The following is a 115,343-nucleotide window of genomic DNA, read 5'->3' as shown; positions in this document are numbered from 1 at the left end:
ACATTGGCTCCCAGAAAATTCAGGTGGCCGATGTTAAAAGTAAAAAATTGAGCACGCTGCAAACCGACTGTCAGGGCGTTGACGGGCTGGAAAAAGACAATGAGGGCAACTTTGTGTTTTCCAACTGGCCCGGGCGCATTTTCTATCTGGAAGATGGGCAGTTAACCAAACTTTGGGATTCAACAGCCGATAAAATCAATACTGCCGATGTGTTTTTTGCCAAGGAACTAAACCTGCTGTTGGTGCCAACCTTTTTCGACAACCAAGTGGTTGCGTATAAGATTGAAAAATGATACCTTGATGGCTCATCCCAAAGTCAAATTAACCAACGAACTCAAAAAAACAACAAATTATGCCTAAAGGAAAAATAGCCGCAAAAAGTCCGATCATGATGGAAATGCAACCGGGAACCTACTACTGGTGTGCCTGTGGAAAAAGCAACAACCAACCATTTTGTGACGGCTCACACAAAGGCAGTGAATTCACGCCTAAAGAAGTCAAAATTGAAGAAGTACAATCGGTTTTTTGGTGCCGCTGCAAACAAACCAACAACCCTCCCTTTTGCGATGGGTCGCACAACGACCTGTAAAAATGCAACATAAATCCCAAAGCAGTCTGGCAGGATTTTAAAGATCAAACAGGCAGGCTGCTTTGGGACAATTCATTTTCCTCAAAAAGTAAAAGCAATTATTTCGCGCCAAGCAGTTCGGCATGACGGTAACAACTCACCAAGTGATCATTGACCATGCCAGTAGCCTGCATGTGCGCATAAACAATGGTAGATCCCACAAACTTGAAGCCCCGCTTTTTCAGATCCTTACTAATCAAATCGGACAGAGGGGTTTTGGCAGGAAGCTCAGCCAGGGTTTCAAAATGATTCACGATGGGCTTGAAATCAACAAATGACCAGATATACTTGTCAAATGAGCCAAACTCCTTTTGGACTTCCAAAAAACACCGGGCATTGGTAACGCTGGCTGCCACTTTCAATCGGTTACGGATAATACCTTCATTTTGCAGGAGTTCCTGCATTTTAACATCATCATAAGCAGCCACTTTTTCCGGATCAAAATCATCATAGGCCTTGCGATAATTTTCGCGCTTGCGTAGCACCGTCAGCCAGCTCAATCCGGCCTGTGCGCCTTCCAGCAACAAAAACTCAAACAACTGCCGGTCATCATGAACAGGGACTCCCCACTCCTGGTCATGGTAGTCGATGTACAAATCATTATTCAGGCACCAGTCGCAACGATGTTTCATTGGTCTAATTTTTGTAAAGAATTCAAAATTTGAATAAAAATACGAAAAACAAAGTGATCCGGGTTTAAATATTATTTTTGCTCTTTGTAAATTGCGCTGCAAGAATCGGCTTCAGTATAAAACAACTAAACCAAAGCATGCGGATGTGACTCCTTCAAAGCACTGAGAGCAAACAAACCAGGAGCTTAAGAGAACAGACACATCTTTCAACTTTGCAAGTAAAGACTTAATCGATGAAAATCAAGTTATCCCTCTTATTTTTACTGCTTTCAAATCTGGCGTTTAGTCAATTAAACATCAGCCACTATATTCGGGTAGGACAAACCCGCATCCAGATTGGCAACTATGTTGGAGCCATTGAAAACTTTAACATTGTTATCAAATTTAAACCCCAACTGCCCGAACCTTATTATTATCGCGGAGTGGCCAAACACCAGCTGGAAGATTTCAGAGGGGCTATAAAAGACTACAACACAGCTATCAGTATCAAGCCCTATTACCCCAACGCATTTATGCACCGCGGGCTGGCTTACCTTGAACTGAAAGACTACGATGCTGCCATTGATGATTACAACCGGGCACTGGAACTGGATCCGAACAATGAAGCGATTTACAACAACCGGGGGATTGCAAAATTGTCATTAAAAGATATTGAAGGGGCCATTGCCGACTATGACAAAGCCCTGGAGCTTAACCCCAATTTCATCAATGGTTTTATCAACCGAAGCAATGCCAACATCCTGAAAGGCGATATTCGAGAAGCTATTCGCGATTTGAACCGTGCCATCATCATCCGTCCGCACTACGCCAATGCTTATCTGCTGCGCGGACTGGCCCGTTTTGAGCTGGAAGATTTTGCAGCGGCTCTGCGCGATTTTGATCAAACCATCAAACTGGATCCGCAAAATGCCTATGCCTACAACAACCGGGGGATCGTGAAGCAGCGGCTGGAAGATTACCAGGGTGCCATTATGGATTATGACATGGCCTTGTCGATCAATCCAACTTTGCCGAATGCCTATTTTAACCGGGGAATTGCCAAAGAGATTCTGGAACAGCCCGGTTTTGAACAAGATTACAAAGTGGCTGCCAAGCTGGATCCGCGCTTAAACATCCGGCAGCGTGCACTGGAAGAAGATGCCTTGGCACAACAGCAACAAGCATCTCAAGGCCAACAGCACTCAACCTCAGCCGGGCAACAACAAGCACAAAACACCCAGCAAAAACCGCCGGCCCAAACGCCTCAACGTCCCAACACCCAGCAAAAAAAAGAGGAAAAGCAAGAGGAAACCCAGGAACAACGCGACCGACGCCGTTTCCGGCTCTCGCTGGCAGACACACGTAACCTACCAACCGACGAAGACGAAGAAATTGAAGACGGACGAATTCAAAACCGAAATATCATCATTGAATTACAGGATATTTTTGTGATCTCCTCATACAGCCAAAACAAGGTGGATTACGACAGGCTGCAGTATTATAACCTGTCGCTGGAAGAGTTGAACCGTTTCAACAACTACACCCCACAAATGACAATCAGCAATAGCGAGAACGCTGATTTTGAAGAATACTTCAGAAATAACATCCTGTACTTCAACGAAAAAATAAAAACCAATGAAGTCGCCGAACACTTTCTGAACCGCGGAATCTTCCGTTTTCTGGTTAAAGAGTACAGCGATGCAATGGATGATTTCAACAAAGCCATTGAACTGGATGAGAAAAATACGTTGGCTCATTTCAGCCGGGCCAACTGCCGCACAGAGATGGTTCAGTTGCTGGAGTCGCTGCCCGATTTTTCAGAAGACTTAACAATCCCTGTAGGCACTTCGAACAATGCCCAGAGTCAGCATGAAGAATTCATTCATGATTATGAAACAATTCTGGATGACTACCAGGTTTGTGCGTATATCGATCCCAACTTCCCCTTTGCCTATTACAACAAAGCTTACATTCTCTGTAAACTGGGGCGCTACCAGGAAGCCATTCGCAACCTTGATAAAGCCATTGAATTGCAGCCCGACTTTGCAGAGGCCTACTTTAACCGGGGGCTAACCAAGATTTATCTTGATGAACTGGAGGGTGGTGCCAGCGACTTAAGTAAAGCCGGAGAGCTGGGAATTCAGGACGCTTACAATATCATCAAACGCTATTGTAACTAAACACTTGCAGCGGTTAAAAAGAATAAAGGGTGCCCAAAGCGCGCCGAGAAGAAAAACGAAGTAACTTTGCGGCAAACATTTTTTAAAGCATAGATTAATGAGTTTATCTCCCCTTGCAGAACGACTGCGTCCCAAAAAACTGGACGACTACATTGGACAGGACCACCTGGTTGGTGAAGGAGCTGTTTTGCGTAAAATGATTCAATCAGGCAACATTTCTTCCATCATTTTATGGGGACCTCCGGGCGTTGGCAAAACCACGCTGGCCAAAATCATTGCCAATACTCTTGACCGGCCTTTTTACACGCTTAGTGCCATCAATTCGGGGGTTAAAGATGTTCGGGATGTGATCGATAAAGCCCGCAAACAGCAGTTTTTTAATCATCCCAACCCCATCTTGTTCATCGACGAAATTCACCGGTTTAGCAAGTCGCAGCAAGATTCGTTGCTTGGAGCCGTCGAACAGGGAACGGTTACGCTCATTGGTGCCACCACCGAAAACCCTTCATTTGAGGTCATTTCGCCCCTGCTTTCGCGTTGTCAGGTTTATGTATTGCAGCACCTGGACAAGGAAGGGCTTATTAAGATTCTGGATCTGGCTATTCAGAAAGACACCGACCTGAAAACGAAGGACATTGTGATTGAAGAGTATGAGTCGCTGCTTCGTTTTTCCGGAGGCGATGCCCGCAAGCTACTCAACATTTTGGAGCTGGTGGTACTGGCTGAAGAAGGTCCCAAGATTGTCATTACCAACGACAAGGTCACCGACCGTTTGCAAAGTAATTCGGCCATTTACGATAAAAACGGGGAAATGCACTACGATATCATTTCGGCCTTTATCAAAAGTATTCGGGGAAGCGATCCGGATGCTGCAGTTTACTGGCTGGCCCGCATGATTGAAGGTGGTGAAGACATCAAATTTATTGCACGCCGGCTGCTTATTTCAGCCGCTGAAGATGTCGGCCTGGCCAATCCCAATGCTTTGTTGCTGGCCCAAAGCTGCTTCGATGCCGTTCATAAAATCGGACCGCCCGAATCTCGCATCATTTTATCGGAATGCACCATTTACCTGGCTACCTCTCCAAAGAGTAACTCGGCTTACGAAGCTATTAATATGGCACAGCAGCTGGTAAAACAAACCGGCAACTTACCGGTTCCGCTGCATATTCGAAACGCCCCAACCAAGCTGATGAAACAGTTGGGCTATGGCAAAGATTACAAATATGCCCATGCTTATGAGGGGAACTTCGCAGAACAGGATTTTCTGCCTGAACAGATTAAGAAGGAACGCTTGTACCGTCCGCAACAAAATGCTTCGGAACTAAAAATCATGGAACGCCTGAAAGCCTGGTGGGGCAAACGTTTTGAACGATAGCCCTTTTGCAACCTTCTTTTTCGCCAAGGCTCAGCAATCTTAAAAGCGGCTGGGTGTAATTGCATGGAGCTGGGTTAACGCTGAAATACCAGAAGATGTAAACACGCTAAAAACAATTCGACAAATCGGTTGTTTTTCTGAAAAAAGACAGTCCAAGACAATTCAACCAATGGGAAAAACAGCGTGCAAAAAGAAGGATTATGAAGAACCTGAAAATCCAAAATATTATTGTAAAAAGTGCCTACTGAAAGCCAAAAAGGAAAGTAAAGTTTGTAAACCCAAAAAAATCAAATAGCCTGTTATGAAAAAATGGCTTCTCTCCTTCGCGGCCTTGGTTACTATTTTTCAGTCTTATTTTTCACATGCTCAGGACAACTGGCAGCAAAAACCAGCTAGCTTGCTGAATGATTCTGTCTTTTCGATTGATGAAGTCACCGTGCATGCTTTTCACTACGAAAGAAAGCTGCAAGAAGTGCCGGCAGCCATTTCCATTCTTTCGGCCAAACAGCTGGAGCAAAATGCCCTGCAATCCATTGATTTTGTATTGAACCAAGTGCCCGGCGTTTACATGCAAAGCGCCAGCCTGACCACCAATCGACTGACTATTCGAGGCATTGGCAGCCGCACGCCTTATGGTTCGAATAAAATCAGGGCCTACTATGCTGGCATTCCGCTAACCAACGGTGTGGGCGAAACCTCAGTCGAAGATTTAAACCAGTCAATTTTATCCAGTGTTGAAATCATAAAAGGACCTGCTTCGGGCTTTTATGGCGCAGGCTTAGGAGGTACGCTGCTGTTTGAGGCGATTCGTCCTACCCAAAACCGCTTTGTGGTTGATTACGGTCTGGGCTCCTACCAAACCCAGGAGTTTAACGGAAACCTTTTTCTGACCGGAGAAAAGAACAGCAGCCAACTTGCCATTGAGAAGCTGAACTCGGCTGGATACCGCGACAACAATGCCACCGACCGGGTTAACCTGAACTATATCGGACGGTTTGAAATTGGAAAACACGAACTAAACTTTTTGGTAAACCATACCGACCTGAAAGGCTATATTCCGAGCTCACTGGATTGGGAAACTTTTCAGCAAAACCCACAAAGCGCTGCTCCCAACTGGACGGCTATCCGGGGATATGAAGACTACGAAAAAACACTGATGGGGACCTCCCTCCTGTCGGAATGGAGCAACAACTGGCGATCGACCGTCAGCCTGTTTGGGCAAAACAGAGCCGCAGATGAATTGCGTCCCTTCAATTTTTTGACAGAAGAAAGTCGTTATTATGGCGGCCGGGTCGTGCTTGAAAAAACAATTCGAACCCGCCATGGAAGCTGGAAACTGATGCTGGGCAACGAAAGCTTTTGGGAAGACTACGACTGGAGCACCTTAAAAAATGCAGCCAATGAGCCTACCGATGAAATTCTGTCTGACAATCAGGAAAAACGCAAATACCTCAATTTTTTCGGACAGGTGGATTACCTGCTGACCAGCCAACTGCGGTTTTCTGCCGGACTCAATCTGAATAAAACACATTACGACTATACCAACCTTCTGGAAACAAGTGGTGAACAGTCGGGCAAACACACCTTCAACGCAGTACTTTCGCCACGGTTGGCCATCAACTATACCCTCAGCCAAAACCACAACCTTTATGCACAGATGAGCCATGGGTTCTCGCCGCCAAGCCTCGAAGAGACGCTGCTTCCCGAAGGAGGACGCAACACGGATATTCAGCCGGAAACAGGATGGAATTATGAGTTGGGCAGCCGGGGGCATTTATTTGACCAGCTGTATTACGACGTTTCAGCCTATTTTATGGCCATAAAAAACTTGCTGGTTGCCCGGCGCGTTGGCGAAGATGCCTACCTGGGAGTGAATGCCGGAAAGACGGCTCATCCCGGGCTTGAATACTACCTGCAGTTCAAACTTCCAACAATGGGAGCATTTATCCAACACCAGCTTACGGCCAACGGAAGCTATTCGCCCTACTATTTTGTGGATTTTGTAGATGGTGAAAACGACTATTCAGAAAAGAAACTGACCGGAACTCCGCGCTACCAAGCCAATTGGGGTTACCACTTCAGTTTCAAACAATGGGCCCATCTTCAACTGCATTATCAGCAAGTGGGCAAAATCCCTTTGCGCGATGACAATTCGGTTTATTCGGATGCTTACGGGCTACTGAACGCCAACCTTCAATTTTTAAAATCATGGGGCAATTTGCAGGCAAAAGCATTGTTTGCCATGAACAACCTCACCGATACTCATTATAGTTCGATGGTACTGATTAATGCCAGTTCTTTTGGCGGAAATGCTCCACGCTACTATTATCCGGGCGCACCGCGAAACTATAGCTTTCGACTGAAGCTGACCTACCTTTTCTAAGGAACAAAATCAACGCCTCAACGAATTGATATCCTGATTATGGATTCTCGGGGAAGTAGGAACCTGGCCTAGATCACGAATTTAAGGTTCAGGCCTAATACATCGGAGGGCCTCCATTGGCCGTTACGTTTTGTTTCCTGCCAAACGTAATAAGCATCAACTTTTAGAATGTCAAGCTCCAACAAATGCAAGCCACCATATACACGAGTCAGATACAATCGCTCGTTATTAAGTTTGGTAAATAATTCTTCACCAATGTATGGTTTGGGACACCCCGGAAAAGAGGGGAAATGAATAAAGATGTTGTGGTAATACCGAAAATGTGCTTTGCCTTTGCTAAAGGTACGGTATTCAATCCGGTTCGTACTTTTGCAGTTCACTTTCCCGAATTTGTAATGCACGCCTGTCAGAAACTGAGGACGATACTCGAGGATATTTCCGCTCAGCTTTCCAATTTCTGCTCCGCGAAAAGAAAGCCCCAGGTTAAGCCATGGGTTCATTCGTCGCAAAACGGTAAAATCCACATAAGTAAAATCGCGAAAATTGTCATTGGCCCGATACTGAACTTTTGCTTTAAAACTGAACGTATAGTTTTCATCCAACTTCAAACCAAATCCGGTTTCCTGCCACAAATAAAAATCCCGTTCTTCCTGAGCAAACAGCGCTTGACTACCCAAAATAAACAAACAAAAAACAATAAGCTTTCTAATCATTTTTCTCCCTCTCATTTTCAATCCGCAAAGATAAGCTTTCGTTTAAAATTAGATATATTCGTAAGCAGAAATCATTTCAAGCTTAATACTATGAAAACAATCATCCCCTTTGTCTTCCTGCTTTTGTTTGTGCTGCTGTCCGGATCATCAGCAACGGCTCAACCGGCAAACGCCTTAGCCTCATTGATCAAGCAAGAGGCAGTGCTGGAAAAAGTAGCTTCGGGCTTTTCGTTTACCGAAGGCCCTGCTGTCAATTCGAAAGGGGAAATCTACTTTACCGATCAGCCGAACAATAAAATTTACATCTGGAATGAAAAAGATGAAATCAGCACGTTCCCGGTAGACGGCGAACGAGCGAATGGACTATACTTCGACCAGGATGACCACTTGGTAGCCTGTGCCGACTACCGGAATAAGTTGATTCGTATTGATGCGCAGGGCAACAAAACAGTATTGGCCAACGGTTTTAACGGCAAGCACCTCAATGGGCCCAATGATTTATGGATTCATCCTGATGGTACTATTTACATCACCGATAGTTATTACCATCGCCCCTGGTGGCCCGAAGGGCAGCAACAGGAGCAGGATGAACGGGCTGTTTACCGGGTATCTCCTGAAGGGGAAATAAAACGGGTAGCAAGCGGTTTTAAAATGCCCAACGGAATTATTGGAACGCCCGACGGCCGAACCTTATACGTTGCCGATATTCAGGATGGAAAAATCTGGCAATATACCATACAGAAAGATGGTAGCCTGACCAACAAAAGCTTTTTTGCTCCCGAAGGATCAGACGGAATGACTATCGATGATGAAGGCAATGTATACCTAACCAATAAAGCAGTATCGGTTTACTCCCGTACCGGCGTAAAACTTGGTGAAATTGCAGTTCCCGAGCAGCCTGCCAATATTTGCTTTGGCGGAAAAAACCGAAAGACACTGTTTATCACAGCCCGCACTTCAGTATATAAACTCTCGATGAGAGTTAAAGGGGCTCAGTAGGCTCATATAATTTTATTGATAGTAAAACAATTGCTCTTTTGGCATCAAAAAAAACTCGAAGAGGTATGATGGCATGTGTGCTGATTTCTTGCTAAAGCACCGTCAGATTTTTTTCACAAATGATCGTTCATGAGTCGGGAGCGGTCATTTACCCCCCTAAAACATGCCGTTCATGAAATAAACTACTTTATATAATGCCCATTGAATTAATTTATTAATTTTGTGACGACTAATTTCAAAACTAAACTCTGTGAGTATCACTCTTTTATCAAACATCATTCTTAGTTTTATTATTACTTACGCTGTCATTCCTCCCATTGTCAGGGTTTCAAAAGCTAAGAACCTAATGGATGTGCCCGATCAACGCAAGTTGAACAAAACGGTCATTCCAACATTGGGTGGCGTGGCCATCTTTATTGGGGTAAACATCAGCACACTGGTTTTCCTTCCCAACATTCGTTTAACAGAGCTACGTTTTCTGTACGCCGCCATCATCATGATGTTTTTTACCGGTTTAAAAGATGATTTGCTCATCATTTCAGCCCGTAAAAAACTGATGGTTCAAATTGCTGCGTCCACCCTTCTGGTGGTGCTCGGTGGTTTCCAAATCACGCAAGCTTACGGTTTGGGAGGCATCAGCGAATTCAGCCCCTGGGTAAGTATTCCATTGTCAATTATGGTGTTCCTGTTTTTGATTAACGCCGTCAATTTAATTGATGGAATTGACGGGCTGGCTGCCGGCATTGGCGTACTGGTGAGTGCTACGGTCGGTGTCTGGTTTTATATGACAGGCTTTATTGGCTATGCCATTATCAGTACTGCACTTGCAGCTAGTCTACTAGCATACCTGCGCTTTAACCTTTGGGGAAACAGTAATAAAATATTTATGGGCGATACCGGTTCGCTTATCTTAGGTGTTTTGCTGGGAGCCATCATGATTAAATTCAACGAACTAAATGTACTCACGGCCAATCCGTTTCATTTTCAGCAGGCGCCGCTATTTGTTGTAGCCATGCTAATTGTTCCGATTACGGATACCTTAAGGGTGTTTGCCGTGCGTATATACCATAAAAAGTCGCCGTTTTCACCCGACAACAATCACATTCACCACTTGCTGATTAAAGCCGGATTATCACATATTGCAGCCACTGCTTTCCTGATTGGCTACACGGCTTTGTTTGCCTTGCTGGCCTTGACTTTTCAGCTGTATATCAATATTTCTGTCAGCTTCATCCTTTTGCTTAGCATGAGTTTTTCAGCCATCGGTTGGCTCAACTACAAATCAAAACAATACCAGAAAAACCAGGAAAAAGCAACAGAAGAAGAATCCAGCAAAATTATTCGTTTGCTGCCACTTGGCACAAAAGTCGCAGAAGAGCCAGGCAAACTCTCTAAAAAGAAACTATTGAAAGTGTAAAAGAAGCGAAATCAAACAAACAACAATTCTTTCATATCAATCAAAAGGAGGCCATCAAAAGTCTCCTTTTTTTATTTCACAAACAGGCACTTCTTGCCGAATACGAATCCGGTTTCGTTCAATTGGTATAATTTACCATATTAAAATAGTTTCGTTCCGAGGCCTCTTTCTGGGCAATAATTCCTAAATTGGAAAACAATAAAAAAATGAAGTCATCATGAAAAATGAAGATCAACTCATTCCTGTTTATACCGGGAGCCAGGTTTCGGTTGTACTACTGAAAGCTAAGCTGGAAGACATCGGCATTCCGGCAATTATCCGTAACGACTTTCAATCAGGGATTGCCGCCGGATTTGGAGTTAGCACGCCCAACGCCGTTGACTTGTACATTCAAGAACGAGACCTGGAGCAGGCTGAACCGATTCTTCAGAATTTTAAGGAATAGTTACAAAAAACACATTCGAAAAACGACAAATCAGATTAACCCAAGAATTATGAATAAACAACTAACCGACACGCTAATGCATGTGCTTTTGGTCTTGTCTACCGTTAGCATTTTAGCTGGAGTGATATTCAAAATACAACATTATCCCTATGGAAGCGAACTCATGTATTATGGGCTGATTGCCCATTTTGTAATTGGCAGCCTGGAAATGAATCGTTTGAGAAAGAGGCTTAAAGAAATGCAGGGAACCCCCAAAGCGCCGGAAGAGACCAATTCAAGATCTTAAAATACACCGTACGAATCAGAAGCCGGAAGCTGGATTACTCCAGTTTCTTGGCTTCGTCCCAATATTTGTCCATTTCGGCAAGCGATAAACCTTTCAAGTCCTTCCCTTTTTTCAGGGTTTGACTTTCGAGGTAGTTAAAACGTTTGATAAATTTCAGATTCGTTCGCTCCAAGGCAGCTTCCGGATCAACACCATAAAGTCGGGCTGCATTGACCATGGCGAAAAACAAATCGCCAAATTCGGCTTCAATTTTATCGCGGTTATCAGCTGTCAATTCGTCCTGCAACTCATTCACCTCCTCTTTCACCTTGTCCCACACCTGCTCCGGATGCTCCCAGTCGAAACCCACTCCGCTGGCCTTTTCCTGTATCCGGTTGGCTTTAACCAAAGCTGGAAGTGAAGCAGGGACACCTTCCAACACAGTTTTCTTTTTGCGCCCCTTTTCTTTCAACTTCAGGCTTTCCCAGTTTTGCTCTACCTCGCGGGCATTGGTTACATCCACCTCTCCGTAAATGTGCGGATGCCTGTAAATCAGCTTTTCATTCAAACTGTTGATCACATCTGCTATATCAAAAGCCTTTTTCTCCTCTCCAATTTTAGCGTAGAACACAATGTGCAGCAGCACGTCTCCCAGCTCTTTCTTGATTTCCTGCAGGTCAGCCTGCAAAATAGCATCCCCTAACTCGTAGGTTTCTTCAATCGTCAGCTTTCGTAACGATTCAAAAGTTTGCTCCCGATCCCAAGGACATTTCTCCCGGAGTTCATCCATAATTTTCAACAACCTGCCAAAAGCTTCCAGTTTTTCATTCATCTGCCTGCACCTTTTATTTTTGAATGATCAAAATTACAATCTTTCTTTAGAAAATAGGTCTTCGGGGTTCTTTTGAACCAATTTCGAACCTGTCAGGCTCAACCCAAAAACAGAACAAAGGAAGACCTCGGTCAAAAGCCTTGCTTTGTTCAAATCCGGATAAGTAATACATAATAGAACCTGACGAGCTATAAAACCGGTTTTAGTCCACCATATTCAATACCGTCCGTCCTTTCAATTCTCCACGAAGCATTAAGTCAATTTTATCATTGAGCTCATTCAAGCTGATTTCGGTACACGTATCGGCTAAATTATCCGGTTTCCAGTCGTTTGCCAATTTATTCCAAACCTGCTCCCGATAGCGCATCGGATAGTTTTGAGAATCGATTCCAATCAAAGTTACCCCCCTCAAAATGAAAGGAAACACCGTTAGCTCAAGTTTTGGTGAGGCCACATTGCCACAGCAAGTAACCACCCCCATGGGGTTTGTTGATTTTAGTATATTTTCTAAAATAACTCCACCCACCGTATCTATAGCTCCGGCATAAACAGGTTTTAATAGCGGCTTATTCGCCAAAGCTTCAAAATCGCTTCGCAGGATAATCGTATCAGCTCCCAGCTTCATCAGAAAATCACGCGCTGTTTCTTTGCCGGTAATGGCTGCTATTCGATACCCCAGTTTATTCAGAATGGAAATACTTAAAGCTCCTACGCCACCCGTAGCCCCCGAAACAATGATTTCGCCATCCTCTGGCTCGATTGTTTCAGTGAGTCTTAATACCGACATCCCGGCTGTCAAACCAGCTGTTCCAATAATCATTGCCTCTTTCATGCTCAGGTTTTCAGGTAACTTAACCGCCCAATCTTCAGGAACGCTGATCAATTCGCTAAAACCGCCATCGGTATTCATTCCCAAATCATAACTTGTTACAATGACTTGATCTCCTGATTTAAATCGGGCCGACTTCGAAGACAACACTATGCCAACCGCATCAATACCGGGCGTATGCGGATATTTCCGGGTAACACCTTTATTACCGCTCGCCGAAAGCGCATCTTTGTAATTCAGCGAAGAATAGTGAACCTTAATCAGTAAATCGCCTTCAGGTAAGTCACTTACTAACTTTGATTTTATCTCTCGTGTAAAAGCCCCATCCACTTCCTCAACGACCAATGCTTTAAATGTTGATTGTCTATTCATGATTACTATTTTATCGTTTTAAGTAACTTTACGGCAAAGTTCTATGAAAATATACAGACCAACAAGAACTCACACCAAGTACGCTTACGAACATTTCATACCGTTTTGTTCTGCCACAGGATATTGAAAGAAAAAATAAATGAAAAAAAGTTATTGTCCGATAGATACGTTCATCAATACAATTAAGGGAAAAAGAAAAGGAACGATTATTCTTCATTTGTTTCAGGGGAAGAAGCGATACAGTGAATTGGTAAAGCTTTTGCCGGACATCAGTGAGCGCATGCTCACCAAACAACTAAAAGAGCTGGAGGCTGATGGGTTGATTAGCCGAACGGTATATCCGGAAGTTCCACCTCGCGTAGAATATAGCCTAACCACACTTGGTGAGGAAATACAACCTGTTTTAAAGGGAATGTACAAGGGCGGTTTGCTTTTTGAAAAGAGCATTGCTAAAGACGAAGACTAATTCCCATAGTCCCAACTGAATGCCCCATCATTTCAGGAACTATGAAAATGAATGCCCCCGGAGAATGATAAAACCTATCTTTGCCGGTATCTAAAAGAAGCAAAGCAATGAGTAATGCCGTATCCCGAATTTTATTGAAACATGATGAGCGTATTATCGCAAGCCGCCAGCTAAAAGCCCGTCCGGCCATTTTTGTTGAACCACCGACAAGCCTGCATCCTGAATTACAAAATTGGATGACACAAAACGGATACGAAAAACTCTACTCGCACCAGGCTGAAATGTTCGAAAAAGCATACGCCGGCAAAAGTGTCGTGATTACCACCGGCACGGCCAGCGGAAAGTCTTTGTCGTTTTACCTGCCCGTGGTGCAACGCATTCTGGAAAATCCAGCACGCCGGGCTATTTTTATTTACCCAACCAAGGCCTTGGCGAAAGACCAGTACCGCAACATCAAAGAGTTTGTCGCCTTCTTTGGCGAAAACAAAATACAAGCAGGCGTTTACGATGGTGATACGCCTCCCAATGAGCGCAGCCGGATTCGCGAGCAGGCCAACATCATTCTGACTAATCCGGATATGATGAATGCAGGCTTTTTGCCCAACCACAATAAATATGGGTTTCCGCACCTATTTGCCAATCTCGACACACTTGTGATTGATGAGCTTCACGCCTATCGTGGCGCATTTGGTTCGCATGTTTCCAATGTATTTCGCCGGTTGTTGCGAATTTGTGATTATCATGGTAACCGACCTCGCTTTTTGTGCAGTTCGGCAACCATTGCCAATCCACAGGAATTGGCTGAAAATATTTGCCACACCCCCTTTGAACTGGTTGATCAGGATGGATCGCCCTCGCCGACCAAACACATTCATTTCTTTCAACCGGAATATTTAGAAAAAGCCCAGCGCAAAAAAGCAGTTACCGAAGAACTCAAAGTGCTACTCCCCCAGTTGGTGCTGTCGGGCGTCCGTTCCATTACCTTTTGTCAATCGCGTCGCGAAACCGAGATTGTGACCAAAGAGAGTCGCGACATTTTGGCCTCCGATCCAATGGAATATGGCATCAACATGTCCGATAAACTATCAGCCTATCGAGGAGGATATACGCCTGTAGAACGAACTAAAATTGAAACAGACCTAGTTGAAGGGGCTCTGCTGGGAGTTGTTTCAACCAATGCACTGGAGCTGGGAATTGACATCGGTAGTTTAGACGCCGTTATAATGGGCGGATTTCCGGGAACACGTGCCAGCTTCTGGCAACAGTTAGGCCGGGCCGGAAGAAATGGCTCTGAGGCACATGCCATTGTCTTGCTCAAAGAGAAACCCTTGGATCAATACGTGGGGAAGCACCCCGACTGGCTGTTACAGGCCGATTCTGAGAATGCCATCATCGACCGGGACAACCTTTATATCCAGCTGGCTCATATTCGGGCAGCCTCTGCCGAACTGCCATTAACCATTGACGATGTAGCTTCATTTCCCGATTTGGGTGAAATAATCCCTTTGTTGCAGCATGAAGGTGAGCTGGCTGAACAAAACAACACCTATCAATGGAGTGGAGACATTTCGCCTGCACATGAAATCAGTTTGCGCAACATTACGGGCGACACCATCAAAGTGGTTGACATGGAAAAAGAGGAAACAGTAACGGTTGTCGATCTGATTCAGGCTAAAAAAGAATTTTACCCGGGAGCTATTTATCTGCACGATAGCGTTCAGTACAAATCAATCCGTTTAGATCTGGAGAGCAAAACTGCTTTCATCAAAAAAGTCAATTCAAACTATTATACCGAACCACACAAGCCGGGAAACATAACCATTTTAATGGAACATGAGCAACACAAAGAACAGCGAATCAATCGTTACTTCGGCGATGTGCGGGTGACCATATTGATCACCGGTTTTAAAATGGTCGAATTCAATACACATCAAAATCTGGGATTTACTGATTTGTCGGAGATTTTACGCACAAAGATGGAAACAGAAGCTTGCTGGATTGAAATCCCCGAAAATGTGGTGCGTACATTTGTGGCTACCGGCAAAGCTCCTGCGCTGGAACAAGGAACTCCTGAAGGAAAAGTGCCACGGTTTGATTACACCGAAGGCCTGGTTCATTGCATAAAAGCAGCGGCTTCGATGCGGGTAATGGCTACCGACAGTGATCTGGAAGGTTCTGTCCTTTCATTTGTTGATGCAGAAACCAAGCGAACCAAGTATGCTGTGGTATTGTATGACGGCTATCCCGGTGGACTGGGCTTTTCTGAAAAAGTATTTGATTACATTGATCAGATTATTCAAAATGCAGGCATTCTGGTAAAAAGCTGTAGCTGTAAAACCGGGTGCCCGGTTTGTGTGGGCGATCACCGGATTGATAAAAACCTGATTCTTTGGGCGCTCCGTAATTTCTATAAGGAACTGCAATCGCCTTTGGCCGGAGTGGATCGAAAAGGACCTCAGCAAACGGATTTGCCGAAAATAAAGTGGGAAGCAATTAAAAGCGATTGGGAAGGACTACTGGACCGCTTCAATCAGGAATCCCGCTTCGGGGCTAAGTTTCTGAAAGAGGTGAGCCGAGTGGAACAATCGGCCGAAAGAATCACCTTGTATCTTCCTCCTGCCATATTGAAAATAGCGAACACTGAAACCGTTATAAAAGACTTGAAAAAAGAATTATCAGCCGTGGTTGATGTTCCCGTTTCGTACACTTTAAGCTTGCAGGCCGCCAGTGAAACAGACTTGCGAAAAGAGCTGAAGATTCGTCGGATGATGGGTGGTCAAAAAGAGGATTAAGCGCTGCCCGCAATTTTTTCCAGCAATACCTTGGCAAACGCTTTGGAAAAGGATTTTTCTCCTACAGCGTCGAAATTACAAATCAGTTCCTTTTCCTCAACGGCAATCACTTTGCCTGGGCCGTACTTTTTGTGTTGCACCAACATGTCCTTCTTCCAAAGGTCGGACTCGTGCTCTTCCGAAACGGGTTTAGCAACATCGGCAACCGAAACGCTTCGCTTTAGCAGCATCTCAGGAATGGCATTCAGAAAATAAGAAGGTTTTGGTTCGACATGACGCAGCGTGGGTTGCGCATGCCAGCCAATCTCAACCTGATTTTTTCCTCGGGTTATTGCAACAAACAAAAGGCGCTTCTCTTCTTTCAGATTTTCACTCCCGCGTTGGTGGCGGGCTAAAGGAATGATCCCGGTATTCACCCCTGCCAGGTACACCCGATCAAACTCCAGGCCTTTCGAAGCATGAATTGTGAGCAAGTGCACGCCCTGGCCCTTTCCCTTAATCCGATCGTTAATCTGAAACGATCCTTCCAACACAACCTGATCGATGGCCACATGAAAGATTGAAGTTGCATCTCCCCACCCCTGCTCTTTCCGGTAGCGCGTCAGTTGCTCCCAGGCTTCAGTTATGGCAGCCAGGTATTCCGCATGATGAATTGAAGTGGGCTTCAGAATGGAGCGAATCTCCAGAAAGTCGATGAGCTGCTCTGCCGAGGCATCGGTCTCGGGCAAAAATTCGTCTTTGAAACGTTCCAATTGATCCATCAGCCGAACATGGGCTGTTGCCGGCTGTTTTAGCGTGGAAATATAATCACGAAGTGCTCTCAAAACAGAAGTTCCCGTATTCCGTTCCCGGAGAGTCTGAATGAGCTTTTTGCTTCGTTTACAGGTTCCAAAATTGGGATCGCAAATCAAGGCCAAACAAGCATCAAAATCATTCGGATTGATAGACACTTTGAAAATTCGAAGTAAAAATGCCTGCGCAGGGTTTTCGTGCAATTCACTTCGTTTTACCAACTGATACGGAATAGCAGCTTGCTCCAGTACTGTTTCCACAATTTTGATTTGTTGATGGGTGCGAAACAAAACAGCAACCGTATCCAAGGCAACCTGCTGCTTTTGCAGGCTAAGCAGCTTCTCCCGCAGGTAAAAGGCTTCCTGCTGATCATCAAAGTGACGGATAATTTCGATAGGAGTTCCACTTTGACGGGTGGCAATCAGGCTTCCCTGGTTACGCTGAAGCAAGGTTTCTGCAGCCGAAAGAATGGTGCCCGTACTCCGGTAATTTTGCGGAAGCTCCATCCAAACAGCCTCCCATTTGGGGTGCACTTCCTGAAACAGATGTTCCCTGCTCCCCCGCCAGCCATAGATGCTTTGGTTTTGATCGCCCACCACAAACAACTGAGCATCCTTGCCTCTTAACAACTCAATCAACTGAAGTTGTTCTGCATTGCAATCCTGAAACTCATCCACCACAATCCACTTGGGTTGAAGGCTCTGCTGTTTCTTCATTAAAGTGTTGCACAAGCTGATTAAATCATCGAAGTCCATGGTGTTGGTGCGGCGCTTCTCTTGCTCTGCCCAAAGTGACAATTCAGCAAAATCATCCTCATACTTCATGTTGCCCATGGTTGTTTCACCATTCTGGTGGAACTTTTGCCAACGTTTTGCCAACTTATTTTGATATTTAATCTCCAGGTTCTCCTGAACAATCAAGCGTTCCAGAAAGGCCTGTTTTTCCGGTTCATCCATGATCATGAAACCGGGTTTGAACCCCACTTCAGGCAACAGAGGATGTTCTTGCAAAAGCTGACGGGCCACCGCATGAAAAGTGCCAAAGTAGCGCAACTGTTCGTTCATCCCAGCATCCACTTCACCCAAAAAAACAGCAATTCGCTCTTTTATTTCGCGGGCCGCCTTGTTGGTAAATGTCAATACCACAATCTGCTCAAAAGGAACTTGCTCAACAAAATGAAGGTAAAAGATTTTAGCAATCAGAACGGTGGTTTTGCCACTGCCCACCATGGCTGAAAGGAGGACATTTGGGGCCCGATGAAACACAGCATGCCGCTGATGTTTATTGAGGCGTTCAAAAGTATATCCCAGTTTCGCATCAATTTGACGAATCCGCTCAATCTCCTGCTTGTAATCAGAAACAGGCTCACTGATAACAGGTGTAAACGTTGGCTGCATGCCCGTTACATCTGCTTCAAAAGCCTTGGCAAGCTCATCAAAACTATCTTGCCGGGCACCTTTTAGTTGCGAACGAAGATGCTTATAACGCATAAATTGATGATTGAAGCCACAAATGTAGAGCAATATTTTGGCTCACAAAATAAAGTGAAACCCAGCCAATGATTTATTGGTGGAGTTGGCTGCTGAGAACTAAAGACATCCTCAACAACCAACTCCACAAAAAACAGCTGTACCAAGTTCAGTTTAGCGCAAAACCAAGCACCTCTCCGGTCCTATTTTTCATCCCAAAAAGAGCCTTCCGCTTTCATCTGCTTTTCAAAGCGCTCTAATTCGGTTAACAGTTCCGAAACTTTTTCGGGATGCTCGCTGGCCACATCAATTCTTTCGCCCAAGTCCTTTTCAACCTGAAACAACAAAGGCGTCTCCCGCGATGCCGTAAAACCATAGTTATTTTTGGTTTGCGAGCCAATGCGAATGTGCAATTTCCACGGGCCTTTTCGGATAGCAGAAGCCTGATTGTCGGCATAGGAATAGATAAAATTAAAGTCGTCGGGCTGACCGGGATATTTTTCAGGCATCAGTATCGAACGAATGTCTCGTCCATCAATGGTGCGATCCTGCGGCAAGTCAACACCGGCAATTGCGAAAATTGTTGGCAATATGTCTAAGGTGCTGATTGGTGTTTGCTCGTTGCGGTTTCCTTTGATTTTGGCAGGCCAACTGATAATACCGGGCACACGATGTCCGCCTTCCCAGGTTGAGCCTTTACCATCGCGAAAAGGAGTGGCATAACCAACCTGCAAACGCGTATCGCCATACTTCGATTCGGACTTATCACTGAAAAGAATCCATGGTCCATTGTCCGAAGAAAAAATAACAATGGTATTGTCGCTCACACCAACCTCTTCTAAAGTTTGACAAACCGCGCCAATGGCGGCATCAAGCTCTTCCATCACATCTCCAAGCGTTCCATTGCGCGAAATACCTTTAAACTTGTCACTGACAAAAAGCCCCAGGTGTGGCATGTTATAGGGAATATAGGCAAAAAACGGGTTTTCCTTATTGCGTTTAATAAAATCGATGGCGGCTTTGGTACACACCCCGGTCAAGGACTCCGAAGCTTTTACATCCGATGGCAGATTTTTAGCAATCAAGTCATATCCGGGAATCGGGTTGTTCCCCTGTGGATCACTCTTCAGAAGCATGGAATTACTGTAGTCGTGCGACACATTGGTTCCAATCCATTCATCGAAACCATGCGCCAGCGGCAAGGTTTCCTGCGAAAACCCATTGCCCTCATTCGGCGATCCCAAATGCCACTTGCCGAACATGCCGGTTTTATACCCAACCGACTTCAGTCCCTCGGCCAGCGTAATTTCCTTTTCATGAATATGCCTGGCTGATCCCGGGTTAATTACCCAGGACCCTAATCCCGAGCGCCCCGGATAACGTCCGGTCATCAACGAATAACGCGATGCGGAACAGGCTGCTGTGCCCACATAAAACTGCGTGAAGTTGACGCCACTCTCCTTCAGCTTCGAAATATTTGGTGTCTTTATAGTCGGGTTACCATTATGGGCAAAATCTCCATACCCGCTGTCGTCAAGATAAAACAAAACCACATTGGGCTTGGTATTTTGTTCAATCTCCGAATTATTACAAGCCCCTCCAAAAGCGAGCAGGAAGATTCCTAAAAATTTAAACTGCGTGATTTTCATGATGTACTGGGTATAAATCTGATTTATTTTTTTTTAGCTGGCGGCCTGTAATGACCGCCAGCGGTATTTCCTTTTTAGTTCGTAAATATCCAAACAGCGCGTGCCTGACTAAAAGTTTGCTTAGTTTACGATCACTTCGTCGGCAAAAATCCATACCGGCAGGCCGGCAGCATTGTGCCATACCGGAGCTTTACTTACGTTTTTGGCGGCAAGCTTAATGTAGCGGGCCTGAGTTTCCGGGAAGCTGGCTTTGAAGTACTCCAGGTCATTCCGGTTACTGTCCTTACTGATTGGTTTTTGGGTTGAAACAGTTTGAAGTTTCCGGAAGTTGTTGTTGTCGTTTGAAGCGGAGAAAGTCACCGATTTTGGGAAGAATACAATGTGGTTGGTTACCTGTAAGAAGCCAACAGAAATATTGCTAAAGCTCTTGGCCTCTCCTAAATCAATCACTACTTCCATATCATTCCCTTCAAAGCCCAGCCAGTTGGCAAAAAAGTTACTGCCACCCAAAGCGCCGTCGGTAAGTACTTGGGGATTTTCGTCGGCGTATTTCTTTGGTTGGGTGAGTAGCTTCACTTTTGCTCCTCGTGCCAGGTTTGGTTGAGCGGCCCGTTCCAGTGTTTGCTCAAAAGCACTCAGGTATTCATCCACAGTATAGCCCATCTCATTCATCAGGCTGATCTTGGCCTGCTCACAGCTGGATGCAAAACGATTGAGGCGTGCTTGCACATCGGGTGAGATGGTTCCATTAGCCAGCAATTGGTAATCCGGCGACATCCCATTGCGGGCCATCTCCAGTTGGGCATAGTCTGTACTGATCCGTGCAGTTCGTACCCGTTGCAAAACAGCTGGCTTATCGGCAACAGCTGCTTCTGCCTCATCAAAAAAGGCATTGTACTGTTTGAGCAGGTCAGGCGAAAGGAAGGAGTTAAATGCCTGTGCTGGGTCGCCGTACAGGTATAGGAAGAAATCCGGATCGCTTTCTAAGGATGCATGAACCAAGTCAATGTATTTCTTGATGGCAGGGCCGGCTTCTTCGTAATATCCTTGCATAAAATCGTTGATGATGGCCTCGACATCCAGATCAGGATTCCACAAAAGTTTGGCTGTTACATAGGAGCGCAACTCAAATAGCTCACTTGGATTGTGGCTGTGTTGTTCAAAAATCCAGGTGGCGTGGTTATCCCTGAAAAACTGGATGTTGGGTTGCAGGGTATTCATATTTGGGAAAGGAGCCAGAAAGTTGGTAAACTGAGTGGTATAATCCCAAATGCGAATGTGGTCGGTCAGTTGTTGCCAGCCGATGAGGTCTTCAGCGAAATCGCTGCATTTTTCTTCGATTGGTGCACTCCGGTCGCATTCAATGGAGCAAAGGGTGACCAGCACATTGTCAAGGGGCTTGGTTTTGCATGGCTTGCGGGTGTATTGGTAAGCCAAGGTTGAAATGGTTTTATCCGGAAATGCCTGAGCAACGGCATTCACAAAACGAATCATGCTGCCACTGGACGAACCTTCTTCCTCATCAATCTTTTGACAGTTCTCGCATTGACAATGCTGTGTGTTGTCGTTTTGGCTTACCGAAATCACTTGGGCATCCGGGTATCGGTCAAACCATACTTGAACGGAGTCGATAACAATCTTCAGTACTTCCGGATTGGTTAAACACAATTGGGTTGGAAGTCGCTTTTTACCCCGCAGCGCATAGTATTCAGGATGCTTGCCGTAGAAATTGAGCTCGGGAACAAAGCGATGAAAAGTGTGCACCCGGCCTTCAGGAACATAGCTTGGAAAGGCTTCTGTAGTCACTTTTTGATGATCAGCAAAGGCATGGTCTTCGTAAAACAGGCGGGAATGGACCGTTCTTGTGGTAATCTCGGGCGTGTACACCAGGTTGACCGGAAGAGCCAAGCTGATAGTTGAACTGCTCGGTACCTGCTCAACGCTCGGCGAAAACCATCGGCAGCCTACATATTGCTCGAGAAACTCGTAAACAGCGTAGCCTGTACTTTGTGCATCGCCTCCCGAGATGAGCAGGTTTTTTCCCTCGGTTTGAATGGAAATGGAATGTGCCTGTGGTAAGCCCGCGTTTGTGTAAACCAAAATTGCAGGGGAGGAAGGGTCTGCATCGCTTTCCATTACAATGGGAAGCTTGACGCTTGATGCTTTTTCCAGGTAATGTTGAAGTTGCTCTGCTGCTTGCTGGCAGGCCTGATCATTAATCTGGATTTCATAGTTGGAGCGGCCATTTTTGATGATGGCCAGTTCGTTTTTGGAGGTACAAGCCCCCAAGGTAGCTACGGCTAGTAGGATTAAGAGTAGTTTTTTCATTCGAATTCGTTTATAGTGAGTTAATGAATCATCCGTGTAATTGGAGAACTCCCCATGCTTGAGTTTCGTACAACGAAGTTAGAAAAAATATCAGGAGCCTGAACGATAAACAGGAGAGGATAAAGGGTTTTCAGCTTTTTTTCACACTGGAGTAAAAGCGATAGAAAAGGGATCCTGAAACGGTTATCTTCCGGATTCGCTGGTGAAATGTTCTCGTATTCTCCCCTTCAAGGCGCTGCGTATTAAGCATTCATTATGAAGCCAGAAAAGTGGCGACTAATGTCTCTTCTTTTCAACTTAAAAATGTGTAATATTGCCGCCTCAAAAAACAGAGGGAATAAAGTAGGGTGAGGTATTCCTAACCTTTTTTTGACAGGTAATAACAATCTAAACAGAAAGCACATGCAGTTAAGCACAATGGAAGACGCGATGAATATCATTAGTATTTTGGGGTCATTTGTTTTGGCCATCTCCGGAACACTCACCGCCATGTCAAAACGCTTTGATGCATTTGGGGTGCTGATTATCGCCTTTGTGACGGCTGTGGGAGGCGGAACCATTCGGGATATGCTGCTCACTGGTCGTTCAGCCTTCTGGATTGAGCAAACCGGCTACATCCACATCATTATGGTTGGAACCATCTTTGCCGTTGTTTTTCGCTCTCGCCTGCTGCACATTCATCGTCCACTCGTATTTTTCGATGCCATTGGACTTGCTCTTTATACCATTACTGGTGTTCAGATTGGAATTGAGTATGAACTGGCAGCTGTCAACTGTATTATTCTGGGAACCATTACCGGTGTGTTTGGTGGTATTTTACGCGATATTCTAACCAACGAAGTTCCTGTTATTTTCAAGAAAGAAGTTTACGCCACCGTTTGCATCCTGGGATCCATCTTTTACCTGCTGCTAAATCACTTTGAAGTGATCAACCCCGTGCTACAAATTGTTCCGGTACTTTTCATCATTGTTATTCGTCTGCTGGTTGTCCACTACAACATTTCGCTCCCTTCTCTTTATCGTAAAGAAGACCGACAAATGTTGGAAGACTAGGCCTGTTGGCGAACAACCAGCAAACAAATTATTGAATTACGGTAGTCTTTCCTTTGAGTTGAAAACGTCCCGAAACGGTCTCTGTTGTTCCGGCATCAGCTTGCCCGCTAAATCCGGCCTGTTTTCCTCCTACAGAAACCGAAAACCATCCTGGTTCTACTACACGTTGATCTTTTTTGTTGATCAGCGACAATTGTCGTGGCTCCACGGTAAAGCTCACCATTTTTGTTTCTCCCTTTTTTAGGTGAATACGCTCAAAACCTTCCAGCTGACGAATCGGCCGTGGCGTAGAAGCTTTCTCGTCAGTCAGGTACAATTGAACCACTTCATCGCCATCCCATTCGCCGGTGTTGGTCACCTCAACAGAAATTTCAATCGGCTCATTCATGCCTACCTTTCCGGGAACTTGCAAATTGGCATAACTAAACGACGAATAACTCAAACCATAGCCGAAAGGAAAAAGAGGCTGTCCTTTAAAATAACGGTAAGTACGCCCTTCCATGTCGTAGTTTTCAAATGGAGGAAGTTGCTCCACCGATTGGTAATAAGTCACAGGCAAACGTCCGGCCGGATTGTAATCGCCAAACAAAACATCGGCAACTGCATTTCCCCCTTGCTGTCCGGGATAACCTGCCGTTAGAATGGCGGGGATATTTTGAGTAGCCCAATTGACCGACAAAGCACTTCCATTGATCAATACCAAAACAACCGGCTTACCTGTAGCTATCACAGCTTTCATCAATTCAACCTGCGTTGTGGGCAAGTTCAGATGCGTCCGGTCGCCTCCTTCGAAGCCATCGGTTTTCACTTTCATTTCTTCCCCTTCCAAACGTTCGTTCAAGCCAAGCGCTAAAACTACCACATCCGACATTTCAGCTATTGCTACTGCCTCTTTCACCATGTCTCCTTTGGGAGTTGTCCACATCAAGCGGGCTGTTGCATCACCATAGTAATTCCGGTATTCTGCAACAATTTCGTACTGCTCACCGGCTTTCAGGTTCAACGAAACAGGATTAAGAGCAGCATGATGTTCATGATTTCCGCCAGTTACTTCAGTGCCGTTCACCGTAATTTTCATGTATGGCTTGCCCCAATCACTAAAATAATAACGCCCATCTTTAGGGGCAGTTACATAGCCTGACCAACGAATACTGAATTGTCCGCTTTCCAAGCGAGGATCGGGAGTTCCGATGTCCCAGGCAAAATCGACACGATCATCGACCTGCGTATATAAAGGCTGTCCTTCAAACTCACTGTTGGCAAAATATTCACCAAGCAGTCCCTGTTCTCCATTTTTGGTTTGCAAATAAATAGAAGGAATTGACTCCATCGCTGGAACTCCTTCAGCCAAATCGGAACCTTGAGCGTACAGCACTCTTGTTTGCGGCTCAAGCTTATTTCGAATTCCCTGCAAAACGGTGACCGGATGCGAAGGAACCCCATTGTAATTTCCCCAAAGCGATTGCACATCGTCCGCATTAGGACCAATAACTGCAATTGTATTCAGTTCTTTCGAAAGGGGAAGTAAATTTTCATTCTTCAATAACACGATACTTGACCGGGCCGCTTCACGAGCCAACAAGTCGTGAGCTGGATTATCATTCACCTCAAAAGGAATTTGAGCATATTCTACCCGCTCAACGGGATCAAACATGCCCAGCTTGATCCGTGTTTTAAACAAGCGCTTTGCGGCAATATCAATTGCCTCTTCAGTCACAAGGCCTTTTTCCAAAGCTTCATCCAGCGCTTTATAGCTTACGCCACAATTCAAGTCACAGCCTTCGGTAACAGCCATGGCTGCAGCCGAAGCAGCGTCGGGAACAATCTTGTGAAATTGAAAGAAGTCGGAAATTGCCCAACAATCGGAAACGACATAGCCTTCAAAGCCCCATTCTTTCCGCAAAATATCGAACAATTGAGGGCTGGCACAAGCAGGTTCTCCGCGAAACCGGTTGTAAGCTCCCATCACCGAATAAACACCTCCATCAACAACTAAAGTGCGAAAGGCAGGCAAATAAGTCTCACGCAAATCGCGCTCACTAACTTCGGCATTAAATTCATGACGTATTGGTTCTGGCCCGGAGTGCACAGCATAGTGTTTAGCTGTAGCAACTACTTTCAGGTAATCGGAATCGCCACCCTGCAGTCCCAATACAAATTCTTTTCCCATTTGTCCGGTCAGGTATGGATCTTCACCATAAGTCTCATGCCCACGTCCCCATCGGGGATCCCTAAAAATGTTGATGTTGGGTGACCAAAACGTCAATCCCTGGTAAATTCCGCGTTCCCCTTGGCGAACAAATTCATGATGTTTTGCCCGGGCTTCATCTGAGATAACCGATGCAACACGGTTCATCAAAGGCTTGTCCCATGAAGCGGCAATAGAAATAGACTGTGGAAATACGGTTGCATAACCGGCGCGGGCAACTCCATGCAAACACTCGTTCCACCAATTATACTTGGGAATCCCCAAACGCTCAACGGCAGGTGCTTCGTAAAGCAACTGACTTATTTTTTCTTCGACGCTCAAGCGAGATACGACGTCTTCTACCCGTTCATCAATCGGTAAATCAGGATTTTGAAAAGGAAATTCATATTGAGCAGATGCCTGAATTAACAGGCCAAAAATAAAGACAAATAGCAATGTCGTTCGTTTCATCATTAGCTGGTTTTAACTATTCTGTTCTGGTCTGTAAATATACGAGATTTTTCGTACAAGCTAAATACAAACGGAAGTCTTTTGCGAATGACAAGAGACTTCCGTTAAATCAATTAATAATCTTATCTACTTGGAACCCACGCCCCAATTCTTATTCGGCTCAGGTCCCATTTCCAATTCGAGTTTTCCGCCTTTTAACAATTCGCTGGCCGGAAACTTAAAATCGTTCAACTTTTTGCCATTCAACTTAGCTGATTGGACATATTTATTCTGTCGTGAGGCATGTTTCGCTTCAATGGTAAACTGGGTACCCCGTCCAAAGCGTTTGCCCAAATCAATCTCCACTTTTTCAAACAAGGGGCTGCCAATTTCATAGACCGGATCAACGCGGCAACCACCATCCGTTTGGAACAGCCCAATGGATGCCATGATAAACCAAGCACTCATTTGCCCTTGATCCTCATCACCCAAATACGCATTGGAAATGCCATAACCATAGTAACGGTCCAAAATGGAACGGCTCCACTTTTGCGTTAACCACGGCTGCTGCACCCAGTTAAAAAGAAAGGCAAAATGCATCGACTGCTGATTTCCCTGGATTACCGGGTAATTCCAATACTGGTCATTCATCCCGTTATAACGTGTTTTACCACTTTCTCCAAATCCCCAATCCAGGCGCTCGATGAAACGATCTTTGCCAATTACTTGGGCTAAGGCGGGTACATCCTGGGGCACAAAGTAGGTTAACTGCCAGGCATTTCCTTCCACATAGTGATGGTTGGCTCCTGACTTGTACGGATCAAAATCAGGAAACCACTCCCCTTTGGAATCTTTCATCCGTGCAAAGCCGGTTTCCTTATCAATCACATTTCGCCAGTAAGCTCCCCGTTTCGAAAAGGTTTGATAATCATCCTGCTTACCTAAGGCTTTTGCAAACTGCCCAACCGTCCAATCGTCAAAAGCATACTCCAGCGAATTGGAAAAACGACCTTGGTCATAGGGCACATAGCCATGCTCCAAATAAGTAACCAAGTCGCGGTTACCTGCAAAACCTCCACCCACTTCCTGCGCGGGGGTTGTTTGCATCTTTCTCACAGCCTCGAAAGCCTTTTCCACATCATAGTCACGAATCCCCATTTGGTAAGCACCAACAATCAGCGGAATCTCATGCTCAGCTACCATCACCGGAACATATTCCATCCCGGCCGGTCCCTTGGCCAGCCAACCATTGGCGTCATACATGGCCAACTGCGATTTCACCCAACGGTTACTCCATTCCGGCGTTACCAGATTCCAAAACTGATTCAGGTTCCAGAAGGTATTCCAGAAAGCATCGCAGCCCAAAGCCGGAGACGACGGGTCATCCATTCTTCGGATTTTTTCCCCGGCATCCCGCCACTCGCCATTCACATCGCTAAAAGTATTGCGGCTGCACAAAGCACGATACATGTTGGTGTAAAAACGTGTTTTTTCATGCTTGTCATTGCTGCCCACCTTCACACGACTAAAAAGGTCATTCCAGGTATCAACATTATTTTTTCGAACGGCCTCAAAGTCCCATCCAAAAGGATCAATGACTTCAGTTTTCAGATTTTCTCTTGCATTTTCAAGGCTCACATAAGAAATACCTGTGCGAAGCTGGACCACCTTATTTTTTTTCGTATCGAAATCAACAATAACTCCGGCATCTTTAGCTCCCTGAACATTTAAGCTTGCGGCACCTTCTTCCACGCCATTTTCAGTCCAGGTACTAAATCTGGCTATCGGCTGGTCAAACTCTACAACAAAGTAAATGGTGTACTCCTGCGAGATTCCACCACTCCAGGTATTTGGAGAAAGCTGATGGCTAAAGCCTGCAATCGTATTCTTGCCTATTTGCTTTACAGAAGCCTCCAGCAGTTCATACCGGTATTCTGATGGAATCACCAAATCCAGCAAAACGCGCGATCCATCGCGGTCTTTCGGAAAAGTATAGCGCTGAAAACCACAACGAGTAGTTGCAGTCAATTCCGCCTGAATGTCATAATCGGTTAAATGCACTTTATAATAGCCCAAAGGCGCCTGTTCTGTTGATTTATCAATTCGCGAACGGTAACCACCAGCCACATCTTTTTCATCGCCAACTTTCGTTTGAAGTGCCCCATTGGTGGGCATGGTTCCCAATCCGGCCATGGTCCACTCGTGAATGTGCGAGAAGCAAGCCACCGACTCAAAGGTCGGCTCATAACCAGACTGCCAGCCATCATTTTGGTTGTCGGGACTTAATTTGACCATGCTGAATGGCATCCAAGGTCCCGGGGCAATCATCCAGCGGGAATGGCCAGTTCCGATTTTGGTATCCACATAGCCTGCTGGTGAAGTTAAATCCTGCGGCTGCCTTGTTACTTTTCCTGCCTGAAGCTTTTCTCCATTAAGCCAAATTTCATAGCTGCTCTTTTGCGCTTTCTGAACTGCCGGCATTGGCACTTCAAATACATACCGTCCTTCTTCCAAGGTTGATGCAAAAACTTCTTCGTTATCCAGAATCACGGTCATATCAGGCGTTCCGGACAGATGCTCAACATCAATCAATAGTGGTTGCGCCTTGTTGCGGTAATGCTCTATTTCATAATCGGCAGGTTTCACTTTTCGCAAAAAAGCCTGCTTGTTGTGTGTCAGTTCCACTCCCTTAGGCCCTTCAAGTTTGATTTGATCAAAACGAATCCAGGATCCTTCAAGAACAGTCAGGGCGATTTCATTTCCGCCACTTGCAACCAACCCTTTGGGAAGGGGAATTTCGATCAGATATTCCAAAGACTTGTCTGGGGCGCTGTCGATTGAACTTGCTGGGTTGATTACCGGAATTCGGTACTTCCATGATTTCCCGTTAACCGTCACTTTAAACAATGGCAAATCATCCGGATTGCAGTCCAAAAGATCAACCACCAGTTTCCAGTCATTGGAACGAGGCAACTGATCCAGCCCAAACAGAATGGTCAGGGTGCTTGAGCGCCATCCCGATGTTCCCCAGGTTCCACCCCAGGTATCACTTGTTCCGGGGATGATGTATGGCCAGTCTTTTTGATCATTGGATGTTCCGATCAGGAAATATTTGTCTTCCCAGCCAAAGTCATTCGTAATGTAATCAGGATAGCCATTGGGGGCCAATGCAAATTCCGCACAACTATTGTTGTTTTCACCGATTTGCCAAATCACACTTTGATCTTTGGCATAAGCCTTTGTTCCTGCCAGACAACACAACAAAAGCAGGTAGCTTAAGCTTTGTTTTATTTGTTTTCTTCTGCCCATTGGTTAAATAGTTCGATTGATTTTCCTAATACCCCGGCAGATCCTTTGAAATCGCCAGAACCTGCCGGAGTACCATCGATTTTATACCACTCGTAAAACCCTTTATTTTTAATGACACGGTTCATCATGGGTTGTACCAGTTCATAGGCTTCAGCAACCATGTCATTCACAATAAGCTGTTGGATCATTCGTCCGCCAAACCAGGTCCAGTCTCCACCATTCTGATATTCATAGGGGCCAGATACATTCTTGCCCAAAACATCGCTTCGATAAGTCGGGTAAAGTGTCAAACCGATCGACGGAGCGCCTGCTTGCTCAACATTTCTCACCATATGCTTAAGGACTGCAGCAATCTCATCTTTGGTTAAAACGCCTGCTTCAATGGCAACTGCCGTTCCCCCATGATAATGAATTTCATTTTCGTTGAAATCGTCCGGAAAAGGAGAACCATCCAGATAAACATGTGGAATAAATTTGCTGTTTTCAGCATCCCACAAATACTTTCGAATATTCGCCAGCAGATCTTCCTGCATCGTTTCCCAGCGCTGTTTATCCGAGTTATCATCCGTTAATTCAGCCAGATTACCCAAAGCAATGGCCAACATCGCATTATCGTACACATCAATGCTCCAATGAGTCAGGCTATCCACGTCCACCACAGCACCTCCTTCAACCTGCACATCTCCCCAATCAAAGGTTGTTGCACCAGTAATCAGGCCATATTTTGCAGCGTACCTCTCATTCAGCAAGTAGTTAATCGACCATTTCAATCGCTCGTAAACAGACTTACCGGCCACCTCTTCGGCAAGGATCGACTTGTCGCCCGTCTTTGCCACATATTTACAAATAGCCTGAATCAGCGAGGTTTCCTGATCCGTTTCTACCGTATTTTTAAACCCGATGTGTCCGGGAGCCGTTTCCGATTCGTAAGTATTTGGATCTCCCCAAGTAAAAGCTTCGCGGGGAACATAACCATCGAGCAACTCGCCGTTTGCCTGCTGAAAATGAAAAAACATCAACAGGTTTTTACGAATAACGTCCTGATCATATTCCTCACAGGATAGTTCAATAAAAGTGTTTAAGTCGCGCGACCAGACCATTTGGTAGCCTGATCCGGCATAAAATCCATTCTTCATCAGCTGCCGAGCCATGCTGTCTACTTCCTGCATTGTTTGATCAGCAAGTATTTTTTCGGCAAGTTCTTTATTCTTCGAACTGCAAGAGCTTAATAATAGCCCTGCCAGTAAAAGGATTGTTGAAATCTTGTAAAGTCTCATTTTTATTCGTTTAAGGAATAGTTGCTACGATTTATCGAAAGATTGCTTCACCTTCGTTCCTCGGTTCGCAATGACGGCATCTGCTGCTATTTCACAAATGCTTTTACGACCAAGGCTTCACCTTCTCCTTCATTGGTTATTTTGTAGGAACCTGCAGCAGCAGGAATCACAAATGTTTCGGCATAGTTAAAGCGCTTCTTCAGGCCATTCTCCGTCTCTACCAAAATGCTGCTTCCTTCAACCAAACTCAGCACATGGCAACGTTTTTCGGTTTGCACCTCAACTGCTCCGGTCAAATGGAAACGATGTACATCATACAAATGCTTTTCGTGGGTTGGCAAGTGATACAACTTCCATCCGGTACCTTCCTCCAACAAGTTCGGTTTTGCCACCAATTTATCGGTTACGTAATCGCCTTTTCGGTCGAAACAAACATTTTCCATTCCCCGCTCAATATTGATCGGACGCGGTTTTCCATCCATGTCCAAACGCAGCCAGTCATACATTTTGAAGGTAAAAATGTAGGGGGTTGAGCTAATTTCCAGCACCAGGTTGTTAATTCCTGAGCCATGAATAGTACCCGGAGGAATCAAAAATAAATCGTGTTTGTGCGAGTCCAACACTTGCACATGGCGGGTAATGTCAATGGGTTTATTGTTCTCAAAACTATACTTCAAATCAGCTTCAAAAACTTTGGGATCAATGTCCTCATTAAATCCAAGATAACATTTCGCATCGGGCGCTGCATCCAGGATGTAGTAGGTTTCCTCCTGGGTCATGTTTTCGCCAAAATGCTCTTTAATGTAGTCTAAATGAGGGTGACATTGAATGGACAAATTTCCTCCGTCGAAGGTATCCAAAAAGTCAAAACGAATAGGAAATTCGGCTCCAAACTGAGGATGCGCTTGGCCCAAGACATTCTCGCCCTCCTGAAACATAACCGCATCGAACGACACTTCTGCAACATGACCTGAGCTTTCAAAGACCAAGCCGTTTTCAGGAACAATCAACTCAAACGACCAAGCATAATTCGGCACATCTTTGTTCAATCCTTTCACCTTTTCGCCAAGCCATTGACCGCCCCACGCACCGGGTTCAAACCATGGGCGCACCCGGAATACATTTTTGCTTATTTCATTTAATCCTTGCCTTAAATCGTCTCCCTTTAACCAGGTTATTTCATCCAAACGCTGCTCATCAACAAGCACATCAATCTTCGAAAGTAATTCCTGTTTGCGCTTGTTCAGAACCACCCAATCTACAAAGTAGAAGCGCTTGTACATGGGCTTAATCTCGTCCGGCTTCGATGCCCCGATATTGCTAATCGTCTTCGCACGGGCCCGGAATTGCAATTCGTTTTTAGGCAGATCAACGTATACCAACAAGCCCTCAATTCCGACAAGACTAGCTCCTACGCCGTAAATTATGTTCTTTCCTGAAGCAATCTTACCTTGAATTTCGCTCCATCGTGTGGAGTCAAAAAGATCAATCAAGTCAATGGTTGCCCGCTTCCCAAAAATCGGATCATCACCCCCAAGAAATGGCTCAATAAGCGCATTGATTTCGGCCTCTGGCTTTAAGTATTCAGCAACATCAATCCAGTTTACATCAATCCCTTTTTGTTTAAACTGTGCGTCGAGCTTCTCTTTCAGTTTTCCGAAAAACACGCCCTGGTAACCATCGATTATAATCGTTTCATGCTTTTCAAGCTCTTCAACCAAGCTCTCTACCCCCAAATGTATTTTTCCTTCGCCCAACGAATGGGCCGGATACAAGCCATAATCGCCTGCACTTTCCTCTTCCTTTTGAGCCGGCATCAAATACTGGCTCGTCTTTCTCCAATTCTGTGTACTCATATTTTGCTTTATCTTTTAATTTCAATGTCTTTCGCGCAAAGAGGCTAAGCGGAAAACTTCCAGATTCAAGAGACAAGAACTTAGACACAAGACTAAATCTCACGACCTAAACTGTTCCCGTTTCCATTTTCCTCTTGGCTCTTTGCCTTTGCCTGTTCCTGAGCCTTTTTCTCTTACTCCTCTTTCGCGTAGTCCTCAAACATCAAAATAGCTTTGTACAATACACCAGCAGAACCGCGGAAAGTACCTGAACCTTCAGGTTGATTATCCACTGTGTACCATTCAAAAAAGCCATCATTTTCCTTTACCCTCTTAACCATAGGCTGCATTTGCTCATACGCCTCATCAACAAAACCATACTTGATCAATTGCTGAATCATACGGCCACCAAACCAGGTCCAGTCTCCGCCATTTTGATAACCATACGGATACATGCCTTTATTTTCAAACGAACCTTCGGGATAGGGAGGATACATGGTTAAGCCAATTGAGCCAGCTCCCGATGCTTTGACGTTTTCAATCATTTTGTTGAGCGAAACCTTAATTTGCTCTTTCGACAACAAACCGGCTTCAATGGCTGTAGCGGTACCTCCATGGTAGTAAATTTGGTTTTCGTCGAAGTCGGCAGGGAATGGAGAACCATCGAGATATACGTGTGGAATGAACTTTTGATTCTGCTCGTCCCACAAGTATTTCATCGTATTTTTTGCAATTCCATCGCAAATGGGTTCCCACTTGGTTTTGGTTTCAGGAACAAGCTCCATTAAGTTGTTCAACGCAATCACCAACATGGCATTGTCATAAATATCAAGACAAAATTTGGTGTCGTCTGTAATATAAACACCCCAAGGATGGCTGTGCTGCACATCTCCCCAATCGGCAGTAGTTGCGCCGTAGATCAAGCCATACTGATCACTCCAACGTTCATTCAACAGAAAATCCATAGACCACTCTAGGCGTTGAGCAACCGTTTTGTCACCAATTTTCTCCTTTAGAAATGTGGTGTCTCCGGTTTTCTTCACATACTTGTAAACGGCTTGTACCAATGAAGTTTCATGATCGGTTTCAACCGTATTTTTATGCCCGGCATAGTTTGGCTCCAGCTCGGTAAAAATATAGTCGTAACCACCTTCCGATGCCTTTGCTTTTTCTTTCGGAATAAATCCATCAATAATGTTTCCATCATCTCCCTGCAAACGGAAGAAAACACGCAAGTTTTCTTTTAAGGTTTCCTGAGGATAGACCTCCGCAGAAAGTTCAATAAAGGTGTTGTAATCGCGAATCCACACTTCGCCATAACCATCGCCGGCATTAAAACCTGTTTTGACAATGTCGAGTGCTTTTGCTTTTGTAAACGCAAAATATTCATTGTTTCGAATCTGATCTTTGAGATTCGGCTGAGTTGATTTCGACGTACAACACGTCATTCCAAGTACTAAGAAAATAGCAATAATTGCTTTCATATCTATTAAAGTTGTTGATTAATAAAGTTTTGCTTGATTCACGCGACAACGACCGACGGGTCCGTTGCCATTATTCATTAAACGTTTTGATGATCTGTTTTCCATTCCACGGAGCCAATTCCAGCTGAAGTTTATTGAGATCTACCTCTTTAGGTAGGTGCGATAGATCAATCGCAATTTGCTTTTGCTCACCGGGGAAAAGCGTTAGGTAGTTATCTTCAAAAAAAGCAGGCAGCATCAACTCGCCAGTTATTCTATCCGTAATTTTCAATCGAATAAAAAAGGCGGTTGACTGATCCTTGTTGGAAATATCAGCCAGGTAGTTGCTTCCTTCCGTTCTTTTTAAGTTCACCTGAAGATTTACTGGAGCAAGATTATCGAGTTGTTGCCAATCGGAAGGTTCGCTCACCAACCAATAAAGATTTTCATCAACTAGTTCATCCTGTTTGTTTTTCAGGCTTAAACGAGCAAAATAAAATTCCTCCGGCTTTTCATGTTCAAACAGTCGTCCGGCATTTTTATAGGTGTTGGCCTCAACATCAAGTTTGAAGGTTCGTTCATGCAAAAGCTTTCCGTCCAGCCCGATCAACTGCGCTACAACGGTAAGATCGGTGACATCTGAAAGCGTTTGATTCATCACACAAATGGTGGAATCATTCAGATTGAGTTGAGCATGAATGGGACTTGCACCATGCTGATAACCGTAGAAACCACCTGTCTGATCCAGGAACACATCGTAAAACTGTCCGCGTAAAGCAGTCCATGGATTTTGGTTCTTCCACACCAGCATCCCGGTATATTGATTCCACATGCCCGCATTAAAGCCTTCCTGTAACGCCCGGTATTGCTCGTAATTGACCAGTTGAGCCTTTTTACAGAAATCTTCAATCCCCTTGATTTCACCCATTTGCTCAATGGTATTTCCGTAGCCAATGTACTTATGGTAACGCCACACCTGGTTCGGCCGATCATTGCGCGGTGGAACCAAATCCTTTGCATCCATCATCTTGCGCATGGCCTCAACATTGGGAACGCCCACCGACCCCAACTCCGGATTAAACGGATACGACTCCACCACAAAAAAGCGAAGTGGATCCTGTATGCCGTAGGGTCCGTCGCCATTTCCGCCAATCGTATTTCGAAGAATACTGTCTGAGGTCGACTCATTCACGTAGTAACGGGTACCATCAAATTCCGGGAAAATCCGTTCTTCCAATTGCTTGTTAATATCGGGTGGCGGTGGAAATTCATTGCCTCCGCACCACAGGTACAAACTCGGATGATTCCGAAGCATCTTAATCTGATCGATAGCCGAAGCCAGAAACAACGAATGATCATCTGGATATGCCTGTCTTCTAGCTTGCGACTCTTTTTTCTTTGGATCGGGCCAGCGCCCATTGCAGTCGCCCGACACCCACAAATCCTGCCAGACCAGAAGCCCGTATTTATCGCAGGCCTCATAAAACTCGGGTCGTTCAGGCATCGCGCCTCCCCAAACCCGGATCATGTTCATGTTCATCTCCGCATGCATCCGAACCTCTGCCTCATACCTTTCGGGCGAAAGTCGCAACAGTGCGTCCGAAGCAATCCAATTTCCGCCTTTAATAAATACCTTCTGTCCATTCACCAGAAACACACGTCCTCCGACTTCCTGATCAAAATAAGTTCCGGTTTCGCGTATTCCAAAACTGACTGCTTCTTTATCCGATTGCGTATTATTCTGCTGAAAGCTCAATTCCAATTGGTACAAGTTTGCTTCACCCCATCCATTCGGCCACCACAGTTTCGGATTCGCCATCTTAATCTCAGGAAAGCTTAGTGTAACTTTTTCCTGAGCCTTAAGCGTAGCAGGCAAAGTCCACTTCTGATCACCTATTTTGGCAACTAAAACCCCTTTCTGATCTTCTGCTGTTGCATTAACCAATTCTGCAGAAATAGTTAAAAAGGCCGGTTGTTGTTTCTCTCCGGGAGTTCGTTTTCCGGGCACTTTTGAACGAATAAATGGATTTTGAATATCCACAGGTCCGGTAATTTCAATGGCAACCTGGTCCCAAATTCCGGTATTTCGGTCACGAATCGGACAAATCCAGTCCCAACCTGCGGTAAATTGCTGCGTAACCGACCGGGCAATTGTTCCATCACCTCCTTGCCCGCCATTGGCATGCCCAACCGGATTGGGCGGATGCACTATTACTGCCAGGTTATTAGCAGCACCATCCTCTTGATTCAAAAATGGCGTGATCAGGTACTTTTCCCGAAGAAACATACCATGATGAGTATCGGTATTCACACGCTGTCCATTCAAAAAGACGTTAGCCGAATAATTAATTCCCCGGAATTTCAGCCAAGCCTGTTGCCCCTCCTGCAATTCCATATTCTGCAAACGCTTGTGAAACCAAAACGTACAGTAATCTGCTCCTGTATCGTAAATATCAGGAATCATCTCGTTGTTCAACCCGTAAAAAGGATCTGGCACTTTGTTATTTTTCAGCATGGTGGTCAACACCGTTCCCGGCACCTGAGCATCCATCCAGTCATAAAACTCAAAGTCAGCCGAGGAAATAACAGTTCCATCCACCGGAAGCTCACTTGCCCGTTTGGCCTTCCACCCTGTGTTCAACAGAATTTCCTCTCCCTGAGCAAACCCCACAGATATGAATGCGAACAAAAAGAACACCGTTAAAACAGAATTTTTACTCATTACTTTTGTTTTTTAGGTTGACTGATTCTACTACTTCGCCATAGACGGAGGAGGCGTTCCTACTCCCCAATTTTTATTAGGGCTGCTACCCATTTCAAAAAGCAGGGTTCCCCCTTTCATCAGTTCATTTCGCGAGATCCAGCAATTTTCCACAGGCTGACCATTCCAGGTAACCGACTGTACATATTTGTTTTCTTTGGAGTTGTTGCGGGTTTCGAGAACCAAAGTCTTTCCTTCGTAATAGTTTTCATCCAGTTGAATGGTCACTTTGTCAAACATCGGACTTCCGAACTGGAAGGATGGATTCATTGCCGCATGCCCCTGAACATCGAATAGCCCAAGTGCCCCCATCACGTACCAGGCGCCCAGCTGTCCCTGGTCTTCATCCTGCCCAAAACCATAGCCATGCAGTGGTTCTGTTCCATAAAATTCATCGCAAATGGTTCGTGTCCAATGCTGGGTTTGCCAAGGCTTGCCCGAGTAATTGAACAACCAGGCCTGGTGCAGGCAAGGCTGATTTCCCTGATTGTACAGCTTCTCTACGCCTGAAAAACTGTGCACCTCGCGACCTCCTCCAAACAATGATTTTTGACTTTCGACAAATGTTTTCTCCAAACGAACGTTGAACGTATCAACCCCCATTTTTTCGATCAGACCAGCCGGATCATGCGGAACATACCAGGTATATTGATAGGCATTCCCTTCCTGAAAACCACGCCATCCTTCCAGCGGATTGAAGTTCTCAATAAAGCGGCCATCTTCGTAGCGCGGCCGGATAAAACGGGTTGCCGGGTCAAAAATATTTACCCAGTTTCCGGCCTGAGTCATCAGTTTTTGATAATCTGCTTCATGCCCCAATGCTTTGGCAAATTGTCCTACAGCATACGAACTAAAAGCATATTCCAGGGTGTGAGATGCTCCAAAGTTGAACACCCAACCATTAGCAATCACCGTATCTTTTGATGGCACATAGCCATTCTTTACGAAATAATGCAAATCATATTTTCCATTCCCCAGGTTTCGACCGTGGTATTCAAGCTCATTTCTCAAGGCTGCCTCATAGCCTGTTTCTACTTCAAAATCGCGAATACCTGCATTGTAAGCCGAAGCCATTAACAAGCCCTGAAAGTTGGTTTGGACTCCGTTTGTGTAGGTTCCGGCAGCCATGCCATCGTGCAGCCAGCCACTTACTTTCGAGAAATCGATATTGGACTGGACATATTCACTCAGGTAACGGGGATAAGCCAGCGCCCAAAGCTGCCCAAGATTCCAGAAACCGCCCCAAATGCCGTCTGTGTTATACTGATGATACCGAGGTGTACCCGATTCATCCAACGGAATCTGCCCAATTGTTTTATCGTACTGAATGTATTGGCCATTCACATCGCTCGCTATTCCGCGTCCCAACAGGGCATGGTACAAGCCCGTATAAAATTTGATCCGGTCAGCCTCAGTAGCCCCTTCCACCTGGAAGCGGGAAAGTTTTTCATTCCATTTTAATGCTGCATTTTCTTTCACCGAGTCAAACGTCTGTCCCTCAGCCTCCACATTCAAATTATTGCGTGCGTTGGCTATGCTCGTGTACGACAAGCCCACCTGCATTTCAACCAATTCATTTTCATCGGTTTGAAATGTAAGGTAAAAGCCATTGCCAACTCCCTTACTTTCGGTTTTACCGGCTTCCTGTTGCTCATTGACAAACGTGCCGAAAGCTTCCGGTTCTTTATCCAACTGTATGACAAAGTACATTTTTACCCGGTTATCCGGATCACAAAAAGTAAGGTACACCGGGTAAGTTTCAATATAACCTTCCAGCTGTTTTTTCCCGTTCATCCGAATAAAGGCATCAGTTACCATGCTACTTTCACCTTGTTTATGCCCAATGTCAATAATCAGGTTCGACTGCTCCGACTCGGGGAAGGTATAACGATGAAAGCCTACGCGCTCCGTCGCTGTTAGCTCTGCCCGCACACCATAATCCTTTAACAGCACGGAATAATAGCCAGGCATTGATTCTTCGCTAGTCTTGTCGAATCGCGAGCGATAGCCCGCATCCGGCTCTTCCAGCGTTCCGGGAACCGTTTTCAACTCTCCCGTTGTTGGCATGACTACCAGCCCTCCAATCTGAAATTCATGAAAATGCCCAAATCCTTCGATGGAACCATGCCGGTCGTCATATCCCTGGGGCGACCAACTTCCTTCGCCCTCATAAGCATTGGTATGCGGAGCCAACTTAGCCATCCCAAAAGGCAAGGCTGCCGGTGTGTAAAAAAACCAACGTCCGTGCACCGACCCGATTTGAGGATCGACATACTGGATGGCATTAAATTCGGGGTGTAATTTAGTTTCTGTTTGACATGACAACAGGAGTATGATTGCCACAAAGTAAGCCAAGCGTTTCATTCGTTCATTATTTTTTTAGTGCATAAATAGCTAAAAACAAAAGATATACTGAACATGCGATTAGTACGAACATTCCGGCTGTTACGTTCAGCATATCGGTTACTTTTCCAACAACAGGAGGAATAAATGCTCCACCGGCTACTGCCATAATCATCAGTCCTGAAATTTCGTTGGCACGATCGGCATATTTTTCAACTGTTAATGAGAAGATCAGCGGGAAAATATTTGAGGCTCCCAAACCAATGGAGAATATTAATGCCAATGCAAAGACAGGTAACGGCGAAAAAATGAATGCCACAATTGTAATCAGGGTCACCACTGCCGAACCAAGCAGAAATTTTCGTGCAGAAAAGCGAGTAAGTAATAGAGCCCCTAGAAAAGTACCCAGCATTTTTCCGAAGAAATACAAACTACGGCCGTGCATGGCAGGCTCGGTATCCATTCCCAGCTTTTTCATTAAAAATTGCCCTGATGCCGCATTGATCCCCACATCGATTCCTACAACAAAGAAAATTCCCAGTACCATTAAGGCAATGTAACCGACGCCCAGAAGTTTAAGGCAGGACCCAATTGTTGCTTTCTTCTCTTTTGATAAGGTTTCGGTTATTGGGGTAAAGTGCAGCCATATTACCGATAAAAGAGAAACGCCGCCAAAAACGAGAAGAAGAATCTTCCAATCGCCAAAGCGAAGGGCAAAATAAGTGGCCAGGTAGGGCGCAACCATCGATCCGATTGCTTTTATAAACTGCGAAAAGCTTAAAAAGCTGGAAGCTCTTTTGGCCGATACAACATCTATTAACAAGGGATTTGCCGACACCTGAATAATGGTATTCCCGATACCGAGCATGGCAAAGCCGCCCAGCAAAACCGGAAAGGAATACATAAAAAAAGGAACTATCAAGCCAAGCGCAGTCAGCAACATACCAATATTCAGCATGTTTCGCTTCCCGATGCGATCCTGTAAAATTCCGACAGGTACCGATAAAATAAAAAACCAGGCAAAAACTGCCATCGGAATTAATTGCGCCAACGTGTTGTTCAAATTAAAATCGGCTTTGGCGTTATCAACACCAATTCCTACCAGGTCGCAAAAACTCATTACAAAAAATGAGAGCAACACCGGGATAATATACTTTACTGAGATTTTTGATTTTGTCATGATTTAGTTGGTTTAGATTAGGAGCTATTAAAGTTTTGTTTTTTTGAATTCGTATTACATTTCAGCCAATAAGGGTTCTACCCGCGCGTAAAAAGAATGGTCAGCCAAGACGGCACTACCGATAATGGCAGCCGTTTCTTTCAGGCTTGATATTTCTACACGCACTGCACAGTTGTTATCTTTTAAGGCTGCCGTTAAAGCTGGCTGAAACCACTCGTAAGCATTGGCTATGTTTCCTCCAATAACCAAAACGTCCACCTGAAAACGCTCCAGCCACGGATGCAATAAATTCACCAACTGCGATCCAAAATCGTTAAAAAGCTCACGAGCTATTTCGTCTGTTGGTGCACTCATGGCAATCTCTTTAACACCTTTGACTGATTTCCCGGTTTTTTGCTGATAGCGGCCAACCAGTCCCCGCGTTGAGAAGTAATCATCAGCAATTCCCTCTTTAAATGGAAGGTGCCAAATACAGCCTTGCTCCGGAACATCATCGCCCGAAGTAACCGGAAGATTATCTTTCAGAAAAGCCGAGCCAAAGCCGGTTCCCAGCGTAATCGATAACGACCGCTTGCTGCCTTGAGCTTTCCCGGCCCAATCTTCGCCAATGGCAAATGCTGTTGCATCATTGACGAAGCGGATCGGGAAGTCGACCGGAAGATTCAACGACTTTCGCAATGCTGCCGGAACATCAATCCCATAAATGTTTTCGTACTTATTATTTTCTCCGGTAAATAGCGGAATTCCTTTTTCATAGTTGAAAGGGCCAGGCATGGCAAATCCAATTCCGGACAGGTTTTCCAAGCCAACGGCTTCGATGGACCGAGCAATCGTTTTACTCCACACAGCAATAATCTCATCCGCCGGACCATGATTATCCAGCTCACTCTCTGCAAAAGTTTCGGGCAGGTATTTCTTTTCATTCAAGTTGAAGGCAGCACAACTAACATGGCTTCCTCCTACGTCAATTCCGATAGCTATTTGTTGTTTCATTTCCTAATATTTTTTGTGTGAACGAAAAATTTCAAGCCCAAGCGACTATCTTCTTATATCAATTTTATAAGTAAACTTGTCGGCTTTGTAAAAACCAATATTGTATTCCAATGGGCGATCGCCAGGATCGTAAACAAACCGCTCGCGAACTAAAACCGGATCACCTGCTCCTATCTGCAAACGCTTGGCTGTAATGGCCGTTGCTAAACGAGCCTTTAGCTTTTCGCGCGACAAAGAGGCCACAACATGAAAATCATTCTCAAGCAAATCATACAAAGGCTTTGAAAAGTCTTCGTTCCCGGTCAAGCCAATGCGCGGATGAAAGTAACTTTCGAAGTAGACAAAAGGCGCTTCATCATCTCCTCGCAAACGACTTAGTTTCAACACAGATGTAGCTTCCGGAATATTGAAAAAAGTAGCTATTTTACTGTCTGCATCCACCCATTCAACCACCAAGCGATAATTCTTAAAACTCAAGCCTTGCGCACTCATTTCATTGGTAAAACTATGCCAATGATCAAGCTGCGTTGTCACCGTTTTTTCAGCAACCCGTGTTCCCACTCCTTTTTTCCGTACCAGCAAGCCCTCGTACTCCAATTTATTGGTAGCCTGCCTCAAGGTATTTCTCGAAATCCCCAACTGCTTGGCCAAATCCACTTCTTTGGGAAGTAAGCCGCCATTCTTATATTCCGGTAACTCAATCAATTTACGTAACAATGTTTCGACCTGGGCGTGCAAAGGCAGCGCACTGGAATGATCTATTTTGAATTTCATGTGTATCGTGAAAATTTACTTGTTCATATGTTTGAACATACAAAGCTATTCATTTTTATAAGCCGGAAAAGTTTTTAGCGAATAAATTTGGCTGGAGTTAACTAGTCGGTAAAAAGAGGAACCTGATAATACTCAGCACGAAGGTATTACCATTGCGCCCATACGATCAGCATGAATTTATTTTGTTTGGGGTGGGTGGGCAAACCCTAAAGCCCTTTGGGCTTATTGGGCTGGCTTTGTAAGCTTATTGGCAAGCTTTGGTGGCGCGTTGGTTTGTGAGGCTTGCCAATGTGCTTACAAGCAGGGTTGACTATACCGCTAGCTTCTTACGGTTTTGCCTAGTGCTTCCAATAACTGTGGTTTATCTTCCAAGCCAATCTTTGCTACGGCGTAGAACTCGCTCATCCAGTCATCGATCTTTGCAAATGCTGCATCTTTTGCTTTTGTTGCGTCTTGTGATTCTCCTTTTTCTTTCAAGTATTCCGAACGTGCTGCTTCCAAGTCGGAAATCATTGTATTTGCAGCCGCCAAATCATCCGCTGAAATCTTAAGTCTGGCTAGCTTGCCTTGAATGGCAGAATCAGCTGATGCAACACTATAAAACTTTCTTGCGGCTTCCAACCAGTTCATGTATGAACGAGGCATTGCCCCTGAAATTGCTAATTTATCAGCGGTTAATGAATCATTACGGAATATTACTTTGGCTTTCTTACGGTGAAGGCTGAAGGTGTCCTCCAGTTGTTCTTTTTTACTTGAAAAATCGGCATAAGCTTCGGAAGTTTCATCGTCTTCCGTTTTGTTGGCATCGTAAGCGGCTCTGGTTTCTGCCAGAATTGCTTTACCTTCTCCGATAACTGCGGAGTCAAAACCTAAGTCAGCCATGATAGCTGCAATTTCTGCTTGTGATTCAGCATTGTCTAAGGCGACTCGGTACTGTTCCATCGTTTTAGCCTCTGAAGTTTTGGGTTTAGTTGCCATAAAAATTGAATTAAAAGGGTTATTAATAAGTAAAAACTAAATTTTTCAATTTCCATTATAACGCTTTCGCCTTACCATTCAATTCCTGCTACTTACATTTCTATTCCTTCGAGCTACAATTGGGCTCCTTCCGCTTACATATCAGCTCCTAAGCGTTACAATTGGGTTCCTTCCTGTTCCTTTTATTCTCCTTCTTATTGCCGTTTATTTCCTTCGATTTACCTTCCTGCTCCTTCGATCGACAGCTGTATAAATCGCTGGCTACGGGGCCGTAACGATAAATATAATGAAAAAAATTAAATAAAACCTATTATGTACCAGACATCAATCCGGGGTTGTCAATCATACGTTTCATTAAGTCGAAAATACCTTGGTAATAGGCATCGTCTTTTGCATAGCGTTTGTATTCTTCGACGTTTGCTTTACGGCGGTTCAGCATGATTTCATCCATGATTTTCTTTAGGGCTAAATCGCTGTTTTGCTTGTCGGCATTTTGTGCTACTTTCTCTTTAAAATCGGGGTGCGCCATCAGGTTCTTGGCTATTGAGATGTATTTTACTTTTGCCTCTTCTGGTGCTTCTTCCCAACCTGAATAAAAGCGCTCGTTAAAGGAGCGAATGATCTCATCCAACCGGTCTTTCTCTTCAGTGCCGCCATGTGAGCCACGTGGATTTGGGTTTTGAGGGTCGAGTTCTGTTTCAGAATCATCGAGACCGATTGATTCGTTTACTTTAGTACGTTCTAAACCGTAGGTGGATAAATCGACCGAATCTAATAATTCATCGATTAACGAGGTCATTGGATTTTCAGATTCGCAGACTGTCAGACTTTTGTTATGATTGATTCAATGATTTTAACGAACACCTGAACCTGGCAACAAAAAAAGAAGTGAAAGATCATTGAAACCAGTTTTGGTTATTGACCTTTCACTTCTTTGTGATAAATTATGCTCGTAACGCTATTTTGCTATCAAAACTTCAGCATACAGTCAAAAGGATAAGAGTAAATAATGAAATCCATCTACCTTTTTCACTTCGTACTTGACAAGTTTATCCAGATTATAGGTTACTTTTTCAATTCTCACGAAATGAGAATAAAACTCAAAATCATATCCAATATAATTATTGGAGGTAGGCTGAGACCAGGATTGCCCTTCTCCAACACCAACCACACGATGAATATCGTTTTCCTCCATCACTCTATGAAGCTCTTGGGCAACTATTTCAGCGTCTGAGAAATCATCTTCTTTGCAAGAAGTAACTGCAAAAAAGAGACTTACCAACAATAAAATACTTAGCTTCTTCATGATTAATTTTTATTTACTGCGGAACTTCGTGTCGTCCTTATTTTTCGTTTGAAAATGAGTAAGGGAAATCAGACGCTTTCGTTCCTCGTTTTTTATTTGGTTCTGCTCCCATCTCAAAGTTTATGGTCGCTCCCTTCATCAACTCATCGTAGTTGAAGTAGTTTTTGCTGTACTTTTTACCATTCAATTTAATCGATTGAATATAGCGGTTATCCTGATTGTTTTCAGGCGCATTGATTTCAATGGTTTTACCATTTTCCAAGCTCACGGTAATCTTCTTGAACAACGGTGTTCCAATCACATACTCTGGAGTAGCTGGAGCTACCGGATAAAAGCCCATCGCACTAAATACATACCAAGCCGAAGTTTGGCCGTTATCCTCATCTCCGCAGTAACCGTCGGGATTTGGAGTGTACAAACGATCCATCACCTCGCGAATCCAATACTGCGTTTTCCAAGGCTCGCCGGCATAATTGTACAGGTAAATCATGTGCTGAATCGGCTGGTTGCCATGCGCATAATTTCCCATGTTCATAATCTGCATTTCGCGAATCTCATGGATTACTTGTCCGTAGTATGAATCATCGAAAATTGGAGGAACCACAAAAACAGAATCCAACATCGATACAAATTCCTTCTTACCACCCATCAGGTCTATCAATCCCTCCACATCGTGGAAAACCGACCAGGTGTAGTGCCAGCTGTTTCCTTCGGTAAATGCATCTCCCCATTTGAATGGGCTGAATGGTGACTGAAACGAACCATCTTCATTGCGTCCGCGCATCAGTTTCGATTCTTTGTCGAACACGTTCTTGTAGTTTTGAGAACGCTCAGCAAAAATGGCAATTTCACTTTCGGGTTTGCCTAATGCTTTTCCAAGCTTGTAAACACAGAAATCAGCAAAAGCATACTCCAAAGTACGGGCAACATTTTCATTGATACCAACGTCATATGGCACATAGCCCAGTTCGTTATAATAATCCACACCATAACGTCCAACCGAATTCACGGGACCTTCATGTGTGGTATTTTTCACCACGGCATCCCAAAGTGCATCAATATCGTATCCACGCAAACCTTTCAAATACGCGTCAGCAACAATGGTTGCCGAGTTTGATCCAATCATACAATCGCGATGCCCCGGGCTTGCCCACTCCGGCAAAAAGCCACTTTCCTTATAGGTATTGGCCAATCCTTCCTGAATTTTCTCATTCAATTCAGGATACATCAGGTTGAAAAATGGAAATACAGCCCGGAAGGTATCCCAAAAACCATTGTCGGTGAACATATATCCTGGCAACACTTCGCCATTGTATGGGCTATAGTGAACGATGTCTCCGTTAGCGTCGTACTCGTAAAACTTGCGTGGGAACAACAAAACACGGTACAAGGCCGAGTAGAATGTCTTAATCTGGTCATCTGTGCCGCCCTCAACTTTAATCCGCGAAAGCTCCTTGTTCCAAATTGATTCGCCTTTTGCTTTTACCTCATCAAAAGAATCTTTTCCTAGCTCGTTTAAGTTGCGCTCAGCCTGCTCAAAACTAATAAAGGAAGAAGCTACGCGAGCGTGTACTTTTTCACCTTTCTTGGTTTTGAACTTTACAACTGCTCCGGCATGTTCATCTTCCAACTCACTTTTTCCTTCCACCACATTATCCTTGCTCCAAACATTGCTGGTAACAAATGGTTTATCGAAAACCACCACAAAGTAGTTCTTGAAGTTATCAGGCACTCCCCCGCTATTGCGAGTGGTATAGCCAATAATTTTATTTTCCGAAGGAATGATTTTTACATACGAACCTTGGTCAAATGCATCAACCAACACATAAGCATCTTCGGTTTCGGGGAAGGTGAAACGAAACATAGCCGCACGCTCGGTTGGGGTGATTTCCGTTACCACATCATAATCGGCCAGGTACACCTTATAATAATGAGGCTGGGCGATTTCGGCCTTGTGAGAAAACCAACTTCCACGCTCGTGCTCATCAACCACCAAGTTTCCGGTTAATGGGAAGATGGAGAATTGACCGTAATCATTGATCCACGGACTAGGCTGGTGTGTTTGCTTAAACCCACGAATTTTATAGTGATCATAGGAATAAACCCATCCATCGCCCATCTTATTGGTTTGGGGGGTCCAAAAGTTCATCCCCCAAGGCAAGGCAATGGCCGGATAGGTATTTCCGTTGGATAGTACAAATTCAGAATCGGTTCCCATCAGGGTATTGACATAGTCAACAGGTTGAAATTTTTGTGCGTAAGCCTGAAAGGTTGACAGGCCCAAAAGCAAGGAACATAAAATGACTAATCTTCTCATTGTAATTCAATTTTTTGGAGATCATGTAGCGGACAACAGGCATCGTTTCCACTCATCATCTGATTTCGGTATGCCCAATAATGTTTTCAAAGGCTAGTAAAATCAGCAGGTGAAAACTACTCACCCGCTGATTCAATATTTTCAATACAAGGGATTCTGTTGAATCCTTCAAAGACCGGAAGGTTTAGTAAGCGGAAGTTGGTCTGTCCGATAAGGCAGCACCAAAATCAGGATTAGGTTCCGCTCCCATGACGAACCTCAACGTTCCGCCATTCAAGATCGTAGCATGCGAAATATACGATTTGTTGTACGCCTCGCCATTCAGCTCAACAGCCTGGATGTATATATTTTCAGAACTGTTATTTTCAGCAACAACCATAAAGTTTTTTCCACCGGGAAGTGAAATTTCCACTTGATCAAACAGCGGGCTTCCAAATACATAGTTGCCATTTGCCGGATTGACCGGGTAAAAGCCCATGGTTGACATGATGTACCAAGCCGACATCTGTCCGCAATCTTCATTACCACTTAACCCATCAGGCTGATCGGAGTACATTTCATGGTAGATTTGACGCACTTTTTCAGCGGTTTTCCACTGCTGACCAACATAGGCATACATATACGTAATGTGGTGACTGGGCTCGTTTCCATGAGCATACTGCCCGATCAAGCCGGTAATATCGGCTGAAGCACCTTCCAGTTTGATCGATTCCATAGAGAACAAGCTATCCAATTTCGTGATGAAAGCCTCCTCACTGCCAAACAAATCAACCAATCCGTTTACATCCTGAGGGACCAGCCAGGTGTACTGCCACGCATTGCCCTCACAGTAATCGTCTTCGCGGTGTTGCGAGGCAATCGGATTGAAAGGCGTTCTCCAGCTTCCATCCGCCATTTTTCCGCGCATATGCTGCGTACTTTTGTCGAAATAGTTTTCGTAGTACTTGGCTCTTTTCGAGAACAATTCAAAATCTTCCGATTTTCCCATTGCCTTAGCCATAGCTGCAATACACCAATCGTCAATGGCATACTCCAAAGCTTTTGCAACAGATTCCACTTCACTCTCGGCCGGAATGTAGCCAATTTCCTTGATGAAATCCAGACCACGTTCATCGCGCATGGCAAAAGCTTTTACTGCTTCAAAAGCCAGTTCGGCATCAAAGCCACGGAATCCTTTCAAATAGGCATCCACAATAACCGGAACCGCATGGTAGCCCACCATCGTATTGGTTTCATTGCCCATCAGGTGCCACACCGGCAATTTGCCTTGTTGCTGGTAAATAGCCAGCATGGAATTGACAAAGTCGTTTACGCGTTCGGGTTGAACGATGGTAAACAAGGGATGAGCAGCGCGGTAAGTATCCCACAGTGAAAAAGTGGTGTATGTTTCGTAGCCCGGATTAGGATGAACTTCATGGTCCGAGCCGCGGTAGTCGCCATTGGCATCGTTAAACAGCGAAGGCGCAATCATGGTATGATAAAGCGCTGTATAAAAAATTCTTTTGTCGGTTTCGTTGGGTGTTTCCACCTTAATTTTTGCCAACTCCTTGTTCCATTTTTCCTGGGCCTTGGCCTTTACTGCTTCAAAATCCCAATGATCAATTTCCGCAGTCAGGTTGTTTTTCGCTCCTTCGGTACTCACCGGAGAAATGGCAGTCTTAGCCAGTAATTCGCCATTCCCTTCAAATTCGATTATAACCCTTGCAATCCCCTTTTCATCCGAAGCATCAAGCACTTCGAAAGCTTTTATTTTTTTTGAGAATGTGGTGTGGAAAAAGACACGCTGGTCGTTAGCCCAGCCTTTTGAAAAACGGAATCCGTTGATGCTGTTATCATCCAACTGCTCAACCGAACCCTGGGTTAGCTGGTCCCAGCCTGTTCCGTAGTTTAAATCAATGATGACCTTGGAGTTACCATCTCCATCGTATTGGTACTTATGAAAGCCTACACGTTCTGAAGTTGTCAGTTCCGCATCAACCTGATGCCGGTCAATGTAGATGCTGTAATAACCGGGTTGCACCACTTCTTTTTTGTGCGTATAACTTGCTTTCCAATCGTAAGGAATATCCGAATCGGATGACGGTGCGTAACTGCCGGCAACCGGCATAAATAGAATATCTCCCAAATCGCCAATGCCGGTACCACTCAATTGGGTATGCGCAAATCCAATCAATATCGAATCGGAATAATGATAACCAGAACACCAATCCCACCCTTGCGTTTCATTATTTGGTCCGAGTTGAACGGCACCAAAAGGAACGCTGGCTCCTACAAATACGTGCCCATGACCACCCGAACCAATATAGGGATCGACATACGAAATCAAGTCCTTATTGGGGTTATTACTTTGGGGTGGACTGCAAGCAAGTACACTTGCCAGCACCATTAATAATAAGAGCATTCTCCTACTTTCTGTTAACTTAATCATGGTTTTACCTTTTATAAAAATTTGCGCTTAAAGATATTCAAAAATAAGCACCGCCAAAAGTATTTGGCGGTGCTTTGCTCATGGTTGTTTAGTTGATTATTAATATCCTGTGTTCTGTGCTAGATTCGGATTACGTTGCCGTTCATTTTCAGAAATTGGGAACAGCAGGTGTTTTTCCTGAATTGTTTTTCCCCACACGGTAGTGTGCCCAACTACATTTTCAAAAGTAATCTCACCTTTGTTCGCTTCAGAAGTAACCGGAAACATATGAGTGCGCTGAATATCAGCCCAGATCCGGTATTCCAGGGCTAGTTCACGCAATCGCTCTTTCCACACTTCTTCTACAAAATCCTCTACTGACAAACCTGTCAGATCAGCCACAATGGCATTGCGATCTGTTTCCCAATAAGCTCGTGCCCGAACATCGGCCAAATAACCAACAGCTTCAGACGTTACACCTTCTGACTGGGCAATTGCCTCTGCAGCAATCAACAGAACTTCGGCATAGCGGTACACCACCATGTCTTTATTGTTTTTACCCGTTTCAAACAAAGCCTCGTCGTTATGCCACAAGTAAGGAGAAACTTCAAACGTTTTGGTAATCTCCTGGTCGTCTTCCATGTAAGTTAAGCTGGAATGGAAATACTGCTTTTCCTGAACACGAAGGTCATTGGCTTCATCATAAATCCAAAGCAAGGCTGGCATGGGTTTATAGGCATTGTTGGTAATTGAATACTTGAAAATACCCCAGGCCGTTGCACTGTTAGGATAGCAAATAGCCGGTTGCCAGTAGTTTTCAGAAATGCTGGCATCGTATTCAATTGTGTAAATATACTCGTCCTCGGTATCCGAAGTCCGCAGCACATTGTAGGCACTTTGGCTTTCATCAGCACCATGCTGAATCAAGGAAAAGTTGCCGCTGTTAATAACTGTTTTGGCAGCAGCTGCCGCTTCAGCATAGTTATCGTCCTGAACCGGATAACCACTCATATTCAGATAAACATCGGCCAATAAAGTTGCTGCAGTTCCTTTTGAAATACGGAACCCATTGGCAGGCATCGGCAAATTATCCAAACCTCCTTGGTCCACGGCATATTTCAAATCATCAACAATCTGAGCATAAACCTGAGCAGTCGGGGTGCGCTCAACATATAAGTTTTCCAACGATGAATAGGCATCCAAAATGAGCGGCACATCTCCAAATGTTTTAACCAGGTAATAATAGTTAAACGCTCTGAAGAAGCGGGCTTCCGCTTCCAGTTGCTTGATTTCAGAATCGGTCAGATCAGGCGTTTCAGCAATATTGGCAATAGCAAGGTTCGCCCTGGAAATAGCCAGGTAACAAGCGTCCCATGCTCCATCAAAATAGCCAGCCAAATTATCGCCATTCAGCGTTAGGTTTTGGCTATGCTGAACATGCACTTCCTGTCCTTTATAGTCATTATCAAACAATCCGGTCATATATCCCCCCAGCATAGCCCGGCTTCCGGCGTATACTCCGGTACTGTAAAAGGTCGGAGCTCCGCTTCGGTATAAAACATTAACCGCATTGTATGCATGAGAAGGATAACTGAAAAACTGATCCACACTCATTTCGCTTCTTGGTTCTTCTGCCAGAAAATCATCGCATGAGGCCAGTACCCCAAGGGCCATTATTAGTAATAATATCTTTTTCATTGTTTTTCCTGTTTAAATTCAATGATTAAAATTTAACATTAACGCCAAATGTTACTGTCGTTGGTTTTGGGTATTGGAAGAAGAAAATGTTCTGTCCCCATTGATTGCCACCCCACGAAGTCGACTCAGGATCATAACCTTTAAAGTCATCTGAATGAAGCACAAAGAGATTATCAACACTGGCGAAAATGCGACATGATTTTAAACCATATCCACTAAGTAAAGCATTGTCAAGGGTGTATCCCAAAGAAATCAGGTTACCTCTTAAATAAGACCCATCAACTACCCAATGGTCGTCCACCTCTGAGTTTTGTCCATTTAGTGGCGCGTTTCTGATCTGCTGAACCATCGTATTTTGGTTAGACTCCGTCCAGCCATCATAAAGAATGGTTGATAAGCCATTGGCATAACCGGTACGGTCTTCAGTTGAGTGGAAAAACTGCTGCATAATTTCCACACCTAAAGTAAATTGCAAGTCAACCATCAAATCAAAATTCTTATAATTGAAACGGTTGATAAAACTACCTGTCAAATCAGGTAATCCTTTACCAATAATTTCCCGTTCAGAAGAACGTTTGGCAACTCCGGGAACAGCTCCTACAGCGGCAGCTTCAGCAACCTCATCAGTTCCCCATGTTCCTAATCGGCGATATCCCCAGAAAGAGCCCAAAGACTCCCCTACTCTCAAAATAGTCTGGCTACCGGAAACCCACCATGGTCCGGGGAAGATATCTTCATCATTTTCACCCAGCTCTTCAATCTGGTTTTTGTTGTAATTCAGGTTCAGGCTTGACTCCCACTGAAAATCGTTGGTTGATACATTCTGTGTGGTCAATAGGAAGTCGATCCCTTGGTTTGACACCGAACCAATATTGTCCATTACTGAAGTAAAACCGGTTGAGTGTGGCACCGGACGTGGAAGTAGCAAGTCCGTTGTCAGCTTGTAATAGTAATCCATTTCCATGGTTACACGCTGATTCAACATGGTTAAGTTAAAGCCCACATCAAATTGTGAGGTTTTCTCCCACTCCAAATCCGGGTTGGGTAAACGGGTAACCACATTGTAGTTTTCACGGCCACCATTCAATAAAACAGTTCCGCCGGAAATTGTTGCCAAGGAACGGTAAACTCCTAGTTCGGTACTACCCGTAATACCATAGCTGGCACGCAATTTCAAGTAATCAATCAAGGATGAATTACTCATAAAATCTTCGTTGGATACAACCCAGCCCAAACCGGCAGAAGGGAAATAACCATATTTGTTATTTTTTCCGAAACGGGAAGAACCATCGGCACGGCCTGTAATGGTCGCCAGGTATTTATCTTTGTAAGAATACCCAAAGCGGAAGAAGTAGGAGTTCATGGCCCAACTTTCATAGTAAGATCCTGGAGCATCCGGATCACTGGCTGCTCCCATGTTATTATACTTGAAAAAGTCATCGGAAAATCCAGAGGTTCCCGAGGTATTGTTTCGGTGAATGCGCTCCTGCCAACTCATACCTAAAACGGAGTTGATCCGGTGATCACCAACGGACTTATTGTATGATAAGTATGTCTCTTCCTGCCAATACATGGTTTCATAATCATTAACATTGGCCCAGGCATTGGGGTAAGAAATATTTAACAAGTCCTTCGGACTGTATTCTCTGTTTTGTTGAATTTGGTTATCAATACCAAACTGGGTTTTCAACGAAAGGTCTTTAGTCAAATGAAAATTGAAAAACGTATTCCCGAATAATTGAGTCCTATTTCTCAAGCGTTCCTGAGTGGTCAATACGTGTACCGGGTTTGCCATTCCTTCCAGAGCAAAGTTGCTGGTGCTTGAACTGTTACTCCAACTCCCATCAGGAAATTTAACGGGCATAATCGGTATCATTTCAATCATAGAACGACGCGGCATTTGGTGACCTCCGCCTTCTTCTACTTCATTTTCCCAGGTTTTATTGATCAACATGTTGATTCCAAAATCGAACCATTCGCGAGGGCTGGCATCATAGGCAATTTTCGCATTTACACGCTTCATCCATGAATTCAGCATCACGCCTTCGTTATCTGAATAGTTCAGGAAAGCACCAACTGATGACTTCTCATTTCCCTGCTGAATACTAATCTGGTGGTTGTGCGTAACTGCCGTACGTGTAGCCTCTTCCTGCCAGTCGGTATCATACAAAGGCTTACCATTTGCATCGAACAAATTCGGATCAGTGAAGTCAATCGTTGGCTCTTCACCTGGAGCATAATCTTTATATTTAGGCGCATTTTCATACCCTCTTTTAATCACTTCCAGCCACTCTTCCGCATTCAGCAAATCCATTTTCTTACGCACTTTTCCAACGCTGATATAACCATCGTAGCTAACAACCACTTCGCCGGATTTCGCACCACGCTTCGTCGTTACCAGAATTACACCGTTGGCACCACGTGCACCATAAATCGCTGCAGAAGAAGCATCTTTCAACACCTCAATACGCTCAATGTCGTTCGGATTAACCAGCTGGAAATTTTCCATCACTACACCATCAACCACATACAACGGGCTTGATGTGGTTTCGATGGAGTTCATTCCCCGAATCATTACCCGGGTACTTCCGGTTGGAGAGCCTGAGTTGGAAAAGATATTTACACCAGCTACTTTTCCTTTCATTCCCTGAAGAGCATTGAAAGAAGGACGTTCCAAGATGTCATCGGCTGTAACAACACCCACAGAACCGGTCACATCCGATTTGCGTTGAACACCATATCCAACAGCAACAACTTCTTCCAGCCCAATCACATCTTCAGCCATCGTCACATCAATGGAGCTACGCCCATTCACCGCTACTTCCTGAGTTTGCATTCCCACAAAAGAAACAAGCAACACCGCATCAGAAGGGACATTGGTAATTGTATATTCCCCGTTGGCATCGGTAACTCCTCCGTTAGAAGTTCCTTTTAAAATAACCGTAACACCAGGAATGGGTTCTCCACGACTATTGGTTACTTTCCCCCGAACCGTTTGCTGCTGCTGAGCTTGTTGTTCTCCAGCCGTTAACAAAATCAGGTTATCGTCCATTACCTTGTAAGTTACTCCCTGATTTTCAAAAAGGTCAGAAAGCACTTCATCTACACTTTTATTATTCGCTTTCAGGTTTACCACACGTTCTACATTAACCTGTTCGCGCTGATAGAAAAAACGAAAATCTGTCGTTTCTTCAATCTCCATCAGAACATCAGAAATCTTCTTCCCTTGTAAGTCAAGGGTCAGTTTCGTTGTTTGCGAATACACAGAGGCCGAAACCTGCATGATGCAAACCAATAGGGTAAGTAAGGTCAGCTTCATCTTTAAAAACAGATTTTGTTTTTCCCTTCGATTATCCGGGAATGTAAATTCATTTTTTTTCATAAATTTGGAAGTTGTTGATTAATAATTAGTAGGTGTGACAGCACCTGGTTATTAACTTACTGGCCGGTTGGATGTGACAGCATCTGCCGGCTTTTTAGTGGTTCATTAAACTTAGTTTCACATAGGCATCCTCCAGCTTATTTTTTCGTGATAATTACTTTTTGATCATTAATAACATAGTTGATTGGAAGTGTTTTTTGCAAGATATCCAACACTTCAATGATGGTCTCATTTCTTATGGTTCCATCATAATGGTGCTTCAATAACTGCGGATCCTGAACGGTAATATCAACCCCATATTTGCGTTCCAACAGGGTGATCAGTTCTCCCAAACTCATATTAATAAAGATCAATTTGTTGTCTTTCCATGAGGAGAACAGCTGGGATTTTACGTCTTTTACCTGAACTGTTTTTTTACTTTTATGATAGACCAACTGTTCTCCCGGAACAAGTTCAATATTGTGTTCTAATTTCAGCTTGCTGGTTGACATTACCTGAATGCTTCCTTCTTCTAGGGTGGTAACCACCTCCTGATCTTCAGGATAGGCTTTTACATTGAATTCAGTTCCCATCACTTTTACATCATATTGGTCGGTGTGTACCAGAAAAGGGATCTCTTCGGAATGTTGTACATCAAACCAGGCCTCTCCGTTCAAGTAAACTTCGCGCTTGGTTTGACTCATATCGGTGGCGTATTTTAACTCCGATCCGGAATTCAGAAAGATAATCGTCCCGTCAGGCAAAACCGATTGCGAGATCGATCCTTTGGGAGCAATGGCGGTATAGTAAGTGGTTTCACTTTTGATTTCGGGGGCTTTAAGCTGAAGTAAATTACCAATCAGCAAGCCTAGGAGCAACATCGCTGCGGCAACATACCAATGCATTCGCGGCAGTTTGCGCACCTCTTTTTTATCTTCGGACTGCTGCACCTTTTTCCACAGACGCTCAAACCGGGCCCTGCTCTCCTTCTGATCCATGGCTGCATCATCCATTTTTTCAAGGAGTGAATACAACTCCTTTTTCAGACCATACTCCAACTCCCCATCATGAAACAAAGCCAACAGCTTTTTTTCATCTTCCTTGGACACCACTTCGGCCCCTAGTTTGCCCAATTTCTTATGCAACAAATCGCTCATTCCTGCTTACTATTTTTACCTGTAATACGAATAAGCCTTCCGGGATACTCACGCCCCTCGAAAAAAAAATCAGAAAAATTTAGAAAAACAAGGAAATAAAGAGAACAGCCAGCACCGAGTTACGCTTCAGCTTATCTCTAAGGAAGGTGGTAGCACGATACACTTGGTTTTCAACCGTGCGTTTGGACAAGCCAAGGGTTTCTGCAATTTCATCATGACTCAAACCTTCCTCCTTGCTCATCTTAAAAATTTTGCGTCGCTGCTCCGGCATCTGTTCCATGAGTCGGTCAATTTGTGCCATCATATCGTTGTAGACAACTTCATCCCAAGTATGGTCTGCTTCTTCAGTTCTTCCGGTGGCAAACTCCTGAAAAGCCTGCTCCAGGTTTTTACGTCGAATAAAATCATAAATGGTGTTGACGGCGACTTTGTAAAGGTAAGATTTGATGTTTCCGGAGTCATTCAACAAATGGCGCTTGTCCCACAGCTTAAGGAAAACATCCTGCACCAATTCTTCGGCTTCCTCTTCTGACTTTAAGTAGCCAAAAGCAAAGCGATGAATCTTTATCCCGTAGCGATCATATAAGACACGAAAAGCATCTTTCGATCCCTCTCTCAAAAACTTTGTCAAGTGCTGATCGCTTATCTCTTGAGATATTCTCACTAAGATTCAATTTGGTTGGCTACCGACAAAGATAAAATAATTTTAATGCGCCCCCTGTTCTCCAACTGAACTTTACTTTCGGCATACTAATCTCGACCTCGACTAAAACACTGACATACAACCACCAATTGCAACTACTTTTTCAAGATCCAGGCTGTACGCTTCACGGAGTCGTGTTGCTGCGCCAAGAAAGGCTGCAAAACCAAGGTCGTGTCCTCTAAGCCCGCAAAGGTGAACGTGGGCATCTTTCCGGCAGGTGAGACAAAGTTCAGGAATTGAATCGGATCTCCATTCTGATACACCAGTTTCTCACTTCCAACTGCAGGATAGCTTAAAAACAACGAGCCATAGGTTAGCCCAAAAGCCGGAGTATCTTTTGTCCGTTCAACAATCGAAGGGCGCATCCCAATCAGAATTTCCACTTCATCGCCATTTTTCCATTTCTTGGCAATCTCCGTAAATTCTCCAGGAACAGCTTTGTATTTTACGCCCTTGCAAATCACGCTGGCTTGCCTGGCCCATTCCGGAATCCGAAAATAAAAGTTTAAATAGCGCGTGTCCTGTAGCTCCACTTTTAGGGTTATCTTTCCGTCATAAGGGTAGTTGGTGGCTTGCACCAGGCGCACGACCCCACCAGTAGTATGCTCATATTGCAAACTTGAACTTCCGTACACATTGAAGAAAATCCGGTCGTACAGCTGCGTATAAAAAAACGACTTCACCTGTTCTTCGCTCAAAGGCATATTCCCGGCTGAATTGTAAACTACGCGCTCCAAGGCATCGGCAAATCGCACTTCTTCGGTGTATTTTAACAAACTATCATTCAGGTTCACCCAAGCTTGCAGGTCTGCATTGGGCAAGTCTTCAAAACGCAGTGAGATTTTCTGGTTTAATTCCTCCCATTCTTCCGATAAAGTGGTTCCTTGAAGCTTTTTGCGCTTGAACTTAAGCTGCTCCAGCTGCTCTCCAAGCGCATGAATCTGATCGTCAAACAAGCTTGCTGCTGAAGCATCGGAGCCAGAGGCCGGTTCATTCTGCATCAGTTCTGCAACAACGCCGCCAAGCGAAATTTGATCGGCAGATACTACCTCGGCTTTATTGATTGGATCTCTGGCCGTTTTTAAGCTACACGAAACTGTAGCTAACAGGAAAAAGAAGAGACTTAGCTTTCTCATAATTTTAACAACTTTTCTGTTGTAAGGAACAGCAAAAAGAGATTCAGGTTCAAACATAACTTTTTATAGTGACTCAAAACCCATGTCCGCCCTTAGCTTTCGCACACCTTTTATTCAAACCAGCATATAAAAAAATAATGTCGCAACGTATTGATAAATTTACCGGGGCGCTATTTATCCGGGAATACGGCTATTTCGCCGAAAAAAAGAGGCACAACTAAATAGAAAGCCCTACTTTAGTCTGGCTAACTAAAAAGACATTACACATGAACACTTTGGGCAATATTATTTGGGTCGTTTTTGGCGGCTTCCTCATTTTTCTGGAATACTTGATTGCAGGTATCTTATTGTGCTTAACCATTGTTGGTATTCCATTCGGCTTACAAAGCATTAAAATGGCACAAATGGCCCTCTGGCCTTTTGGTAAGCGTATTGAATACATGGACTACGCTCCGGGCTGTTTATCTACAATCATGAATATCATTTGGTTGCTAATTGGCGGCATCTGGATTGCCTTGAGCCACTTGGTATTTGGACTGCTCTTTGCCATTACCATTATTGGAATCCCATTTGCCAAACAACATTTTAAACTGGTGAGTCTGGCCATTACCCCATTTGGTCGCCGGATTGTTGATCGCTAAAAAAAGCAGGCTTTCAGGGCCTGCTTTCTTCCATATTTTTTAGTGTGTATGTAAGCCGCACTCTTTTTTCGAGTTATCTTCCCACCACCAGCGTCCGGCGCGGAAATTTTCGCCCGGCTGAATAGCGCGGGTGCAAGGGGCACAGCCAATGCTCACAAAACCACGATCGTGCAGCACATTGTATGGCACCTGGTTTTCTTTCACATACTGACGGCAATCATCCAGGCTCCAGTCCAGCAGCGGATTGTATTTAACCACTTCAAAACCACCATCCCAAACAAAGGCATGCAAATCGTGCCGATTGTCTGACTGCGAGGCACGCAAGCCCGTGATCCAACATTCCATTCCCTTCAAGGCGCGTCCGAGTGGCTCAACTTTGCGGATATGACAGCACTTTTTTCGGTTTTCTACCGAAAGGTAAAAGCTGTTGGGGCCTTTTTCAGCAACAAATTTTTCCAGCTCTTCATTTTTCGGATACAACGGTTGAATCGGCTTTTGATACTTTTCAAGCGTGCGGTTATACACCTTGTAGGTTTCTTCAAACAAACGACCGGTATCTAGTGTAACCACTTTGATAGGGATGTTATGTTTGAAAATAAAGTCGGTGATCACTTGGTCTTCAATACCAAAACTCGTAGTAAACACCACCTTGCCTTCAAATTTATCGGCCAAACCGGTTAGTGTTTCAACAATTTCTTTTTCCTTGAATTCAGCATTCAACTGCTCTGCCGTTTTTATAGTAACCATTTGATATTCCTTTCGTTTTGTTTCCGCTTATGGTTGACAAAAATAATCATTTTCAACCAAGATGCTCCATTGTGTGTTGTTTCTATATTGAAATTACCTGTATTTAACTGTACAAAGAAAAAACATTGCTTGGTTTTGAAAATACGTTTTTATGCCCTTTTTGACTTGTGCTTAGCGGTTGCGCTTTGCGCATCAACAAGGACACTGGCCTAAATGACCACAACAAACAACTCAACAACAGTAAGTTAAAAGCAAAACGAAATTTGGGCGTTCAAAAAAAAAGTGTTTTATTGATTATAAAAAATTTAGTTCCTTTGGAACAAATTACTTAATGCAAAAAAGATAGAATTAATGGGAAAAGTATTGATCATTGGCGCGGGTGGCGTGGGAACAGTTGTTGCTCACAAGATGGCTGCGCTTCCTGAGGTTTTTACTGAAATCATGCTGGCAAGCCGCACCAAAGCCAAGTGTGATGAGATTGCTGACAAAATTGGAGGTAACCGCATTCAAACCGCCCAGGTAGACGCGGAAAACGTACCTCAACTGGTGGAGTTAATTCGTAGCTTCAAACCGGACCTGGTTGTCAATGTTGCCCTTCCCTACCAGGATCTTCCGATCATGGATGCTTGTTTGGAAACTGAAGTCAGTTACCTGGACACGGCCAACTACGAACCCAAAGACGAAGCAAAATTTGAATATAAATGGCAATGGGCTTACCAAAACCGGTTTAAAGAAGCAGGCATTACTGCCATCTTAGGCTGTGGTTTTGACCCGGGTGTGACCAGCATCTTTACAGCTCATGCCGCCAAACACCATTTTGACGAGATCCAGTACCTGGACATTGTGGACTGCAACGCAGGGGACCATGGTAAAGCATTTGCCACCAACTTCAACCCTGAAATTAATATTCGCGAAGTCACCCAAAAAGGAAAATACTGGAAAGATGGTCAGTGGGTAGAAACAGAGCCGCATGAAATTCACAAACCATTGAACTATCCTCATATTGGCCCCAAAGAGTCCTACTTGATTTATCATGAAGAACTGGAGTCGTTGGTTAAGAATTTCCCAACCATCAAACAGGCACGTTTCTGGATGACCTTCGGACAGGAGTACCTGACTCACCTGCGTGTGATTCAAAATATCGGCATGGCGGGAATTGAGCCTGTCATGTACGAAGGACGCGAAATTGTTCCAATTCAGTTTTTAAAAGCTGTTCTTCCTAACCCGGGAGATTTGGGTGAAAACTACAAGGGACAAACCTCGATTGGTTGCCGCATCAAAGGATTGAAAGATGGTCAGGAAAAAACCTACTACGTGTACAACAACTGCGACCACGAAGTGGCTTATGCCGAAACCGGCACGCAGGCAGTTAGCTACACTACGGGAGTTCCGGCTATGATTGGTGCCATGATGTACCTAAAAGGCTTGTGGAAAAAAGAAGGTGTATTCAACGTAGAAGAATTCGATCCGGATCCATTTATGGAAGCGTTGAACGAACATGGTCTGCCTTGGCACGAAATTCACGACACAAATCTGGAAATGGACTATTAGGCCCGCCCAAAAAATAAACTAAGAAACCCGGCAATTTGCCGGGTTTTGTTTTTTTACCTGGTCTGTAAATGAATTGCAATACCGCTTCCTTCAAATTTCAGCCTGGTTCTCTTCCATTATTGCGAGCTTATACAAATACTTATCGCTTCGTTGCAAAATGGCCCCTCTTAAAACAGCTGGCGTTGCTTTAAATGTTCCATCCAGCTTATTCTTTGCCAGCAACTCAAACTCCGACGCAGCCTTAATGACTGAGGTCTCCCCATTGGTATTGGTGAAATAAATGACACCCGCCGCATAAATTGGAGAGCAATTGAAATGTCCCTTTAGTTTTTCAGTCCAATGCACCTCGCCATTGCCCGGATTCAGGCAAGTTAGTGATCCCCGTTCATCAACCATAAACATCAAGCTATCTACAATTACCGGAGTTGAAGTCTGTGGAACATGTTCATCGGTTTGCCAAACCACATGTGATTCAGTAATGTCTCCTTTGCCAGTAGGATCAACAGCCAAAAGCCTGGCAAAATAAGGCGCTCCCTGCGACAGCACCCAGCCGGAATTAACCAGCACCAGTCCGTTATAATATAGCGGCATGCTCACCGCCGAGTCTTCACCATAAAATACTCGCCAGTTCTCCTTTCCGGTGTTCGGATCGTAAGAAATGGCAAACAGCGACCGATTGGTAATCAACTGATCCTGTCCATTAACCTGAATAATTAAGGGTGTTTGATAGGACTTCCGGTAAACCGGAGCAACATCATTATAAGCCTTTTGATCCGGTGTGCCCACCTGCCATACTGTTTCACCGGTATGCTTGTTCAAAGCAAAAATGTTCTGCACATCGGTTCCTTCCAGATGAACAATCAGCAAATCCTTGTATAAAATGATTGAAGAAGCTGCGCCTTGCAAATGCTCGCAATTCAGATCCGTCCTGCTCCAGACCACTTCAAAATTCCGGGTATCAATACACGCCGTTCCGTAGGTGCCATAGTGCACGTAAACAAAATCTTTTTCAATGCACGGCGTTGGAGTGGCATAGCTGTTGGTAGCATGCATCCGCTGAACCGTATCGGGACGGTAAAGCTCCAGCTCCTGAAGCAATTCTCCGGAGTCAAAATCAAAGCAGACCACTGAGAACCAATCTCCGTCGCGGTCAGCGGTCGTCATCCAAACTTGCTGATTAAATACTACAGGCGATGACCAGCCAACTCCATTTACCGGTACTTTCCATGCAATATTTTCCGTTTCACTCCACTGACTGGGGACATTTTCTGAGTCCGATAAGCCATTCAAATTTGACCCGCGAAAGTGAGTCCAGTTTTCCGGGTATGTGCCTGCACAAGAAAAGAGCAGTTGGGCCAGCACAAAAAGCCCCAAGGTGACAAGCTTAGTTGGTTTACGCATGATTCGTTGTTTGTTAGTTGAATGATTTGAAGCTTAAAGATCGTCACTTATTCTGTTTTTCAAAACATTGTAGTTCCCTATTTTTTTGAATTCATCACTACCCAAACAGCAATTCAGCTTCGACTCATCAGAATTATGCCAACAAAAAAGCCATCCCTGAGGAATGGCCTTTATTCGATATATAATCAGAGAGATTAAATTTCATTGACAGCTTCCAGCTTTTCCTGGCCAGCCTGAATGGCCTCGAGGTTAAGCGGAATCAACTTATGGTGACGCTCAGGAAGAGATTTCTCTAAGCCTTTGCGAATACTTTCCATGGCCACAATTGGCTTGGCCTTCAAGTAAGCGCCCAGCACCACCATGTTGAAAGTCTTCACATTTCCAAGGTCGGCAGCGATCTTTGTACCTTCAATCTTATAAATATTGATATCCTTCCGGCTTGGCGGATTTACAATCCCGTTGGGATCATACAAAAGTACACCACCTGGTTTTACGGTCTTTTCAAACTTATCCATCGACTGTTGATTCAGGATAATTGCGGTATCAAATTCATGCAGAATAGGCGAGCTGATGCGCGTATCACTGATGATAACCGATACGTTGGCCGTACCGCCACGCATTTCGGGACCATAGGACGGAAACCAGGTCACTTCCTGATCTTGCATAACGCCTGAATAAGCCAGAATTTTTCCCATGGAAAGAACCCCTTGTCCACCAAACCCGGCAATAATTATTTCTTCAGTCATGATTTCAGTTTTTTAGTTCTTTTTAAAATAAGCATCCGGAGCATCACGCTCCCCATCTTTCATATCGCCCATCGGGAAGAAGGGGAACATATTCTCTTCCATCCATTTGTTGGCATCAACCGGATTCAGGCGCCAGCCCGAGTTACAAGTTGAAACCACTTCAACAAAGGAAGTTCCTTTCTTATCCAAGGCATTCTGGAAGGCTTTTTTAATGGCTTTCCGACATTTGCGGGCAGTGGCTGGTGTATGCGCTGATTGACGCGTAACATAAGCCGTTCCGGGCAATTGTGCAATCAGTTCCGTAATTTTCAAAGGATAACCGTTACGATCCAAATCACGGCCGCAAGGCGTTGTTGCCGTTACCTGTCCCAGCAAGGTGGTTGGGGCCATTTGTCCACCAGTCATTCCATAAATGGCATTGTTGATGAAAATAACCACGATGTTTTCGCCACGGTTGCAGGCATGCATAATTTCGGCTGTTCCAATAGAAGCTAAGTCGCCATCGCCCTGGTAGGTGAAAACCACTTTATCTTCGTTCACACGTGCAATTCCGGTAGCCACGGCCGGTGCTCGCCCGTGAGCAGCTTCCTGCCAGTCGATATCAATGTAATTGTAAGCGAAAACGGAACATCCAACGGGTGAAACCCCAATGGTTTTCTCCTGGATATTCAGATCTTCAATTACTTCGGCCACCAAACGGTGAACCACGCCATGCGTACAGCCTGGACAATAGTGCATGGTTTTATCAGTCAGTAATTTGGGTTTCTCGTAAACCAGGTTTTCGGGCTTAATAATATCTTTAATATCCATCTTTTTACGCTTCAATAAGTTTTTGTTCCAATGCTTCCACAACTTCGCCCGGTGTTGGGATAATTCCGCCCATACGGCCAAAGTACTCAACAGGTACCGAACTGTTGCTGCATCCGGCAGCCAACTTCACGTCTTCCACCATTTGTCCGGCATTCATTTCTACAGTCAAAAAGCCTTTTACCTTTGTTGCCAGTTCGGCAATGGGCTTTTTCGGGAACGGATACAAGGTAATGGGTCTCAGCAAGCCCACTTTTAAACCTTTCGCACGTGCCAGGTCAACCGACTTTTGGCAGATACGGGCCGAAGAACCAAAAGCCACTAAAATGTACTCAGCATCTTCGCACTGAAACATTTCGTAACGGACTTCTTCCTCTTCCATTTGTTTGTATTTCTCCTGAAAACGGCGGTTGTTGCTTTCCATTTTGGCTGAGTCCATTTCCAGCGAAGTAATCACATTGTACTCGCGGTTGGCCTTTTTGCCATTGGTTGCCCAACTTCCGTATTTAGCTTCAATTTCTTCGGCTGTCATGCGAGGTTTATAGTCGCTCAACTCCACTTTTTCCATCATCTGACCAATAGCACCATCTGTCAGAATCATTGCTGGGTTGCGGTATTTATATGCCAGTTCGAAGCCCAAATCAACAAAATCGTTCATTTCCTGAACCGAAGACGGAGCCAGCACAATAAGCCGGTAGTCTCCATGTCCGCCTCCTTTGGTCGATTGAAAATAATCGGCCTGCGATGGCTGAATGGTTCCCAATCCCGGGCCACCACGTTGCACATTCACAATTAAGCACGGCAATTCAGCTCCCGCAATGTAAGAAATACCTTCTGCCATTAAGCTGATTCCGGGACTTGAAGAAGAGGTCATCACTTTTTTTCCGGACCCCGCTGCTCCGTAAACCATATTTATGGAGGCTACTTCACTTTCGGCCTGCAAAACAACCATACCGGTTTCATCCCAGGGTTCGCGATCCATTAACGTTTCCATCACCTCAGACTGTGGGGTGATCGGGTAACCAAAGTAACCGTCGCAGCCACACCGAATGGCCGCTTCTGCAATTACTTCATTCCCTTTCATTAATCTTAATTCTCCCATCTATTGAATCTTTTTAATATTAACAGAAATTAGATCTTAACGCGGTATACCGTGATACAGGTATCCGGACAAACTACCGCGCAGTTTGAACAGCCAATACATGCTTCGGGGTTTTCCATGAAGGAATAATGATATCCCCGGCTATTTACCTGTTTATTTTGTCCTAAAACCTGCTGCGGACAAGCAACAACGCAAAGGCCGCAACCTTTACATTCCTCGGTGTCAACAACAACTGCACCTACTACTTTTGCCATGGTTCTCTTTTTTAAAATTTCTCCACTCTAAAAAACCGGCTTTCCGCATGCTGCGGCCTGTTCAAGCCGGACTTACAAATCTAAAACATCAGTACTTTTCAGCTTGCAACAAATGTTGCATATTCAGCTGTTCTGTATTTGGCACGCGTTTCTCCAACCAACCGAACAAGCTAAATCACTTGAATTCATCATTCTGCTTGTCGGATTCGTTGTTCTCATCGTTTCAAATTTTATTCAATATCCTGGTGAAGATATTGCGATGAATGCCCAGATAAGAGGCAATGTGCTGCCGCTGCACCCGGGAAACCAAATCACCGTGTTCCTTCACAAACTTTTTCACCCGTTGCGATGCCGTTAAGGATTGCAACATATGCACCCGTTTCAAGGCATTCACATAACTTTCTTCAGCCATACGCCGCACCAGGCCTTGCAACTCATTGCAACTTTCCAGCAGCTGATCAAACTCCGGTTTAGTGATGTAAATGATTTCAGAGTCTTCGTAGGCCCGAATGGCTTCCGAAGAGTTTTCGCCTGATAAAAATGAATCATGGCTACTCACAATGGCATTGTCGGGCGCGTAGAAAAAACGCGAAATCCATTCCTGACCACTTTCCGCAACATAAGTTGCATACATCAAACCACGGAGCAAAATCCCCACTTTCTGGTTGGGCTCATCATAGGCTAAAAAGGAATCGCCCTTCTTCAATAAAACGGGAACTTGCTCCGAAAAGTACGATTCCAGATGAAGCAAGGTTGAATTATCCGATGTTTTTATTGAATAGGCACTCATTTCGTTTCAATTGATTAATTCACAGGAAAATCAGCGGCAAACTGCTCCAGGCGTTTGTCCAGATCTTCAAACTGATTGCGGTACACATGCGACACGCAGGCACGCAGGCCTTCTTTTTCGCTACCGGTATTTTTCAGGGTAATTGCACTTACGCCATAGTACAGCAAGTTAGCCAGTAACTGCTCGCCGGTCATTCCCGGATAGCCAATGGTAAAGTAGAAACCATCCCCCACCAATTCTTCACCGTCTTTTTCATAAACGATGTAAAAACCATGTTTTTGAAAAATTTCCTTCATGATTTTCGCCTTCTCGCCGTATTCCTTGATTTGCTGTACAAAGTTGAACTGACCGTCGCTGGCGGCTTTAAACATTGCAGCCAAAGCATACTGTGCCGAGTGGCTGGTTCCTGACGAAAGCGTATAAAGCACCCGCAACACCACGGTGTTTCCAAAAGTGTTGCTATCAAAGCGGGTTTTCAGATTGTCATAATCGCGATTAAAAAGCGCATCAGAAATAATCATCATCCCACAGCGCTGACCAGCGTAGGAGAATATTTTCGAGCTGGAAACGAATAACACAAAGTTGTCGGTGTAACGCGCAACCGTAGCCTGAAAAGGCGCTTGCCCCGGGGTGTATAAATCTTTCCGGAAGTCCATGGCAAAATAGGCCAGGTCTTCCATAACAATCACATCGTATTTATTGGCTAATTCGCCGATAATCTGTAGTTCCTCTTCAGTAAAACAAATCCAGCTTGGGTTGTTGGGGTTCGAATAAATGATGGAGTTAATGTTTCCTTTTGAAAGAAAGCTTTCCAGTTTTTCGCGCAGTTTTTGGCCCCGGTAGTTGAACACATCAAAGGTTTCGTATTTGTGTCCCATTACCAGCATTTGCTGTTTTTGAACCGGAAAGCCCGGGTCGATAAACAAGGCTGTATCTTTTTTCGGATCAAGGTTGGAAGCAACCAAAAGGGCAGCATAAGTTCCCTGCATCGAACCAACCGTTGGAATACAACCAGCCGGGTTTACATCCACATTCATGAACGACTTAACAAAACGAGATGCTTCGTATTTCAAAGGCTTGATGCCATCCATCATCGGATACCTGGAAGCCACACCGGATTTCAGTGCTTCAATTTCGGCGTCGGTGCCAACCTGTGCAGGAGGCAAGCCGGGGACACCCATTTCCATACGGACAAATTTATCGCTGCCTTCTTCCTCAATTAAGTTTACTAAAGCCACAATTTCACGTATCGATGCCTGACCGACATTCTCAATTCGCAGCTTGGCAATATTCCGTTCAACAAGTTGTTGATCAATTGGTGTTTTTTTCATGCATTAAAATTTGCAGAACAACTTCTGTTGTCACTCCAAATCCGAAGAAGCTGGCATGATCAGGTTGCGTTGTAAGCGACCTAAAAGTCTTCGAAATTTTTCACTAACAAACAGAAATCCTCATTAAAAGAAGCAAAGTATTGCCGATTTACCAAAGAACGGTAACGTATTGCAAAACAGGTTTTACAAATCGACATTACTTGCAGATTGAAAGAATAAAATTGATATTTATTTGAAATAAATCAATCGAAATTAAAAGAAATTCAGGCCTTTTGGACGACCTGAATTTTATCATGTTTCCTACTTAGAAACCAAAGTCATTTTTAATCGACTCGAGCCATTTACCAATCCGCTCATCCGACAGTTCGGGTTCAAAATCTTCATCGAGTGGCAAGCCGATAAATTTGCCGTCAATCAAAGCTTCAGACTCTTCAAATTCATAACCGGCAGGATCAACCGCTCCTACAATCTTGGCATTTTGCTTGTTCAGCTCTTTAGCCAAGCGCCCCATGGCATTTACAAAATGAGCAGGATAAGTAATGTGATCACCCAAGCCAAAAATAGCAATCACTTTTCCGTCGTAGCTGGCCTTACTAACTTCAGGAAAGAACTTACTCCAGTCTGTATTGGAATATTCAGAGTCCCAGGTTTCCTTGCCAACCGTAGAAATTCCAAAAATGATTTTATCGTATTTTTCGAGATCAGCTGCCGATGCGTCGTTCACAGAAACCAGGTCTACTTTATCCGTTCCAATGGCAGCAGCCACTTTTTCAGCAGCGCGATGAACTGATCCTTTTTCAGGCCCAAAAAACAATCCTATTTTACTCATAATTCTCGTATTTTATTATTGATTTTGTATCTCCAGTTCTCCCCGGACATATTCTCCTAAAATAGACAAACTGGAGACATTTTTCAAAATTAAATGAATCGCATGTTCATAATTCCCGGTCGAATCCCACTCCACATCAACATGGATGGTATATTCATTGGGTTTACCAAGAATGGGGACCGAAAGGATTCGGTTCAGGTTGATTTCGTTCTCAGCGAAAATATTCAACACCTTGGCCAAAGCACCGTAGTAGTGACCTACTTCGAAGCAAATTGAGGCTTTGTTGTTGTCCTCCGATTGGTTGGCATGTTTGGATAAAATCCAAAAACGCGTGTAATTTTTCTTATTGCTTTCAATGCCTTTATCAATCACATTTAAACCATAAATCTCAGCCGTACGCAAGTTTCCGATTGCAGCAGCGTCAGTCAGGTTCTTCTCCACCAATAATTTTCCGGAAGCAGCCGTATCCTGATTTTCGATGATTTGGGCATTAGGAAAATACTTTTCGATGTATTCCGTGCATTGACGAATCGCGATGGGATGCGAATAAATGGTTTTTACATCCTCCGGATTAGCCCCGGGAAGCATCATCAGATTCATTTGAATATGGACATAAATTTCCCCAATAATGCGCAGGTGATAATCGCGAATGAGCGAGTAATTTTGAATTATGCTCCCGGCAATGGAGTTTTCAATAGCCATCACCGCAATATTTACCTGGTCTGAATCGATCTGCTCGCACACGCCCTGAAAGGATTTGCACTCCACCACTTCAATCTCTTCATCACCAAAATAATTTCGTGCAGCATCTTCGTGAAAGGAACCGGCGATTCCCTGTATAGCAATTTTCTTCATACCTTTTTATTATCGATTATAAAATTCCGAAGGACTAAGTCCGGGACAATTTACGTAAAAACGTTTTTATAACCCTTGGGAACAAACACCGGTCCACTAAAATTAACAAAAAAATGAATATCCAATTCCTTTAACAACACCTGTGCACTTGGGCAAGGCCGGCATTTAAGTGCCAATTGTGTTACTCCTGAACCTGCTCGGTTGGCTGAGTGCCTAAACCCTCTTTTAATCGCTTCGAAAAGCTTTTCCAGTTAAAAGCAATCGCCAACAATAAGATCAGGATAAAGCTGATCAGGAATTTTTCATTGGTGCTGAGTTTCCGCATGACCGTTTGTTCTTTAGAGTTTATACAGATCACTGGCGCGAACCAGTTCCATCTGATGATCTTGTAGCACTTTAATGCATTTCTCAATGTCAGCCGGTTTCAAAACAATATTGGCCGACTGCTTATCCATTGAGAACGCGTAAAGGTACTCAATAAAGACTTCTTCGGACGATAAAATGTTCAGGGCTTTGGCTAAAGCGCCCGGCACATTCGGACTGCTCAGGCATACCACCTCTGTTAGTTTAACCGAAAAGCTGGCTGCTTTCAGCACCTGGTATGCCTTATCCGGGTCAGACACAATCATTCGAAGAATCCCAAACTCGGAAGTGTCGGCCACACTAAAAGCTGACATGTTAATGCCGGCATCGCCCAGCAACTGAGAAACCTCATTCAGGCGTCCGCCTTTGTTTTCAAGAAAAACCGCTAGTTGTTTAATAATCATATCAACCTCCTATAATTTTCGGTTATCAATTACCCGCTTGGCCTTACCGGCCGTACGTTCGATTGTTTTGGGTTCAACCAGTTTTACATTGACTGAAATACCCAGTGTGCTTTGAATGTTATGCGTGATTTTTTTGCGCAGTACCTCCAGCTGTTTCACTTCATCGGAGAAAAACTGCTCCTGAACTTCCACCATCAGTTTCAGGCTATCTAAATTACCTTCCCGCTCCACAATAAGCAAATAATGAGGCTCGGTTTCACTCATTTCCAGCAACACACTTTCGATTTGCGATGGGAAAACATTTACCCCTCGAATGATCAGCATGTCATCACTTCTCCCCTTGCATTTTTCCATGCGCACCAGCGTTCTTCCACACGAGCATTTTTCGTAGTTCAAGCGCGTCAGATCGCGGGTACGGTAGCGGATAATCGGAATGCCTTCTTTCGTTACCGTTGTAAACACCAGTTCGCCGATTTCCCCAGCAGGTAGCGGCTCCAATGTTTCCGGGTGAATTATTTCAGGAATAAAATGATCTTCGTTGACGTGCATGCCACATTGGTCTTCGCATTCGCAGGAAACACCCGGCCCAATCACTTCGCTCAAGCCATAAATATCGATGGCCTTTAAGCCTAATTTATTTTCAATTTCGCGGCGCATTTCTTCCGTCCAGGGTTCAGCACCAAAAATGCCCACCCGAAGATTCAGGTCTTCCGTTTTTATTCCGGCATCGGCCATCGCTTCAGCCAGAAAAAGCGCGTAAGAAGGCGTACAGGCAATTACGCTGGTTCCAAAGTCCTGCATCAACTGAAGTTGCTTTTGGGTATTTCCTCCGGAAATTGGGATAACCGAAGCCCCCAGGTTCTCACAGCCATAGTGCAAGCCCAGCCCCCCGGTAAACAGCCCGTAGCCATAGGCAATCTGCACCATATCATTGCGATGGACGCCCGCCATACACAAGGTCCGGGAAACCACCTCAGCCCAGGTATTTAAGTCTTTGCGGGTATAGCCCACCACGGTTGGTTTTCCGGTGGTTCCGGAAGAAGCATGCACCCGTACAATTTCGCTCATTGGCACAGTAAACATGCCAAAGGGATAGTTGTCGCGGAGGTCCTGCTTGGTTGTAAATGGCAGCTTTGACAAATCATCAACCGAGCGGATATCATCGGGAACCAACCCTACTTCCTGCATTTTTTTCCGGTAGCTTGGGATGTTGTGGTAAATCCGCTTGACCGTATCCACCAGACGCTCCGACTGAATCGCCTTCATCTCCTCGCGACTGGCACATTCTATCCTTTCATTCCAGATCATAACTTATATCGATTTTAACGGATGCCCTTCAGACAGACATCCAAATGTTTTGGTTCTACTTTTTGTGTCATCATGCTCACCCCAATCATTACCAGAGTAGAAAGTGGCAGAGCAATCATAATCGGATCAATAATCATCCAGGGAAATTGATCGATCAAAAAATCTTTTCCGAAGATAGCCTGGCAAATTCCCAGTGGTGCCGCTTCGGACTGGTGCACCATAGCCAGCATAAAAGCGCTGCCAAGCAACCCCGCCAGCATACTCCATTGGGCTCCGGCACGTGTGGCTCCTTTCCAGTACAATCCGCCAAAATAAGCCGGCAAAAAGGCGGCAGCACAAATTCCAAAGAAAATGGCTGTTCCCCGCGCCACAATGCCAATGGGCAAGTTATAGCCAATAACAATACTAACCAGGATGGCGACTACAATGCCAATGCGGGAAATCAGCATACTGTTAAGGGTCTTTCCCCGAAACAGGTTTTCAAACAGGTCCCTACCAATGGCTGTTCCCATCGTGTGGAACTGCGAACTTAGCGTGGACATACCGGCTGACAGCAAGGCCAACATAAACAGATAAACAAACCACTCGGGCATGGCTGCATTAAGATACTCGGGGATAATCAGGTCAACATTTCCCTGCCCCACTTCAATGGCCAGTTTACCGGTTTGCTGAAAAAAGTACAAGTTTGACAAAGCGCCCACGGTATAAATAAAGCCGGTAACCACAAAAATGAATATTCCCCCGATGAGCACCGCGCGGTTCAATTCTCGGTTGCTTTTTACGGTCATAAACCGAACCACCAGCTGCGGCTGAGCCAGCACTCCAATGCCAACTCCTAAAATGATGTTGGTCGTCAATACCCACCACCAGGCCGAGCCCATTCGTGGAAAAGCAGTCCAACCCTGATGTCCCTTAGCCTGCAGGGGTTCCGGCACCAGGTTAGCCATATTGGTTAAAGCCTCATGCGCTCCGGACACACCTCCCAGCTTAAAGTAGGTCATGGCCAACAGGAAAAACAGGCTCAAAAACATGATTCCTCCCTGAAGCGCATCAGTATACATTACCCCTTTCAGGCCTCCGGCAATAACGTAGGCGGCAATCACCAGTGAGAAAAAAGTCAGCGCAATGCTAAAATCAATTTCAAAAATACTCTCGATAAAACGGGCTCCACCAACAAGCACTACCGCTGCGTACAAAGGCATTGCAAGAAATATAATTCCCCCGCTGAACATCTGAATTTTTTTGGATTGAAAGCGGTTCCCTAAAAACTCCGGGAAAGTATGGGCATCCAGGTTGTGCCCCATCTTGCGTGTCCGCCTTCCGAAGAAAACAAAAGCAATAAAGACGCCGATAAAGATGTTCAACACCGTAAGCCAAATCAAACCCATGCCATAAACGCCTGCAACACCTCCAAATCCGATAATTGCAGAGGTGGAAATAAAGGTGGCACCATAGGAAATGGCCATCACAAAAGGGTGGATTTCCCGGCCACCCAGCAAATAGTCATTGGCTGTTTTGGTATTTTTAAACCCGACGTAGCCCAGGTAGGCAATCACCAGCAAGTACGTAATGACGACCAATCCAAGAGAAAACGTATTCATAAATTGTGCTTTAAAGTTGTTCTTTCAATTGTTCGTCTTTCAGCTCCCAGGCTTCATCTTCCCGAATCTCCTGCTCATCCGTCTCACGACCGTTGTTCCAGTTTTTGGCGCCATACCACACACACAACAGCAAGCTTAAAACGGCCAGCAGATACCCCAGATAGATTGAAGGATCGTTAATTCCCCACATAAGTTTATTCGTTTAGTTGTTTAGTTTCCATACACCACTTCATCACCAAGCGGCAAAAGGTCGTTTTGAGCAACCAGCTCCAAGGCAGCCTCATAATCCTCTACATCGACAATGAGCAAAGCCTTTTTACCATCTTCCAGAACCCGACCATAGGCATTCAGAAAGTTCAGTCCGGCCTGAGCCAGCTGCAGCAAAATTTCATCCAAGCCCCCCGGATGGTCATCCATGCCAAACACCAGCACTTGGCGCAAGGCGGCCGAAAGGCCATTCTCCTGAAGCGCCTCTTTAGCCCGTTCAGGCTGATCAACCAACAGGTTTAAAATCCCCCAGCCGCTTGCAGTATGCGTAAGCGTCATGGAACGAATGTTGATTTTATTCGCTCTTAAAACACGGGTTACCCGCTCAAAGTGTCCGGTTTTGTTTTCTAAAAAAATAGAGACCTGATACGCCATAATTTCTAAATTTTTACGGTATCTAAAACTCGATTATCTCGTACCCTTACCGCTTTTCCTTCTGATTTGGGAAGCGAACCGGGTTCAACTAATTTTACGATAGGTTTGGCTAATACTTCATCCCGAATCTGCTGCGTAATCATTCGACTCAGCCGATCCAAACGGGTAACATCGCCATTAAACCAGTTCTTCCTGACTTCCACCTCAACGATCATTTCATCCACCCCATTGACATTCTCAAGGGTAATGAGGTAATCGGAACCGACCTCCGGAATTTTCAGCAACACGCCTTCAACTTGCATGGGGAATACATTGCAGCCTTTAATGATGAACATGTCGTCGCTACGTCCTGCAATCCGGTCGATGCGGGCATGAGTCCGTCCGCAGGCACAAGGTCCCGGAATAATTCGCGTTAGATCACGCGTACGGTAACGAACAAGCGGCATGGCTTCGCGGTCAAGGGTAGTCATTACCAGCTCACCAATTTCACCATCAGGCACCGGCTCCAAAGTCTCCGGATCGAGAATTTCGACCAGATAAGCATCTTCCCAAATGTGCAGCCCGGCTTGATGACTGCATTCAAAAGCCACCCCGGGACCATTCATTTCTGAAAGCCCGAAGGAATTGAAGGCTTTCACACCAAACAGTTCTTCAATGCGCTGCCGTTGTTCTTCGGTATGTGGCTCGGCACCAATCACGAACAAGCGTAAATCGGTGTCTCTTCGCGGATCCAGACCTTCAGCCTGAAACACCTCATACAAACGTCCCAAATAACTCGGAATAGCATGAACCACCGTGGTACCATAATCCTGCATCAACTTAATCTGACGCAGGCTGTTGCCGGCCCCGGCCGGAATGCTTAAGCATCCCAATCGCTCAATACCATATTGAAACCCCAGTCCGCCGGTAAACAAACCGTAGCCACAAATATTCTGAAAGACATCGGTGTCGCGAATACCGGCACAAAACAGGGAACGAGCCATCAGGTTAGACCAGCTGCTAATGTCGTGCCGGTTATGAAAAATAACGGTGGGATTACCTGTTGTTCCGCTCGAGCTGTGCAAGCGAATAATCTCTTGTTTCGGCCGGCTTAAAAAGCCATACGGAAAATGATTACGCAAATCCTGTTTGGTGGTAAACGGCAATTGACGAATGTCGTCAATATGTTTCAGCTTATCGGCAGTAACTCCCTCTTGCTGATACAATTCTTTATAAAACGGTGCATTTCCGGCATTCCGGATCGTGTTCTTCAGCCGTTCAAGCTGCAGTTTTTCCAGCTTGGCTCGCTCTAAGGTCTCAAATTCTTTTTCCCAATACATTGGTGTGCTTTTTATATCGTTAAAAGACGTAGGTCATCATCACAATAAAGCGGTGGTTGGTGGTCAGGTGCTTATCAGCATACAAACCATCCGAAAAGTCAAAATCGCCAACTCCATAATTTGCGTTGGTCATTTCGTACTCCGCAACTACTCGCAGTTTTGATACATTCAGTGCGACATGAGGAGCTACACGCGCCAGGTCTTGCACATTGGTCAGGGTACCAGCTACCACGCCTTTTCCCGATCCATCGTCATACAAAGCGGCATCTGTTCCCAGGTTTTGACCATATCCCAAAGTCATTCCAAGCTGCCATTTCTTCCCATAAACCATATTGAGCAAGGTCGTGTAGTTGGAATAATTGGTATAGGTTTCCGCTCCTGTTGCCAAGTCGCGTGTAGCCACACCATAGCCTCCAAGCATGGTCAGGTGCGTCATATTTTGACCATAGTAGCCTTTGGCTGTAATGTGAAAACGGGAGCTTTGGTGTTTCAGGTAAGCCATAAAACCACTGCTGATTAAAAACTCATCGGCCTTAAATGTTCCATCCGTTCCAGTTATTGTCATCCGCGGTTTAATGCGTTTAATCTGAGCTCCAGCTCCTAAGGTGAGTCCGTTGTAATTGTACTCGGCCGACCAAACCAGTTCGGGCATTACCCCATTGCGCTGCGCTTGAGTTGGCGTGCTGTAGTTACCGGCTTCGAAGCATTTCGAAGTGTATTGATTTTCATATACCGCAGCGCCTGACACAGTCCAGTAGCCTGCTTTCACATCGTAGCGAATTTGAGGAGAACGGTTAAACGCTTGGAAAGGCGAACCGGTATTCAGGCTGGCGACCGTTGGGTAAGCACCTCCGCCCCAGAAAGGGTGCCAGCTTTGACCAACCATTAAGCGTGATTTCGTCCAGTCGAAAACCATATTGGCATGACGAATACGAAACAGGGTCGGTTCTGTTTTTATAATTCCTCCAAAATCAAACTCAATGGTTCCGCTGGTTTTGGCACCAAAAATTTCAGGTCCGTTTACTTTCACCCCCAAGCGCGAAGCCAAGGCCGACAAGTTTGAGCTAGCTTGCTCGTTAATATCTTCTCCGTTGGCATCCTGACCAACATAAAGCGGAACCAGGTAAAACACCTCGTGGGCAGCATCCAGCCCTTTGTATGAATCAACAAAAATCTCATTCCGAACAAACCCGTACCAATTCAATGTCAGGTCTTTTTCCTTTTTCTCTTGTGCATTCCCAAACAAAATCATTCCCATCAGGCCAAGCACGCCCAGCAATTTCTTCATCATCTTCAAATTAAAAGCAGTATGTATTTTTGGTTTTTTCAGACCAAATGGCGGTAAACTGACTTCTGCAAAATGCAAAACAGTTCGATCGAGAAGACATTTTGAGCGTTAGTTAGCGTCATTTTGGTTGATTGGGAATCAAAAATAAGAGAAAACCCAGTCCAATCAATGCCGCCCAAAAGGCAATTCATTAAATACGAACCCTTTAAATTACAATCCATCAACCAAACAGGCCGATAAACAAGCAATTGTAAATTTCAACCTGCAATTTCTACCAATCTGAAGTTTTGGTAATTTATAATCGTTTTGAATAATAAATGCCTGTAAACCGACTGAAAAGCATTTCTCCATTCGCCGGAGAACAGACCTGTTGAAGGTTGAAGTAGGATGATTGTTTCTGGTTTTACAATTGAAAGCTTAAAGAAGAACCATGCCTTGAATTATGCAACAGCTAACATTAATACTCAATATTTGAAAACTACTAACTAAAGGTATTTAGTTAGTAATCCCAATTAGCTACTCAATTCTTGTTAACTCAAATAATCCAAAGGTAGCGCATTACTATATAATAATTCATCGTAAAACTGCTCCCAAAAGGAACACCTCACAATATAGGAAGAAGGAGAAAAAGAGCAGGCCGTAATTCCCTTTCTAAAAATACCTTTTTAAGTAGAGATAGCCCCAATAGTTCAATCACAAGTACTAAAAAAACCAGACTGAAGCTAATCTCCAGTCTGGTTAATAATTCTACTCTATTGAAATTGATGAGTCGGTATCACACATTTAGCGATAGCCCTCACTAATTACCGATCAAATCTTTGGTTCCTGAAAATTATCTGAATCCGATTCGTCCTCTCCTTTGTATTCCAAAACAAATACTGCAATCGAATCCGTATTCTTTTCATTCAGGCGAATGAAATAATCATACTTGCCTGTTTTTTCCAACTTCAGTGATTGATTGGGAAAAGCAAGTGGGTAAACCTTCGCGATTTCCTTGTCTTTAGGAACCTTAACAGTTAAACCACCTGTAACCGGGACATTGGTAACCAACAGGTAAGTTTTGCCATTGGTTCTGCTTTTAGTAAAGTATCCCCAATTCTGTTCATCCAAGCCAGCATAACCACAATCGTGGATTGCCTCCCCGTTTTTCTTCATCCATTTGCCAATATCGGCAGCACGCTCAGTTTCTTCAGGACGAATGTTGCCAAGTCCATCGGGGCCAAAGTTCAATACGAAGTTTCCATCCATTGATACGCAGCGAATAAGCATTTCCAACAACTCATTGCTACTTTTCACATGTCCTTTCCAATTTGAATTATAGCCCCATTGGTTTTCCGGGATGGTCATGACACAATCCCAGTCATTGCCGTTCAAAACACCAATATTTGCCGGGATTTTGCGTTCCCATCCTTGCTCATAATCTCCCATCATATCGCCATTGGCATCAAAATGGCGATTGCCTTTCTCATCAGCCCGAAAGCGACTTCCGATAATCAAGCTGGGAATCATTGAGCGCAGTTCTTTTCCAAGCTCATCGGCAAACTCTGCTTGTTCAACCCAGGCTTTATCCCAGGTACCATCAAACCACAAACCTTTTGTTTCAGGATACAAATCAAGCAATTCCACCAATTGGTTGCGGGTAAACTGCTTGAACTCTTCGTAAGCCGGACGTTCGTCATCACTTTTTATTTGGCTGCGATAGCCCGGATGATTCCAGTCGATAATCGAAAAGTACAAATACACATCAATCCCTTCGGCAGTATAGGCTTTTACTAAATCACCGACAATATCTTTTTTATAAGGTGAATTTTCAATGGTATAATCGGTGTATTTACTTGGCCACAAACAAAATCCATCGTGATGTTTTGTGGTAATAAGCATATATTTGGCTCCCATCTCTTTGGCTTGACGGGCCCATTTTTTTGCATCAAAATCTTTGGGATTGAATTGTTTGTACAACTGATCGTACTCATCGCGTGGCATCTCATTCCACGCACGAATCCACTCTGCAGCGCCCGGATAAGCTTTTCCGTTCCATTGTCCTCCGGGAATGGCATAAACGCCCCAGTGGATAAACTGCCCCAACCCATAATTGCGCCAGGTCTCCATCATCGCATCGGTGCGTCGCCCCAACCGGTGTGCGCCATGCTCCAAGGCAACAGAAGCTCTTTTGGGTTTTTCATAGAATTGAGCATGGCCCGGAGCACTTAATCCAATTAGAAAGATTACTAAACAAAGAATCACGTTTTTTCTCATAACTAAAATTTCACAAGTGATCTATTTATTTGATTATTTCTTCAAGGTTGTCGGCCATCTTCTGATGTCATTCAGGCTTTTGTTCAGCCTGGTTTTCATTTCAGGAGATCAAGCCAAATCAATTGTTAGGTTATTAGCAAACGAAGCAATTTCGAGGAGTTCAATACAGGCTCAAAATTGCTTCGTTTGTGTTATTCATGATGAAGTAAGGAATTGGGTTACTTCTCCAATTTAATTTTGCGGTTCAAAGCTTCCAGAAAATAGTAATCAGCGTAGTTCAACGGAACATCAATCTCAACGCCGTGAGGAATACTTCCAACCGAATGCATTAAAATGAAATTTCCGTTTTCGCCCAGCGGTGCACGATAGGCATCGCTTCCTAAACTATGCATAATTTTATCAGCCCAACCTTTGTAAAAATCATAGTCGGCATAACCAGCCATTTCGTACAAAGCCGATGCCATAATAGCTGCGGCAGATGCATCACGCGGCGCATTTGGAATTTCCGGCACATCAAAATCCCAATAAGGAACGAAGTCTGCCGGGAAGTTTTTATGGTTGATTACGAAGTTGAAAGCTTTCTGTGCCTGCTCCAGATATTTAGGATCTTTTGTTTCGCGGTAGCAAACAGTGAAACCATAAATTCCCCAGGCTTGTCCACGTGCCCAGGCTGACTCATGAGCATACCCTTGAGCGGTTTCCCGGGCACGTACCGAACCATCTTCCAAACTGTAATCCACGACGTGATAACAGCTATAATCCGGACGGTAGTGGTTTTTGATGGTGTTGTCGGCATGTTCTACGGCCAATTGGTAGAAACTTGAATCGCCACTCAACTTGGTTGCATTAAACAGCAGTTCCAGGTTCATCATGTTGTCAATAATCACAGGGCACTCCCAGCCTCGTTTTGACATCCACCCTCCGGTTACGTTCCACGATTGAATGACTCCAGCTGTTGGACGGAAACGTGTTGCTAATGATTTTGCAGCCTGAACAATTACGTCAGCATATTTGGGGTTTTTAGTCAAGCGATAACCGCTTCCGAAGCTACATTCAATCATAAAACCAACATCATGGTGCCAAGTCAAGTATTTAACTGAGTCCAACGCTTCGGTATATTTCTGTGCATAAGGCAACCAATAATCATCGCCGGTTAACTCATACGTTTGCCACATGGAGCCGGGGAAAAAGCCGCTGGTCCAATCTTCCCGGCGGATGTAACGAATCTTGCCATCATCCACCGTTCTTGGGTTCAGTACTTTGCCTGACGCTTCAATTTTTTCCACCTGTAATTTCTGTTGAGCAGCAGCAAACTCAATATTTTCATTGATAAAGTTCGACTCTTCACCTTTCTGCGGTTGACATGAAACGATGGCAGCTCCAAGCAGTAAGGCAGCAATACTGTTTTTCAATTTCTTCATTTGTTCGTATTTATATATTTCATTGATAAAAAATACTGAGTTTCAATGGCTCCGGTTGATCTTCCGAAGCATCAAAACTCAGGAAAATATTCTCGTTGTTATTCTTCTACTCGTCCAGGCTGACGTCTGCCAGTTCCTTCTGAATTGGTTAAATCATCGCCCAAATCTTTTCTGGCTTCAACAGCCAAGGCTTCCAGTTCAGCAAGCTTCTCCGGATAAAATTCCATAACGTTATAACGCTCACCCGGGTCACGACGAAGGTCGTACAATCCTTTTTCGATCAAGACATTTTCGGGTGTTTTCCCGGGTTGTCCGTCACGCCCTGGGACATTGTTCTCATAAGTGCGTCCATGATGCTCAAACACCAGTTTCCAGTCGCCTTTACGAACAGCTTCCAGGTTATTTCTTCGGTAATAGTACAAGAAACTGGTTCTTGGCTTAGCGCTGAAATCACCTTTGATTAGTTTACTCAAATTAACTCCATCAATCTTTTTCTCAGGCATCGGGCTTTCTGTCAAGGTTGCAATGGTCGGTAAAATATCAATACCCGAAGTCAGGTAATTGCATACCGCCCCTTCTGGAGTTACGCCTTTCCATTTCATTACACAAGGTACACGCTGGCCTCCTTCAAAAGTAGTTCCTTTACCTTCGCGCAAACCACCAGAGCTTCCGGCATGGTTTCCATAGGTCATCCACGGTCCATTGTCCGAAATCACAATGACCAACGTATTTTCGGCTAAATTCAGCTGCTCCAAGGTCTGGTTAATTTGACCAATACTCCAGTCAATTTCCATGATCACATCGCCAAATAAGCCTTGCTCTGATTTCCCTTTGAACATGTCTGAAACAAAAAGCGGAACGTGTGGCATGGGATGTGCCAGATACACAAAGAATGGATTTTCTTTATTCTTTTGAATGAAGTCAATCGTTCTTTTGGTAAAGTTCTGAGTAAATTGCGATTGATCCGGATTTTCCTGAATCACTTCATTTCCTTCAAACAAAGGAAGTGGCGGATAATAGTTCTTATTAACCGGATGATTTGGCCACATATCGTTGGAGTACGGAATTCCAAAAAACTCGTCAAATCCATGCTGAAGTGGCAAAAACTTTTCGCGGTGTCCCAAGTGCCATTTCCCAAAAGCAGCTGTCGCATAGCCTTTTTCTTTTAGTAACTCAGGAATGGTTTGCTCATCCGGATTTATGCCGATCGTAGCGCTATGGTCCAGAGCTCCATGAAACCCGACACGGTTCGGATAACAGCCGGTCAACAATCCAGCCCGCGAAGCGCTACAAACAGCCTGCGGAGAATAGAAATGTGTAAAAACAATCCCCTCGCCTGCCATTTTATCAATGTTTGGAGTCGTAAAACCTGTAGCTCCATTCAAAGAGACATCTCCATACCCCATATCGTCCATGTTGATAAGGACAATATTGGGTAAACGATCGGTTTTCGGTTTTTCGGTAGTTGCACAAGAAGCCAAGCCTGCAATGGCCACGCAACCAGTAATAACTGCTCTCATTCGTTTATTTTTTGTATGATATATAGATATTCAGACATTTTTGATCTTTTCAACAAGCTTATTCAGGTTGAACAACAAAAGAGTAAGTTCCTTTTGAGCGAAGTTTTGTTGCCGTAAAAGTTAATCGATAAAGGCAATCGCCCCATACTTTCGACAATCTTGGATCGTCCAACGAGATCCGTTCAATAGTAGGCTTAAAGCCTGCTGCATCATATTTCAAACTTACGTCTCCTCCTTTTGCATGAATCAGGACAAGGCCCGACTCATCAATCTGAGGTTTTTCACGTGTCAAAAAATTGACTTGGTTATAATCTTTAGCTTCTTTCAATTCAAAACGATCAGTTATTGAAAAGCGCTCTTTGCCTTTGAAAGAATAAGCCCGATTCCAGCTTTTTACGGCAGCTTCTTCCGGATAAGCTTGTTCCAGATTGGCTGAGAATTGTCGTTTCCCTGCATTAAACTTAACCGAGCTTGCTTTATACTTACTTCCATACTTTTGCGGAACACCATTGACCACTGGCAAGTTGTGGTAGTTACTTTGCATGGTCCAAATGGAGTACCGCTCGCTGCTAAACGTTTGGCGGGTGTATGTTCCAACTCCTGCATCAACCAGCACGGGCTCGTTGTTGTAGTACAAAATGAATGTTCCCGCATCGTTGTGGTTGTGGCTTTCATTATTGAAACCGCCTTTTCCAGCAAAAAAGAATCCGTTACTTTGGCGCATGTAGCAAAACTCCGTTTGTGGATACCACACTGAAGCTTCAGTATCTAGTGAGGCTGTTGTTGCTTTCAAGTCTTGGAAGATGGTTAAATTCTCCAAGGTGCGAAAAACATCTCGCCCGTGTGATAGACGGGAAGGATTGTTTTCCCTTTGATAGAGGTAAGCAGCAAACTGTTTCAGCAAATCGCTGTCGACGGCTTGCCCATAGCGAAAAATGGTTCCCATAGGACCTCCACCTTTGGCTGATGCATCTGCAAAGTTGACTACCCAGCCATTGCCGATGTAGGATTTTGCAATGTACTCGCCCATATTGCGGATTTCAGGCTCATCAAAAAGTGTTACCTCTCCTCCGGTTGCTGTAGTCAGCAAGTCAAGGTAGTCAAATAGTTTGCCGGCAGCATGTCCCCAGTAGGAAGGGCCTTCTTCGCAAGCACCGTCGGCATTGACATAGTTGATGAATTTATCGACAGAAACCATGGTTCGGTGAACGGCTTCAGCTAGTTTCTGTTGATCATCTTCAATCAGCAAAAAAGTAGCCAGCACATTTGAATTACACCATGGATTCCAATTATTTACCATTGTTTTTGGAGTGGCATGAAACGCTTGCCACCAATAGTTATCACGCTCCATGTAGGGAACCATAATGCGCTCACGCAAGTTGTCAACCAAACGCTGATCAACCAACGGATTTACTTTATCCAATTCATCTTTTAAGAAATAATGAACCCAAGCCAACATTGAGGCAACATCGCCAGCGGTCAGATCAATCACCTCTTCTTTATAGGCAGGAAGCGATGTTTTGATCGACTGAGCACCATAGAAATGGGCAGAAAGTGCCCAGGATGTCATTTCACAAGAAAGCCAAACTCCATTGACAATCTGATCAACAAAACGCCCTTCTCCTTCAGCCAGCTCAGCCAGGAAAAGAGCTGCCAAGGCATTGTTGTTTTCGCCAAAGGGTTTTTGCATGATATCCCGGTTTCCACTTCTCTCAAATTCGAGATAAGCTGTGGCCGGAACGACATTCCATTCATAAGCCAGGTAAGTCTCACCTTTGCGAATCAACTCTTCTTTCAATCCGGTGGTTAGCTTGTCCCATCCGGCACGGTCAGCATAATCAGGATAAGTGACCCACTTTTTAGCAGGGAGTATGCTTTGTTTTAGTTGGCTCACGCCAGCTTCTTTTTGTAATAAATCTTTCTGCTCCCATGCGCTGGCTGAAAAGACAGTTAGAAGCAAGCAAAGTAGTAAGGTAGTTGTAGTATATCTCATCAGTTAATGAATTAAAACCAAAATATAAGAAACAAAGTAGAATCACTTATAATTCTCACATCATGAATATTAAGAGTATTGTTAAAAATATTATTTTTTCATCAGAGGTTCTGGATGTTCATTAATGTCAAACGGATTGAAATAATATAATCCAGCTTCTTTGTAATGTTTGAGGTGCGGCTTCAAACGTTCCAGAAAATCAGCATAGTCTTTCTGACCTTTATCGGACCATACCGATTCGGCCATTGCTGCCAAACGTGGAAACAGCAAGAAATCAAACCGCTCAACCGAATCCACCGTTTCGGTCCAAAGGTTAGCTTGAAAGCCAAGCACTAAATCCTGATCTTTTGCTGCAACCGGAAGCTGGTCAATCGAAAAGCTATAAACACTTTCCAACTGGTTAAAGCCTCCAGCCCAGCGTCGTCCTACTTTATGATCAGGGTGTTGTACAAAATCGAAATACAGCGGAAGACGAGGACAGATAACTGTTTTATGTCCGTTTTTCAAGCCCAATTCCAATTGCTTGGGTTGGTCGTGCCGCCACCAGAAAATAATGCTGTTATCCTTAGGCAATCCAGCATTGGCCATCTCATCCCAAACCAATACCTGGTTATTCATATTTAAAATAGAATCAGACATTCGACGCATAAATAAGTCTTCAACGGCCTTCAAATCAGCTAGTTTTCCAGTCTTCATCAATTGCTGAACGGCAGCGTCAGTTTTCCACTGATGATTTCCAAAACTTACTTCATCTCCACCAACATGAATCATTTGCGATGGGAAAAGTGCATCGACCTCGCGCAAAATATTGGTTAAGTATTGGTATGTGCCTTCTTTGGCCGGATGAAATGTAAACTCGGGGTATTTTTCGGAGCCGCCACCACTAAATTCCGGGTAAGCCCTGTTGGCTGCAGTGGCATGTCCGGGCATATCAATTTCCGGAATGATCACAATGTGGCGTTCGGAGGCATAAGCAACAATCTCTTTAATCTCTTCCTGCGAATAGTATTGGCAAGCTGCTTCTTTGTCTGAATGATTACCTATTCCACCAACTTCTCCTAGTTTCGGATAGTTGAGAATTTCCAAACGCCAACCGGGCTCATCTGTCAAGTGCCAGTGAAAGCGGTTTAGCTTGTAGTAAGCCATCCAATCGAGCAAGGATTTGACCTTTTCTTTTCCAAAAAAGTGTCGGGATTCATCCAACATAACACCGCGCCAATCGTAAGTCGGATTGTCAGAAATAGTTACACAAGCAATTGAGCTACTTTGACTACTATTTGCCAACTGCAGCAATGAGATTATGCCATAGAAAGCACCTTCTTTTGTTTCTGCCTGTATCGTTATCTGTTCTGGAGTAACGTCCAATTTATACAACTGATCATTATTCAATTTCGTTTTTTCCAGAACAATTTCCGCTTCTCGATTATTCTCAACGATTGTGCTCGAAAGCTTGTGGTACCGAAGGAGTTCTTTTTGTAAGAAGTAGATTTCATCGGCGAAATCCGTTGAACTCAGAATACGTAAGCCCGCATGCAATTTAAACTGGCCTTCCCCTACAGTTGATGAAGTAGGTGCAGGAATTACACTTGCATTTATTTGGGCCCAAAGAGGCTGAATGACAATTGATAAAAGCAAACTAAGAAGTAGGTTTTTCATTGGTATTGTGTTTAGTCGTTCAAACAAGCAAAAGAGCATGGATAGCTCCCCTAAAATCATAATCAATTATTTACTTTTTCTTGACTGTTCGAAGATAATTAAAAGAAGTGAAATCGATTGCACAGCCAGTGTGTTTTTTAGACGAAATCGTATAATTAAAACTACTCAGATGATTGATATCAATACAATTCTGTTTCATGCACCTAAGATTCTTTCCGCCAACAGTCCAATTCATCTTACTACTCCTTACACAGGCTTCCAGAGTACTTATGCTCCATCAAACGGTATATCTTGTTTTTATCAGTAATAACTCTCCGGTTTCCACTACACTCAAACAACAAAGTATCTCAACCCGGCTATCCAAAATCATTCGAATAAACGAGCTCATTAGCATTCAGACTTTGCAGCTTTGTTATTACTAACGACACTACAGAAGCTGATTGGTGAAAGTTATTTCTCCTCTGGGAAAATCCTGGACAAAAAAAGCTGCCTCAAAATAGTACGTTTAAATACTATTCCGAAGCAGCTATTTATATAACTACAGATTAACCTATTCTTGTCTTATTCCCAACCAGGATTTTGCTGAAGTTCGGTATTACGTTCAGTCTCAGTTCTTGGGATTGCCCAAGTGTATACATAATCGCCTCTCCATGAGAAAGGGTATGATTGTGTCCCATATATTTCCTTTGCACCATTACCATCATAGAACTTCACGTCTTTCCATGTTTTCCATCGCATCTCGTCAAAGAGGTTAATTCCTTCCAATGGTAACTCCCACCGACGTTCATTCTGAATGCGAACACGCATATCGTCTTGATTACTCACATAAGTTGGCTGGCTTGCATCCGATGTTTGCAAAGGAGCAACACCAGCTCTTTCACGAACTTGGTTAACAATTGTTACCACCTCAGGATCGAATCCTTGTTCGTTGATTGCTTCTGCTAGCATCAATAAAACATCCGCATAACGAATTAGAGGCATGTCAGTTGGCCCATATTCCCGGTTTTCAATGCTAGTTCCTTCGTATACCCACTTGCGCCATAAATAATAGAACTTGTTATTCGTATCTGTTCTGATATCAAACGGTTCTGCTCGATCATAGCCAACGTATGGCCAACGCAATGTGTAAGTATATTCATCAGTTCCGGCAGCTCCATTAAAGGAAGAATACGGAGTGATGATTGTCGCTTGCAGTCGAGGGTCACGATTATCATAAGCAGCTTTAATACGTGCTTCATTTCCTTCAGCAAGATATTGACTCATATCTGCTCCTTTTTCCTCGAAGCTGGCAATTTGCTCAGCTGTCATGCCATCACGCAGAAAGAAAACAACGCGCTCCTGTGGAGTCATCGTTGAGTAACCAGGCAGGTAATCATCCCAATTAAAAGGAGATCCGTCAATATTTTCAAACGACTCGATAAAATCAGGATGAGGCAAATAATTGTTCCAGTTAGAACCAAAAGCGATACGAGTTCCAATATGCTTTTGAGTTTTACTTCCTAAACCAGATAGCGCAATGTTTTGCACTGAAAAGATCATCTCCGGATTCCGCTCGTTTGCTGTGCTAAACAGGGCTTTATAATCGCCTTGGTAAAGCTGAGGTCCTAATTCACCAACTTTTCTAAAATCACTTTCTGCCTTTGAGTAATCTTTCATGTACAAATATGCTTTCCCGCGTAATGCATAAGCGGCAGCTTTAGTAGCCCGACCAAATTCAGCATCACCACTTGAATACATGGCAGGTAAATTGGCTTCATTGACACAATCAGTCAGGTCATCAATGATTAATTGCCATACTGCAGCCTCAGTGTCGCGAGGACGATTAATCTCTTCAGCAGGGACTGGTTCCAAATAGATTGGGACACCTTTAAACACCTGATTTAGGTTAAAGTAGAAATAGGCTCTCAAAAACTTCACCTCGGCAATCAAACGAGCTACTTTTTCATCAGAAACAGGGACTCCTGCTGTCAAGTTAGCTAAGGCATCATTTGACCGATGAATTCCTTCATAATGTTGTTGCCAGTATTTCGTGAATAAACCGTCACCAGCTGTGATAACGCCACTCTTAAAAGTTGAAGATCCTAACAGCCAAGAAGTCCGATTTCGATCCATGCCAACAAAGCCATCCTGATCAAGCATCCAGCGTTCTTTTCCAACAAAAGGATACCTTAGCGTATTATACACTCCATTGACTCCCAAATCAACCAAGTTTTCGCTATCCCACATATTTCCCGATCCAATCGAGTCATAAGGTGTTGTATCTAAAAGATCATTCATGCATCCTTGAAAAAATACAAGTGATGCTACCAAGAATAGAATATATTTTAACTTTTTCATATCTCAATCAAATTAAAATGAAATGTTAGTACCGAAAGAAATTTGTTTCATAATCGGGTAATTTGAATTAGCTCCCATTTCCGGATCTAAACCAGGGAAAGAAGTAATGGTAAATAAGTTCTCAGCAGAGAAGTATACTCTTACCCTTTGGGTGTGAATTTTCTGAGCCAAATTCGATGGAAGTGTATAGCCTAAAGTCAAATTACGTAGCTTCAAGAACGAAGCATCATATAGCCAAGCCGTACTAGCCTCTGTGTTTTGAGAGTCTCCTTCATCCAATTTTAAACGAGGATAGGTCGCATGGATGTTATTGGCAGGATCATTTACATCATCTTCATTAAAATAGTAGTGGTCATTTGCCAGAATCTCTCCTACCTGGTTTCCAATACGCATATTGGGACGGTTGTAACCACTTTCATTCCAGTAAAGTTCATAGCCAGCCATTCCTGACCAAACCATACCAAGGTCAAAGTTTTTCCAAGCGAAATTCATATTCAATCCAAAGGTATACTTTGGCATGGAAGAAGTTCCAGTAAACCTGCGGTCATACGTATTTCCATAGGTTCCATCTCCATTGTTATCAGCATAGATGTAGTCACCATACCATATTCCGTTTTTCTTAATATCCTGATTCGGGAAAAAGCGAGCCCCATCTTCAACCATTGCTTTTAACCAGTTCATATCTTCTTCCGTACGAATCATTCCATCCCTGGGTCCCCCATTGGGGTTAACAGTTCCATCGGTATTAAAGTAATTTCCGTTTCCTTTATAAAGATCGTATACCAAATACTCACCGACAATATGATCTTCCAAAGTACGTGTTGTTGCTCCTGAAGAAACATCGCCTAAGTTTGAATAGTAATATTCATCACCGTTCTCATCAGTACGCCATCCTTCTTCCAATTTTCCTTTGTAACCCGTTACTTCGTTGTGATTATAAGAGAAATTACCAGAAACAGAATAGTTTACTTCGCCAATTTGATCTCTCCAGCCTAAGGTAAACTCAAAACCTTTGTTGGTTACCTCTGCAGTATTGCGAATAGGAGCACCAATCAATCCTGTTGTCAGGTAAATCGGTGGCACCGTTAAGATACCATCGGTCACCTTATTGTAGAAATCCATTTCTGCGGTCATGCGAGAATTAAGCGTAGTAAAATCAAGCCCAATGTTAGTCATTGTTGTGCTCTCCCACTCCAAGAATGGATTGGCAATAATTGTAGGACGCAACCCTGCAACTTGTGTTCCACCAAACGAATAACCAACATCGCCATATACAGCTTGGTAAGCATAGTTTTCAACGGCATTACCACGTTGAGTTACGTTATTTCCTAATTGTCCCCAAGAAGCTCTCAACTTTAGGTTTTGAAAATCAGGAAGCAAGTCCTGCATAAATGATTCTTCAGATACCCGCCAGGCAGCAGAGAAAGAAGGGAACATCCCCCATCTTTGATCTTCATGAAAACGACTGGATCCATCATAACGGAAGTTTGCTTCCAATAGGTATTTTTGCTTGAATCCGTAATTCACACGACCAAACCAAGAGCGAATCGCATAATCAACAGCACCTCCACCAATTGAAATCATCTCAGTAGCAGAACCTGGAGTTGAGATGCTTTGATCAATCAATCCTTTTTTAGTGGAATAATGATCATAACCAAAGAAATAGTTTTCATTATATCCGGCTAACGCGCTAATATCGTGGTCCTCTCCAACCGTTGTTTCATAATTCAACAAGTTTTCCAAAGTATAGCTTTCGTTAGCGTAGGTTTTATAATATGTAGACATTAGAGAAGGAGGAGTTGCTTCAGCCATAATCAAATCTTCACTAAACTTGATTCGTTCACCAGCAGCACCATTCGTATGAGAATTATACTCATCAAATCTTCTCGAGTAGTTAACATTAAACCTCCAAGATAGCCCCTTCATGATATCAATCTCACTAAAAACAGTTGAATTGAAGCGTGACACCCGATCATCTCCTTCTTTATTGTTCAAAAAGCCATAAAGGTTATTCGCTGTAGCGCTCTCTTCGGGAGCCTCAGGATAGCCATATTTGCCATTATACTCACCAACTAACCCTGGAGTCGATTGTCTCATATAGTTCAACATACCCGAATAGTTCCCCAGCTCTTTGTCTTGTTGTACTGCGTATGTACGTGTACCAACAGTTAACCAGTCCGTAATGTCGGATTCAAGATTCACACGGAAAGTATATCGTTTTACACCTGTATTTTCAACCAATCCAGGGTTATCAAGATAACCTAAAGAAAGTAGGTAAGTAGATTTTTTGTTTCCTCCGTTAACAGAAAGATTGTGTTCTTGTACCAGATTGGATTCATACATTTCTGTAGCCCAATTGGTGTTTGGGAAAGCGACCCAATTAGGAACTCCAATCTCATTTACTCCATTGGGATTTGCATTTGCTGTTTCCCATGCTTCAATCGTTGTGTTCGAAAAATGTTCGGCTGAACCAATATTTCTGGCACTTTCATTGATTAAGCGCATATAAGTTGGATAATCAGAAACAAACTCCAACAAATTGCTGGGCGAAGACATGGAAAAGTTTCCACTATAATTTACAGTAGTGCGCTCTCTGTTTCCATTTTTGGTGGTTACTAACACAACTCCGTTTGCTGCCCGTGAACCATAAATAGCAGAAGAAGCAGCATCTTTCAAGATTGAGATAGAAGCAATGTCGTCAGGATTAATCGCATCCAAAACCCCCTCCATACCATCAATGATGATCAGTGGGTTGTTATTATTCAACGTACCAATTCCCCGGATACGGATAGATGCCCCATCTTCACCAGGTTTTCCTACTCCTTGGCGAACAGTAACACCCGAACTTAAACCGGCTAAAGCACTGGAGACATTCATCACAGGACGAGACTCAATCTCATTTGCGAAATCGATTGAACTAACAGATCCCGTTAAGTTAACTTTCTTTTGTGTTCCATAACCAATAGCAACAACTTCCTCAATTCCAATTGCTTCCTCTTCCAAGACAACATCAATTGTTGAAGATGATCCAACCATCATTTCACGTGTCCGCATTCCCACAAAAGAAAAAACCAAAGTTCCATTGGCCGGAATATTACTTAAAGTGTAGTTCCCGTCAAAGTCAGTAATTGTACCGTTGGTGGTGCCCTTTACGGCAACAGTAACGCCCGGAAGTGACAGGCCGGCCGCATCAGTAACTTTACCGCTAACCGACACTTTTTGTTGTACATTGGTTTGCAACTGCTTGGCTGAAAGCAAAATCATTCGATCTTCAATACTATAGCTAATGCCTGAGCCGTCAAACAAGGCTTCCAAGGTTTCTTCAATGGTTTGCTCCCTTAGCGAAATATCAACTTCCTGACTGATATCAATAAACTCGGAGCTGTAAGCAAACCGATATTTGCTTTGGCTTTCAATAGCCTGCATCACTTCCCGAACTTGTGCATTCTGAAATTCGAGGTTTAGTCTGGCATTCTGGCTGTATGAACTGGCAGATACCTGCAAGAGCCCAACCAGTAGCAAGAGAAATGTTAGCCGCATAATTCTTCCCGTTTGAGATTTAACAAATGGAGATAGGTTTCCCCATATTCCTAATTTTTTTTTCATAGTTTTGAAATGAATTTTAAGGTTTAAATAAATTGTCATTTACCGATGACAGGTTTAACCGCAGGAAAGTGTTACCGCACTTTCCTGTTTTTTTTGTCTCAATTTTTAATGATTCATATATTTTAGTTTGATTACTGTTCCTTCTTGTATGGCCTTAACCGGAGATAATCGCTCAATCAGGCGCAACACCTCAGAAAGCGATTCTCCCTCAACACTAAAGGTGTAAGGAATATCTTTCACGAAAGGGTCCACTTCAAACTGCTGATTAAATCTTTTTTGAAGTTTTAACGCCAGTTGCTCAAGCGGTAGCTCGTAAAAATGCAAAATCCCATCTTTCCACGAAATGTAATTCTCCGGCTCAACCACCTGAGTTTCCAAGGTCTTATTTTGCTTGTTGAGTAGAACCAACTCATCGGGTTTTAGGCGGGTGATCAGTTTATTTTTTGCTGAACGAATATTCACAGCTCCTTCTTTCAACACCACACTTGCCGCTTCAGAATCGGAGTAATTGGACACCCCAAACTGGGTTCCGGTAACTTCTACCTTTAGCGGCCCCATATCCACAATGAAAGGACGCCTTTTATCTTTCGCCACTTCAAAATAAGCCTCACCAACAACGGCTACGTCCCGGTTTTGGGTACCATATTGATTGTTGTAACGTAACTGAGTCCCAGAGTTGATCCATACTTTAGTGCCATCCGATAAGGTCATGCTGGAAACCTGCCCCAGGTCAGTATGAAACTCGGTATATTGAAGTTCGGTATTGGAATACGTACGATACACCCAAGCAGCACCAGACAAACCCAAAAGTAATAAGGCAATGGAAGCATAGCGGTAAAACGCTAAATAACGCTTCGATTTTTGCAAGTCCTGCTTTTCATTCAATCGATTGCGCAATCGAGTTTGGGACAAGTTTAAAATGGCTTTTTGCTGAGTAGCCTGATGTTTTTCCCACCAAGCCTTTTTAATGGAATCATATTGTGCCTGATTATTGTCTTTCCGAATCCAGGCCAGCAAATGTTCCTGCTCCTCTTTCGGAAGCTTACCCTCTAAATAAAGCTGTATTTTCTTTTCCATATTCATGCCTTTCATCATCAATACACAGAAAATGAAAATCCCCTACCCCCTGTATCCTGTTTTTTTTGCATTCTTTTTTTGAATTTGAAAAGAAACGTGCTTTAATGAGCTAATAATAAACCTGAAGGAAACTATTTAAGAAGTAATAAAATAATAAAGGAAAGTTCGGGAAAGCGTTCAACAAGATTCGTACGCAGATGCTTTTTGGCTTTCGCCAGGTTCTTTTCAACAGCCTTCACTGAAATGTCAAGCTCGTCAGCTACATCTTGCTGTTTACGTCCTTCAATCTTGCATTTAACCAGTACCTGTTGCTGTCTTTCCGGCAACTGCTCAATTGCTTCCTTTAACGATTCATACAACTGCTCTTCCAGCGTTACTTCCTCGCCTCCGGTAAAGTCAATTTGATACAAATGCTGCAAATCGCTCCAGGCATATTCTTCCAGCGAAAAGGAATCCTGATGCAACTTTTGATCACGCAGGTGGTTTAAACACTGATTGCGTACAATGGTGAAAAGAAGGCTTTCAACCGATTTATCCGCCTTTATTAAGTTGCGCTTCTCCCACAAGCGGACATAAGCATCCTGAACAACATCCTCAACCAAACCATGATCGTTTAAAAAGATTTTGCAGTAATTTTTTAATCGTGCTGAAGTTAATGCGTATAACTTGTCATAGCTCGAGGGATTTCCGGTTTTCAGGTCCGTATTTAGAGATCTATCAATCATTCACAAGCACTATAGGGCGCGCAATTTAGATAAAAAAATCAAATCATTCTTCCCCTTGCAACGATTAACTTTTCATGCTGTAAGAGGAAGTCAGCCCCTTCTGATTTAAATATTGCATATGACCTTTCATGTGTCAGCTCAATAGTCTGCAATCAAGCCGCACCAGCCTGAAAAAAGATACATAATTGAGTCTCTAAATTTAAATCGAGACAACTGCTTTTTTTCGCAAGGTTGCTATAAGCTTCTTGTGTCCAGACCAATCTCAGGTTAGGCTTCAACTAAACCCCCACTGGCTGAATTCTTTTTTCAGGGACAAAAAAAGGGCATCTAAAAAAGATGCCCAATTAGTATCGTTATAACAGCCAAGTTCTAAAACTTTCTGTATTTGAAGTCTAACAATTGATTGGCCTCGGCTTCTACAAATTTTGCCGATGCAATATCCCAATGCAACATCTGATTGGGGAAACGGTTGGCTATAACTCCCAACAAAATAGACTCTGTTAACCTCGCGGCATAGGTAAACGGAGCACTGCACTCATCTTTTCCTAAGCAAGCATCAACAAACTGGTGATAGTGGTCGGCTTTAGGGATGTCCGGGAAATCGATGGGTTCGTATTTTCCATTGACAATCAATTTCGGGTAATCCCAGTGAGGCAACAGTAAGTTTCCTTTTTCACCGATAAACATGGCACCCTGTTCGGGTAGCTTCTCTTTATTGGGTAGTTTTAAGTCCCGGTGTCTCTTAGGCGCACCTGGACCATCGTACCACACCCACTTTAAACTTTCGGTGGTGTATTTCGTTCCCGGAAATTCGTATTCAACCACATTGTGCTCGGGATGCCCAAATCCGGTTGGCTTACGACATTTGGTTTTAATGGTTCTTGGCACATCTAACTCAAGCGCCGTGTAAGGCGTATCAAAAATATGAACCCCCATATCGCCTAAGGTTCCACATCCATAATCCAACAACTTGCGCCAATTTCCCGGATGGTAAATTTTGTCTTTATACGGCCGCTCAGGCGAAGTTCCTAACCATAAGTTCCAGTCCAGGGTGGATGGAACTGGGTCGCTTCCTGTTGGAGCAGGTCCGTCGTATCCCCAGTTTTTAGGTGACCAGGCCCGTACGGTGTTTACCTTTCCAATAATTCCGGCTTTAATTAAAAGAGCCGCCTTTAAATACATGTCACTGGAATGGCATTGAATCCCCATTTGAGTGATCAGCTTATTATCTTCGGCATATTTACGCATCGCCCGAGCCTCTGAAACATGGTGTGTCAAAGGTTTCTGACAATAAACAGGCTTGCCCATCTGCATGGCCAGCATCGATGCCGGTGCGTGCGTGTGGTCCGGTGTTGATACAATGACCGCATCAATAGCATCTCTCATCTTGTCAAACAGCACCCGGTAGTCGCTGAATGTTTTGGCATTGGGATGCAATTTTTTGGCAGCAGCCAGCCGAACAGAGTCAACATCGCAAAGGGCCGTAACTTCAACTTGCGGATGCGAAGCAATAGAGCCCAAATCGGCATTTCCCATTCCGCCAACACCAATATGGGCAGTTCTTAGTTTACCATTTTTGGCCAGTGCCCAAACCGATGAAGGCAATAGGGTTATTGAGCCAAATGCGGCCGCTCCTTTTAGAAAATCTCTTCTTTTCATGTGGTTTGATTTATAGTTTTCTGATTTTGATGTTTCGGAACTGTGTTAAGCCACCATGGTCCTGTAAACCAATATGCCCTTTTTTTGCCATTCCATAAAGCGGTTTATCCTTCCATTTACTCTTGCTTTTTAAGGCGTTCCACTCATCAGTCCATAACTCATATTCAACCACTTTCTTACCATTCAAAAAATGTTGTACCTGGCTTCCTTGTACAATGATGCGCGTTGTGTTCCACTCATCAATAGGGTTAACTTCAGCCCCCTGAGGAGTATGCATCGCATAGTTGGCTCCGGAGTATTGGCTATCATCTAATTTGGTTGGCCACCCTTTATCGTCAAGTAACTGGTATTCCGGCCCTGTTTCATAAATCTTTTTGGTGTCGCCTTCCTGCACCCGAATAAAAACTCCACTGTTACTTTTCGGGGCAATTTTCCATTCCAGATACAACTCAAAGTCTTTAAACTCCTTTCTGGAAATGATATCGCCACCATGGTCGCTCCCCACTCCTGAGTTATTTAAAATACCATCAATGACTTTCCATCCTTTAACGTCACCTCCTTGAAAAATTTTCCACCCGTCAAGGTTTTTTCCGTTAAAGAGTAATTCCCAGCCTGCCTTTTTTTCTTCTTTTGTTAATGTGTTTAATCCTTGCGCATTGCTCAAGAATGTAACGGTTAGCAAGACTGCTACTAAAAATACTTTTTGCTTCATCTAGTTAATAATTTAGTTTTATTGATTAGAGGTTTATTGCTAAAACCTGTAAAATACTTCACACCTGGCGGTGTTTAACTGCTAAAAGTATTAATCTTTTTTTTGAATCTTTAATTTTTGACAAGTTTCAGATCAAATTAAATTAGATCTAAGCAAAATTAAATGATTAAATAAAGGAGTTTGTGCTTCCCTTGAGAGCAACATAAAGCTGATCAATATGAGAGTATGGCTCATCAAACAAGCTTACTTTTATTAGTATTTAACTAGTCAAAAATTCTTTATTTGGAGCATTTCGTTTTTTACTGGTGTCACCTAATAAAATTCACCAGCAACGACAAGAAACTTTAATTATGCTCTACTAAAATATAACAGCTTCAACTTCTCCAACAATAATACAAGATTTTAATGTTACGCTTACAACTGCCGGCAAAAGATATTTTCTCAGGATTTTGGAATAAAATATTATTAAACAAAAATTCAGCCACAACTGACGATGCAGTTATGGCTGAATTCATTATAGTCTAATAATTAATATAGTTTACCATTTTGGATTTTGCTCCAGATTTTGATTTAGCTCCCTCTCTTTCTGTGGAATTGGCCACAGGTAATCACGGCTAGAATCAAAGACTCTATTATATCCGGTAATCTCAATTGTAACCAATGAACCATTTTCTTCATAGGTCATTCCATAAACAGTTTCGGGCATTACTTCATGTGCTATATTCCAGCGTCTGATATCAAAAAGGCGAGTTCCTTCAAAAGCTAACTCAATTGCTCTTTCTTTACGAACAATTTCTCTCAATACATCCTGCGATAAATTTGTTGCAATCTCTGGCATATTAACACTAACCCTACCACGAACCTGATTAATTGCATTATAAACCGAATTATCGATTTCATTTAATTCAATTTTTGCTTCAGCATAAGTAAGGAGCACCTCCGCATACCTTAACAATATTAGGTTAATCCCCGAATTACCAGGTGTTGAGTTATCATTATCAGCAATATACTTCTTAATATTCCAACCTGTAGTCGTTGTATAAAGTGTTCCACCGACCGGATCGGTTGCATTCGGGTCGTTGGGTAGTGTATTATAAATCTTTCCATTGGGCAACTCCATGCCAGTAACAAAGATCGATTGTTTTAAACGTGGATCTCTATTCTCATAAGGATTATATGGATCAAAACCACTTTCTGAATCAGTTATAGACAACCCATTGTTCATTTCATACATATCTACCAATTTTTTGGTTGGTACATATACACTACCAACACTTCCCGGTACCAAGCTCCAAGGGCCAAGTGTATTGTAATAGTTGTTTGAAAGAACATCTTTTGCAAATTGACGATCAAGAATTATCTCATTGCAGTTCTCTCCTTCATACTGAAACAAGTCTTCATAAGAATTATAGAGGGAATATACTCCAAGATCCATCACTTGTTTTGCCGCAGCCGCAGCTTCGGCATAACGCCCGGCATAAAGCATTCCTCTGGCTTTTAAACCTAATGCAGCTCCTTTACTTACACGCCCTTTGTCATTCCCTGAGTAACTTGCTGGCAGCTCTCCTGCGGCAGTTGTTAATTCTGTAGAAATATAATCCCAGATATCCGCTGCAGGATCCCGAGTTAATACTTTTCCTTCGTCAACATTTATACTCGTTGTAATTAATGGAACATCGCCAAAAAGCATTACCAATTTAAGATAATGGTAAGCTCGAATGGTTCGCACTTCTCCCTTTAACTGACTAATAAGAGTCGTATTATCCGTCTCAACACGATCAATATTCTCAAAAAAATCATTGGCCCTTCGTATCGCAGTATAAGCTGCATCCCACTCCGAAAGGAAACGAGAGAAACTTGCATCAGCATTTCCTGCTTCAATAATTGAATTATCCTCAAAAAGGCGATTCGTATGAACTAAATCAGTAATTCCATCATAAGAAAATAAACGATTTCCGTCCAGAGTTGGATAAAGAGCATTAGCCCCTAATATGGCATCATCTTCTGTCTGCCAGAAAATTTCAGTAGAAATACGGTCATCAGGAACCGTATCCAACAAGCTTTCTTGGCAAGAAAATAGAAAGAAAACGATTGATAGTAAACCTATTATTTTTTTCATCGCATTATTTTTTTTAGAAATTCAACTTTAAACCAACCGTATATAAACTAACCTGAGGATAGTAATTTGCCCTTCCGGGTGGTGTTTCTGGATCAAGGTCCCATTCGTTCAATTTCGAAAGGGTTAAAACATTTGTTGCATTCACATAAACCTGGGCTTTGCTTATCGAAAGTTTTGACAATATAATCGCCGGCAAATTGTACGAAAGCATAATATTTTTTAACCGGAGGTAATCTGCATCAATAGTAAGTAAATCGGATGCTTGCAAGTTCCTCAAATTTGATTTAATTGGTCGCGGCCACCTTGCATCTCGGTTCTCTTCAGTCCAATAGTCTGCATGAATTTTATGGGTAAAAGCCTCGTATGTTGCTTGATGTGCTAAACCTCCCGCAACTTGAGTTGTATGACCGCTAGCTCCCTGCCATTGCATGTACAATTCAAAATTGAAATAACTAAAGTTCATAGTTGCTCCATAATTGTATATTGGGAAACTGTAACCGAGAAAGCCACGGTCTTCCGGACTAATTACATCATCATTATTCAGATTCAGATATTTAACATCCCCGGGCTTCGTATTTGCCTGCAATGTTGGATAATTAGCAATTTCCTCTTCGCTTTGAAAAAAACCATCGGTTTGGTATCCCCATAAACTATTCATTGCCATTCCTTCCTGAATAATGAAGGTCTGATTTGCACCACCTCCCGAAATATAAGGGCCTGTTTCAAGCAAATCTTCTACTACATTTTTGTTACGGCTAACATTAAGCCCCAAATTATACTTTAGCTTATTACCTCCCCGGTAGTTAATACCAGTTTCCCAGCCTTTATTACTTACAACTCCAGCATTCTGGTACGATGGGTTTAATCCAATTGTGGCAGGGATTGGCAATTGCAATAAAATATCCCTGGTAAGCTTATCATAGTAATCAAGAGTGAAATTTATCCGATTATCAAGAAAGCCCAAATCAATTCCGATGTCCCATTGTTCTGTTTTTTCCCAAGTAAGATCTTTATTAACAAATTGAGTTTGAGTATAGCCTTGTGCTGGATTTTCGTTAAAAGCGTAATCCACAGTAGAAAGTGCCGGATAAAACTCATAAAGACTTATTGCCTGATTACCCGTCAACCCCCAGGACGCGCGTAGTTTAAACTCATTTACAATACCGGAATAGTCACTCCAGAAATCTTCTTGAGAGATTCTCCAAGCACCTGAGAATGATGGGAAGAAAGCATACTGCTTCGTTGAACTAAACCGTGAAGAACCATCGTAGCGGGCATTTACCTCAACAAAATATTTTTTTGCATAATTGTAATTTGCACGTCCGAAATAAGAGCGTAAACCATACTCGCTGTTACTTCCTCCATTATCTTTATTTTCTTCTGACCCGGAGCTCAAGGATTGGATATCATTATTGTAGAAATCCTGGCGAAATCCGGATAAACTATTTTGACGATTTGCAATTGTAGAATAGCCCAACAGAAAGTTTATATTATGACGCTCAAATGACTTTGAGTAATTCAATAAATGCGAAAGAGTATATTCTCTAAAATTACTTCTCGATTCCGAAAGTGAATTTAAAGGTACTTCTCGTATACGTCCGGTATATGGATCTTCATTTCTATACTTATTTTGATAAGCTGAAGTTTGTGTCGACGAATTTCTTACTCCAAGTTCAAAGGTGTATTTCAAACCACTAACAATTTCATAATTGGCCTTACCTTTCCCTATGAAATAATCGTTTTTACTTGTAGTTAACCCCGATAGCTCTGCAAATATAAGGGGATTGTTGTTTTGTGGTCCAAGACCATATTCTCCTGTTTCGTATTGTGGAACCGAAAATTTAGTTGCATGAAGCATATAATTGAACACATTATAAACACCTGCATAAGGCTGCTTGTTTTCAGATGCACGAAAATTCAAATCAAATGAAAAGTCTAATTTCTCACTTGCTTTAAAATCTGTATTCACCCTTACTTCATTTTTCTTATCACCAAAGTTGCTTACTATCCCCCCAATATCCTGGTGCCTTATACTTGCTCTTGCTTTCAAAAATTCGTTTCCTCCACTAATCGAAAGTGTATGGTTTTGCTGTGGTGCATTTTTAAGCATAACCCCCTTGTCAAACCAAGGAAAAGGTAACGGGTATTTTTCCCTGTCAGTTGCATTCACATATTCATCAATGTATTCTTCGGTATATTTTGGTTCTGCACCTGCATTCACCCGGGCAACATTTTCCAATTCGAAATAGGACCTTAAGTCAAGGTGTTCTGGAGTATTGGTGGCCTTTTGAATACCAACATATCCATGGTAAGCAATATTAACATCTCCTGTTTTTGCCCTTCGCGTGGTAATCAATACAACTCCATTGGCTGCTCTTGATCCATAAATTGCAGTTGATGAGGCATCTTTTAACACTGAAACACTTTCAATATCATCCGGATTAATATCACTCATGCGTTGCTCTATTCCATCAACAATTATTAACGGCGATTTATCACCCAATGATGTTAACCCCCTGATACGAATGTTTACATCTGAGCTACCTGGCCGTCCGCCATTATCCGTCACAATTACTCCGGGAGCCATTCCTTGCAATGATTGTCCAACATTTGCTACAGGGCGTTTAACCAAATCATCTCCTTTGATTTGTGCTACTGAATTTGTTAAACTCACCTTTTCCTGTACGGCATAACCAACAGCAATTACCTCCTCCAAACCGATAGCATCTTCTTCCAACATCACATTAATTGAAGCTTGACTTCCCACTACAATTTCTTCTGTCCGCATACCCACAAAAGAAAATATCAACGTTCCACCTGTAGGAACTTCTGAGATTGTATAGTTTCCATCAAAATCAGTCACAGTTCCCTGTGTTGTTCCTTTCACCAACACGGTTACGCCGGGAAGTGCTTCACCGGATGAATCAGTGACTTTTCCCGTAACGGTCTTAATCTGTTGACTCAACATACTCCCATTTTCACGCTTTGGACTGATAACAATATCCTTATCCAGCACATAGAAGGAGAGATTTGTCCCTTGTAAAATTTTACTAAGAATGACTTCTACCTTCAAGTTCTTATAATCAGCTGAAACTTTACGGTCAACCGGGATTTGATCCGTTTTATAAAAGAAATCGTATCCCGTTTGTTGATGAATGATGGTGAAAGCTTGTTCAAGCGATACTTCATCCAATTTCAAACTAAGTTTGGTTTGCTGCGAGTAAACCGAAGCTGAAACACGAAACACAAAAATTAGTGTAAGAAAAATCGTCAGGCGCATAATTAGCCAGGTTTTTTGAATCCTATTCCTATTAAAAGGAAGGGTTCCGATTAACATTTTTTTCATAAATTTGAAGTGCTTAAAATTTAAGTTATTAAAATGACTTGAATTCAGGACGGGGAATGGTGGGACATTCACCGTCCTTTGTTTTTAGATCATAGGCCTACTTTATTTTTTCGATTGTTATTTTTTCTAATTCTATTTCATACCTAATCGGGATAGAAAGGCCCAGCAAGGTCAAAAAATGCTGAACCGGATTCGTTTTTTTGATTACCCCAGAATAGTGCATCTGTTTAAAGTCCTCTACATTGTAAACCAAGTCAACATTGTACCATCGTTCAACCACCTGAAATACGTCAACCAAATCGGCATCGATAAATTCATAGCGTCCGTCCTTCCAGGAATCAAAATTGGATGTATTAACCTTTTTAAGCGAGAGATTTCCCGTTAGTTTATTTAGCTCTGTTTGGTCTCCCGGAGAAAGAGTCACCGTCTCTTTTTGGGTTTGCAATTCAATCTTCCCATTTTTCAGAGTCGTTTGAACAACATTCGCATCGGGGTAAGCACGCACATTGAACGAAGTACCTAAAACCTCAATGGTTTGTCCTTCAACTTTGACTTTGAAAGGGTGATCTGCATCTTCGGCCACCTCAAAGAAAGCCTCTCCGCTGAGTGTAACCACACGTTCGTCACCAGTAAATACAGTCGGTACTTCAATGGTTGATTCGGAATTGATCCAAATCCGTGATCCATCGGCCAAAAAAACTTGATTTATTTGCCCCTTTGGCACAACAACTTCTCTCAGCTCTACTTTTTCAGCAAGCCTTTCCATGCTTCCGAACTGCGATTGAACCAACCAGCTAAAAACAAAGGCCAAAACAAAAACAGCAGCAATCTTGAGATATTCAGGAACAGCAAAAGTCCGGGTCTTAGGGGTATCAATTCGTTTTTGCAGTTTTCTAATTTCTATTTCCGGAGAATAGTTTTTCGAGTTCGTGGCCAAAGCATAAGCATCCCAAATATCTTTCTCCTGATAAAAGGCTCTCCGCTCTTCAGGGTGCTCTTTTAACCATTTGAGAAGTATCGCTTCTTCTTCACTGGTTGTTTCTCTTCGAATGTATTTTGATTTTATTTCTTCAATAGTTCCCATCTCAAACAGGTATCTTTACCTAATTGATCGGTAATTCGGCTTCTACCCTACCTCATGAAATGAAAAAATCTTGATTTTTTTGATGCGAAAAGCAAGTATGCACCAAATACAACAAAGGAAGATAGTCTTTTAACTCAATACGAATAATCTTTAAAGCCTTGGATATGTGCTTTTCTACCATCTTGATACTAATTCCCAGCTCGGCTGCAATTTCCTTGTGGCGCTTATCATGAAAACGGCTGAGCACAAAAACTTCACGGCACTTCTCCGGCAACTGATCAATCACTTGTTGCAATTGTTCCTGCAATTCCTGCTGAATTAAGCTGGAAGTACCGGTTGAATAAGAATGAATTTCATCTTGACTTAATTCAATACTAGCTAATTCGGCATAGCGTTTTCGAACTTTTTGTTTCTCCAGATGCTGTAAGCAGATATTACGAACCATAGTAAACAAAAGACCGCTCACAGAACTTGTAACTTTCAAGCTTTTATCTTCCGCCAATTTGAAAAACACATCCTGAACCACGTCTTTGGCAAGCTCCTCATCTACAAACTTCAGTGCGAAATAAAATAAAGATTCACTGTATTGAAGAAACACTTCATTGAGGTTCAAATGACCATCATCTGCATATAGGTGATTAATTCGATTGGTGTCCATTCAAAATGGTTTTGCCCGGCAAATTAAAGAAATAATTTTCAAAACGAGGGCCATCTCACCAACAAGATTGCTGAAAACAAAAAAGGCCCGGCCGTATTTCTACGACCGAGCCTCTTCTTTAATCTAGTATTATCTGGAGGTTATTGTTGAAATACATTGTAAGGAATCGATGTTCCTTCCACTCTCAAAGCAACTACACCATGAGCAGGTACTTTAAAGCTGATGGAATCGGCAGTCAATTCGGCTTGGGTCGTTTTCTCCCACAAATCCCGAACCGAGTAACCATCTTTAGCGCGGATACCAATGGTTTCAAGGTTTAAGCTAATTTCGGCGGCTTCATTACTGCGGTTCAACAGTGCTACGCCAACTTGCCCACTGATAGCTGACACCAAAGGCTTTGCCCAAAGCTCCAAATCGCCATGATCTTCTAAACGTCTGGCCTGATAGGCAAATGGATCCTGATTCAAAGCAATAACTTCTTCATTGGTCAGGATCGACAGAGTTTCGTCCGACATGGTTGTTAAATCATTTCCAGCCAATAAAGGAGAATTCATAATACACCACATGGTGAAATGAGTTTTATCTTCTTCATACGTCATTCCGCGGCCTACCTGAAGCATGTCCATGTCATTAAAATGGCCGGGACCACTGAAACGCCAGAGGTCAGCATTCAAATCAACAATATGCATGACCGAACCAAAGGTATTGTTGATGTCACCAGAAATACGCCATGAGTCTGCTACCTGTACGGCCCATTCTCCCGGAAACTCCCAACGGCAAATGTTGTAAACCACATCCGGCCTCAATGTTCTGATTATTGAACCGATCTCTGTATAGCGGGTTTGCTCATCCAATTGCAGCCAATCGCCACCACACCAGTCCACTTTAATAAAGTCATAACCCCAATCCTTCAGCATAAGCGTCAGGTCTTGCCATTCATGATTATACAAGCCCATACCAACACCAATCGTGTCTTTATCCCAATAAGAAGCACAGGTATTAATTCCGGCATCACTGTAAATCCCGGCTTTCAGACCTCTTGAATGAATATAATCTGCCAGACTTTTCATTCCGCTCGGAAAGCGCTCTGGGTGAACCACGATGTTTCCTTCTGAATCGCGGCCACCGAAATAACCATCATCAACATTAAGGTAGTGATACCCGACATCACTCAATCCGCGATTCACCATCGCATCAGCCTGGTTGCGAATAATTTCTTCATTAATATTCACCCGGTAATTATTCCAGCTGGCCCAGCCCATAATTGGCGTTTGGGGGCGCTGTGGATGAGTTTGAACTTCTTTTTCCGTAGTACAGGAAAACAATAAAGAAAAAGCAAAAATGAATAGATAGTAGTGTTTCATTGTAAAATAAGATTTTGCATCTAAGCTAAAACAAAGATTCATTTTAAAAATAAAAAAACCGACCTAATTTCATTTAGGTCGGTCAATTGTATCTATTGAATATTAATAGCCTGGATTTTGAACGACAGCTCCTTTACTTTCGGTAATGGCTGAGTTCGGAATCGGGTAAAGCACCTTATGCTCTGCTGCTCCGTTGTTAGGCTTTAGTTTGGCATACTCCACATACTTCCCGTGGCGAATCAAGTCAGTGCGGCGTTGGCCTTCACAATATAGCTCATGTCCTCTTTCGAGTAAGAGTGCATCATTAAAGGCATCCTTGGAAAGACCAGCCTGCAAGTTATCCAGTCCGGCGCGGTTGCGAACCCTATTGATCAAGCTATATGCCTCAGCTGTTGGTCCGTTGTTGATATTATTGATGGCTTCCGCCAAACTCAAAATAATATCGGCATAGCGGAAAACGGGAACATCATTTCCGGCTTTATCACCAATATGAGAAGGATCAACCCCATATTTCAAAGGAATAGCCCCTAAATTAAGTCGGTCACCATGGTTTTCCTGGTTATACACCACACCTCCAGCTTCATACTCTCCAATAATGGTTTCCAATCGTTTATCATTGGCTTCATAGGTATTGTAAAAATCCCATTCCATTTGGTATCCACCCCATTTTGCAGCTCCTGCAATGGCATATGGATAATCAGGAAGCAAAGCATGTGCAGCCCAACCATTGGCAAAATCGGAAACGTTACATGGAATCGCCAGGATTGTTTCGTTATTGATTTCTGTTTCAACAGCAAATACAGCTTTATAGTCACTCAACAATTCGTAACCATATTCCGGCTTCATAATTTCGCGTGCAACTTCTTCCGCTTTTGCCCAGTCTTTCTCATGCATATACAGCTTAAGCAGCAAGGTCTTGGCTGCACCTTTAGTTATTCGGCCCCAGTCACTAGAAGGATAAGAAACCGGCAAATACTGAGCCGCTGAGTTTAACTTTCCTTCAATGTAGCTAACCATTTCTGCATTGGTTTTTCTGGGCAAGTAGATTTCTTCCTCAAAGTTTTCAAGGACTTCCGGATCGGCAATTGGAATACCTCCGTACAAATCAAACAGCACATAAGCCAACCATCCTTGTAAGCCTTCAATTTGTGCGATGTACCGATTTTTAATATCATCTGTTACCGGTGATTCCTTAATGTTTTTAATAATTTGCTCCCCTTTACTCAACCAGTTGTAGCGGTAGTAGCTATCACTTACCCCTTTGGTGTTTTCTGCAGTCCAGGTATGTTCATTAAAAGCAGCCCAGGTTCCACCATCGCCCCAGCGACAAGCCATAATATCAGTACTTACTTCTGTAAATATATTTACCCCAAATCTTCCGTGAGAGTAAAGACCACCACCGCCATATGAATAAATATGAAACAGACGGTACATGGCTGTCGATGCATTTTTTACATCATCTTCGTTTTGAAAAAAGTTCTCCGGATATATTTGGTTAAAATCTTCCCGTTCCAGTTCCTGGCAGCCGATTAAAGCAGCCAAAACAAATATCAATGAATATTTTAAAGTTGATTTCATTCTGTAATTTTTTCAAGTTTAAAATTTAATTTCCACACCTGCCGTGAAGGTACGTTGGTTAGGATATGCCACATTACTTCCTGTCTCCGGATCAGTTCCTGAGAATGGAGTAATAACAAATAAGTTTTGAGCATCAGCAAACACACGTACATTGTCAAAGCCGGCAGGAAGAATATGTTTAGGCAAGGTATAACCCAGCGAAATATTTTTCAGACGAATAAACCAGGCTTCTTCCTGAAAATAATCTCCAACACCATACGCTGAGTTTGCCTGGAAGATAGAAGGTAAAGTTCCTGATTGCTTATCGAAAGTCCAGCGATCTTTCACCTCGTCAATCACATTGGCTCCATTGTTTATGCGGAAAGATTCGGCTCCATAAAAATACCGGTCACCATTTACTGCCCAACGGTTAAACATAGCATGAACAAAAACATTCAAGTCGAAATTCCGGTATTTAAACGAGTTATTCAAACCAACCGGAATTGGCACATTGTAACCAATTTTAACCTGATCAGCACGATCAATCTTTCCATCCGGAGCCCCACTGTATTGTGGTTTGCCACTTTCATCCAGTACACGCCCGCCGTTTTCATCAACCAGGTATCCATTAACATCTTTGATTTTAACGGTTCCTGGAATTGCTCCCGGCATGTGCGGGATTTCTTCACCAACAGCCACTAAGCCATCAGACAAATACGTCCACATAGCGCCCCATACGGCTTGCTCTTCACTATTGATATCGGGTTTCCACGAAGCATCTCTTTTTCTCCAACGGTCGCGATAATAGGTAAAGGTAAGATCGGTTCCCCAGTAGAAGTTGTCGTTATCAAAGTTAACCGAGCTCACTTGAAGGTCAATTCCTCTTGACTGCTTTTCGGCATCCAGGTTCGATTTGATTTTGGTAATGGCCTGATAAGACAATAACGGCTTATCGCCCAACAAATCACTTACTACTCGGTCATAAACTTCAATGGTACCAGACAAGCGGTTATTCCAGAAACCAAAGTCCAATCCAATATTCAGGTCTGTTTGAGTTTCCCATTTCAAATCGGGGTTACCAATATTAGCCAGTCCGATTCCACTCTTGCTAATGCTGCCAAAGCCATAATTCCAACCCGGTGTGTAATAGGTTAATACGCCCGACAAATCATCGTTACCGGTTTGTCCGTATCCTGCACGCAATTTCAGGTTACTAATCCAACCAAGGTTTTCCATAAAAGGCTCTTGAGTCAGTCGCCAGGCGAGCGATACCCCTGGGAATACCCCCCATTGGTTATTTTCTGCAAAATTCGACGAACCATCCACCCTTAGGTTAGCAGTAAGCAAATACTTGCTTTTGTACGAATAATTCAAGCGGGTAATGTAAGAGGCAATTTCCGAAGAACCACCGTAAGAGCCAACAATGGGTTTTTCCCGTTCTCCCAAATTCAGGTTATACCATTTAATACCATCATAAGGGAAGCGTGAATTACCGGCATTAAAACCTTCCCAAATAAATTTTTGGTATTCGTAACCAGCCATTAAGTTGAAGGTATGATCTTCAGCAATTGTACGGCTGTAGTTGGTAATGAAGTTAAACAAGTAATCTTGTTTCCCGTTGTGAAAACGTGCAGCTTTACCGCCTTCGCTAGCTCCCCATAAGGTCGTCGTTGGCAAATACGTATTTCGGTAAGCCCAGTTGCGGTTAAAACCGGCTGATAATTTCAAAGTCAATCCGTCCAGAGGAGTGGCTTCTAAAAATGAGTTTACAAATAAGTCTTCATTTTTTGTTACGTCATCCATCTCCAATAAGGAAACGGGGTTTGGAACAAATGACTGGCTTGGATCCAGCACATAGTTTCCATTTTCGTCTTTTACATTCAAGGTTGGGTTAAAGCCTAGTGCCGAACGAATAATCCCTGAGTTTTCAAATGTTCCTCCACCAAGAGGTACGTTGTCTTCATTGATTGTAGAGAATGAAGTTGAAACACCCGTCTTTAACCATTTTGTCAACTCTTGATCAATATTGATACGACCGGTATAACGACCAAACTGGTTGGTTTTAACAATACCATCCTGATCGTAAGCACTTAAAGAGACCAAGTACTTCGACGTTTTTGTTCCGGAAGTAACGGTCAGGTTATGTTGTTTGATGGCACCGGTTTGAGACACTTTGTCAAACCAGTTGGTGCCTCCCGTAAAGTTGGCAATTTCGCCATCGGTATAATAAGGTTCGAAACCACCGGAAACTTCATCCCAGGTTTTTGAACCATATGGCGCCACCTCATTGTCACGCATGTAAATTTCTTTTTTCACCTTATTGCGCTCGGCCATAAAATCCTGAGGATTCAACATTTTAGGCATATTAACCATCTTCTGAAAAGAATAAGATCCGCGGTAGTCAACCGTTACCTTACCCTCAGTTCCTCTCTTGGTGGTAATGATAACAACGCCTCCTGCAGCTCGCGCACCATAGATAGCTGTGGCCGAAGCATCTTTCAAAATCTCGATTGACTCAATATCGTTCGGGTTGATGGAGTTCAAGGTAGTTGCCTTAGAACCGGACGTATAGCGGTTTCCACTTGCTGGTTCATCTTTCCCTGTAATTGGGAAACCATCAACAATAATCAGCGGAGCACGGCCAGTGGCAGAACCGCGGATTTGCCAGGTTAAACCACCTCCAGGCTGGGCGCTGTTTTGAGAAACATTCAATCCGGCAGCTTTACCTGAAAGCGCATGAGCAACAGAAGTTACCCCAACTTTGACCAAATCTTCTGACTTGACAGAAGTAACAGCACCGGTCAAATCACTTTTTTTAGTTACGCCATAACCAATGGCAACCACCTCTTCAATGCCCACAGCGTCTTCTTCCAAAACCACATTAATGGCCGACTGGCCTCCCACAGCAATTTCCTGAGTCTTCATTCCTACAAACGAAAACACCAGGGTTGCGTTGCCAGGTACATCTGCAATGGAATAGTTTCCATCAAAGTCAGTGATTGTTCCATGACTGGTACCTTTGACCAAAACGGTAACCCCGGGAAGCGGAGCTCCGGAAATATCTACAATGTTTCCGGTTACAGTAACGTCTTGCTGCACTTCTGCGTTTTTGCCTGATGGAGACAAAACAATCTGACGGTTATAAACTTTATAGCTTACATCCGCATTTTTAAACAAAGCCTGTAAAGTGTTTTCAAGACTTTGATTTTCTAACTTAACATTTACTTTCTGCGAAACATCAATCAAACTTCCGTTATACAGGAAGTAATAATTTGACTGATCTTCAATTGCCTTTAAAGCATCTTCAATGGTCGTGTTTTCTTCAACCAAGGTAAAGCCCTTAGTTTGAGAATAGACCCCATTAGCAAAAACCTGTATGGCTGAAAGTAAAACAACCAAAAATGTAACTTTCATTTTTAAGAAAATTTTTTGACGGGGACTAATCCCCTCTTCTCTCCCACGTTGGGATTGATTTTTTTTCATAGATTTGTACCTATTAGATTAATAAAAATGATTGATCCTGTGCGACCAGGATTTGTCTGAAAGGGAAGTGTCCAGCTTCCCTTTTTTTGTTTTTTAGATTATTTCTTACCCTTTCTTATAATTACTTTTCGTTTGGCAAACGATGAATCATCACGTTGCTGATTATTTATAATTTCATATTCGATGTCTGAGCTATAAGAAAGCAGCCGAAGAGCCTCTTCCAATGATTCGTTGGTGAATGTTGCGGTGAAAACATACTCTTCCAGGCGCTTGTCGTCAATGACAACCTCGGCATTAAACCAATGTCCCAGCCGGCGGGCAACATCCTTAATACTGTCCCTTCGGAACATGAGCTCTCCATTCATCCAGCTCAAGTGCTTTTCGCCATCTGCTTCGTAAGTTGCAATCTTCCCATTGGCTTTATTAGCTACCGCTTTTTGTCCCTGCAGCAATCTGCCATAGCTCCTTTCCTTCCCTTCTTCAAGGGCAACCAGCTCTACTTTTCCAGATTCCAGGAAGGTGGTGATTTCAATATCATCCGGATAGTTACTGATGTTGAATCGGGTACCGGTGGCTTTTACCATGTAATTGCCCGCCTCAACATAAAAGGGGTTGTTTTTATCGGACTGAACCTGGAAATAAGCTTCGCCCAATAGTTTAACCACACGCTTTTTACCGCTGAATTCTTCAGGGTAAAACAACTTACTGCCCGAGTTCAGCCAAACGTGGGTTCCATCGCTCAGCTGAATTTGCGAACGTACGCCAAAGGAAGTTTCTGTTGATTTTGTGATTGTATTTCTTCGGTTCCCCAGTGGTTCGCCTACCAGTGTCCAGATACTGTAAAGCATGAGGGGAACGATGAGGAAAGCTGCAACACGCTGAAAACCGATGTAGAATTTGCGTATGAAATTCTCCTTACCGATTTTCGCCTTGACTTGCTTCAAGTCATTGGAAACATCAATCTTTTTCATGGCGTCTAACCGCTGTGAATACATCAACACTTTTCGAACTTCTTCATAGTCCGATTGGTGCTCTGAAGATTCTTCCAACCAACAATTAAGCTCTTTTTGCTGCTGTTCGTTCAACAGCTTACCACACTCCAGTTCAATTAAGCGATATATCTTGTTTCTTTCTTCCAACGAATCGTGCTTTTATCGTTAATGACGACAAGTCCTCGATTTCCCCCTACGCCTGAACAAGAAAAAACTCGTTTTTTTTATTTTAAAAAGTGAAAGGTCTCAAATAGAATCAGTAATGGTAGGTAATCCTTTAGTTCTAGCTTCAGAATTTTCAACGCTTTGGTCATTTGGTTTTCAACCGTCTTCTCCGATATATCCAGTTGTTTTGCAATATCGCGGTTCTTTAATCCCTCGAACCGGCTTAGCTCAAAAACCTCCCGACACCGGGCAGGCAGCTTATCCAAACTCTCCTTAAACAGTGTTTCCAATTCTGATAAAACATAGGTATCAATAGCCTCTTCGGAAAAATCCTTCCCTTCAAACTCAATCTTCGTTCCTTGGCGTTTTTTCTTTTTCAAATAATCAAGACTCCGGTTTTTAACCGATACAAACAAATATGACCTTACCGAAGTGGTGATTACAATTTTTCGGCGATCATTCCAAAATTTCAAAAATACATCCTGAACCATGTTTTTGGTTTCTTCCTCGGGAAGTGAAAACATATTTTGGGCATAAACACAAAGGCCCGGATAGTAATAATTGAAAAAGAAATCAAAAGCATACTCCTTGCCTTGTTTCATCTCGGCAAAAAGAAACAGTTCCTGAGTATGTTCTTTGATCTCCATTGTACAAACAAATATGGTGGCAAAAGTAGTTTTTTTTAGAGATGACGCAATTATGTACAAGGAAGAAAAATGCCATTGCTGCATCATGCAAAGCCACGAGCTACTTTTCGTACAGGCCGGTATTTCCCTTTTCCCAAACAGGCATCAGCTTTTCAATCACTTCCGGATGCTCTGCCGCAATATTTTTCGTTTCATGCGGATCCGTCAGGTGATCATACAATTCAATAACGGGTTCTTCCTGGCGGAAATACTTCGACAGTCGATAACGATCGGTTCGAAGTGAAATCCCGTTTCTAAAATAGCCAAACGCCTCGTCATCCCACTCGGCCGGCTTGTCACCCAAAAAAGGAAGCATACTTCTTCCATCGGTCACATGTGGCATTGCAACTTCACACAGGTCCATCAGCGTAGGATAAATATCAACCGTGCTTACCACCCGGTTAACGGTTTGCCCCGTGGTCATTCCGGGCACCCGAACAATAAACGCACTTTTCAGCGCCCGCTCAAAAATGGTATGTTTTCCCCAAACCAACTGATCTCCCAAATGCCAGCCATGATCACCCCATAGCACAACAACGGTGTTTTCGGCCAGGCCTAACTCGTCCAATTCACCCAACAGTTTCCCAACTTGGGCATCAACATAGCTGATGCAAGCAAAATAAGCATGCCGGAGTTTTCGGGCATAGGCATCAGAAACCGGCCCTTCCAGTGAGGCCTGTTCGTCGCCCAGCCGGTAGCCATTAAACTCACCGCTGGCGTGTAAGCTTGCTTTATGAACATTAGCCGGAATAGCTGGATTGGGAGACAAAGGAAGGTCTTCCTCCTTGTATAAATCCCAATACTTAGCCGGTGCATTAAAGGGTAAATGAGGCTTGAAAAAACCAACTCCCAGGAAAAAAGGCTGCTTCTTTTGAGCCAGTTCAGCCAATTTGCTTAGCGCTAAATTGGCTGTCAATCCATCCGGGTAGCCGATGTCCTCAACATCTCCTTTTTCGTAGGGCGCAACCTGCCGGTTTAGGCTTTGCCTGTTTTCTCCGTCAGCATATCCGAAAAAAGCATTCCAACCAGTCTCCCATTTACCGGGGTCGAACAACATTTCATCCCAACTGTGTGGCAATTCCAGCTCGCTTCCTACCGAATCGGTATACCCATACAACAGGCCATCAGCATAATGACTGATTTTGCCTATGCCAACCGTGTAATAGCCGTTTCGTCGTAAATGATGAATAAACGTTTCGGGCGCTTCTGTCTCAGGCTTTCCCGATATCAGCTTGTGAATGGCTTCGTTAGACAAATGCCCCTTGGTTCGCGGATACATTCCCGTCAATAAACTGCTTCGCGAAGCACCGCAAGTTGGAATCGACACGAAATGATTGGTAAATACTGCGCCTGTTTGAGCCAACTCATCAATATTGGGGGAATGAATATATTCACTCCCGTAGCAGCCTAACTCAGGACGCAGGTCATCCACACAAATAAACAGGATATTGGGTTGCTGACTGATTTTCCGTTCAATATTTTCAGATTCAGCGCTTTTGTTTTTACACGAAAACAAAGCCAAAATACATAAGCTGAAGTAATTTATTTTTTTCATCGTTTAGCTAGCAAAAGAAGCAGTTAGAGTTTTAGCAAAATCCCGGACTTAGCTTATCAAAAATAAAGGATTTATTCTATTTTATTCAACCCTGATAAGTTTCGGACACATATCCCCTTCCCAACCCCGCTTTCCCAAAGACATTTCCAAGCCCCATAAGAAAGAAGTGTTCAGTTCTGACATGCTTCTCCAACTGAAGCAGCCACTGCTATTCTTCCGAAAAACGCGATTTGCTACAATTCAAGCCCCAAAACAATTCCGACAATAAGACGATGTTCCCAGGAATTGATGCCCTTATCAGACTGCATGGCCACATATGCTCCGGGCTCTGTTTTGCCCTTTTTCCCCTCAACACCTGTATAAATTCGATTCCGACCATACTGCTGATGGCTAAAAAACAGTTCTTCTGTAACATAAGGATTCAGTTTCCAGGAAGTCCAGTTTATACGGGGTTTAATCTTCACATCTGTTCGGTAACGAAAATGTGATTCACCCACCTTAAACATTCGGTATTCCAGCCTGTGCCTGTTTCGCAAACTCCAAAGACCAATCTTCTTTTTCATTACTGCCCGAAGCATGGGACGGTACTCCTGCACTCTTTGTTCGCCCAAACTATAGCTTTCATGCCGATACAATGCCTCCATTTCGAACCATGCATTCAGCTGATAAGCTAGCTTACCCTGAACGAACCAATCGTAAAAGCCATAACCGGTTCGGTAGAAATTGTTAAAAATAAGGGCTGAACCAAGCTTTTGCCCAATGTCTCGATGAATGTGAAATTCCTGCCAAAATTCTTCCACTTGCAATCGATCCGTTTCTGACTGGCCTTCGGCTTTCATGAAAAGAAAAACCAATACGAGCAACAGTACAGATGCCTTTCCATACTCTAATCTAAACTTAAAAAATCTTATCCGCATTAAATTCTGTTATTTGAAATCTGCTCAGACCCAAGCGATCCGACAGAAAAAGAAAACTTATCCAGCAGTCAGCCTCTTATTGGTTATCTTCAATATTAGAATACACCGCACAAAAAACGGCTTGGCCCAGCTATCATGGCTGCCCACTGAAAGGAGCAGCCATGACTATCTTATTCATTGGTTGAGTAACATTTTTTATCCGTTGCGAAATCTACTCAATCACTATCCAATTGTAAGAATTCGCCGGAATGTGGATGCTAAGTTTCACTTCATATTCCCGATTCAGCTTGTAGGTTTTTGCTTTTCCTTCCTGCTCACGAATTGTTGCTGTTTTGGTTAATCCGGTATAATACAAAGGCAGTGTGATTTCACGCACCATATCTTCATTGGTTGGGTTGAAAAACATCGCCAGCCCTTTCTCTTTCAATTCAGGATTAACATGCAGAAAACCATCCCAGTCTTTTCCTGACGGGCGACGCAAATGCACTAGGTCGCTGTTCAAAATATTGCGGTACTTTTTATACCAGTCAACGACCCGAACAACAAGTTCCTTGGTTTCCGGGGCATCGTAAAGCCGGGGTCCACGATAACAAGATTGTACGCCGGAGCCGTAGTTCTGCATCATCTGGTTTTCGTAGGCATCCAGGTGATCTTTCAAGGGCTCAATGGTAGCAGCTGCACCTCCTCCGTGGTATTGGGTCAACGGAGTAAACGTCCAGCACATGCTTGGAATCCGATCCCATAATCCATCATAAATATTCTGACGGCCAAGCACCAACTGTCGTTCACGTGGCAACGACCAGTTCACTTCCCGGTAGCCAATCCCGGTTTTATTGGAGCCTGAGTTGACATAGAAATCAGGAATATTCATGTAAATCCCTTCACCACGCATCCATTTATACAAGCCCTGAATTTGGGCATACTGTTTCCACTGCGAGTCGCCCAAGCCATTGTGATGCGCATGGCTTGTTGAAGCACATACATTTCCGGGGTAAGAACCATCATTTTCAAAGACACTCATGCCAGTTTTCTCGTAAAACTTCCTAATTTTTCGGAAGTAGTTGTAACCCCATTCGCTGCTCAGGCAAGGCGACGAGCCAAAAATCATTCCGCCACGTTTTCCAGTTTTCGGGTTAATTACATCAACCTCATCGCTAATCCAGCGGCTCGAAAGCAGGCTATAGCCTCCCAGTTCAATGCCTTTGGAGTTTGCATAGTCCACCAGCTTTTTGAAATATGCGTAGTTTTCTTCCGATTCATCTTCCATGTTTACGCCACTTCCAAAACTCAGAATCACCATTTCGTAACCAACCTCAGCACATTGATCAATGGCTTGCTTCACCACCTCTTCCTTGGAATTGGTCAGGTGCAGGAAAATTGGGTTTTCAGTAGTCCAAGGCGAGATTGTCCGATACATCTTGCGGATGAACAACCCTCTTCTTTCTTTATCGTAACTGTCCATCGGTGTTTCCCATACCCGGAAGGTACTCAGCGACTCTCCGGGACGAATAGCAGTTTCCGGACCCAATGGCGGTTTTACCTCCAACAAGCAAGGGGTTTGCAAGGGATAGTTGGCCTGTGAAGTATAACGAGAATCGGGTTCCCAGTAAGTGGTCACATCCGAGTTGCGTTGCTGCATACCTCCAAAAGCATAGTCTGTTTCAATATGAATATTGGGTTTGATCCATTCTGCCGGAGTTCCCACAAGGCTCTCCCCTTCAACCATCGCCAACTGCTCCAGCTTAAACTGGTTGACCTGCACCAACAGATCTCCCTCATTGATCACTTCCACCCACTTGCTGATGGTTGGAATTCCATCGTAAAGCGCAAAATGAACTTTTACGACAATAGCATCTTTGGTCAGGGTAAATACCAGCTCTTTCCCTCTTGGCATTTGGGTATTGGCCGCCCAGCGAACTTGCTTCCAGCCCATCCGGTCATCCAATTCTTTCACTTCAAACTTTTCCACCTGAAAGGCGTTGGGTATGGCAGCCAGCTGATCAACCCAGCGCATTAAAGTATAGCCGTAATCCGGCTGCTGGCTCAAACCACCTATGGTATAAGTTTTTCCATCAATGATCAGCGTTCCCTCATTAGAAACTGCACGCAGCAAGCTTTCGCCCGTCATTTGGTTGATGTAGTCAATAGTAGCTAAATTGGGTGAAACCCGAAATATCCGGGCCACCAGGCCATTGCTTAACACCAGGTCTTTATTGTTGTTTGCCCGGTACACTCCGGCCTTGGCTTTTGAATTATCAATCAGCCAATCGTAATCCGGTTGAGCCAGGGGCTGTTCAATTTCCGGCAACGCAGCAATTAAACCATCCAATTTCTTTTTGATGGTTTCGTCCTGCTTCACCTCCACCGCAAAATCGGGAGCAGCAATTGTAGGGGCAATTTCAAAGTATTCAAATTGCGGATTAAGCCATACGGCATGGTCACCGCTTTCACCATCTCCGGCATCTTCAACCACCAGTTCCAAGACTCCTCCGCGTACTTTCTCGTCAATCGTTTGAGGAGCATCTCCCTGACGCATAATGCCACTGTTGTAAATCTCTTTTCCATTATGAAGAAGCTTAAACACCACAGTTCCTTCATCAGGTTTTCCGCCTTTTCCTTCAATTCCTGCAAATTGCTTTTGATCATCGGTTACCTGGTAATAAACCCGTTTTCCATCTGCTAACGGAATGGTCTGAATCGTTGTGCCCTCGTAATTGATTTCCGAGTCATTCACACCAACTTTAGCCGTAAAGCGGCTGCCTTTGTTCATCTTTATTTTGATTACGGAGTGGGAATGAACACCAATTCCCTCACGAAATGCCTCTCCGGCAACTGACAGCTGTTCTCCGGTTACCGACTTGTTTTTCACCGGTGCACCATAAGTTTGCTGCGCCAATGAAATATCCAGGTCAGATAGTTTCAATACTTGTTGTGCTGTACCTGTTGAGCAAAATAAAACAATGCCCAATGCGATATACAGTACTTTCTTTAAAATTGAATGTCGCATGATTTTTTTATTGAGTAGTAGTCTAAATTTCAGCTTAAAAATAATATTTACCAGTTAGAAGCAAGCATCATATCACCCAATTAATACGCTTGCTTGGAAAAATTCCATGTAATTCTCAATAGCTAAACTCATTAACGACTTCAATTAGGAATCAGACCGTAGTGTTCATTAAACTGTGTCAATTATATTTTGCTATTAGAGTTTTAGTTTGCATCGTTCTCCAAATTTGATAATT

The 115,343-nt window shown here is 43.6% G+C and carries 82 protein-coding genes (1 of these 82 running past the window's edge); 14 read left to right on the top strand and 68 right to left on the bottom strand.

Translation table 11 applies throughout. The features are described from left to right. Window positions 1–293 carry the final stretch of a hypothetical protein gene (locus Q1A18_RS14890; RefSeq protein WP_299582221.1) on the top strand. It extends 538 nt beyond the left edge of the window, so the window shows 293 of its 831 coding nt (coding positions 539–831); its start codon lies off the left edge, out of view; the stop codon is at window positions 291–293. Between the two features lie 59 nt (window positions 294–352). Beyond that, a complete protein-coding gene (locus Q1A18_RS14885; RefSeq protein ID WP_299582218.1) occupies window positions 353–589 on the top strand; it encodes a CDGSH iron-sulfur domain-containing protein in 237 nt (78 codons plus the stop codon). 98 nt (window positions 590–687) lie between these two features. On the opposite strand, the gene Q1A18_RS14880 is transcribed toward Q1A18_RS14885, so the two are convergent. Next, the gene (locus Q1A18_RS14880; RefSeq protein ID WP_299582215.1) at window positions 688–1,260 is read right to left on the bottom strand and encodes a DNA-3-methyladenine glycosylase I; all 573 of its coding nucleotides are present in this window, start codon (window positions 1,258–1,260) and stop codon (window positions 688–690) included. A 233-nt stretch (window positions 1,261–1,493) separates the two neighbouring features. On the opposite strand from Q1A18_RS14880, the gene Q1A18_RS14875 reads away from it, so the two are divergent. The 3 genes from Q1A18_RS14875 (at window position 1,494) to Q1A18_RS14865 (ending at window position 7,177) form a co-directional block, all read left to right on the top strand. After that, the gene (locus Q1A18_RS14875) at window positions 1,494–3,419 is read left to right on the top strand and encodes a tetratricopeptide repeat protein (RefSeq protein ID WP_299582212.1); all 1,926 of its coding nucleotides are present in this window, start codon (window positions 1,494–1,496) and stop codon (window positions 3,417–3,419) included. 97 nt (window positions 3,420–3,516) lie between these two features. Continuing rightward, the gene (locus Q1A18_RS14870; RefSeq protein ID WP_299582209.1) at window positions 3,517–4,794 is read left to right on the top strand and encodes a replication-associated recombination protein A; all 1,278 of its coding nucleotides are present in this window, start codon (window positions 3,517–3,519) and stop codon (window positions 4,792–4,794) included. Between the two features lie 301 nt (window positions 4,795–5,095). Further along, the gene (locus Q1A18_RS14865; RefSeq protein ID WP_299582205.1) at window positions 5,096–7,177 is read left to right on the top strand and encodes a TonB-dependent receptor; all 2,082 of its coding nucleotides are present in this window, start codon (window positions 5,096–5,098) and stop codon (window positions 7,175–7,177) included. 68 nt (window positions 7,178–7,245) lie between these two features. Here Q1A18_RS14865 and Q1A18_RS14860 read toward each other — a convergent pair whose 3' ends face one another. Continuing rightward, entirely contained in the window at window positions 7,246–7,890 is a 645-nt protein-coding gene (locus Q1A18_RS14860) for a DUF2490 domain-containing protein (protein ID WP_299582202.1), read from the bottom strand. A gap of 90 nt (window positions 7,891–7,980) precedes the next feature. Between Q1A18_RS14860 and Q1A18_RS14855 the strand changes: the two genes are divergently transcribed. The 4 genes from Q1A18_RS14855 to Q1A18_RS14840 all read left to right on the top strand — a co-directional run bounded on the left by Q1A18_RS14855 (window position 7,981) and on the right by Q1A18_RS14840 (window position 11,037). Then, complete coding sequence (locus tag Q1A18_RS14855; RefSeq protein WP_299582199.1) at window positions 7,981–8,889, top strand: SMP-30/gluconolactonase/LRE family protein; 909 nt, start codon at window positions 7,981–7,983, stop codon at window positions 8,887–8,889. Between the two features lie 250 nt (window positions 8,890–9,139). Beyond that, window positions 9,140–10,306, top strand: a complete 1,167-nt coding sequence (locus Q1A18_RS14850) for an MraY family glycosyltransferase (RefSeq protein ID WP_299582196.1) — start codon at window positions 9,140–9,142, stop codon at window positions 10,304–10,306. Window positions 10,307–10,523: 217 nt separating this feature from the next. Beyond that, window positions 10,524–10,751, top strand: coding sequence for a DUF2007 domain-containing protein (locus Q1A18_RS14845; protein ID WP_299582193.1), 228 nt, complete (start codon window positions 10,524–10,526; stop codon window positions 10,749–10,751). A 49-nt stretch (window positions 10,752–10,800) separates the two neighbouring features. Further along, window positions 10,801–11,037, top strand: coding sequence for a hypothetical protein (locus Q1A18_RS14840; protein WP_299582190.1), 237 nt, complete (start codon window positions 10,801–10,803; stop codon window positions 11,035–11,037). Window positions 11,038–11,071: 34 nt separating this feature from the next. On the opposite strand, the gene mazG is transcribed toward Q1A18_RS14840, so the two are convergent. Further along, window positions 11,072–11,848 carry a nucleoside triphosphate pyrophosphohydrolase gene (gene mazG / locus Q1A18_RS14835; RefSeq protein WP_299582187.1) on the bottom strand — a complete coding sequence of 259 codons (777 nt, stop codon included), beginning with the start codon at window positions 11,846–11,848 and terminating at the stop codon, window positions 11,072–11,074. Window positions 11,849–12,050: 202 nt separating this feature from the next. Beyond that, window positions 12,051–13,049: a YhdH/YhfP family quinone oxidoreductase gene (locus Q1A18_RS14830; protein WP_299582184.1), complete on the bottom strand. Its 999-nt coding sequence runs from the start codon at window positions 13,047–13,049 to the stop codon at window positions 12,051–12,053. A 139-nt stretch (window positions 13,050–13,188) separates the two neighbouring features. On the opposite strand from Q1A18_RS14830, the gene Q1A18_RS14825 reads away from it, so the two are divergent. Both Q1A18_RS14825 and Q1A18_RS14820 read left to right on the top strand, forming a co-directional pair. Then, window positions 13,189–13,515 carry a helix-turn-helix domain-containing protein gene (locus Q1A18_RS14825; protein WP_299582178.1) on the top strand — a complete coding sequence of 109 codons (327 nt, stop codon included), beginning with the start codon at window positions 13,189–13,191 and terminating at the stop codon, window positions 13,513–13,515. A 107-nt stretch (window positions 13,516–13,622) separates the two neighbouring features. Further along, window positions 13,623–16,307: a DEAD/DEAH box helicase gene (locus tag Q1A18_RS14820; RefSeq protein WP_299582171.1), complete on the top strand. Its 2,685-nt coding sequence runs from the start codon at window positions 13,623–13,625 to the stop codon at window positions 16,305–16,307. Here Q1A18_RS14820 and Q1A18_RS14815 read toward each other — a convergent pair. The 3 genes from Q1A18_RS14815 to Q1A18_RS14805 all read right to left on the bottom strand — a co-directional run bounded on the left by Q1A18_RS14815 (window position 16,304) and on the right by Q1A18_RS14805 (window position 22,545). Further along, a complete protein-coding gene (locus tag Q1A18_RS14815; protein ID WP_299582163.1) occupies window positions 16,304–18,589 on the bottom strand; it encodes an ATP-dependent helicase in 2,286 nt (761 codons plus the stop codon). The two genes, Q1A18_RS14820 and Q1A18_RS14815, sit on opposite strands and share 4 nt — an antisense overlap. A 182-nt stretch (window positions 18,590–18,771) precedes the next feature. Then, complete coding sequence (locus Q1A18_RS14810; RefSeq protein ID WP_299582156.1) at window positions 18,772–20,217, bottom strand: sulfatase; 1,446 nt, start codon at window positions 20,215–20,217, stop codon at window positions 18,772–18,774. A gap of 120 nt (window positions 20,218–20,337) precedes the next feature. Further along, window positions 20,338–22,545 carry a DUF4838 domain-containing protein gene (locus Q1A18_RS14805; RefSeq protein ID WP_299582153.1) on the bottom strand — a complete coding sequence of 736 codons (2,208 nt, stop codon included), beginning with the start codon at window positions 22,543–22,545 and terminating at the stop codon, window positions 20,338–20,340. A 402-nt stretch (window positions 22,546–22,947) separates the two neighbouring features. On the opposite strand from Q1A18_RS14805, the gene Q1A18_RS14800 reads away from it, so the two are divergent. Then, window positions 22,948–23,598 carry a trimeric intracellular cation channel family protein gene (locus Q1A18_RS14800; RefSeq protein WP_299582150.1) on the top strand — a complete coding sequence of 217 codons (651 nt, stop codon included), beginning with the start codon at window positions 22,948–22,950 and terminating at the stop codon, window positions 23,596–23,598. Between the two features lie 28 nt (window positions 23,599–23,626). Here Q1A18_RS14800 and Q1A18_RS14795 read toward each other — a convergent pair whose 3' ends face one another. The 20 genes from Q1A18_RS14795 to Q1A18_RS14700 form a co-directional block, all read right to left on the bottom strand. After that, a complete protein-coding gene (locus Q1A18_RS14795) occupies window positions 23,627–26,260 on the bottom strand; it encodes a beta-glucosidase (RefSeq protein ID WP_299582146.1) in 2,634 nt (877 codons plus the stop codon). Window positions 26,261–26,383: 123 nt separating this feature from the next. Then, window positions 26,384–29,545 carry a GH92 family glycosyl hydrolase gene (locus Q1A18_RS14790; RefSeq protein ID WP_299582143.1) on the bottom strand — a complete coding sequence of 1,054 codons (3,162 nt, stop codon included), beginning with the start codon at window positions 29,543–29,545 and terminating at the stop codon, window positions 26,384–26,386. Continuing rightward, window positions 29,524–30,822, bottom strand: coding sequence for an amylo-alpha-1,6-glucosidase (locus Q1A18_RS14785; protein WP_299582140.1), 1,299 nt, complete (start codon window positions 30,820–30,822; stop codon window positions 29,524–29,526). The genes Q1A18_RS14790 and Q1A18_RS14785 overlap by 22 nt, the downstream gene beginning before the upstream one ends. Before the next feature lie 86 nt (window positions 30,823–30,908). Then, window positions 30,909–32,678 carry a class I mannose-6-phosphate isomerase gene (locus Q1A18_RS14780; RefSeq protein ID WP_299582137.1) on the bottom strand — a complete coding sequence of 590 codons (1,770 nt, stop codon included), beginning with the start codon at window positions 32,676–32,678 and terminating at the stop codon, window positions 30,909–30,911. A 173-nt stretch (window positions 32,679–32,851) separates the two neighbouring features. Beyond that, window positions 32,852–34,141 (bottom strand): hypothetical protein, encoded by a 1,290-nt coding sequence (locus Q1A18_RS14775; protein WP_299582134.1) that lies wholly within the window; start codon window positions 34,139–34,141, stop codon window positions 32,852–32,854. Window positions 34,142–34,211: 70 nt separating this feature from the next. Then, entirely contained in the window at window positions 34,212–36,842 is a 2,631-nt protein-coding gene (locus tag Q1A18_RS14770; RefSeq protein ID WP_299582131.1) for a glycoside hydrolase family 2 TIM barrel-domain containing protein, read from the bottom strand. Between the two features lie 30 nt (window positions 36,843–36,872). Continuing rightward, the gene (locus Q1A18_RS14765; RefSeq protein WP_299582128.1) at window positions 36,873–39,245 is read right to left on the bottom strand and encodes a GH92 family glycosyl hydrolase; all 2,373 of its coding nucleotides are present in this window, start codon (window positions 39,243–39,245) and stop codon (window positions 36,873–36,875) included. Window positions 39,246–39,252: 7 nt separating this feature from the next. Next, window positions 39,253–40,404, bottom strand: coding sequence for an MFS transporter (locus Q1A18_RS14760; protein WP_299582125.1), 1,152 nt, complete (start codon window positions 40,402–40,404; stop codon window positions 39,253–39,255). 54 nt (window positions 40,405–40,458) lie between these two features. Further along, window positions 40,459–41,397 (bottom strand): ROK family protein, encoded by a 939-nt coding sequence (locus Q1A18_RS14755; protein ID WP_299582122.1) that lies wholly within the window; start codon window positions 41,395–41,397, stop codon window positions 40,459–40,461. 45 nt (window positions 41,398–41,442) lie between these two features. Beyond that, window positions 41,443–42,171, bottom strand: a complete 729-nt coding sequence (locus Q1A18_RS14750) for a GntR family transcriptional regulator (RefSeq protein ID WP_299582119.1) — start codon at window positions 42,169–42,171, stop codon at window positions 41,443–41,445. 318 nt (window positions 42,172–42,489) lie between these two features. Next, window positions 42,490–43,149, bottom strand: coding sequence for a hypothetical protein (locus Q1A18_RS14745; RefSeq protein ID WP_299582116.1), 660 nt, complete (start codon window positions 43,147–43,149; stop codon window positions 42,490–42,492). A gap of 310 nt (window positions 43,150–43,459) precedes the next feature. Next, window positions 43,460–43,948: a hypothetical protein gene (locus Q1A18_RS14740; RefSeq protein ID WP_299582109.1), complete on the bottom strand. Its 489-nt coding sequence runs from the start codon at window positions 43,946–43,948 to the stop codon at window positions 43,460–43,462. 189 nt (window positions 43,949–44,137) lie between these two features. Continuing rightward, window positions 44,138–44,455, bottom strand: coding sequence for a hypothetical protein (locus Q1A18_RS14735; protein ID WP_299582107.1), 318 nt, complete (start codon window positions 44,453–44,455; stop codon window positions 44,138–44,140). A 37-nt stretch (window positions 44,456–44,492) separates the two neighbouring features. Next, entirely contained in the window at window positions 44,493–46,772 is a 2,280-nt protein-coding gene (locus Q1A18_RS14730; protein WP_299582104.1) for a GH92 family glycosyl hydrolase, read from the bottom strand. A gap of 184 nt (window positions 46,773–46,956) precedes the next feature. Beyond that, entirely contained in the window at window positions 46,957–49,173 is a 2,217-nt protein-coding gene (locus tag Q1A18_RS14725) for a GH92 family glycosyl hydrolase (RefSeq protein WP_299582101.1), read from the bottom strand. A 126-nt stretch (window positions 49,174–49,299) separates the two neighbouring features. After that, complete coding sequence (locus Q1A18_RS14720; RefSeq protein WP_299582098.1) at window positions 49,300–50,877, bottom strand: RagB/SusD family nutrient uptake outer membrane protein; 1,578 nt, start codon at window positions 50,875–50,877, stop codon at window positions 49,300–49,302. 25 nt (window positions 50,878–50,902) lie between these two features. Beyond that, entirely contained in the window at window positions 50,903–54,196 is a 3,294-nt protein-coding gene (locus tag Q1A18_RS14715) for a TonB-dependent receptor (protein WP_299582095.1), read from the bottom strand. 200 nt (window positions 54,197–54,396) lie between these two features. Further along, the gene (locus Q1A18_RS14710; protein WP_299582092.1) at window positions 54,397–55,395 is read right to left on the bottom strand and encodes a FecR domain-containing protein; all 999 of its coding nucleotides are present in this window, start codon (window positions 55,393–55,395) and stop codon (window positions 54,397–54,399) included. 79 nt (window positions 55,396–55,474) lie between these two features. Then, window positions 55,475–56,059 carry an RNA polymerase sigma-70 factor gene (locus Q1A18_RS14705; RefSeq protein WP_299582089.1) on the bottom strand — a complete coding sequence of 195 codons (585 nt, stop codon included), beginning with the start codon at window positions 56,057–56,059 and terminating at the stop codon, window positions 55,475–55,477. Between the two features lie 134 nt (window positions 56,060–56,193). Beyond that, a complete protein-coding gene (locus Q1A18_RS14700; protein ID WP_299582085.1) occupies window positions 56,194–57,234 on the bottom strand; it encodes a beta-L-arabinofuranosidase domain-containing protein in 1,041 nt (346 codons plus the stop codon). 266 nt (window positions 57,235–57,500) lie between these two features. Here Q1A18_RS14700 and Q1A18_RS14695 point away from each other — a divergent pair, with 266 nt between their 5' ends. Continuing rightward, on the top strand, window positions 57,501–57,875 hold the full coding sequence (locus tag Q1A18_RS14695; RefSeq protein ID WP_299582081.1) for a YccF domain-containing protein: 375 nt from the start codon (window positions 57,501–57,503) through the stop codon (window positions 57,873–57,875). Window positions 57,876–57,914: 39 nt separating this feature from the next. On the opposite strand, the gene Q1A18_RS14690 is transcribed toward Q1A18_RS14695, so the two are convergent. After that, window positions 57,915–58,622, bottom strand: coding sequence for a phosphoadenylyl-sulfate reductase (locus tag Q1A18_RS14690; protein ID WP_299582075.1), 708 nt, complete (start codon window positions 58,620–58,622; stop codon window positions 57,915–57,917). A 351-nt stretch (window positions 58,623–58,973) separates the two neighbouring features. Between Q1A18_RS14690 and Q1A18_RS14685 the strand changes: the two genes are divergently transcribed. Beyond that, window positions 58,974–60,173, top strand: a complete 1,200-nt coding sequence (locus Q1A18_RS14685; protein ID WP_299582072.1) for a saccharopine dehydrogenase family protein — start codon at window positions 58,974–58,976, stop codon at window positions 60,171–60,173. 90 nt (window positions 60,174–60,263) lie between these two features. Here Q1A18_RS14685 and Q1A18_RS14680 read toward each other — a convergent pair whose 3' ends face one another. From Q1A18_RS14680 to Q1A18_RS14485, 40 genes are all read right to left on the bottom strand, one after another. Further along, window positions 60,264–61,574, bottom strand: a complete 1,311-nt coding sequence (locus tag Q1A18_RS14680; RefSeq protein WP_299582069.1) for a PQQ-binding-like beta-propeller repeat protein — start codon at window positions 61,572–61,574, stop codon at window positions 60,264–60,266. Between the two features lie 194 nt (window positions 61,575–61,768). After that, on the bottom strand, window positions 61,769–62,320 hold the full coding sequence (locus Q1A18_RS14675; protein WP_299582066.1) for a 2-oxoacid:acceptor oxidoreductase family protein: 552 nt from the start codon (window positions 62,318–62,320) through the stop codon (window positions 61,769–61,771). Window positions 62,321–62,332: 12 nt separating this feature from the next. Then, complete coding sequence (locus tag Q1A18_RS14670) at window positions 62,333–63,130, bottom strand: thiamine pyrophosphate-dependent enzyme (RefSeq protein WP_299582063.1); 798 nt, start codon at window positions 63,128–63,130, stop codon at window positions 62,333–62,335. Between the two features lie 4 nt (window positions 63,131–63,134). Continuing rightward, window positions 63,135–64,229, bottom strand: a complete 1,095-nt coding sequence (locus tag Q1A18_RS14665) for a 3-methyl-2-oxobutanoate dehydrogenase subunit VorB (RefSeq protein WP_299582060.1) — start codon at window positions 64,227–64,229, stop codon at window positions 63,135–63,137. A 29-nt stretch (window positions 64,230–64,258) separates the two neighbouring features. Next, the gene (locus Q1A18_RS14660; protein WP_082326261.1) at window positions 64,259–64,483 is read right to left on the bottom strand and encodes a 4Fe-4S binding protein; all 225 of its coding nucleotides are present in this window, start codon (window positions 64,481–64,483) and stop codon (window positions 64,259–64,261) included. 223 nt (window positions 64,484–64,706) lie between these two features. Further along, window positions 64,707–65,273, bottom strand: a complete 567-nt coding sequence (locus Q1A18_RS14655; RefSeq protein ID WP_299582053.1) for a Crp/Fnr family transcriptional regulator — start codon at window positions 65,271–65,273, stop codon at window positions 64,707–64,709. Between the two features lie 14 nt (window positions 65,274–65,287). Then, entirely contained in the window at window positions 65,288–66,604 is a 1,317-nt protein-coding gene (locus tag Q1A18_RS14650; RefSeq protein ID WP_299582050.1) for a pyridoxal phosphate-dependent aminotransferase, read from the bottom strand. A 304-nt stretch (window positions 66,605–66,908) separates the two neighbouring features. After that, entirely contained in the window at window positions 66,909–67,433 is a 525-nt protein-coding gene (locus Q1A18_RS14645) for a flavodoxin (RefSeq protein WP_299582047.1), read from the bottom strand. A 15-nt stretch (window positions 67,434–67,448) separates the two neighbouring features. After that, entirely contained in the window at window positions 67,449–68,288 is an 840-nt protein-coding gene (locus Q1A18_RS14640) for a prephenate dehydratase (protein WP_299582044.1), read from the bottom strand. Between the two features lie 181 nt (window positions 68,289–68,469). Further along, entirely contained in the window at window positions 68,470–68,613 is a 144-nt protein-coding gene (locus Q1A18_RS14635) for a hypothetical protein (RefSeq protein ID WP_299582039.1), read from the bottom strand. 13 nt (window positions 68,614–68,626) lie between these two features. Beyond that, window positions 68,627–69,055: an acetolactate synthase gene (locus Q1A18_RS14630; RefSeq protein ID WP_299582036.1), complete on the bottom strand. Its 429-nt coding sequence runs from the start codon at window positions 69,053–69,055 to the stop codon at window positions 68,627–68,629. A 9-nt stretch (window positions 69,056–69,064) separates the two neighbouring features. Continuing rightward, window positions 69,065–70,363: a phenylacetate--CoA ligase gene (locus tag Q1A18_RS14625; protein WP_299582032.1), complete on the bottom strand. Its 1,299-nt coding sequence runs from the start codon at window positions 70,361–70,363 to the stop codon at window positions 69,065–69,067. A gap of 14 nt (window positions 70,364–70,377) precedes the next feature. After that, entirely contained in the window at window positions 70,378–71,964 is a 1,587-nt protein-coding gene (locus Q1A18_RS14620; protein WP_299582029.1) for a sodium:solute symporter family protein, read from the bottom strand. Window positions 71,965–71,974: 10 nt separating this feature from the next. Beyond that, on the bottom strand, window positions 71,975–72,154 hold the full coding sequence (locus Q1A18_RS14615; protein ID WP_299582026.1) for a symporter small accessory protein: 180 nt from the start codon (window positions 72,152–72,154) through the stop codon (window positions 71,975–71,977). Between the two features lie 20 nt (window positions 72,155–72,174). Further along, window positions 72,175–72,606 (bottom strand): hypothetical protein, encoded by a 432-nt coding sequence (locus Q1A18_RS14610; RefSeq protein ID WP_299582023.1) that lies wholly within the window; start codon window positions 72,604–72,606, stop codon window positions 72,175–72,177. Window positions 72,607–72,611: 5 nt separating this feature from the next. Then, window positions 72,612–73,925: a phenylacetate--CoA ligase gene (locus Q1A18_RS14605; RefSeq protein WP_299582020.1), complete on the bottom strand. Its 1,314-nt coding sequence runs from the start codon at window positions 73,923–73,925 to the stop codon at window positions 72,612–72,614. Between the two features lie 19 nt (window positions 73,926–73,944). After that, window positions 73,945–75,216, bottom strand: coding sequence for a hypothetical protein (locus tag Q1A18_RS14600; RefSeq protein ID WP_299582017.1), 1,272 nt, complete (start codon window positions 75,214–75,216; stop codon window positions 73,945–73,947). An 807-nt stretch (window positions 75,217–76,023) separates the two neighbouring features. Continuing rightward, window positions 76,024–77,469, bottom strand: a complete 1,446-nt coding sequence (locus tag Q1A18_RS14595; protein WP_299582014.1) for an alpha-L-fucosidase — start codon at window positions 77,467–77,469, stop codon at window positions 76,024–76,026. A 218-nt stretch (window positions 77,470–77,687) separates the two neighbouring features. Then, a complete protein-coding gene (locus tag Q1A18_RS14590; RefSeq protein ID WP_299582011.1) occupies window positions 77,688–78,890 on the bottom strand; it encodes a glycoside hydrolase family 88 protein in 1,203 nt (400 codons plus the stop codon). Between the two features lie 98 nt (window positions 78,891–78,988). Next, complete coding sequence (locus Q1A18_RS14585) at window positions 78,989–80,410, bottom strand: sulfatase (protein WP_299582008.1); 1,422 nt, start codon at window positions 80,408–80,410, stop codon at window positions 78,989–78,991. A 58-nt stretch (window positions 80,411–80,468) separates the two neighbouring features. After that, entirely contained in the window at window positions 80,469–82,403 is a 1,935-nt protein-coding gene (locus Q1A18_RS14580; RefSeq protein WP_299582001.1) for a heparinase II/III family protein, read from the bottom strand. 90 nt (window positions 82,404–82,493) lie between these two features. Further along, on the bottom strand, window positions 82,494–84,059 hold the full coding sequence (locus Q1A18_RS14575) for a beta-N-acetylhexosaminidase (RefSeq protein ID WP_299581998.1): 1,566 nt from the start codon (window positions 84,057–84,059) through the stop codon (window positions 82,494–82,496). Window positions 84,060–84,620: 561 nt separating this feature from the next. Continuing rightward, a complete protein-coding gene (locus Q1A18_RS14570) occupies window positions 84,621–86,396 on the bottom strand; it encodes a RagB/SusD family nutrient uptake outer membrane protein (protein ID WP_299581995.1) in 1,776 nt (591 codons plus the stop codon). A 12-nt stretch (window positions 86,397–86,408) separates the two neighbouring features. Further along, window positions 86,409–89,936 carry a TonB-dependent receptor gene (locus Q1A18_RS14565; protein ID WP_299581993.1) on the bottom strand — a complete coding sequence of 1,176 codons (3,528 nt, stop codon included), beginning with the start codon at window positions 89,934–89,936 and terminating at the stop codon, window positions 86,409–86,411. 171 nt (window positions 89,937–90,107) lie between these two features. After that, window positions 90,108–91,079: a FecR domain-containing protein gene (locus tag Q1A18_RS14560; protein WP_299581990.1), complete on the bottom strand. Its 972-nt coding sequence runs from the start codon at window positions 91,077–91,079 to the stop codon at window positions 90,108–90,110. A 131-nt stretch (window positions 91,080–91,210) separates the two neighbouring features. Then, window positions 91,211–91,804: an RNA polymerase sigma-70 factor gene (locus Q1A18_RS14555; RefSeq protein WP_299581987.1), complete on the bottom strand. Its 594-nt coding sequence runs from the start codon at window positions 91,802–91,804 to the stop codon at window positions 91,211–91,213. Between the two features lie 369 nt (window positions 91,805–92,173). After that, entirely contained in the window at window positions 92,174–93,463 is a 1,290-nt protein-coding gene (locus Q1A18_RS14550) for a Gfo/Idh/MocA family oxidoreductase (RefSeq protein WP_299581984.1), read from the bottom strand. 10 nt (window positions 93,464–93,473) lie between these two features. Continuing rightward, complete coding sequence (locus Q1A18_RS14545) at window positions 93,474–94,175, bottom strand: DUF1080 domain-containing protein (RefSeq protein ID WP_299581981.1); 702 nt, start codon at window positions 94,173–94,175, stop codon at window positions 93,474–93,476. A 538-nt stretch (window positions 94,176–94,713) separates the two neighbouring features. After that, window positions 94,714–96,294, bottom strand: coding sequence for a RagB/SusD family nutrient uptake outer membrane protein (locus Q1A18_RS14540; RefSeq protein WP_299581978.1), 1,581 nt, complete (start codon window positions 96,292–96,294; stop codon window positions 94,714–94,716). Between the two features lie 13 nt (window positions 96,295–96,307). Next, a complete protein-coding gene (locus Q1A18_RS14535) occupies window positions 96,308–99,640 on the bottom strand; it encodes a TonB-dependent receptor (RefSeq protein ID WP_299581975.1) in 3,333 nt (1,110 codons plus the stop codon). Window positions 99,641–99,737: 97 nt separating this feature from the next. Continuing rightward, complete coding sequence (locus tag Q1A18_RS14530; RefSeq protein WP_299581969.1) at window positions 99,738–100,724, bottom strand: FecR domain-containing protein; 987 nt, start codon at window positions 100,722–100,724, stop codon at window positions 99,738–99,740. 52 nt (window positions 100,725–100,776) lie between these two features. Beyond that, window positions 100,777–101,382 (bottom strand): RNA polymerase sigma-70 factor, encoded by a 606-nt coding sequence (locus Q1A18_RS14525; protein ID WP_299581966.1) that lies wholly within the window; start codon window positions 101,380–101,382, stop codon window positions 100,777–100,779. Between the two features lie 140 nt (window positions 101,383–101,522). Next, window positions 101,523–102,746, bottom strand: coding sequence for a glycoside hydrolase family 27 protein (locus Q1A18_RS14520; protein ID WP_299581963.1), 1,224 nt, complete (start codon window positions 102,744–102,746; stop codon window positions 101,523–101,525). Window positions 102,747–102,848: 102 nt separating this feature from the next. Next, complete coding sequence (locus tag Q1A18_RS14515) at window positions 102,849–104,324, bottom strand: RagB/SusD family nutrient uptake outer membrane protein (protein WP_299581960.1); 1,476 nt, start codon at window positions 104,322–104,324, stop codon at window positions 102,849–102,851. 18 nt (window positions 104,325–104,342) lie between these two features. Next, window positions 104,343–107,717, bottom strand: coding sequence for a TonB-dependent receptor (locus Q1A18_RS14510; RefSeq protein ID WP_299581957.1), 3,375 nt, complete (start codon window positions 107,715–107,717; stop codon window positions 104,343–104,345). Window positions 107,718–107,884: 167 nt separating this feature from the next. Further along, window positions 107,885–108,925 (bottom strand): FecR domain-containing protein, encoded by a 1,041-nt coding sequence (locus Q1A18_RS14505; protein ID WP_299581954.1) that lies wholly within the window; start codon window positions 108,923–108,925, stop codon window positions 107,885–107,887. A gap of 77 nt (window positions 108,926–109,002) precedes the next feature. Further along, a complete protein-coding gene (locus Q1A18_RS14500) occupies window positions 109,003–109,590 on the bottom strand; it encodes an RNA polymerase sigma-70 factor (RefSeq protein ID WP_299581951.1) in 588 nt (195 codons plus the stop codon). Between the two features lie 100 nt (window positions 109,591–109,690). After that, complete coding sequence (locus Q1A18_RS14495; RefSeq protein WP_299581948.1) at window positions 109,691–111,184, bottom strand: sulfatase; 1,494 nt, start codon at window positions 111,182–111,184, stop codon at window positions 109,691–109,693. 233 nt (window positions 111,185–111,417) lie between these two features. Further along, window positions 111,418–112,101 (bottom strand): DUF2490 domain-containing protein, encoded by a 684-nt coding sequence (locus Q1A18_RS14490; protein WP_299581945.1) that lies wholly within the window; start codon window positions 112,099–112,101, stop codon window positions 111,418–111,420. A 211-nt stretch (window positions 112,102–112,312) separates the two neighbouring features. After that, the gene (locus Q1A18_RS14485) at window positions 112,313–115,108 is read right to left on the bottom strand and encodes an NPCBM/NEW2 domain-containing protein (RefSeq protein WP_299581942.1); all 2,796 of its coding nucleotides are present in this window, start codon (window positions 115,106–115,108) and stop codon (window positions 112,313–112,315) included. Window positions 115,109–115,343: the final 235 nt, after the last annotated feature.

It is taken from the genome of uncultured Sunxiuqinia sp. (genome assembly GCF_947495665.1).
GTDB lineage: Bacteria > Bacteroidota > Bacteroidia > Bacteroidales > Prolixibacteraceae > Sunxiuqinia > Sunxiuqinia rutila.
Note: the sequence above shows the minus strand (reverse complement) of the source record. Positions and strands in the feature narration are given on the sequence as shown.

Bases quoted from the DNA above. Each gene is read 5' to 3' on its own strand.
- Q1A18_RS14680 (WP_299582069.1), bottom strand. From the start codon at position 61,574: ATGCGTAAACCAACTAAGCTTGTCACCTTGGGGCTTTTTGTGCTGGCC.
- Q1A18_RS14645 (WP_299582047.1), bottom strand. From the start codon at position 67,433: ATGAGTAAAATAGGATTGTTTTTTGGGCCTGAAAAAGGATCAGTTCAT.
- Q1A18_RS14660 (WP_082326261.1), bottom strand. From the start codon at position 64,483: ATGGCAAAAGTAGTAGGTGCAGTTGTTGTTGACACCGAGGAATGTAAA.
- Q1A18_RS14650 (WP_299582050.1), bottom strand. From the start codon at position 66,604: ATGAAAAAAACACCAATTGATCAACAACTTGTTGAACGGAATATTGCC.
- Q1A18_RS14880 (WP_299582215.1), bottom strand. From the start codon at position 1,260: ATGAAACATCGTTGCGACTGGTGCCTGAATAATGATTTGTACATCGAC.
- Q1A18_RS14585 (WP_299582008.1), bottom strand. From the start codon at position 80,410: ATGAGAGCAGTTATTACTGGTTGCGTGGCCATTGCAGGCTTGGCTTCT.
- Q1A18_RS14785 (WP_299582140.1), bottom strand. From the start codon at position 30,822: ATGAGACTTTACAAGATTTCAACAATCCTTTTACTGGCAGGGCTATTA.
- Q1A18_RS14655 (WP_299582053.1), bottom strand. From the start codon at position 65,273: ATGAGTGCCTATTCAATAAAAACATCGGATAATTCAACCTTGCTTCAT.
- Q1A18_RS14630 (WP_299582036.1), bottom strand. From the start codon at position 69,055: ATGATTATTAAACAACTAGCGGTTTTTCTTGAAAACAAAGGCGGACGC.
- Q1A18_RS14510 (WP_299581957.1), bottom strand. From the start codon at position 107,717: ATGAAAGTTACATTTTTGGTTGTTTTACTTTCAGCCATACAGGTTTTT.
- Q1A18_RS14490 (WP_299581945.1), bottom strand. From the start codon at position 112,101: ATGCGGATAAGATTTTTTAAGTTTAGATTAGAGTATGGAAAGGCATCT.
- Q1A18_RS14685 (WP_299582072.1), top strand. From the start codon at position 58,974: ATGGGAAAAGTATTGATCATTGGCGCGGGTGGCGTGGGAACAGTTGTT.
- Q1A18_RS14535 (WP_299581975.1), bottom strand. From the start codon at position 99,640: ATGAAAAAAATGTTAATCGGAACCCTTCCTTTTAATAGGAATAGGATT.
- Q1A18_RS14865 (WP_299582205.1), top strand. From the start codon at position 5,096: ATGAAAAAATGGCTTCTCTCCTTCGCGGCCTTGGTTACTATTTTTCAG.
- Q1A18_RS14620 (WP_299582029.1), bottom strand. From the start codon at position 71,964: ATGAATACGTTTTCTCTTGGATTGGTCGTCATTACGTACTTGCTGGTG.
- Q1A18_RS14665 (WP_299582060.1), bottom strand. From the start codon at position 64,229: ATGGGAGAATTAAGATTAATGAAAGGGAATGAAGTAATTGCAGAAGCG.
- Q1A18_RS14610 (WP_299582023.1), bottom strand. From the start codon at position 72,606: ATGGCGTATCAGGTCTCTATTTTTTTAGAAAACAAAACCGGACACTTT.
- Q1A18_RS14570 (WP_299581995.1), bottom strand. From the start codon at position 86,396: ATGAAAAAGTTAAAATATATTCTATTCTTGGTAGCATCACTTGTATTT.
- Q1A18_RS14540 (WP_299581978.1), bottom strand. From the start codon at position 96,294: ATGAAAAAAATAATAGGTTTACTATCAATCGTTTTCTTTCTATTTTCT.
- Q1A18_RS14555 (WP_299581987.1), bottom strand. From the start codon at position 91,804: ATGATTGATAGATCTCTAAATACGGACCTGAAAACCGGAAATCCCTCG.
- Q1A18_RS14810 (WP_299582156.1), bottom strand. From the start codon at position 20,217: ATGAAAATCACGCAGTTTAAATTTTTAGGAATCTTCCTGCTCGCTTTT.
- Q1A18_RS14800 (WP_299582150.1), top strand. From the start codon at position 22,948: ATGCAGTTAAGCACAATGGAAGACGCGATGAATATCATTAGTATTTTG.
- Q1A18_RS14615 (WP_299582026.1), bottom strand. From the start codon at position 72,154: ATGTGGGGAATTAACGATCCTTCAATCTATCTGGGGTATCTGCTGGCC.
- Q1A18_RS14565 (WP_299581993.1), bottom strand. From the start codon at position 89,936: ATGCGGCTAACATTTCTCTTGCTACTGGTTGGGCTCTTGCAGGTATCT.
- Q1A18_RS14485 (WP_299581942.1), bottom strand. From the start codon at position 115,108: ATGCGACATTCAATTTTAAAGAAAGTACTGTATATCGCATTGGGCATT.
- Q1A18_RS14825 (WP_299582178.1), top strand. From the start codon at position 13,189: ATGAAAAAAAGTTATTGTCCGATAGATACGTTCATCAATACAATTAAG.
- Q1A18_RS14840 (WP_299582190.1), top strand. From the start codon at position 10,801: ATGAATAAACAACTAACCGACACGCTAATGCATGTGCTTTTGGTCTTG.
- Q1A18_RS14740 (WP_299582109.1), bottom strand. From the start codon at position 43,948: ATGACCTCGTTAATCGATGAATTATTAGATTCGGTCGATTTATCCACC.
- Q1A18_RS14710 (WP_299582092.1), bottom strand. From the start codon at position 55,395: ATGAGCGATTTGTTGCATAAGAAATTGGGCAAACTAGGGGCCGAAGTG.
- Q1A18_RS14580 (WP_299582001.1), bottom strand. From the start codon at position 82,403: ATGAGATATACTACAACTACCTTACTACTTTGCTTGCTTCTAACTGTC.
- Q1A18_RS14745 (WP_299582116.1), bottom strand. From the start codon at position 43,149: ATGGCAACTAAACCCAAAACTTCAGAGGCTAAAACGATGGAACAGTAC.
- Q1A18_RS14875 (WP_299582212.1), top strand. From the start codon at position 1,494: ATGAAAATCAAGTTATCCCTCTTATTTTTACTGCTTTCAAATCTGGCG.
- Q1A18_RS14530 (WP_299581969.1), bottom strand. From the start codon at position 100,724: ATGGGAACTATTGAAGAAATAAAATCAAAATACATTCGAAGAGAAACA.
- Q1A18_RS14780 (WP_299582137.1), bottom strand. From the start codon at position 32,678: ATGAGTACACAGAATTGGAGAAAGACGAGCCAGTATTTGATGCCGGCT.
- Q1A18_RS14525 (WP_299581966.1), bottom strand. From the start codon at position 101,382: ATGGACACCAATCGAATTAATCACCTATATGCAGATGATGGTCATTTG.
- Q1A18_RS14885 (WP_299582218.1), top strand. From the start codon at position 353: ATGCCTAAAGGAAAAATAGCCGCAAAAAGTCCGATCATGATGGAAATG.
- Q1A18_RS14770 (WP_299582131.1), bottom strand. From the start codon at position 36,842: ATGAGTAAAAATTCTGTTTTAACGGTGTTCTTTTTGTTCGCATTCATA.
- Q1A18_RS14870 (WP_299582209.1), top strand. From the start codon at position 3,517: ATGAGTTTATCTCCCCTTGCAGAACGACTGCGTCCCAAAAAACTGGAC.
- Q1A18_RS14795 (WP_299582146.1), bottom strand. From the start codon at position 26,260: ATGATGAAACGAACGACATTGCTATTTGTCTTTATTTTTGGCCTGTTA.
- Q1A18_RS14730 (WP_299582104.1), bottom strand. From the start codon at position 46,772: ATGAGAAGATTAGTCATTTTATGTTCCTTGCTTTTGGGCCTGTCAACC.
- Q1A18_RS14670 (WP_299582063.1), bottom strand. From the start codon at position 63,130: ATGGATATTAAAGATATTATTAAGCCCGAAAACCTGGTTTACGAGAAA.
- Q1A18_RS14675 (WP_299582066.1), bottom strand. From the start codon at position 62,320: ATGACTGAAGAAATAATTATTGCCGGGTTTGGTGGACAAGGGGTTCTT.
- Q1A18_RS14820 (WP_299582171.1), top strand. From the start codon at position 13,623: ATGAGTAATGCCGTATCCCGAATTTTATTGAAACATGATGAGCGTATT.
- Q1A18_RS14590 (WP_299582011.1), bottom strand. From the start codon at position 78,890: ATGAAGAAATTGAAAAACAGTATTGCTGCCTTACTGCTTGGAGCTGCC.
- Q1A18_RS14805 (WP_299582153.1), bottom strand. From the start codon at position 22,545: ATGAAAAAACTACTCTTAATCCTACTAGCCGTAGCTACCTTGGGGGCT.
- Q1A18_RS14595 (WP_299582014.1), bottom strand. From the start codon at position 77,469: ATGAGAAAAAACGTGATTCTTTGTTTAGTAATCTTTCTAATTGGATTA.
- Q1A18_RS14635 (WP_299582039.1), bottom strand. From the start codon at position 68,613: ATGCGGAAACTCAGCACCAATGAAAAATTCCTGATCAGCTTTATCCTG.
- Q1A18_RS14545 (WP_299581981.1), bottom strand. From the start codon at position 94,175: ATGAAGCAAAAAGTATTTTTAGTAGCAGTCTTGCTAACCGTTACATTC.
- Q1A18_RS14520 (WP_299581963.1), bottom strand. From the start codon at position 102,746: ATGAAACACTACTATCTATTCATTTTTGCTTTTTCTTTATTGTTTTCC.
- mazG (WP_299582187.1), bottom strand. From the start codon at position 11,848: ATGAATGAAAAACTGGAAGCTTTTGGCAGGTTGTTGAAAATTATGGAT.
- Q1A18_RS14560 (WP_299581990.1), bottom strand. From the start codon at position 91,079: ATGGAAAAGAAAATACAGCTTTATTTAGAGGGTAAGCTTCCGAAAGAG.
- Q1A18_RS14605 (WP_299582020.1), bottom strand. From the start codon at position 73,925: ATGTATTGGGAAAAAGAATTTGAGACCTTAGAGCGAGCCAAGCTGGAA.
- Q1A18_RS14575 (WP_299581998.1), bottom strand. From the start codon at position 84,059: ATGAAAAACCTACTTCTTAGTTTGCTTTTATCAATTGTCATTCAGCCT.
- Q1A18_RS14725 (WP_299582101.1), bottom strand. From the start codon at position 49,173: ATGCTCTTATTATTAATGGTGCTGGCAAGTGTACTTGCTTGCAGTCCA.
- Q1A18_RS14715 (WP_299582095.1), bottom strand. From the start codon at position 54,196: ATGAAGCTGACCTTACTTACCCTATTGGTTTGCATCATGCAGGTTTCG.
- Q1A18_RS14750 (WP_299582119.1), bottom strand. From the start codon at position 42,171: ATGAAATTCAAAATAGATCATTCCAGTGCGCTGCCTTTGCACGCCCAG.
- Q1A18_RS14755 (WP_299582122.1), bottom strand. From the start codon at position 41,397: ATGAAACAACAAATAGCTATCGGAATTGACGTAGGAGGAAGCCATGTT.
- Q1A18_RS14690 (WP_299582075.1), bottom strand. From the start codon at position 58,622: ATGGTTACTATAAAAACGGCAGAGCAGTTGAATGCTGAATTCAAGGAA.
- Q1A18_RS14495 (WP_299581948.1), bottom strand. From the start codon at position 111,184: ATGAAAAAAATAAATTACTTCAGCTTATGTATTTTGGCTTTGTTTTCG.
- Q1A18_RS14600 (WP_299582017.1), bottom strand. From the start codon at position 75,216: ATGATGAAGAAATTGCTGGGCGTGCTTGGCCTGATGGGAATGATTTTG.
- Q1A18_RS14515 (WP_299581960.1), bottom strand. From the start codon at position 104,324: ATGAAATCAACTTTAAAATATTCATTGATATTTGTTTTGGCTGCTTTA.
- Q1A18_RS14855 (WP_299582199.1), top strand. From the start codon at position 7,981: ATGAAAACAATCATCCCCTTTGTCTTCCTGCTTTTGTTTGTGCTGCTG.
- Q1A18_RS14845 (WP_299582193.1), top strand. From the start codon at position 10,524: ATGAAAAATGAAGATCAACTCATTCCTGTTTATACCGGGAGCCAGGTT.
- Q1A18_RS14860 (WP_299582202.1), bottom strand. From the start codon at position 7,890: ATGATTAGAAAGCTTATTGTTTTTTGTTTGTTTATTTTGGGTAGTCAA.
- Q1A18_RS14700 (WP_299582085.1), bottom strand. From the start codon at position 57,234: ATGAGAAAGCTAAGTCTCTTCTTTTTCCTGTTAGCTACAGTTTCGTGT.
- Q1A18_RS14815 (WP_299582163.1), bottom strand. From the start codon at position 18,589: ATGCGTTATAAGCATCTTCGTTCGCAACTAAAAGGTGCCCGGCAAGAT.
- Q1A18_RS14695 (WP_299582081.1), top strand. From the start codon at position 57,501: ATGAACACTTTGGGCAATATTATTTGGGTCGTTTTTGGCGGCTTCCTC.
- Q1A18_RS14550 (WP_299581984.1), bottom strand. From the start codon at position 93,463: ATGAAAAGAAGAGATTTTCTAAAAGGAGCGGCCGCATTTGGCTCAATA.
- Q1A18_RS14775 (WP_299582134.1), bottom strand. From the start codon at position 34,141: ATGAAAGCAATTATTGCTATTTTCTTAGTACTTGGAATGACGTGTTGT.
- Q1A18_RS14640 (WP_299582044.1), bottom strand. From the start codon at position 68,288: ATGAAGAAAATTGCTATACAGGGAATCGCCGGTTCCTTTCACGAAGAT.
- Q1A18_RS14790 (WP_299582143.1), bottom strand. From the start codon at position 29,545: ATGGGCAGAAGAAAACAAATAAAACAAAGCTTAAGCTACCTGCTTTTG.
- Q1A18_RS14735 (WP_299582107.1), bottom strand. From the start codon at position 44,455: ATGAAGAAGCTAAGTATTTTATTGTTGGTAAGTCTCTTTTTTGCAGTT.
- Q1A18_RS14720 (WP_299582098.1), bottom strand. From the start codon at position 50,877: ATGAAAAAGATATTATTACTAATAATGGCCCTTGGGGTACTGGCCTCA.
- Q1A18_RS14765 (WP_299582128.1), bottom strand. From the start codon at position 39,245: ATGAAACGCTTGGCTTACTTTGTGGCAATCATACTCCTGTTGTCATGT.
- Q1A18_RS14760 (WP_299582125.1), bottom strand. From the start codon at position 40,404: ATGACAAAATCAAAAATCTCAGTAAAGTATATTATCCCGGTGTTGCTC.
- Q1A18_RS14830 (WP_299582184.1), bottom strand. From the start codon at position 13,049: ATGAATAGACAATCAACATTTAAAGCATTGGTCGTTGAGGAAGTGGAT.
- Q1A18_RS14500 (WP_299581951.1), bottom strand. From the start codon at position 109,590: ATGGAGATCAAAGAACATACTCAGGAACTGTTTCTTTTTGCCGAGATG.
- Q1A18_RS14625 (WP_299582032.1), bottom strand. From the start codon at position 70,363: ATGATCTGGAATGAAAGGATAGAATGTGCCAGTCGCGAGGAGATGAAG.